Origin of the sequence: Homoserinibacter sp. YIM 151385, from assembly GCF_027912415.1 — a bacterium.
In the GTDB taxonomy this organism is placed as follows: Bacteria; Actinomycetota; Actinomycetes; order Actinomycetales; family Microbacteriaceae; genus Schumannella.
In genome coordinates this window covers 1,181,500-1,293,662 of the sequence record NZ_CP115175.1, presented here as the reverse complement: position 1 = coordinate 1,293,662, position 112,163 = coordinate 1,181,500, and the positions used below count along the sequence as shown (strand labels likewise).

At 73.1% G+C, this 112,163-nt stretch carries 111 protein-coding genes (2 of these 111 only partly in view); 74 read left to right on the top strand and 37 right to left on the bottom strand.

All coding sequences use genetic code 11. The features are described from left to right. Positions 1–288 carry the 5' portion of a gamma carbonic anhydrase family protein gene (locus OF852_RS06315; RefSeq protein ID WP_271120949.1) on the bottom strand. The gene continues 228 nt to the left of window position 1, outside the view, so only the first 288 of its 516 coding nucleotides appear in the window; it begins with the start codon at positions 286–288; the stop codon falls past the left edge of the window. A gap of 43 nt (positions 289–331) precedes the next feature. Between OF852_RS06315 and ffh the strand changes: the two genes are divergently transcribed. Next, positions 332–1,921, top strand: coding sequence for a signal recognition particle protein (ffh, locus tag OF852_RS06310; RefSeq protein ID WP_271120948.1), 1,590 nt, complete (start codon positions 332–334; stop codon positions 1,919–1,921). Positions 1,922–1,963: 42 nt separating this feature from the next. Continuing rightward, positions 1,964–2,755 carry an LLM class F420-dependent oxidoreductase gene (locus tag OF852_RS06305; RefSeq protein ID WP_271120947.1) on the top strand — a complete coding sequence of 264 codons (792 nt, stop codon included), beginning with the start codon at positions 1,964–1,966 and terminating at the stop codon, positions 2,753–2,755. Positions 2,756–2,779: 24 nt separating this feature from the next. Here the strand turns inward: OF852_RS06305 and OF852_RS06300 are convergent, their stop codons facing one another. Continuing rightward, the gene (locus OF852_RS06300; protein WP_271120946.1) at positions 2,780–3,922 is read right to left on the bottom strand and encodes a glutamate--cysteine ligase; all 1,143 of its coding nucleotides are present in this window, start codon (positions 3,920–3,922) and stop codon (positions 2,780–2,782) included. Positions 3,923–4,078: 156 nt separating this feature from the next. Between OF852_RS06300 and OF852_RS06295 the strand changes: the two genes are divergently transcribed. From OF852_RS06295 to rimM, 4 genes are all read left to right on the top strand, one after another. Further along, a complete protein-coding gene (locus OF852_RS06295; protein ID WP_271120945.1) occupies positions 4,079–5,014 on the top strand; it encodes a DMT family transporter in 936 nt (311 codons plus the stop codon). 131 nt (positions 5,015–5,145) lie between these two features. Beyond that, positions 5,146–5,604 carry a 30S ribosomal protein S16 gene (gene rpsP / locus OF852_RS06290; RefSeq protein WP_271120944.1) on the top strand — a complete coding sequence of 153 codons (459 nt, stop codon included), beginning with the start codon at positions 5,146–5,148 and terminating at the stop codon, positions 5,602–5,604. Between the two features lie 2 nt (positions 5,605–5,606). Then, complete coding sequence (locus OF852_RS06285) at positions 5,607–5,846, top strand: RNA-binding protein (RefSeq protein WP_271120943.1); 240 nt, start codon at positions 5,607–5,609, stop codon at positions 5,844–5,846. Next, entirely contained in the window at positions 5,843–6,448 is a 606-nt protein-coding gene (gene rimM, locus OF852_RS06280; protein WP_271120942.1) for a ribosome maturation factor RimM, read from the top strand. Before OF852_RS06285 ends, rimM begins: the two co-directional genes overlap by 4 nt. Before the next feature lie 39 nt (positions 6,449–6,487). Here rimM and OF852_RS06275 read toward each other — a convergent pair whose 3' ends face one another. Beyond that, a complete protein-coding gene (locus tag OF852_RS06275) occupies positions 6,488–7,300 on the bottom strand; it encodes a type IV toxin-antitoxin system AbiEi family antitoxin domain-containing protein (protein WP_271120941.1) in 813 nt (270 codons plus the stop codon). A 202-nt stretch (positions 7,301–7,502) separates the two neighbouring features. Here OF852_RS06275 and trmD point away from each other — a divergent pair, with 202 nt between their 5' ends. Beyond that, the gene (trmD, locus tag OF852_RS06270) at positions 7,503–8,198 is read left to right on the top strand and encodes a tRNA (guanosine(37)-N1)-methyltransferase TrmD (protein ID WP_271120940.1); all 696 of its coding nucleotides are present in this window, start codon (positions 7,503–7,505) and stop codon (positions 8,196–8,198) included. A gap of 17 nt (positions 8,199–8,215) precedes the next feature. Here trmD and map read toward each other — a convergent pair whose 3' ends face one another. Then, complete coding sequence (gene map, locus OF852_RS06265) at positions 8,216–8,986, bottom strand: type I methionyl aminopeptidase (protein ID WP_271120939.1); 771 nt, start codon at positions 8,984–8,986, stop codon at positions 8,216–8,218. A gap of 196 nt (positions 8,987–9,182) precedes the next feature. On the opposite strand from map, the gene rplS reads away from it, so the two are divergent. From rplS to OF852_RS06245, 4 genes are all read left to right on the top strand, one after another. Next, the gene (gene rplS, locus OF852_RS06260) at positions 9,183–9,530 is read left to right on the top strand and encodes a 50S ribosomal protein L19 (RefSeq protein ID WP_271120938.1); all 348 of its coding nucleotides are present in this window, start codon (positions 9,183–9,185) and stop codon (positions 9,528–9,530) included. Between the two features lie 88 nt (positions 9,531–9,618). Beyond that, the gene (gene lepB / locus OF852_RS06255; RefSeq protein WP_271120937.1) at positions 9,619–10,380 is read left to right on the top strand and encodes a signal peptidase I; all 762 of its coding nucleotides are present in this window, start codon (positions 9,619–9,621) and stop codon (positions 10,378–10,380) included. Further along, positions 10,377–11,063: a ribonuclease HII gene (locus tag OF852_RS06250; protein WP_271120936.1), complete on the top strand. Its 687-nt coding sequence runs from the start codon at positions 10,377–10,379 to the stop codon at positions 11,061–11,063. Before lepB ends, OF852_RS06250 begins: the two co-directional genes overlap by 4 nt. 47 nt (positions 11,064–11,110) lie before the next feature. Then, entirely contained in the window at positions 11,111–11,434 is a 324-nt protein-coding gene (locus OF852_RS06245; protein ID WP_271120935.1) for a DUF2469 family protein, read from the top strand. A 15-nt stretch (positions 11,435–11,449) separates the two neighbouring features. On the opposite strand, the gene OF852_RS06240 is transcribed toward OF852_RS06245, so the two are convergent. Then, complete coding sequence (locus tag OF852_RS06240) at positions 11,450–12,247, bottom strand: sulfite exporter TauE/SafE family protein (RefSeq protein WP_271120934.1); 798 nt, start codon at positions 12,245–12,247, stop codon at positions 11,450–11,452. 107 nt (positions 12,248–12,354) lie between these two features. Here OF852_RS06240 and OF852_RS06235 point away from each other — a divergent pair, with 107 nt between their 5' ends. From OF852_RS06235 to OF852_RS06215, 5 genes are all read left to right on the top strand, one after another. Then, positions 12,355–12,711, top strand: a complete 357-nt coding sequence (locus OF852_RS06235; RefSeq protein ID WP_271120933.1) for a YraN family protein — start codon at positions 12,355–12,357, stop codon at positions 12,709–12,711. After that, positions 12,711–14,246 (top strand): YifB family Mg chelatase-like AAA ATPase, encoded by a 1,536-nt coding sequence (locus OF852_RS06230; protein WP_271120932.1) that lies wholly within the window; start codon positions 12,711–12,713, stop codon positions 14,244–14,246. Before OF852_RS06235 ends, OF852_RS06230 begins: the two co-directional genes overlap by 1 nt. After that, positions 14,243–15,631: a DNA-processing protein DprA gene (gene dprA, locus OF852_RS06225; protein WP_271120931.1), complete on the top strand. Its 1,389-nt coding sequence runs from the start codon at positions 14,243–14,245 to the stop codon at positions 15,629–15,631. The genes OF852_RS06230 and dprA overlap by 4 nt, the downstream gene beginning before the upstream one ends. 43 nt (positions 15,632–15,674) lie before the next feature. Beyond that, a complete protein-coding gene (locus OF852_RS06220) occupies positions 15,675–16,640 on the top strand; it encodes a metallophosphoesterase (protein ID WP_271120930.1) in 966 nt (321 codons plus the stop codon). Positions 16,641–16,758: 118 nt separating this feature from the next. After that, positions 16,759–17,667 (top strand): tyrosine-type recombinase/integrase, encoded by a 909-nt coding sequence (locus OF852_RS06215; RefSeq protein ID WP_271120929.1) that lies wholly within the window; start codon positions 16,759–16,761, stop codon positions 17,665–17,667. Between the two features lie 25 nt (positions 17,668–17,692). On the opposite strand, the gene OF852_RS06210 is transcribed toward OF852_RS06215, so the two are convergent. Beyond that, positions 17,693–18,313, bottom strand: coding sequence for a M23 family metallopeptidase (locus OF852_RS06210; RefSeq protein ID WP_271120928.1), 621 nt, complete (start codon positions 18,311–18,313; stop codon positions 17,693–17,695). Positions 18,314–18,624: 311 nt separating this feature from the next. Here OF852_RS06210 and rpsB point away from each other — a divergent pair, with 311 nt between their 5' ends. The 11 genes from rpsB to OF852_RS06155 all read left to right on the top strand — a co-directional run bounded on the left by rpsB (position 18,625) and on the right by OF852_RS06155 (position 27,463). Then, positions 18,625–19,596 (top strand): 30S ribosomal protein S2, encoded by a 972-nt coding sequence (gene rpsB, locus OF852_RS06205; protein ID WP_271120927.1) that lies wholly within the window; start codon positions 18,625–18,627, stop codon positions 19,594–19,596. A 64-nt stretch (positions 19,597–19,660) separates the two neighbouring features. Then, entirely contained in the window at positions 19,661–20,488 is an 828-nt protein-coding gene (gene tsf, locus OF852_RS06200) for a translation elongation factor Ts (RefSeq protein ID WP_271120926.1), read from the top strand. Positions 20,489–20,599: 111 nt separating this feature from the next. Continuing rightward, positions 20,600–21,316, top strand: a complete 717-nt coding sequence (pyrH, locus tag OF852_RS06195) for a UMP kinase (RefSeq protein ID WP_271120925.1) — start codon at positions 20,600–20,602, stop codon at positions 21,314–21,316. A 37-nt stretch (positions 21,317–21,353) separates the two neighbouring features. After that, a complete protein-coding gene (gene frr / locus OF852_RS06190; RefSeq protein ID WP_271120924.1) occupies positions 21,354–21,908 on the top strand; it encodes a ribosome recycling factor in 555 nt (184 codons plus the stop codon). Positions 21,909–21,910: 2 nt separating this feature from the next. Continuing rightward, a complete protein-coding gene (locus tag OF852_RS06185) occupies positions 21,911–22,936 on the top strand; it encodes a phosphatidate cytidylyltransferase (RefSeq protein WP_271120923.1) in 1,026 nt (341 codons plus the stop codon). Between the two features lie 66 nt (positions 22,937–23,002). Then, positions 23,003–23,551: a DivIVA domain-containing protein gene (locus OF852_RS06180; protein WP_271120922.1), complete on the top strand. Its 549-nt coding sequence runs from the start codon at positions 23,003–23,005 to the stop codon at positions 23,549–23,551. An 86-nt stretch (positions 23,552–23,637) separates the two neighbouring features. Continuing rightward, complete coding sequence (locus OF852_RS06175; protein ID WP_271120921.1) at positions 23,638–24,306, top strand: lytic transglycosylase domain-containing protein; 669 nt, start codon at positions 23,638–23,640, stop codon at positions 24,304–24,306. A gap of 34 nt (positions 24,307–24,340) precedes the next feature. Then, complete coding sequence (locus tag OF852_RS06170) at positions 24,341–26,080, top strand: cation:proton antiporter (RefSeq protein ID WP_271120920.1); 1,740 nt, start codon at positions 24,341–24,343, stop codon at positions 26,078–26,080. Between the two features lie 41 nt (positions 26,081–26,121). Further along, entirely contained in the window at positions 26,122–26,421 is a 300-nt protein-coding gene (locus OF852_RS06165; protein ID WP_271120919.1) for a hypothetical protein, read from the top strand. Continuing rightward, the gene (locus OF852_RS06160; RefSeq protein ID WP_271120918.1) at positions 26,418–27,161 is read left to right on the top strand and encodes an alpha/beta hydrolase; all 744 of its coding nucleotides are present in this window, start codon (positions 26,418–26,420) and stop codon (positions 27,159–27,161) included. Before OF852_RS06165 ends, OF852_RS06160 begins: the two co-directional genes overlap by 4 nt. Beyond that, positions 27,158–27,463, top strand: a complete 306-nt coding sequence (locus OF852_RS06155; RefSeq protein ID WP_271120917.1) for a rhodanese-like domain-containing protein — start codon at positions 27,158–27,160, stop codon at positions 27,461–27,463. The genes OF852_RS06160 and OF852_RS06155 overlap by 4 nt, the downstream gene beginning before the upstream one ends. A 37-nt stretch (positions 27,464–27,500) precedes the next feature. Here OF852_RS06155 and OF852_RS06150 read toward each other — a convergent pair whose 3' ends face one another. Together OF852_RS06150 and OF852_RS06145 are read right to left on the bottom strand one after the other, a co-directional pair. After that, positions 27,501–28,553, bottom strand: coding sequence for an AI-2E family transporter (locus OF852_RS06150; protein ID WP_271120916.1), 1,053 nt, complete (start codon positions 28,551–28,553; stop codon positions 27,501–27,503). A 14-nt stretch (positions 28,554–28,567) separates the two neighbouring features. Continuing rightward, positions 28,568–31,378: a hypothetical protein gene (locus OF852_RS06145; protein ID WP_271120915.1), complete on the bottom strand. Its 2,811-nt coding sequence runs from the start codon at positions 31,376–31,378 to the stop codon at positions 28,568–28,570. 286 nt (positions 31,379–31,664) lie between these two features. Here OF852_RS06145 and OF852_RS06140 point away from each other — a divergent pair, with 286 nt between their 5' ends. Then, positions 31,665–33,548, top strand: a complete 1,884-nt coding sequence (locus OF852_RS06140) for a hypothetical protein (RefSeq protein WP_271120914.1) — start codon at positions 31,665–31,667, stop codon at positions 33,546–33,548. Next, entirely contained in the window at positions 33,545–34,498 is a 954-nt protein-coding gene (locus OF852_RS06135; protein ID WP_271120913.1) for a tetratricopeptide repeat protein, read from the top strand. The genes OF852_RS06140 and OF852_RS06135 overlap by 4 nt, the downstream gene beginning before the upstream one ends. Before the next feature lie 82 nt (positions 34,499–34,580). Here the strand turns inward: OF852_RS06135 and glgB are convergent, their stop codons facing one another. After that, on the bottom strand, positions 34,581–36,767 hold the full coding sequence (glgB, locus tag OF852_RS06130; RefSeq protein ID WP_271120912.1) for a 1,4-alpha-glucan branching protein GlgB: 2,187 nt from the start codon (positions 36,765–36,767) through the stop codon (positions 34,581–34,583). Position 36,768: 1 nt separating this feature from the next. Next, positions 36,769–38,706: an alpha-1,4-glucan--maltose-1-phosphate maltosyltransferase gene (locus OF852_RS06125; protein ID WP_271121128.1), complete on the bottom strand. Its 1,938-nt coding sequence runs from the start codon at positions 38,704–38,706 to the stop codon at positions 36,769–36,771. Positions 38,707–39,354: 648 nt separating this feature from the next. Here OF852_RS06125 and OF852_RS06120 point away from each other — a divergent pair. The 9 genes from OF852_RS06120 (at position 39,355) to OF852_RS06080 (ending at position 48,336) form a co-directional block, all read left to right on the top strand. Next, positions 39,355–39,927, top strand: coding sequence for an alternate-type signal peptide domain-containing protein (locus tag OF852_RS06120; RefSeq protein WP_271120911.1), 573 nt, complete (start codon positions 39,355–39,357; stop codon positions 39,925–39,927). A gap of 111 nt (positions 39,928–40,038) precedes the next feature. Further along, positions 40,039–40,608 (top strand): hypothetical protein, encoded by a 570-nt coding sequence (locus tag OF852_RS06115; protein WP_271120910.1) that lies wholly within the window; start codon positions 40,039–40,041, stop codon positions 40,606–40,608. Continuing rightward, complete coding sequence (locus tag OF852_RS06110) at positions 40,605–42,845, top strand: RICIN domain-containing protein (RefSeq protein WP_271120909.1); 2,241 nt, start codon at positions 40,605–40,607, stop codon at positions 42,843–42,845. Before OF852_RS06115 ends, OF852_RS06110 begins: the two co-directional genes overlap by 4 nt. Further along, positions 42,845–43,570, top strand: a complete 726-nt coding sequence (locus OF852_RS06105; RefSeq protein ID WP_271120908.1) for an LPXTG cell wall anchor domain-containing protein — start codon at positions 42,845–42,847, stop codon at positions 43,568–43,570. Before OF852_RS06110 ends, OF852_RS06105 begins: the two co-directional genes overlap by 1 nt. Then, positions 43,567–44,295 (top strand): signal peptidase I, encoded by a 729-nt coding sequence (locus OF852_RS06100; RefSeq protein WP_271120907.1) that lies wholly within the window; start codon positions 43,567–43,569, stop codon positions 44,293–44,295. The genes OF852_RS06105 and OF852_RS06100 overlap by 4 nt, the downstream gene beginning before the upstream one ends. 254 nt (positions 44,296–44,549) lie before the next feature. Further along, entirely contained in the window at positions 44,550–45,113 is a 564-nt protein-coding gene (locus tag OF852_RS06095) for an alternate-type signal peptide domain-containing protein (protein ID WP_271120906.1), read from the top strand. 69 nt (positions 45,114–45,182) lie between these two features. Continuing rightward, positions 45,183–45,770, top strand: a complete 588-nt coding sequence (locus OF852_RS06090) for a hypothetical protein (protein ID WP_271120905.1) — start codon at positions 45,183–45,185, stop codon at positions 45,768–45,770. Continuing rightward, complete coding sequence (locus OF852_RS06085) at positions 45,767–47,590, top strand: fibronectin type III domain-containing protein (RefSeq protein ID WP_271120904.1); 1,824 nt, start codon at positions 45,767–45,769, stop codon at positions 47,588–47,590. Before OF852_RS06090 ends, OF852_RS06085 begins: the two co-directional genes overlap by 4 nt. Beyond that, on the top strand, positions 47,587–48,336 hold the full coding sequence (locus tag OF852_RS06080; protein WP_271120903.1) for an LPXTG cell wall anchor domain-containing protein: 750 nt from the start codon (positions 47,587–47,589) through the stop codon (positions 48,334–48,336). Before OF852_RS06085 ends, OF852_RS06080 begins: the two co-directional genes overlap by 4 nt. Positions 48,337–48,406: 70 nt before the next feature. Here OF852_RS06080 and ybaK read toward each other — a convergent pair whose 3' ends face one another. Genes ybaK through glgX form a run of 3 tightly spaced genes read right to left on the bottom strand, consistent with a single transcriptional unit; the run spans position 48,407 to position 51,238 of the window. Continuing rightward, positions 48,407–48,880: a Cys-tRNA(Pro) deacylase gene (gene ybaK / locus OF852_RS06075; RefSeq protein ID WP_271120902.1), complete on the bottom strand. Its 474-nt coding sequence runs from the start codon at positions 48,878–48,880 to the stop codon at positions 48,407–48,409. After that, a complete protein-coding gene (locus OF852_RS06070) occupies positions 48,877–49,164 on the bottom strand; it encodes a hypothetical protein (RefSeq protein WP_271120901.1) in 288 nt (95 codons plus the stop codon). Before OF852_RS06070 ends, ybaK begins: the two co-directional genes overlap by 4 nt. Before the next feature lie 19 nt (positions 49,165–49,183). Then, entirely contained in the window at positions 49,184–51,238 is a 2,055-nt protein-coding gene (gene glgX, locus OF852_RS06065; RefSeq protein ID WP_271120900.1) for a glycogen debranching protein GlgX, read from the bottom strand. A gap of 69 nt (positions 51,239–51,307) precedes the next feature. Between glgX and OF852_RS06060 the strand changes: the two genes are divergently transcribed. From OF852_RS06060 to OF852_RS06025, 8 genes are all read left to right on the top strand, one after another. Next, the gene (locus OF852_RS06060) at positions 51,308–52,522 is read left to right on the top strand and encodes a cysteine desulfurase family protein (RefSeq protein ID WP_271120899.1); all 1,215 of its coding nucleotides are present in this window, start codon (positions 51,308–51,310) and stop codon (positions 52,520–52,522) included. A gap of 41 nt (positions 52,523–52,563) precedes the next feature. Then, on the top strand, positions 52,564–54,024 hold the full coding sequence (locus OF852_RS06055; RefSeq protein ID WP_442908651.1) for an APC family permease: 1,461 nt from the start codon (positions 52,564–52,566) through the stop codon (positions 54,022–54,024). A gap of 128 nt (positions 54,025–54,152) precedes the next feature. Beyond that, positions 54,153–55,265 carry a tRNA 2-thiouridine(34) synthase MnmA gene (gene mnmA / locus OF852_RS06050; RefSeq protein WP_271120898.1) on the top strand — a complete coding sequence of 371 codons (1,113 nt, stop codon included), beginning with the start codon at positions 54,153–54,155 and terminating at the stop codon, positions 55,263–55,265. Continuing rightward, the gene (locus tag OF852_RS06045; RefSeq protein ID WP_271120897.1) at positions 55,262–55,981 is read left to right on the top strand and encodes an alpha/beta fold hydrolase; all 720 of its coding nucleotides are present in this window, start codon (positions 55,262–55,264) and stop codon (positions 55,979–55,981) included. Before mnmA ends, OF852_RS06045 begins: the two co-directional genes overlap by 4 nt. 83 nt (positions 55,982–56,064) lie before the next feature. Beyond that, entirely contained in the window at positions 56,065–57,519 is a 1,455-nt protein-coding gene (locus tag OF852_RS06040; protein ID WP_271120896.1) for an MFS transporter, read from the top strand. A 57-nt stretch (positions 57,520–57,576) separates the two neighbouring features. Then, on the top strand, positions 57,577–58,929 hold the full coding sequence (locus OF852_RS06035; RefSeq protein WP_271120895.1) for a hypothetical protein: 1,353 nt from the start codon (positions 57,577–57,579) through the stop codon (positions 58,927–58,929). An 89-nt stretch (positions 58,930–59,018) separates the two neighbouring features. Next, positions 59,019–61,445 carry an NAD-dependent DNA ligase LigA gene (ligA, locus tag OF852_RS06030; protein WP_442908650.1) on the top strand — a complete coding sequence of 809 codons (2,427 nt, stop codon included), beginning with the start codon at positions 59,019–59,021 and terminating at the stop codon, positions 61,443–61,445. Positions 61,446–61,640: 195 nt separating this feature from the next. Further along, complete coding sequence (locus tag OF852_RS06025; RefSeq protein ID WP_271120894.1) at positions 61,641–62,993, top strand: alpha/beta hydrolase; 1,353 nt, start codon at positions 61,641–61,643, stop codon at positions 62,991–62,993. A 22-nt stretch (positions 62,994–63,015) separates the two neighbouring features. Here OF852_RS06025 and OF852_RS06020 read toward each other — a convergent pair whose 3' ends face one another. Continuing rightward, on the bottom strand, positions 63,016–63,897 hold the full coding sequence (locus OF852_RS06020; RefSeq protein ID WP_271120893.1) for an META domain-containing protein: 882 nt from the start codon (positions 63,895–63,897) through the stop codon (positions 63,016–63,018). A 105-nt stretch (positions 63,898–64,002) separates the two neighbouring features. Here OF852_RS06020 and OF852_RS06015 point away from each other — a divergent pair, with 105 nt between their 5' ends. From OF852_RS06015 to gatA, 5 genes are all read left to right on the top strand, one after another. Continuing rightward, positions 64,003–64,542 carry an ArsR/SmtB family transcription factor gene (locus tag OF852_RS06015; RefSeq protein WP_271120892.1) on the top strand — a complete coding sequence of 180 codons (540 nt, stop codon included), beginning with the start codon at positions 64,003–64,005 and terminating at the stop codon, positions 64,540–64,542. 44 nt (positions 64,543–64,586) lie between these two features. Further along, complete coding sequence (locus OF852_RS06010) at positions 64,587–65,684, top strand: serine hydrolase domain-containing protein (protein ID WP_271120891.1); 1,098 nt, start codon at positions 64,587–64,589, stop codon at positions 65,682–65,684. Further along, entirely contained in the window at positions 65,681–66,064 is a 384-nt protein-coding gene (locus tag OF852_RS06005) for a hypothetical protein (protein WP_271120890.1), read from the top strand. Before OF852_RS06010 ends, OF852_RS06005 begins: the two co-directional genes overlap by 4 nt. 65 nt (positions 66,065–66,129) lie before the next feature. Continuing rightward, complete coding sequence (gatC, locus tag OF852_RS06000) at positions 66,130–66,429, top strand: Asp-tRNA(Asn)/Glu-tRNA(Gln) amidotransferase subunit GatC (RefSeq protein ID WP_271120889.1); 300 nt, start codon at positions 66,130–66,132, stop codon at positions 66,427–66,429. Then, entirely contained in the window at positions 66,426–67,934 is a 1,509-nt protein-coding gene (gene gatA, locus OF852_RS05995) for an Asp-tRNA(Asn)/Glu-tRNA(Gln) amidotransferase subunit GatA (RefSeq protein WP_271120888.1), read from the top strand. Before gatC ends, gatA begins: the two co-directional genes overlap by 4 nt. A gap of 11 nt (positions 67,935–67,945) precedes the next feature. Here the strand turns inward: gatA and OF852_RS05990 are convergent, their stop codons facing one another. Beyond that, positions 67,946–68,518 carry a TetR/AcrR family transcriptional regulator gene (locus OF852_RS05990; RefSeq protein WP_271120887.1) on the bottom strand — a complete coding sequence of 191 codons (573 nt, stop codon included), beginning with the start codon at positions 68,516–68,518 and terminating at the stop codon, positions 67,946–67,948. 96 nt (positions 68,519–68,614) lie between these two features. Here OF852_RS05990 and OF852_RS05985 point away from each other — a divergent pair, with 96 nt between their 5' ends. The 6 genes from OF852_RS05985 to OF852_RS05960 all read left to right on the top strand — a co-directional run bounded on the left by OF852_RS05985 (position 68,615) and on the right by OF852_RS05960 (position 75,547). Then, complete coding sequence (locus tag OF852_RS05985) at positions 68,615–69,448, top strand: alpha/beta fold hydrolase (RefSeq protein ID WP_271120886.1); 834 nt, start codon at positions 68,615–68,617, stop codon at positions 69,446–69,448. A 201-nt stretch (positions 69,449–69,649) separates the two neighbouring features. Then, the gene (locus OF852_RS05980) at positions 69,650–70,861 is read left to right on the top strand and encodes a low temperature requirement protein A (RefSeq protein ID WP_271120885.1); all 1,212 of its coding nucleotides are present in this window, start codon (positions 69,650–69,652) and stop codon (positions 70,859–70,861) included. Positions 70,862–71,032: 171 nt separating this feature from the next. After that, complete coding sequence (locus OF852_RS05975) at positions 71,033–71,479, top strand: hypothetical protein (protein ID WP_271120884.1); 447 nt, start codon at positions 71,033–71,035, stop codon at positions 71,477–71,479. After that, positions 71,476–72,195 (top strand): PKD domain-containing protein, encoded by a 720-nt coding sequence (locus OF852_RS05970; RefSeq protein ID WP_271120883.1) that lies wholly within the window; start codon positions 71,476–71,478, stop codon positions 72,193–72,195. The genes OF852_RS05975 and OF852_RS05970 overlap by 4 nt, the downstream gene beginning before the upstream one ends. A 13-nt stretch (positions 72,196–72,208) precedes the next feature. Next, positions 72,209–73,723 carry an Asp-tRNA(Asn)/Glu-tRNA(Gln) amidotransferase subunit GatB gene (gene gatB, locus OF852_RS05965; RefSeq protein ID WP_271120882.1) on the top strand — a complete coding sequence of 505 codons (1,515 nt, stop codon included), beginning with the start codon at positions 72,209–72,211 and terminating at the stop codon, positions 73,721–73,723. 129 nt (positions 73,724–73,852) lie between these two features. Then, entirely contained in the window at positions 73,853–75,547 is a 1,695-nt protein-coding gene (locus OF852_RS05960) for a hypothetical protein (RefSeq protein WP_271120881.1), read from the top strand. A 2-nt stretch (positions 75,548–75,549) separates the two neighbouring features. On the opposite strand, the gene OF852_RS05955 is transcribed toward OF852_RS05960, so the two are convergent. Further along, complete coding sequence (locus OF852_RS05955; RefSeq protein WP_271120880.1) at positions 75,550–77,943, bottom strand: family 43 glycosylhydrolase; 2,394 nt, start codon at positions 77,941–77,943, stop codon at positions 75,550–75,552. A gap of 311 nt (positions 77,944–78,254) precedes the next feature. Between OF852_RS05955 and OF852_RS05950 the strand changes: the two genes are divergently transcribed. From OF852_RS05950 to OF852_RS05925, 6 genes are all read left to right on the top strand, one after another. Continuing rightward, entirely contained in the window at positions 78,255–78,710 is a 456-nt protein-coding gene (locus OF852_RS05950) for an SRPBCC family protein (protein WP_271121125.1), read from the top strand. A 154-nt stretch (positions 78,711–78,864) separates the two neighbouring features. Next, positions 78,865–82,593 (top strand): choice-of-anchor I family protein, encoded by a 3,729-nt coding sequence (locus OF852_RS05945; protein WP_271120879.1) that lies wholly within the window; start codon positions 78,865–78,867, stop codon positions 82,591–82,593. A 110-nt stretch (positions 82,594–82,703) separates the two neighbouring features. Then, entirely contained in the window at positions 82,704–83,018 is a 315-nt protein-coding gene (locus OF852_RS05940) for a hypothetical protein (RefSeq protein WP_271120878.1), read from the top strand. Positions 83,019–83,158: 140 nt separating this feature from the next. Then, entirely contained in the window at positions 83,159–83,926 is a 768-nt protein-coding gene (locus OF852_RS05935; protein ID WP_271120877.1) for a YidC/Oxa1 family membrane protein insertase, read from the top strand. Positions 83,927–84,091: 165 nt separating this feature from the next. Then, complete coding sequence (locus tag OF852_RS05930; protein ID WP_271120876.1) at positions 84,092–84,652, top strand: GNAT family N-acetyltransferase; 561 nt, start codon at positions 84,092–84,094, stop codon at positions 84,650–84,652. Positions 84,653–84,720: 68 nt separating this feature from the next. After that, the gene (locus OF852_RS05925; protein WP_271120875.1) at positions 84,721–85,119 is read left to right on the top strand and encodes a DUF3054 domain-containing protein; all 399 of its coding nucleotides are present in this window, start codon (positions 84,721–84,723) and stop codon (positions 85,117–85,119) included. A gap of 50 nt (positions 85,120–85,169) precedes the next feature. Here the strand turns inward: OF852_RS05925 and OF852_RS05920 are convergent, their stop codons facing one another. The 10 genes from OF852_RS05920 to OF852_RS05875 form a co-directional block, all read right to left on the bottom strand. Beyond that, the gene (locus OF852_RS05920) at positions 85,170–86,306 is read right to left on the bottom strand and encodes an AI-2E family transporter (RefSeq protein ID WP_271120874.1); all 1,137 of its coding nucleotides are present in this window, start codon (positions 86,304–86,306) and stop codon (positions 85,170–85,172) included. Positions 86,307–86,315: 9 nt separating this feature from the next. Then, positions 86,316–87,314, bottom strand: coding sequence for an NYN domain-containing protein (locus OF852_RS05915; RefSeq protein WP_271120873.1), 999 nt, complete (start codon positions 87,312–87,314; stop codon positions 86,316–86,318). 61 nt (positions 87,315–87,375) lie between these two features. Further along, complete coding sequence (locus tag OF852_RS05910; RefSeq protein WP_271120872.1) at positions 87,376–87,570, bottom strand: hypothetical protein; 195 nt, start codon at positions 87,568–87,570, stop codon at positions 87,376–87,378. Positions 87,571–87,650: 80 nt separating this feature from the next. Further along, entirely contained in the window at positions 87,651–88,163 is a 513-nt protein-coding gene (locus OF852_RS05905) for a metallophosphoesterase family protein (RefSeq protein WP_271120871.1), read from the bottom strand. Positions 88,164–88,165: 2 nt separating this feature from the next. After that, entirely contained in the window at positions 88,166–89,182 is a 1,017-nt protein-coding gene (locus OF852_RS05900) for a glycine betaine ABC transporter substrate-binding protein (RefSeq protein ID WP_271120870.1), read from the bottom strand. 2 nt (positions 89,183–89,184) lie between these two features. Next, the gene (locus OF852_RS05895; protein WP_271121124.1) at positions 89,185–89,877 is read right to left on the bottom strand and encodes an ABC transporter permease; all 693 of its coding nucleotides are present in this window, start codon (positions 89,875–89,877) and stop codon (positions 89,185–89,187) included. 110 nt (positions 89,878–89,987) lie between these two features. Beyond that, the gene (locus OF852_RS05890; protein WP_271120869.1) at positions 89,988–91,256 is read right to left on the bottom strand and encodes an ABC transporter ATP-binding protein; all 1,269 of its coding nucleotides are present in this window, start codon (positions 91,254–91,256) and stop codon (positions 89,988–89,990) included. Then, the gene (locus OF852_RS05885) at positions 91,249–91,890 is read right to left on the bottom strand and encodes an ABC transporter permease (protein WP_271120868.1); all 642 of its coding nucleotides are present in this window, start codon (positions 91,888–91,890) and stop codon (positions 91,249–91,251) included. Before OF852_RS05885 ends, OF852_RS05890 begins: the two co-directional genes overlap by 8 nt. A 227-nt stretch (positions 91,891–92,117) precedes the next feature. Then, positions 92,118–92,540 (bottom strand): organic hydroperoxide resistance protein, encoded by a 423-nt coding sequence (locus tag OF852_RS05880; protein WP_271120867.1) that lies wholly within the window; start codon positions 92,538–92,540, stop codon positions 92,118–92,120. Positions 92,541–92,601: 61 nt separating this feature from the next. Beyond that, complete coding sequence (locus OF852_RS05875; RefSeq protein ID WP_271120866.1) at positions 92,602–93,066, bottom strand: GNAT family N-acetyltransferase; 465 nt, start codon at positions 93,064–93,066, stop codon at positions 92,602–92,604. Between the two features lie 152 nt (positions 93,067–93,218). Between OF852_RS05875 and OF852_RS05870 the strand changes: the two genes are divergently transcribed. Further along, a complete protein-coding gene (locus tag OF852_RS05870) occupies positions 93,219–93,977 on the top strand; it encodes a hypothetical protein (RefSeq protein WP_271120865.1) in 759 nt (252 codons plus the stop codon). On the opposite strand, the gene OF852_RS05865 is transcribed toward OF852_RS05870, so the two are convergent. After that, positions 93,974–94,768, bottom strand: coding sequence for an alpha/beta fold hydrolase (locus OF852_RS05865; protein ID WP_271120864.1), 795 nt, complete (start codon positions 94,766–94,768; stop codon positions 93,974–93,976). The two genes, OF852_RS05870 and OF852_RS05865, sit on opposite strands and share 4 nt — an antisense overlap. A 68-nt stretch (positions 94,769–94,836) precedes the next feature. On the opposite strand from OF852_RS05865, the gene OF852_RS05860 reads away from it, so the two are divergent. The 3 genes from OF852_RS05860 to OF852_RS05850 all read left to right on the top strand — a co-directional run bounded on the left by OF852_RS05860 (position 94,837) and on the right by OF852_RS05850 (position 98,547). After that, a complete protein-coding gene (locus tag OF852_RS05860) occupies positions 94,837–96,282 on the top strand; it encodes an MFS transporter (protein ID WP_271120863.1) in 1,446 nt (481 codons plus the stop codon). A gap of 88 nt (positions 96,283–96,370) precedes the next feature. Beyond that, a complete protein-coding gene (locus tag OF852_RS05855; RefSeq protein ID WP_271121123.1) occupies positions 96,371–97,108 on the top strand; it encodes a response regulator transcription factor in 738 nt (245 codons plus the stop codon). Then, complete coding sequence (locus OF852_RS05850) at positions 97,105–98,547, top strand: sensor histidine kinase (protein WP_271120862.1); 1,443 nt, start codon at positions 97,105–97,107, stop codon at positions 98,545–98,547. Before OF852_RS05855 ends, OF852_RS05850 begins: the two co-directional genes overlap by 4 nt. Before the next feature lie 154 nt (positions 98,548–98,701). Here the strand turns inward: OF852_RS05850 and msuE are convergent, their stop codons facing one another. After that, entirely contained in the window at positions 98,702–99,313 is a 612-nt protein-coding gene (gene msuE, locus OF852_RS05845) for an FMN reductase (RefSeq protein ID WP_271120861.1), read from the bottom strand. A gap of 120 nt (positions 99,314–99,433) precedes the next feature. Here msuE and OF852_RS05840 point away from each other — a divergent pair, with 120 nt between their 5' ends. After that, complete coding sequence (locus OF852_RS05840) at positions 99,434–100,819, top strand: LLM class flavin-dependent oxidoreductase (RefSeq protein WP_271120860.1); 1,386 nt, start codon at positions 99,434–99,436, stop codon at positions 100,817–100,819. A gap of 192 nt (positions 100,820–101,011) precedes the next feature. Here OF852_RS05840 and OF852_RS05835 read toward each other — a convergent pair whose 3' ends face one another. The 3 genes from OF852_RS05835 to OF852_RS05825 all read right to left on the bottom strand — a co-directional run bounded on the left by OF852_RS05835 (position 101,012) and on the right by OF852_RS05825 (position 104,439). Continuing rightward, positions 101,012–102,640, bottom strand: a complete 1,629-nt coding sequence (locus tag OF852_RS05835) for a chaplin family protein (RefSeq protein ID WP_271120859.1) — start codon at positions 102,638–102,640, stop codon at positions 101,012–101,014. Between the two features lie 136 nt (positions 102,641–102,776). Next, positions 102,777–103,805, bottom strand: a complete 1,029-nt coding sequence (locus OF852_RS05830; protein WP_271120858.1) for a hypothetical protein — start codon at positions 103,803–103,805, stop codon at positions 102,777–102,779. 139 nt (positions 103,806–103,944) lie between these two features. After that, positions 103,945–104,439, bottom strand: coding sequence for a DUF427 domain-containing protein (locus OF852_RS05825; protein ID WP_271120857.1), 495 nt, complete (start codon positions 104,437–104,439; stop codon positions 103,945–103,947). A gap of 109 nt (positions 104,440–104,548) precedes the next feature. On the opposite strand from OF852_RS05825, the gene OF852_RS05820 reads away from it, so the two are divergent. Next, positions 104,549–106,135 carry a glycosyltransferase gene (locus OF852_RS05820; RefSeq protein ID WP_271120856.1) on the top strand — a complete coding sequence of 529 codons (1,587 nt, stop codon included), beginning with the start codon at positions 104,549–104,551 and terminating at the stop codon, positions 106,133–106,135. On the opposite strand, the gene OF852_RS05815 is transcribed toward OF852_RS05820, so the two are convergent. The 4 genes from OF852_RS05815 to OF852_RS05800 form a co-directional block, all read right to left on the bottom strand. Continuing rightward, a complete protein-coding gene (locus OF852_RS05815; protein WP_271120855.1) occupies positions 106,074–107,246 on the bottom strand; it encodes an acyltransferase family protein in 1,173 nt (390 codons plus the stop codon). The two genes, OF852_RS05820 and OF852_RS05815, sit on opposite strands and share 62 nt — an antisense overlap. 67 nt (positions 107,247–107,313) lie before the next feature. Then, positions 107,314–108,138 carry an alpha/beta fold hydrolase gene (locus OF852_RS05810; protein ID WP_271120854.1) on the bottom strand — a complete coding sequence of 275 codons (825 nt, stop codon included), beginning with the start codon at positions 108,136–108,138 and terminating at the stop codon, positions 107,314–107,316. After that, positions 108,135–108,611 carry an SRPBCC family protein gene (locus OF852_RS05805; RefSeq protein ID WP_271120853.1) on the bottom strand — a complete coding sequence of 159 codons (477 nt, stop codon included), beginning with the start codon at positions 108,609–108,611 and terminating at the stop codon, positions 108,135–108,137. Before OF852_RS05805 ends, OF852_RS05810 begins: the two co-directional genes overlap by 4 nt. After that, entirely contained in the window at positions 108,608–108,958 is a 351-nt protein-coding gene (locus OF852_RS05800) for an ArsR/SmtB family transcription factor (protein ID WP_271120852.1), read from the bottom strand. Before OF852_RS05800 ends, OF852_RS05805 begins: the two co-directional genes overlap by 4 nt. Positions 108,959–109,078: 120 nt before the next feature. Between OF852_RS05800 and OF852_RS05795 the strand changes: the two genes are divergently transcribed. Then, entirely contained in the window at positions 109,079–109,252 is a 174-nt protein-coding gene (locus tag OF852_RS05795; protein ID WP_271120851.1) for a hypothetical protein, read from the top strand. A gap of 17 nt (positions 109,253–109,269) precedes the next feature. Beyond that, positions 109,270–109,746 (top strand): SRPBCC family protein, encoded by a 477-nt coding sequence (locus OF852_RS05790; protein WP_271120850.1) that lies wholly within the window; start codon positions 109,270–109,272, stop codon positions 109,744–109,746. A 21-nt stretch (positions 109,747–109,767) separates the two neighbouring features. Here OF852_RS05790 and OF852_RS05785 read toward each other — a convergent pair whose 3' ends face one another. Both OF852_RS05785 and OF852_RS05780 read right to left on the bottom strand, forming a co-directional pair. Beyond that, a complete protein-coding gene (locus tag OF852_RS05785; RefSeq protein WP_271120849.1) occupies positions 109,768–110,733 on the bottom strand; it encodes a TIGR03557 family F420-dependent LLM class oxidoreductase in 966 nt (321 codons plus the stop codon). Further along, a complete protein-coding gene (locus OF852_RS05780; protein WP_271120848.1) occupies positions 110,730–110,993 on the bottom strand; it encodes a hypothetical protein in 264 nt (87 codons plus the stop codon). Before OF852_RS05780 ends, OF852_RS05785 begins: the two co-directional genes overlap by 4 nt. A 126-nt stretch (positions 110,994–111,119) precedes the next feature. Between OF852_RS05780 and OF852_RS05775 the strand changes: the two genes are divergently transcribed. The 3 genes in view from OF852_RS05775 to OF852_RS05765 are tightly spaced (at most 53 nt apart) and all read left to right on the top strand, a layout consistent with a single transcriptional unit that may run on beyond the window. After that, the gene (locus tag OF852_RS05775; RefSeq protein ID WP_271120847.1) at positions 111,120–111,614 is read left to right on the top strand and encodes an FBP domain-containing protein; all 495 of its coding nucleotides are present in this window, start codon (positions 111,120–111,122) and stop codon (positions 111,612–111,614) included. A gap of 53 nt (positions 111,615–111,667) precedes the next feature. Further along, positions 111,668–112,159, top strand: coding sequence for a pyridoxamine 5'-phosphate oxidase family protein (locus tag OF852_RS05770; RefSeq protein ID WP_271120846.1), 492 nt, complete (start codon positions 111,668–111,670; stop codon positions 112,157–112,159). Continuing rightward, a protein-coding gene (locus tag OF852_RS05765) for a DUF2945 domain-containing protein (RefSeq protein ID WP_271120845.1) crosses the window boundary here: on the top strand, positions 112,156–112,163 show its 5' portion. The gene runs 211 nt beyond the window's last position; 8 of the gene's 219 nt are visible here — the first part of the coding sequence; its start codon is at positions 112,156–112,158; the stop codon falls past the right edge of the window. Before OF852_RS05770 ends, OF852_RS05765 begins: the two co-directional genes overlap by 4 nt.

Below are 112,163 nucleotides of genomic sequence, written 5' to 3'. Positions count from 1 at the left end.
GCAGTCGTCCTCGACGGTCGTGCCGTGAAGGATCGCGCCGTGGCCCACGCTCACGCCGCGGCCGACGACCGTCGGCACGCCGGGGTCGCCGTGCGCGACGACGTTGTCCTGCAGGTTCGAGCCCTCGCCGATCTCGATCGCATCCCGGTCGGCGCGCAGCACCGCGCCGTAGAAGACGCTGGACCGGGGATGCAGCCGGACGCGCCCGATGAGGGTCGCCGTGGGCGCGGCCCAGGCCTCCTCGTGGATCTCGGGGTGGTCGTCGCCGTAGGGCAGGATCGTCGCCATCCCGTCACCGTACCCCGTGCCGCGACGTAGACTGTCGGGCACCATGGCCACCTTCGGTACCCTCTCTGATCGCCTCACCGCGACCTTCCGCAACCTCCGCACCAAGGGGCGGCTCACGCCCGCGGATGTCGACGGCACCGTCCGCGAGATCCGGCGCGCGCTGCTCGACGCCGACGTCGCGCTGGAGGTCGTCAAGACCTTCACGGGGGCGGTGCGCGAGCGGGCGCTCGGCGACGAGGTCTCGAAGGCGCTGAACCCCGCCCAGCAGGTCGTGCAGATCGTCAACGAGGAGCTCGTGCAGGTCCTCGGCGGCCAGCAGCGCCGCCTCGAGTTCGCGAAGAAGCCGCCGACGGTCATCATGCTCGCTGGCCTCCAGGGCGCCGGCAAGACGACCCTCGCGGGCAAGCTCGCGAAGCACCTCAAGAAGGAGGGGCACACGCCGCTCCTCATCGCGGCCGACCTCCAGCGTCCCAACGCGGTCACGCAGCTGCAGGTGGTCGGCGAGCAGGCCGGGGTGCCGGTCTGGGCGCCGGAGCCCGGCAACGGCGTCGGCAACCCGGTGAAGGTCGCGAAGGAGGGCGTGAAGGAGGCGGAGCGCCGCCAGCACGACACCGTCATCGTCGACACGGCCGGCCGCCTCGGCATCGACGCCGAGCTCATGAAGCAGGCCTCCGACATCCGCAAGGCCGTCGACCCCGACGAGGTCCTCTTCGTCATCGACGCGATGATCGGCCAGGACGCCGTCGCGACGGCGCGCGCCTTCCAGGAGGGCGTCGACTTCACGGGCGTCGTGCTCTCGAAGCTCGACGGCGACGCGCGCGGCGGCGCGGCGCTCTCGGTCGCCTCCATCACGGGCCGGCCCATCATGTTCGCCTCGACGGGCGAGGGTCTCGACGACTTCGAGCCCTTCCACCCGGACCGCATGGCGAGCCGCATCCTCGACCTGGGCGACATCCTCTCGCTCATCGAGCAGACGCAGCAGGCCTTCGACGAGGAGGAGGCCCTCAAGGTCGCGGAGAAGTTCGCGACCGACAGCTTCACCCTCGACGACTTCCTCAAGCAGATGCAGCAGCTCAAGAACATGGGCTCCATCAAGGGGATGCTGGGCATGCTCCCCGGTGCGCGCGGCATGCGCGAGCAGCTCGACAACTTCGACGAGCGCGACGTGACCCGCACCGAGGCGATCATCCAGTCGATGACCCGCGCCGAGCGCGCCAACCACCGCCTCCTCAACGGCTCCCGCCGGCTCCGCATCGCGCGCGGCTCGGGCACGACCGTCACCGAGGTGAACCAGCTCATCCAGCGCTTCGAGCAGGCCGCGAAGATGATGAAGACGGTCGCGAAGGGCGGGATGCCGCAGATCCCCGGCATGGGTCCCATGCCCGGCGGCTTCGGCGGCGGCCGGAAGGCGGCCCCGAAGGGCAAGAAGAAGGGCGCGCGCAGCTCCGGCAACCCCGCGAAGCGCGCGCAGGAGGCGCAGGCGAAGGCGCAGGGCGTGCCGAGCGGCCCGACGAGCGCGGGCGGCTCGGGCTTCGGCCTGGGTGGCGGCGCACTCGGCGGCACCGCGGGCGCGGACGGCAAGGGCCCGAGCGAGGAGGAGCTCGCTGCCCTCCAGAAGCTCCTCGGGCGCTGACCGCTCGGCGCCGCGACCGCCCCGGCGCGTAGTCTCGACCGCGTGACCACGACATCCCCCGGCCGTCCCGTCCGCATCGGCGTGCAGGTCCAGCCGCAGCACGCCCCCTACGCCTCGATCCGCGACACCGTGCGCGCCCTCGAGGACCTCGGCGTCGACATCGTCTTCAACTGGGACCACTTCTACCCGCTCTCGGGCGAGCCGGAGGGCCTCCACTTCGAGTCCTGGACGATGCTCGCCGCGATCGCGGAGCAGACCGAGCGCGTCGAGCTCGGCGCGCTCGTGAACTGCAACTCGTACCGCAACCCCGACCTCCAGGCCGACATGGCCCGCACGATCGACCACATCTCGGGCGGGCGCTTCATCTTCGGCACGGGCTCGGGCTGGTTCGAGAAGGACTACGACGAGTACGGCTACGAGTTCGGCACGGTCGGCTCGCGCCTCGACGCGCTCGCCGAGGCCCTGCCGCGCATCGAGGCGCGCTGGACGAAGCTCAACCCGCGGCCCACCCGCGACATCCCCGTGCTCATCGGCGGCGGCGGCGAGAAGAAGACGCTCCGGCTCGTCGCGCGCCACGCCGACATCTGGCACAGCTTCGGCGACCCGGAGACGCTGGAGCGCAAGCTCGGGATCCTGGCGCAGCACTGCGAGGCGGAGGGCACGGACCTCGGCGCGATCGAGATCTCGAACGAGCTGCGCGGTCGCGACCGCGCCACCGCCGACGAGCTGCACGGCCTCGGCGTCACGCTGTTCACCCTCGGCATCTCGGGCCCGGACTACCCGCTCGAGAAGGTCCGCGAGTGGGTGCGCTGGCGCGACGAGCTCAACGGCTGAGACGGCTGAACCGGCGGCGTGCGCTCAGCTCGTCGCCGGCTCGCCGGTCGCGAACTCCGCGACGAGGGACCGCACGACGGCGGCCGCATCCTCGCCGGAGGACTCGAAGACGCGGCGCTGGCGCTGGTAGCTGGCGCCGCGCTCGAGGATGAGCTCGATGTCGGCGAGCTCGGCCGCGCAGTCGAGCTGCTCGGCGATCGGCGCGAGCCGCTCGAGCATGTCGCGGAGGTCGTCGGTCACGAGCCGCTCGTCGCCCGCGCTGTTCACGATGACGATCGCGTCGAGCCCGTAGCGCGCCCCGCGCCATTTGTTCTCGCGCACATACCAGGGCTGGAGCTGCGGGATGTCGCGGCCGGCCTCGACATCCCTCGACAGCTCCTCGACGAGGCACTGGGCGAGCGCGGTGAGCGCCCCCACCTCGCGCAGCGTCGAGAGGCCGTCGCAGTAGCGCAGCTCGATCGTCCCCCACTTCGGCGAGGGGCGGACATCCCAGCGGAGCTCGGAGTGGTCGTCGATGACGCCGACGTGCGTCAGATCCGCCACGAGCTCCTCGTAGTTCGCCCAGGCGCCGAGCTGCGGCGGCAGGCCGGCGGTCGGAAGCTGCTGGAACATGAGGGCGCGGTTCGAGGCGTAGCCGGTGTCGGCGCCGGTCCAGAACGGGCTCGAGGCGCTGAGCGCCTGGAAGTGCGGGTAGCTCGTGAGGAGGCCGCCGAGGACGGGCAGCACCTTCTCGCGGTCGTCGAGGCCGATGTGCATGTGGACGCCCCAGATCAGGAGCTGGCGCCCCCACCACTGCGTGCGGTCGACGAGGGTCTCGTAGCGCGGACTGCCCGGTGTGACCTCGGCATCCCGCCACTCGGCGAAGGGGTGCGTCCCCGCGCCCATGAGCTGCGCGCCGTGCGCGGCGGCGGCCTCGCGCACGGTCGCGGTGAGCTCGGCCAGGTCGTGGACGGCATCCGCGACCCGCGCGTGCGGCGCGCTCACGATCTCGACGGTGTTGGTGAGGAACTCGCCCGTGATGTGCGGGAGGCGGCCGGTGTCGGAGCCGAGCTCCTCGAGGAGCTGCGGCGCGATCCCGACCGGCGCGCCGGTCTCCTGGTCGACGAGGAGCAGCTCCCACTCGATGCCGACGCTCGACTGGGCGCTCGGGCTGAAGTCGATCCCCATGGCATGAGTCTGTCGGATGCGGCGGCCGACCGGAACACGGTGACGCCGTGCGTCGCCTGGGTGTCGGGGGAGGGGCGGCGGCGATCCGGCGGGATCTCGTCGATCCGCGCCCGTTCCGCGCGCGACGATGTCGGCACCTGGCTCTAGCGTCGGACCGTGAACAGCTCTCCGGCCTCCGGGCGCGACGGCCCCCTGCTGCCGATCGCGATCGTCGTGACGGTGCTCGCCTGGGCGAGCGCCTTCATCGTGATCCGCGCGGCCGCCGCCGAGTACCACCCGGCCGCGCTCGCGCTCGGCCGGCTCCTCGTCGGCACCGCGGCGCTCTCGCTGCTCGTCATCGGGCGTCGCTGGGTGCGGCTGACAGCGCGCGAGTGGCTGCTCGTCGGCATCTACGGCACCGCCTGGTTCGGGCTCTACAACGCCGCGCTCAACACCGCCGAGACGACGCTCGACGCGGGCACGACCGCGATGGTGGTCAACATCGGGCCGCTGCTCATCGCCCTCGGCGGCGCGCTCGTGCTCCGCGAGGGGATGACGCGCTGGCTCGGCCTCGGCCTCGTGATCGCCTTCGCGGGCGCCCTGCTCATCGGCGCCTCCTCGAGCACCGGCCGGGTCGACCTCGCCGGCGTCGTCTGGGCGCTCGTCGCCGCCGTGACCTACGCCGCGGGCGTCCTCGCGCAGAAGCCCGTGCTCCGCCGCCTGCCGAACGGGCAGGTCACCTTCCTCGGCTGCGCGATCGGCGCGGTCGTGCTGCTGCCGTTCTCGGGGCAGCTCGTCGCGGATGCCGCCGCGGCATCCACCGGCGCGACGCTCGGGCTCGTCTACCTCGGCATCGTGCCGACGGCGCTCGCCTTCACGACCTGGGGCTATGCGCTGCAGCGGATGCCGGCATCCCGGCTCGGCGTGACGACCTACGTGGTCCCCCCGATCGTCATCCTGCTCGGCCTCCTCGTCTTCCAGGAGGCGCCCGCCGCGCTCGCGCTCGCGGGCGGCGCGCTCTGCCTCGCGGGGGTCGCGATCAGCCGTCGGCGCAGCCGTCCGGCGCCCGATCCGGATGCGGTTCCCGAGCGCACGGGGAATCTGGCACAATAGAGGACTGGTCCGCGCCGTCCGACCCTCTAATCAGACGCGATGCAGATCCCCTCAGAGCTTCGCTGCCGAGCGTGCACCCCACGTGCAAGGTCAGCGGTTCGAACACCAACACCTCACCACACAGGAGAATTGTGGCTGTCAAGATCCGTCTGAAGCGCCTCGGCAAGATCCGCGCGCCGTACTACCGCATCGTCGTCGCCGACTCGCGCACCAAGCGCGACGGTCGCGTCATCGAGGAGATCGGCAAGTACCACCCGACCGAGGAGCCCTCGTTCATCGAGATCGACTCCGAGCGCGCGCAGTACTGGCTCGGCGTCGGCGCCCAGCCGACCGAGCAGGTCGCCGCGCTCCTCAAGCTCTCGGGCGACTGGGGCACCTTCAAGGGCGAGAAGGGTGCCAAGAGCACCATCAAGACGAAGGACGCCCCCGAGGTGTTCGCCGTCGACGAGAAGAAGAAGCCCGTCCTGAAGCCGAAGGCGAAGAAGGAGGAGGCCCCCGTCGAGGCGACCGAGGCCGAGGCGCCCGCCGACGCCGACGCGGCTGCCGCGTCCGGCGACGACGAGGCCGCCGCCGAGGCCGAGAAGGCCTGAGCATGCTCGCTCCCGCGCTCGAGCACCTGGTCAAGGGCATCGTCGATCACCCCGACGACGTGCGCGTGGACGCGATCGACTCCGCTCGCGGCGAGGTCCTCGAGGTGCACGTGCACCCCGAGGACCTCGGCCGCGTGATCGGACGCTCCGGTCGCACGGCGAAGGCGCTCCGCACGCTCGTCACCGCGCTCGCCGACGGCCGACGCGTCCGCGTCGACGTCGTCGACACTGACGCCTCTTGAGCGCCCGCCGCCCCCCGCGTCCCGGGCGGACGCAGCTGCGCGTCGGCCGCCTCCTCAAGGCCCACGGCCTGAAGGGCGCCATCAAGCTCGAGCTCTACACGGACGACCCGGAGCGCCGCTTCACCCCGGGCTCCTCGTTCGCGCTCCAGGTTCCGACCTCCTCGCCCTGGCACGGCAAGCGACTCGAGCTCGCCGAGCTGCGCTGGTACAACTCGCACCCGGTCGCGTTCTTCAAGGACGTGCCCGACCGCACCGCCGCCGAGGGCCTCATCAAGGCCGTCCTCTGGGTGGATCAGGATGCCGCCGAGCTCCCCGAGGAGCCGGATGCCTGGTACGACCACCAGCTCGTCGGCCTCGACGTCCAGCGCGACGGAGAGAGCGTCGGCAAGGTGGCCCGCGTCGAGCACCTGCCCGCGCAGGATCTGCTGATCGTCACGACCGCCTCCGGCGACGTCATGGTCCCCTTCGTGAAGGCGATCGTGCCCGCCGTCGACATCGGGGCCGGCATCGTGACGGTCACCCCGCCGGCGGGCCTCTTCGAGGAGCTGCCGGAGGAGCCGGCCGACGCCGAGCCGGCGGAGCCCGAGCACGACGACCGCTGAGGCGGATCGACGCCGAGGCATTCACGCCGGAGAGCCATCTCAGCGGTCTCCGTGCACAGCGCCACGATGTGCGCCGCGTCGCACGAACGCCAGGATGTCGGCCAGGGCGTCGTCCCACTGCTCGATGACGCGGTGATAGCCGAACCGGAGCACGATGTAGCCGCGGCGCTGCAGGGCGACATCCCGGCGACGATCGGACTCCCGCTGCTCCGCGGTCGAGTGCCATCGGTCGCCGTCGAGCTCGATGACGAGCCGATTCCCGATCAGGAGGTCGACCCGGCCGATGCCGTCGATCCGGACCTGCGGCTCGACGCGGATCCCGAGCGACCGCAGCCGGACCCTGACGATGGACTCGAGGCCGGACTCCGCGCGGGCGTCCGTGCGCGCAAGCGCGTCCCGCCCCCGGGCGGATCCCGACATCGCGGCCTCGAGCCCGGCCTGATCGATGAGCCCCAGCTCGAGCGCGGAATCCGCGGCGGCGACCAGCGACTCCAGCGACAGGCACCGGCAGGCCGCCCGCATGGCCGTCTCCACGTCGTCGACGCCCTGGAATGAGATCCCCGCGAGACGATGCACCGGCGGCCCGCCTGCCTCGGATCGCCGCCGTGCGTCCCGATCCACGCGGACGTGGGAGGTCCGCTCCAGCACCCAGACGCCGTGCCGCCGGAGGGCGGCGGCGCAGGTCACGCTCCCGCCGACTCGAACCGCCCGGGTGACGTCCGGCTCTGCGACGGCCGTGGCGTAGTGCCCGGTGCGCACCCGCCGCAGGCGTCCGTCCTCGATCATGCGCTCGATGGCCCGACGGGAGAGACCGCGCTGCCGGAGCTCGCGGTAGGTCAGGATCTGATCCATGCGGTGGATCCTGGCCGCCTCGAGGAGTCCGCTGCGCCCGGGTCCCCCGGTCTGTGGAGCGACCGGGGCGGGGCCGACCTGTTGAGGACTCCCGACCCGGGTGCACCGATACCGCTCGGCGACGTCGCCGGCGAGGCATTCGCGGCGGCGGCCCGACCGGGCGGGACCCGTGCACACGCCGCCCGCGGCTAGGCTCCCTGTCGTGCGCATCGACATCGTCACGATCTTCCCGGAGTTCTTCTCCGTCCTCGACGTGTCCCTGCTCGGCAAGGCCCGCACGAGCGGGCTCCTCGACCTCCACGTGCACGACCTCCGCGACTTCGCGCACGACCGCCACCGCACGGTCGACGACACGCCGTACGGCGGCGGCGCCGGCATGGTCATGAAGCCGGAGCCCTGGGGTGAGGCGCTGGATGCGGTGGTCACCCCCGCCACGACCGTCGTCTTCCCGACGCCCGCCGGCCCGCTCTTCCGCCAGTCGACCGCGCGGAGTCTCGCCGAGCGCGAGCACCTGGTCTTCTGCTGCGGCCGCTACGAGGGCATCGACCAGCGCGTCGTCGAGCACACGCGCACCCGTGCCGAGGTCCTCGAGCTGAGCATCGGCGACTACGTGCTCAACGGCGGCGAGGTCGCCTCGATGGCGATGATCGAGGCCGTCGGCCGACTCGTCCCGGGGGTCATCGGCAACGCCGCGAGCCTCGACGAGGAGAGCCATGAGGGCGGGCTCCTCGAGTACCCGAGCTACACGAAGCCCGCCGCCTGGCGCGAGCTCGCGGTGCCGGAGGTGCTGCTCAGCGGGCATCACGGCCGCGTCGCGGCGTGGCGGCGCGAGCAGCAGATCGAGCGCACGCGCGCGAACCGGCCCGAGCTCCTGCCCGCCGAGTTCGACGAGCTCTGAGGAGAGCCCGCCCCGCTTCAGCTCGAGCGCGCCGTGAGGACGATCGGCCCCTCGGCCGTCAGCGCCACCGTGTGCTCGAAGTGCGCGGCATGCGAGCCGTCGCGGCTGCGCAGCGTCCAGCCGTCCTCGTCGGTGTAGATCTCGTCGGTGCCGAGCATGAACCACGGCTCGATCGCGAAGACGAGCCCCGCCTTGAGCGGCAGGCCGCGGCGACGGCGGCCGTCGTTGGGGACATGCGGGTCGCCGTGCATGACGCGGCCGACGCCGTGCCCGCCGAAGTCGAGGTTCACGGTGAGGTCGGCGTCGTGTGCGACGTCGCCGATGGCGCTCGAGACGTCGCCCATCCGCTTGCCGACCTGCGCGGCTGCGATGCCGGCATCCAGCGCCGCCGACGTCGTCTCGATGAGGGCGAGATCCGCCGGGTCGCCCTCGCCGATCGCGATGGTCAGCGCCGAGTCGGCGACCCAGCCGTCGACGGAGGCCGCGAAGTCGAGCGAGAGCAGGTCGCCCTCGCGGAGGCGGTAGTCGTGGGGGAGTCCGTGCAGCGCCGCGTCGTTGACCGAGGTGCAGATGACCTTGCCGAAGGGGGAGCCGCCGAAGGAGGGGTGGTAGTCGATGTAGCAGGACTCGGCGCCGGCGGCGCGGATCATGTCGTGCGCGAGCGCGTCGAGCTCGAGGAGGTTCACGCCGACGCCGGCGGCGTCCCGGGTCGCCTCGAGCACGCTCGCGACGAAGCGGCCGGCGGGGCGCATCTGCTCGATCTCGGCGGGGGTCCTCAGTTCGATCACCCGGCGATCCTAGCCGCGCGCGCGAGGGGATGCGGTCGCCGCTTTGCCACGATCGCCTCCGGTCTGGCAGAATGATCGCTTGTGCCCGGCCCCGGCTCTGCCACAGGGGAGCCCGATCCAGACCGGACACCGCATCCTCTTCTTTCATCATGAGACCGCGTTCGACCCGTGGCGGGCGCAGAGAGCGAACATCGCCATGCACATCCTCGACTCCGTCGACGCCGCGAGCCTGAAGTCGGACATCCCCGACTTCCGCCCCGGCGACACCGTCAAGGTGCACGTGAACATCATCGAGGGCAGCCGCTCCCGTATCCAGGTCTTCCAGGGCGTCGTCATCGGCCGCTCGGGCGAGGGCATCCGCGAGACCTTCACGGTCCGCAAGGTCAGCTTCCAGGTCGGCGTCGAGCGCACGTTCCCCGTGCACTCGCCGAACATCGACCACATCGAGATCGTGACCCGCGGCGACGTCCGCCGCGCGAAGCTCTACTACCTCCGCGAGCTCCGCGGCAAGAAGGCGAAGATCAAGGAGAAGCGCGACGCCTGATCGTCGCGCTCCCACCCGCTGCGGCGGAGTGGCACAGCAGATCCTGAGCTCCCGGCGGCATATGCTTTCCGGGAGCTCAGGGGTTTAAGTGGCAGATGAAGTGATCGAGCGGTCCGGCGCGTCCGGTGCCGCGCGCCGTCGGGAACGCGCCCGCGGGTGGAAGGGCTTCCTCCGGGACGTCGTGGTGATCCTGGTGGCGGCGATCGTCATCTCCTTCCTCATCAAGACCTTCCTGATCCGCTCCTTCTACATCCCCTCGCCGTCGATGGAGCCGACGCTCCTCGTCAACGACCGGATCATCGTCAACCAGCTCGAGCCCGGCCTCATGCCCGTCGAGCACGGCGACATCGTGGTCTTCCGCGACCCGGGCGGCTGGCTGCAGGGTCAGCCGGTCGCGCCCGAGCAGCCGCCGGTCGTCGCCGGCATCGACTGGTTCCTCAGCGTCATCGGCCTCACGGCGCCGGACAGCAACGATCACCTCATCAAGCGGGTCATCGGCCTCCCGGGCGACACGGTCGCCTGCTGCAACGAGCTCAATCAGCTCACCGTCAACGGCGTGCCGCTCGAGGAGCCGTACATCCAGCTGCCGGAGGGGATGACGGCCCCCTCGGGCGTGGACTTCTCGGTCACGGTGCCCGAGGACTCGCTCTGGGTCATGGGCGACAACCGCTACGACTCGCGCGACTCGCGCTACAACCAGGACGGCCCGACGGACGGCTTCGTCCCCTACGAGAACGTCGTCGGCCGTGCGATCCTCATCAGCTGGCCGGCGGACCGCTGGACCTGGCTCGACAACCACCCCGCGGTGTTCCGCGACGTGGAGGACGTCGAGAGCGGCGCCGAGCGGTGACCGTCGTCGAGCCGACCCTCGACTTCGAGCGGGAGCGCTTCGCCGGCGGGACGCCGATGGTGATCGGCGTCGACGAGGTCGGGCGCGGCGCGATCGCGGGGCCGGTCGCGGTGGGCGTCGCGGCGATCCTGCCCGACTGCGCCCCGATGCCGACGGGGCTCCGGGATTCGAAGCTGCTCAGCGAGAAGCGCCGCGAGGAGCTGCATCCGCGCGTGATGTCGTGGACCCCGCACATCGCGGTCGGCCTGGCCGACAACGAGGAGGTCGACCGCATCGGCATCATCGCCTCCCTGGGACTCGCGGGCGCACGCGCCTTCGCCGAGCTGCGCATGGCCGGCCTCGACACGACGGGCGCGCTCGTCGTCCTCGACGGCTCGCACGACTGGCTGACGCCCGCCCTCCCGCTGCGTCTCAGCATCGTGACGCGCGTCAAGGCCGACCGGGATCTCGCGGTCGTGGCCGCCGCGTCCGTCGCCGCGAAGGTGCACCGCGACCGCCTCATGGCCGAGGCGCACGAGGGGATGCCGGACTACGGCTGGGCGGGCAACAAGGGCTATGCGAGCGCCGCGCACTACGAGGCGGTGGGTCGTGTGGGCGCGAGTCCGCTGCATCGCTGGTCGTGGCTGCGCCAGCCGAGCCTGCTCGACGACCTGGAGGCCGTGGGCGGCGCGCCCGCGGCCTGATCCCGGGTGGTCGGCACGCGGGCCTGCTCGCGTCTAGACTGCTCGCGATGGACGACGACGATATCGAGGACTACGACCGCGAAGTCGAGCTGGCCCTGTACCGCGAGTACCGCGATGTCGTGGGTCAGTTCAAGTACGTCGTCGAGACGGAGCGGCGCTTCTACCTCGCGAACGAGGTGGCGCTGGAGCGCAAGGACACCGAGCACGACTTCTACTTCGAGCTGACGATGGCCGACGTCTGGGTCTGGGACGTCTACCGCTCCGACCGCTTCGTGAAGAGCGTGCGGGTCCTCACCTTCAAGGACGTCAACGTCGAGATGCTCGGCGACCGCGAGCTGGAGCTGCCGAAGGAGCTCGCGCTCGACGAGTAGCGGGATCCTCGACCGCTAGTCGCGGGGCGTCCGCCGGGCGCGGATCGCGCGCACCGCGAGCTGCACGGCGCTGACGAGCAGGAGCCCCGCGAAGATCACGCCGGAGAGCCGCGCCGGGATGAGGAACGCGAGCGCGACGCCCGCGAAGGATGCCGCCACGGCGCCCGTGCCGGCGATCGCGACGGCGGTCCAGTCGACGAGCCGCGCCCGCGCGTTCCCGATGGTGCCGGCGAGCGCGGTCGGGATCATCATGAGCAGCGAGGTGCCCTTCGCGGTGAGGTCGCCGATGCCGAAGATCGCGATGAGCGCGGGCACCGCGATGACGCCGCCGCCGATGCCGAAGAGGCCCGAGACGATGCCGATCACGAGGCCCAGCGCGATGAATCCGAGGATGCGCGGGAGGTCGAGGTCCGCCGCGTCGGCGCGCGCGGGCACGACGAGCGCCATGCGCACGGCGACCGCGAGGAGCAGGCCGATGAAGGCCCAGCGGAGCACGCCGATCGGCAGCACGCGCAGCAGGCGGCTCCCGATCGCCGAGCCGCCGATGCCGCCGAGCGCGAGGAGCGCGGCGGCGACGAGGTCGATCTGGCCGTTCGCGGCGTAGGTGCTGGCGCCGGCGATCGCGGTCGGGACGATCGCGGCGAGGGAGGTCGCGGCGGCGGTGCGCTGATCGAGCCCGGCGAGCAGGATGAGCAGCGGGATCATGAGGATGCCGCCGCCGACGCCGAAGAGGCCGGAGAGGAGGCCGCCGAGGATGCCGACGCCGAGGAGGGCGAGGATGCGGCCCGTGCTCGGGCGGGCGCGTGCGGTCATCCCCTCGATGCTATCCGGCTCTCCTCCACAGCCCGGATCCGGCCGATCGCCCCCCATTCCGGTGCTCGTCGGCACGCGGCCGCGGCTGCCTCCCGCATCCTTCCCGCATGGCAGCGAAGGACGACCTGGGACGGCTCGGCGAGGAGCTCGCGGCGCGGCATCTGCGCGCGGCGGGCATGGAGGTGGTGGCGCGCAACTGGCGGTGCCGGCACGGCGAGATCGACCTCGTCGTGCGCGACGGCCCGGTCGTCGCGATCGTGGAGGTGAAGACCCGCTCGGGGCTCGGCTTCGGGCATCCCCTCGAGGCGATCACGGTCGCGAAGCTGCGGCGTCTGCGTCGCCTGGCGGGCCTGTGGTCGGCCGAGCACGGGCATCCCCGCTCGCGGATGCGGCTCGACGCCGTCTCCGTCATCGCGCCGCGGGACGCCCCGGCTCGGATCGAGCACATCGCGGGGATCGGCTGATGGCGGTCGGACGGACGACCTCGATCGCGCTGCAGGGTCTCGACGGCGCGCTCGTCGAGGTGGAGGCGGACGTCTCGAGCGGGCTCCCCGGCTTCGTCGTGATCGGCCTCCCCGACACCTCGCTCGGGGAGTCGAAGGACCGCGTGCGGGCCGCCGCCGCGAACACCGGGCACCCCATCGGCGCGAAGAAGCTCACCATCAACCTCTCGCCCGCCTCGCTCCCGAAGCACGGCTCCGCCTTCGACCTCGCGATCGCGCTCGCGGCGCTCGCCGCCGACGGGCTCGTGCCGCGCGAGTCGATCGCGCGGGTCGTGCACCTCGGCGAGCTCGGCCTCGACGGGCGGCTGCGGCCGACGCGCGGCGTCCTGCCCGCGGTGCTCGCGGCCGCGCGCGGCGGTGCCTCGATCGTGATGGTGCCGAGCGGGGATGCGGAGGAGGCCGCACTCGTGCCCGGTGTCCGGGTCGTGCCGGTCGCGAGTCTCCGTGAGGCGGCGATCTGGCACGGCGCCGAGCTCGCGGCGGAGCCGGTCGAGGCGGTGCTCCGGCCCGCGGTCGCGACGTCGGAGGGGGAGCCCGAGCCCGACCTCGCCGAGGTCGTCGGCAACGCGGATGCCGTGGAGGCCGTGCAGGTCGCCGCGGCCGGCGGGCACCACATGCTCCTGCTCGGGCCGCCCGGCGCGGGGAAGACGATGCTCGCGGAGCGGCTGCCCGGCATCCTGCCGGACCTCGAGACCTCGGCGGCGCTCGAGGTGAGCTCGCTGCGCTCGCTCTGCGGCCTCCCGATCGGCGGCGAGCTGCGGGTCCGTCCGCCGCTCGAGGCCCCGCACCACACGGCGAGTCCGACCTCGATCGTCGGGGGCGGCAGCGCCGTCATCCGCCCGGGTGCCGCCGCCCGGGCCTCGCACGGCGTGCTCTTCCTCGACGAGGCGCCCGAGTTCTCGCCGGCCGCCCTCGACGCGCTGCGGCAGCCGCTCGAGTCGGGCCGGATCACGATCCACCGCGCGAACGCCGCCGCGAGCTTCCCGGCGCGGTTCCAGCTCGTGCTCGCCGCGAACCCGTGTCCCTGCGGGCAGGCGGGCGCGAAGGACGCGGAGTGCATCTGCTCGCCGAACGCACGACGTCGCTACCTCGCGCGCATGAGCGGGCCGCTGCTCGACCGGATCGACATCCAGCTGCGGGTGCCGAAGGTCACGGCGGCGCAGCTGCGGCTCGCCGCGGGGGAGTCGCGCACGACGACGGCGCTCGCCCGCGAGCGGGTCGCCCGCGCGCGGGCCGCCGCGGCCGCGCGGCTCGATCGGACCCCGTGGCGTCGCAACGCGGAGGTCCCGGGCTCGGTGCTCCGCTCGCCGCTCGGGTCGCCCGAGCGGGCCGCGGCGCGCGTCCTCGACCGCGCGCTCGAGCGGGGCCTCGTGACGATGCGCGGCCACGATCGGGTCCTCCGCACGGCCTGGACGCTCGCCGACCTGGACGGCGCCGAGCGGCCCGGCGAGGACCACGTGGCCCGCGCGCTCATCCTGCGGAGGTCGGCCTCGTGAGCGTGCTCGGGATGCCGGAGTCGCGGATCGCGGAGCTCGTGCGCGGGGTCGCGCGCTCGATGCCGCCCGAGGTCCTCGAGGACCGCGAGGCGCTCCTCGAGCGATTCGCGCGCGCCGCCTGGTCGACGATCGCGGAGCCCGGCGACGGCGCGGCCGGCGCGCTCGTCGGCGCGCTGGGCGCCTTCCCGGCGCTCGAGCTGCTCATCGAGACGGAGGGCGAGCCGGCCATGCTCGCCGGAGGCCGGCTCGGCGGCGCATCGTCCGACCCGGCATCGACCGGCCCGGCATCATCCGGGCTCGGGTCGCGCGCGCTCGAGGAGGCGGTGCGCCGCTGGTGGCCGCGTGTGGCGCAGCGGCCCGTCCGCCTCGCCCTCGAGCAGGCGCGGCGCTTCGGGATCGGGCTGCTCGTGCCGGGCGATCCCGGCTGGCCTCAGGGCCTCGACGACCTCGGCCCGCATGCACCCGCCGCACTCTGGTTCCGGGGCTCCCCGGCCGGCGCGCGACCCGGGGAAGCCGCACCGGCGAGCGCGCCGGGCATCGCGCTCGTCGGCGCCCGCGCGGCGACCGGCTACGGCGAGCACGTCGCGGTGGAGGCGGCGAGCGGCCTCGTCGACCGCGGGGTGGCGATCGTCTCCGGCGCCGCCTACGGCATCGACGGTGCGGCGCATCGCGCGGCCCTCGCGAGCGGCGGCCGCACGATCGCGGTGCTCGCCGGCGGGCTCGACCGGTTCTACCCGAGCGGCCACGAGGCGCTCCTCGAGCGGATCTCGGGAGAGGGCGGCGGACTCGTGCTCGCCGAGGTGCCCTGCGGCACCGCGCCCACCCGCTGGCGGTTCCTCCAGCGCAACCGCATCATCGCCGCGATCTCCGACGCGACCGTCGTCGTCGAGGCGGGCTGGCGCTCGGGCTCGCTCAACACGGCCCGGCACGCGGCGCAGCTCGGCCGGCCGATCGGGGCGGTGCCCGGCCCTGTCACGAGCACGGCGTCGTCGGGATGCCACCGGATGCTGCGCGAGCTGGACGCCGTCTGCGTCACCGACGCGGCCGAGATGGCGGAGCTGCTGCCGACCGCCGGTGTCGACGCCGCGGGACCGGCGCCGACGCGGTCGGCCGACAGAGGCGACGAGGATGCGGCGGAGCACCCGGCAGAACGGTCCCGCCCGAGCGGGGCGCGGGGGAGGCCGGCGGTGGTCACCGCCGAGGACCCGGAGGGGACGCGGGCGCGACTGCTCGACGCCATGAGCACCCGGACGGCACGCCGCCCCGGCGATCTCGCGTCGATGAGCGGGCTCGCACCCGATCGGGTGCGGGCGATGCTCGGGCTGCTCGAGCTCGACGGGATCGTCCGGCCCCGCGGCGACGGCTGGATCCGGGCCGGGTCATGACGCGGCCTCACCGGCCGTCGGGGGCGGCGAGTAGAGTGCGGCCGTGGTCCAGCTCGGTCAGCACGCCCCCGCGATCCACACGATCGCGCACTTCAGCGACCCGCACCTCCTCGAGGGAGGTCGACCGCTCTACGGCGCGGTGGACAGCGAGCCGACCCTCGCCAGGGCGCTCGAGCAGCTCGAGCGATCGGGACTCGCACCCGAGGCCATCGTCTTCACCGGCGACCTCGCCGACCTCGGCGAGGTCGATGCCTACCGGCGCCTCCGGGCCATCGTCGAGCCCGTCGCCGAGCGCCTCGGCGCCGAGATCATCTGGGTCATGGGCAACCACGACGAGCGCGAGCCCTTCGCCGCCGAGCTGCTCGGCGCGGCGGCCGAGGGCGACGGCGCGGGCGGCGTGCGGCCGCTCGACCGCGTGCACCGACTCGGCGGGCTCCGCATCATCGCCCTCGACTCCACCGTCCCCGGCTACCACCACGGCTCGCTCGAGCCGGCGCAGCTCGACTGGCTGCGCGCCGAGCTCGCGGAGCCCGCACCCGATGGCACGCTCCTCGCGCTGCACCACCCGCCGCTGCCGTCGCTCGTCGAGCTCATGGCCGTGCTCGAGCTCGAGCACCAGGGCGAGCTCGCCGCCGCCATCGAGGGGAGCGACGTCCGCGGCATCCTCGCCGGCCACCTCCACTACGCGACCCACGGCACCCTCGCGGGCACCCCCGTCTCGGTCGCCGCCGCGACCTGCTACTCGATCGACCCCGCCGCACCGCAGGGCACGCTCGTCGGGGTCGACGGCGGGCACTCGGTCGGCATCGTCGAGGTCTACGCCGACACCGTCGTGCATTCGATCGTCCCCGTCGGGAGCTTCCCCCGGGTCTCCGGCTTCTCCGAGCGCGTCCTCGACATGCTCGCCGCCATGAGCCCCGAGGAGCGCCGCGAGGCCTTCTCGAACAAGCGCTCGACCTACGACCTCGCCGCACGCGACGCGAGCGTCGACGCCGGCACCCCGGACTGAGCACCGGCACGCCCGACTGAGCACCGCGGCAGGCTCGGACGAGCGGCGCGGCACGCTCCGACGAGCGATGCGGCGCGGCGGCGGGGGAGCGGCGGGCGAGCGCGCGAGCATGGTGGGCATGGAGCTCGGGCGCGCCGTCGAGGAGTACCTCGACCACCTGCGGCTCGACCGCGGGCTCAGCCCGCACAGCATCCGGGGCTACGCCGCCGACCTCGCGAGCCTCACCGCACACGCCCGCGACAGCGGCGCCGAGGAGCTCGCCGAGCTCGACCTCGAGCTGCTGCGCGACTGGCTCTGGCGCTCCAGCGGCGAGGGGCTCGCGCCCGCCAGCCTCGCCCGCCGCGCCGCCTCCGCCCGCGGACTCACGGCCTGGCTGCGACGCCAGGACCGCATCCCCGTCGACCCCGGCACACGGCTCCGCTCGCCGAAGACCGAGCGGACGCTGCCGCGGGTCCTCACGCGGGCGCAGATCGACGGCATCCTCGCCTCGCTCCAGGTGCGGGCCGACACCGGCGAGCCGGCCGCGATCCGCGATCTCGCCGTCATCGAGCTGCTCTACGCGGCCGGCATCCGGGTCAGCGAGCTCGTCGGGCTCGACCTCGGCGACCTCGACCTCGGACGCCTGACCGCCCGCGTCGTCGGCAAGGGGGACAAGCAGCGGATCGTGCCCTTCGGCGTCCCCGCCAGGCGCGCCGTCGAGCGCTACCTCGCCGACGCGCGGCCGGCGCTCCTCGACGGTCGCGGCGACCAGGCGGCCCTGCTCGTCGGGGCCCGCGGCGGCCGCCTCGGCACGCGAGCGGTCCACCGCCTCGTCGCCGACCTCCTCGCAGACCTCCCCGGCAGCGGACCGGCCGGCCCGCACGCGCTCCGCCACACCGCCGCGACGCATCTGCTCGACGGCGGCGCCGACCTCCGCGCCGTGCAGGAGATCCTCGGCCACGCGAGCCTCGGCACCACCCAGATCTACACGCACGTCTCCACCGAGCGACTCCGCGAGGCCTACCGCGTCGCGCACCCGAGAGCCTGAGCGACCGCCTCACCGTGTCAGCGCCTCACCGCCGCACCGGCAGCAGCACCGCCGGCCGGAGGCCGTCGAGGTAGCGCAGCGGCGACACGTAGCGGCCCTCGAGGCGCGCGCCGAGATGGAGGCACGCGCCGGCGCAGTGCCCGAGCTGCAGCTCGCCGATCGGCTGCCCGCGCGCGACCCGCTCGCCGCGCTCGACGAGCGGCTCCACCGGCTCGAAGCTCGACAGGAGACCGCCGCCGTGGTCGAGCGAGAGGAGCGGCCGGTCGACGACGACGCCGGCGAAGTGCACGACCCCGTCGGCAGGCGCCGTGATCACCGTCCCCTCGCGTGCCGCCACATCGAGGCCGCGGTGCCCGGCCGAGTACGCCGACGCGGGAGCCTCGAAGGGCCTGACCACGGGATGCGGCGACGGCACGGGCCAGGCCCAGCGCGGTGCCGACTCCAGTCGGACCGCACCGCGGGGTCCGGTCGCAGCGGTCGCCGCAGCCGACCCGTCGGCCGGGCCGCCGGCCGCGATCGCGAGCACCGTCGCGAGCGCGGCGACCCGCGTGACCCACGCGCGCCACGTGGCCCGCGCGCCCCGCGCCGGCTCGCGCACCCGGCGCGATCGTCGAGGAGCGGACGGGCGGCACGCGATCGAGGTCATGCGGGCGATCGTCCTCTCGGTGTCGCGGCGGCGCGTCGAGGGGCCGCGATCCGTGGAGATCGGGGCCGTGCGCCGCCCTGGTGAGGAGGGGCGGACGACCGCTCGGGGTCCCGGTCGCGGTGCTACACTGAACCCGCATCTCGCGCGAGCGAGGTGACTTCGCGTGCCCACTCGCGGCAGCGCATCCTTCAGTCCCCTTCCATGAACGGGCGGATGCGCGCCAGGGCACCAGGGATCGCGCCGACCGGCGCGGCAGTCAACTGAGAGAACGCGGTCGCGCGCGAGCGCCCCGCATGAGAAGGAGAACGGCAATGGCCGTCGTCACCATCCGCCAGCTGCTCGACAGCGGCGTGCACTTCGGGCACCAGACCCGCCGCTGGAACCCGAAGGTCAAGCGCTTCATCCTGACCGAGCGCTCCGGCATCCACATCATCGACCTGCAGCAGTCGCTCGCGTACATCGACCGCGCGTACGACTTCGTCAAGGAGACGGTCGCCCACGGCGGCACCGTCCTCTTCGTCGGCACGAAGAAGCAGGCCCAGGAGGCCATCGCCGAGCAGGCGACGCGCGTCGGCCAGCCCTACGTCAACCAGCGCTGGCTGGGCGGCCTCCTCACGAACTTCCAGACGGTCTCCAAGCGCCTCGCGCGCATGAAGGAGCTCGAGGAGATCGACTACGAGGACACCACCGCGGGCTTCACGAAGAAGGAGCTCCTCATCAAGAAGCGGGAGCTCGACAAGCTCCACAAGACGCTCGGCGGCATCCGCAACCTCACGAAGACCCCGAGCGCCATCTGGGTCGTCGACTCCAAGCGCGAGCACCTCGCGATCGACGAGGCGACGAAGCTCGGCATCCCCGTGATCGGCATCCTCGACACGAACGCCGACCCGGACGAGCTCGCCTACCCGATCCCGGGCAACGACGACGCGATCCGCTCGGTGGGCCTCCTCACCCGCATCATCGCCGACGCCGCGGCCGAGGGCCTCATCCAGCGTCACCAGAAGCCCGAGGCCGAGGGCAACGTCTCGGCCGTCGAGCCCCTCGCCGAGTGGGAGCGCGAGCTCCTCGAGCAGAGCCAGGCGGAGACCGGCGCCACGACCGAGCAGAACGACGCGGACGCGGCCGTCGCCGCGACCGAGGCGGAGACCCCGGTCGAGCCGACCCCGGAGCACGCGCCCGAGTCGGACGAGGCCACCGAGGCGAAGATCGAGGCCGAGGCCGCCGAGGCGCCGGAGGCGGACGCCGCCCCCGCGGCCGACGCCGAGAAGACCGACAGCAAGTAACCGACGAGCGACGGGCGCCCGCCACCCGCGGGCGCCCGCCTCATCACGAGTGGAGAGCACATCCATGGCCAACTTCAGCCTGGAAGACGTCAAGATCCTGCGCGAGCGCCTCGGCACCGGCATGGTCGACACCAAGAACGCCCTGGTCGAGGCCGATGGCGACATCGAGAAGGCCGTCGAGATCCTCCGCCTCAAGGGCGCCAAGGGCAACGCGAAGCGCGCCGACCGCTCCACGAGCGAGGGCCTCATCGCGGTCGTCGAGTCGGCCACGGCCGTCACGATGATCGAGCTGGCCTGCGAGACCGACTTCGTCGCGAAGAACGAGAAGTTCGTCGCGCTCGCGGAGAAGGTCGTCGCGGCGCTCGCCGACTCCGGCGCCGAGACGGTCGACCAGGCCCTCGCGGCCCCGGCCGAGGGCGGCACCGTCGGCAGCCTCATCGAGGACCAGGCGGCGACGATCGGCGAGAAGGTCGAGCTCCGCCAGGTGGCGCGCCTCGCCGGCGAGCAGTTCGCCGTCTACCTGCACCGCACGAGCAAGGACCTGCCCCCGCAGATCGGCGTCGTCGTGGCCTACACCGGCTCCGACGCGGACACGGCCCGCTCGATCGCGCAGCACATCTCCTTCGCCGCCCCGACCTACCTCGCGCGCGAGGAGGTGCCGGAGGCCGATGTCGTCAACGAGCGCCGCATCGTCGAGGAGATCAGTCGCAACGAGGGCAAGCCGGAGGCCGCGCTGCCGAAGATCGTCGAGGGCCGCCTCGGCGCCTTCTTCAAGCAGGTCGCGCTCCTCGAGCAGGACTACGCCCGCGACAACAAGCTCAACGTCGGCAAGGTCATCGCCGACGCGGGCCTCACCGTGACGGGCTTCGCCCGCTTCAAGGTCGGCGCCTAGCCACGAGCCGAGAGGGTCCGGACCGCACGACGGTCCGGACCCTTCTTCGCGCCCGGCACCGGCGCGGCGCACTACCCTGGACGACAGCCCCCACCCCGGAAGGACCCCCGAATGACCGAACCCCGCCGCCGCCGTGTCCTCCTCAAGCTCTCCGGCGAGGCCTTCGGGGGCGGCTCCCTCGGGGTCAATCCGGATGTCGTCAGCGCCGTCGCGAAGGAGATCGCGGCGGCCGCGGCGGAGGTCGAGATCGCGATCGTCGTCGGCGGCGGCAACTTCTTCCGCGGCGCGGAGCTCAGCCAGCGGGGGATGGATCGCGGCCGCGCCGACTACATGGGCATGCTCGGCACCGTCATGAACGCGCTCGCCCTGCAGGACTTCATCGAGCAGGCGGGCGTCGGCGTCCGCGTGCAGTCGGCGATCTCGATGCGCCAGGTCGCGGAGCCGTACATCCCGCTCCGCGCCGAGCGCCACCTCGAGAAGGGCCGCGTCGTGATCTTCGGGGCCGGGGCCGGCCTCCCGTACTTCTCGACCGACACGGTCGCGGCGCAGCGTGCGCTCGAGATCGGCGCGGATGCGGTGCTCGTCGCGAAGAACGGCGTCGACGGCGTCTACACGGCCGACCCGCGCCAGGATCCGAGCGCGACGCTCATCGACGAGATCACGTATCAGGAGGCCCTCGTCAAGGGCCTCAAGGTCGTGGATGCGACCGCGTTCAGCCTGTGCATGGACAACGAGATGCCGATGGTCGTCTTCGGCATGGAGCCGGCCGGCAACGTGGCCCGCGCGATCCGCGGCGGCGAGCGCCTCGGCACGCTCGTCCGCGCCTGAGCCCTAGACTTCCAAGAGACAACCTGAGGAGCTCCCCGTGATCAGCGACGTTCTGACCGATACCCGCGAGAAGATGCAGAAGGCCGTCGAGGTCGCGAAAGACGACTTCTCGACCGTCCGCACCGGCCGCGCGAACCCGGCGATGTTCCAGAAGATCCCGGTCGACTACTACGGCACCCCGACGCCGCTCGAGCAGCTCGCCGGCCTCCAGAACCCGGAGGCCCGCACGATCGTCATCACGCCCTACGACAAGTCCGCGCTCAAGGAGATCGAGCGCGCGATCGTCGCCTTCCCGAACCTCGGCGCCTCGCCCACGAACGACGGCAACATCGTGCGCGTGACGATGCCGGAGCTCACCGAGGAGCGCCGCAAGGAGTACGTGAAGCTGGCGCGCGCCAAGGGCGAGGACGCCCGCGTCGTGATCCGCAACCTCCGTCGCAAGGCGAAGGACGACCTGGACGCGCTGAAGAGCGAGGTCGGCGACGACGAGGTGGCCCGCGCTGAGAAGGAGCTGGAGTCGATCACGAAGACGCATGTCGACGCGATCGACGAGGCTCTGAAGCGCAAGGAAGCCGAACTGCTCGAGGTCTGAGCGTGGCCGAGCCGACCGTCCCGGAGCCGGAGCCGACCCCGCAGGATCCGGTCGACGCCGGTCCCGTGCGCCCCGCGGGCGTGCGCGGGCGCCCGAGCCGAGCCGAGCTCGAGGCGAAGGCGCAGCAGCGTGTCGCCGACATCGAGGCGCAGGTCCGCGCGACCCGCGCCCAGCTGGATGCCGCGAACGCGCGCGTCGAGGCGCGCGTCGGCCGCAACCTCCCGCTCGCGATCTTCTTCGGGCTCGCCCTCGGCGGCGGCTTCCTCCTGAGCCTCGTGCTCTTCAAGGAGCTGTTCATCGTCTTCGGCGCGGCGCTCGTCGGCTTCACGGCCTTCGAGCTCGCGACGGCGCTCCGCTCGGCCGGCCGCGACATCCCCCGGCTCGTCTCGGTGGCGGCCGCGGTGGCGGTGACCCCGATCGCGTTCTTCGGCCACGTGCCGGGCCTCTGGCTCGCGACGCTCGGCGCCATCGTGCTCGTCTCGCTCTGGCGCATCCTGGAGACCCTCCCGGCCTCGCGCCGGGTGCCGCGCCGCGAGCTCGCCCTCGATCTCGGCACCGGTGCGCTCATCCAGGTCTACGTGACCTTCATGGCGGGCTTCTACCTGGTGCTGACCGGCGAGGAGGGCGGCCAGTGGTGGACGCTCGGGGCGATCATCGTCATCGTCTCGACGGATGTCGGCGCCTACGTGTCGGGGCTCGCCTTCGGCCGGCGGAAGCTGGCTCCCGCGATCAGCCCCGGCAAGACGGTCGAGGGCTTCATCGGCTCGATCCTCATCGCGACGGTCGCGGCGATCCTCATCGCCACGCTCATGCTCGAGCAGCCCTGGTGGCTCGGCCTGATCCTCGGCCCCGCGCTCGCGCTCGTCGGCACGATGGGCGACCTCATGGAGTCGCTCATCAAACGCGATCTCGGGGTCAAGGACATCTCGTCCTGGCTGCCGGGTCACGGCGGCTTCCTGGACCGCCTCGACTCGGTGCTGCCCTCGGCGGCGGTGGCGTACGCGCTCTACCTGATCTTCCACGGCTGAGCGCCGACGCGGCCGCGCGGTCGCGTCATGGAGGGCCCCGCGCGGCGACTGGTGCAGAATAGCCGGGTGACCTCGACCTTCCCTCGCGCCCGGCGCAACCGCCTCGGCTACGACATCGACGAGGTCGAGGAGTTCCTCGCCGAGGCCCGGAGCGCCTACACGGCGGAGCCGGGGGCCGGCGCGCTCGACGCGGAGCGCATCCGCCACACGGCGTTCTCGATGCGCAAGGGCGGCTACGCACCCGATCACGTCGACGCGGCGCTCGAGCGGCTCGAGGACGCCTTCGCGAACCGGGAGCGGGATGCCGCGATCCAGACCGCGGGCGACGCCGCCTGGTACGGCCAGGCCCGCGACACCGCCCAGGTGCTGCTCGACCGCTTCGTGCGCCCGCCCGGCCACCGCTTCACGCGGGTGTCCTGGTTCACGGTCGGCTACGCCACGAAGGAGGTCGACGCGCTCGCGGACCGCATCGCGAACTACTTCCAGACGGGGCAGCCGGTGACGATCGAGGAGATCCGCACCTCGGTCTTCCACGCGCAGCGCGGCGGCTATCAGGAGTCGCAGGTGGATGCCGTCCTGGATGCGGCGACCCGGACGATCCTCGCGGTCCGCTGAGCCGTCGGCCGCCTTCGCGCCCGCCACCTCGACCCGGAGCGCTCTCCCAGGCGGAAAAGTCACGAAACGGTTACACTGGCTCGGATATGCGCCGCAGCCCGAGCAACGCGACCCGCGAGGTCGCCCTCCTGGAGCACCCGAGCGACGCCGTCCCCGCGTGGGCGGCCACGGGTGCGCGTCCGCGACCCCGCAGCCGTCGGGGCCTTCCGATCCTCGCGGCGGTGGCCTGCATGGGCTTCCTCCTCGTCTCCGTCGCCGGCCCCTACTCCGACAGCTACGCCGCCGAGAGCCTCGCCCCCGAGGGCGGCCCCTCGCAGGCCTATGCCGCGGGCGCCGGCTACGACATCGATGTGACGCGCGACGACTACGAGGCCAAGGCGAAGCCGAAGCCGAAGCCCGCCGCCGCCGGCACGAGCATGGGCGGCGCGGCCCCCGCGGCCGGCACCCCCGACCCCGGCTCCGCCCAGGCGATCGCGCGCGAGATGCTCGCGGCGCGAGGCTGGGGCGACGACCAGTTCAACTGCCTCTCCTCGCTCTGGGCGAAGGAGTCGGGCTGGAACGTGTACGCGCACAACGTCTCGAGCGGCGCGTACGGCATCCCGCAGGCGCTGCCCGGCAGCAAGATGGCGTCGGTCGGCTCCGACTGGCAGACCAACCCGCGAACCCAGATCACCTGGGGCCTGCAGTACATCCAGGGCCGCTACGGCACGCCCTGCGGCGCCTGGGCCAAGAGCCAGGCCTCCGGCTGGTACTGACGCCGCGGCGCGGACCGCGCGCTAGCCTGGTCGGGTGCTCGAGTACGCGCTGATCGGGGTCGCCGCGATCGTCATCATCGTCGCGGTGAGCGCGCTCTCGGCGCGGATCAGGATCGCCGCACCGCTCGCGCTCGTCGTGGTCGGCATCGGGATCAGCTGGATCCCCGGCGTGCCGCCCGTCGAGGTCGAGCCGGACTGGATCCTCCTCCTGCTGCTGCCGCCCCTCCTCTACTCGGCGGCCGTCACCGTCCCGATCGTCGACTTCCGGCGGAATCTGAGCACCATCACGGGCCTGTCGGTCACGCTCGTCCTCGTGAGCGCGCTGCTCACGGGCTTCACGCTCTCCGCGCTCCTGCCGGATCTCGAGCTGTGGGCGGCGATCGCGCTCGGCGCCGTCATCTCGCCGACCGACGTCGTCGCGGCGACCTCGATCGGCAAGCGGCTGGGCCTGCCCTCGCGCCTGCTGACGATCCTCGAGGGCGAGGGGCTCGTCAACGACGCGACCGCGCTCGTCCTCCTCCGCACGGCGATCGCGGCGGGGGCGGTGACGGCCTCCGGCGAGCTGGATCTCGGCGGCACCGTCCTCGACTTCCTTTGGGCGGTGGCGGCGGCCGCGGTCGTGGGCATCGCGGTGGGCTGGCTCGCCATCGTCGTGCGCCGCCGCCTCGACGATGCGATCCTCCAGTCGGTCGTCTCCTTCGCGGTGCCCTTCATCGCGTTCCTCCCGGCCGAGGAGCTCGGGGCCTCGGGCGTCATCGCGGTGGTCGCGGCGGGCCTCTACGCGGGCAATGCGGCGCCGGCGGCGCTCGGCGTGCAGTCGCGGCTCACCGACCGCCTCAACTGGCGGACGGTGCAGTTCGTGCTCGAGCACGGCGTCTTCCTGCTCATGGGCCTCGAGCTCAAGGGCATCGTCGAGGGGATCGGCGGCGACGAGCTCTCGGTGGGCGGATCGGTGCTCATCGGCCTCCTCCTCGCGGTGATCCTCGTGGCGACGCGCTTCGGGTTCACCGGCCCGCTCGTCGCGCTGCTGCGCCGACGGGAGTCGCAGGCGGGCGATTTCGAGGAGCGCGTCGGGCTCATCGAGCGGCGGCTCGACGAGCTGGAGGGCGACGAGCGGATGGCGCGGCGGGTCGCGGGCGCGCGACGGCGCATCGACCAGCGCAGCAACGACATCTCGCTGCTCCGAGCCGAGGGCCTCGACTGGCGCGGCGGCGTCGTCATCAGCTGGGCGGGCATGCGCGGCGTCGTGACGCTCGCGGCGGCGCAGACCCTTCCCGCCGACACGCCGTACTCGGAGCAGCTCGTGCTCATCGCCTTCACGGTCGCGATCGCGACCCTGCTCCTCCAGGGCGCCACGCTGCCGGCCGTCATCCGGGCGAGCGGCGTCCGGGGCTCCGACGCGCAGCTCGACCGGCGCGCGCTCGCCGAGCTGCTCGACGAGATCAACGAGGCCGGGATCGAGCGGCTGGATGCCGTCGCCGCCGCCGAGAACGCCCCGCCGACGGAGGTCGTCGAGCAGGTCCGGGATGCGATCCGCCTCGCGGCGGAGGCCGCCTGGGAGGAGGCGGAGCACGGCGAGAACCCGGAGAAGCTGGCGAGGAGCCCGCACGAGCAGTTCCGCACCCTCCGGAGCGAGGTGCTCGCGGCGGAGCGCGCGGCGCTCCTCGACGCGCGGGCGCGCGGCGCGTACGCGAGCCGCATCCTCGCCCGCGTGCAGGTCATCCTCGACCTCGAGGAGTCGCGCCTCGGCCGACCGGACGCTGACGGGCACTGAGCTCGGAGCGGGGTCGCGCTCGCGCTCGTAGACTTGCGAGCATGCCCCGCTCCAATCGTCCCCGCGGCCGCCGCGAGGGCGAGGAGCCGGAGCCCCTCGACCTCGCCCGGGTCCTCGGCGGCGTGCGGCGCACCGAGCGCAAGCGCGACGGGAGCTGGAACGTGCAGCCCCAGTCGGCGGCGAGCTCGGTGAAGATCACCACCTGCCCCGGCTGCGGCCTCGAGATCGCGGTGGGCACCGCCCATCTCGTCGCGTGGCGCGCCGACGGGCTCTTCGGCGAGGAGGACGACCTCCGAGCCCGACGACACTGGCATCCGCACTGCTGGAGGATCCGCCCATGACCGAGATCCGGAGCGGCGTCGAGCTGCCCGCCCGCCGCGAGGAGATCGAGCTCCGCACCGACGACGGGCTGACGCTCGTCGGCGAGCTCGCGCTGCCCGCTTCCCGTCCGCCCGTCGCGACGCTCGTGTGCCTGCACCCGCTGCCGACGGCGAAGGGGTTCATGGACTCGCACATCCTCAAGAAGGCGGCGGCCCGGCTTCCGGCGCTCGCCGACCTCGCGGTGCTGCGCTTCAACTTCCGCGGCGTGAGCTCGCCGCGCGGCACGAGCGAGGGCGCCTTCGGCGAGGGCGTCGAGGAGGCGCGCGACCTCGCGGCCGCCATGCGCCTGGTCGCGGAGCGCGGCCTGCCGAACCCGTGGATCCTCGGCTGGTCCTTCGGCACGGAGGTCGCGCTCAAGCACGCGCGCTCCGCTCCGGTCGAGGGCCTCATCCTGCTCTCGCCGCCGCTGCATCGCACGAGCCCGGAGGAGGTCGCCGCCTGGGCGGGCAGCTCGGCGCGCGTGGTCGCGGTCGTGCCCGAGCTCGACGACTTCCTGCGGCCGGAGGAGGCGGAGCGGCGCTTCGCGACCATCCCGCAGCTCGAGTTCGTGGCCGTCGAGGGCGGCCGCCACCTGTGGGTGGGGGAGACCCAGACCCGGCGCGTGCTGACCGAGATCGTCGCGCGCGCGAATCCCGCGGCGCTGCCGCTGCCCGTCGAGTGGCCACCGCCGGCCGCCGCACCCGAGGAGGCCACCGCATGAAGGTCATCCAGGTCGAGGAGCTCGCCGCGCTCGGCGACGACGCCCAGGTCGTCGACGTCCGGGAGCCGGACGAGCTCGAGCGCATCAGCCTCGACCGCCCCCACCTCCGCATCCCCATGAGCTCCTTCCTCGACCATGTCGACGAGCTGCCGGAGGCGGGCACGATCTACGTCCTCTGCCATTCGGGCGCGCGGAGCGCTCGCGTGGCCGAGTACCTGGAGCAGCAGGGCCGGGATGCCGTGAACGTCGAGGGCGGGATCATGGCCTGGCACTGGGCCGGCCTCCCGACGATCCAGGGCTGAGCGGCGTCCCGCAGGACGCGGGCCGCGCGGTGCGTCCCTAGAGCTCGTTCTGGCGCGGGATCACGACCTGCTTGACGATGAGCAGGATCGCGGCCGCCGTGGGGATCGCGACGAGCGCGCCGAGGATGCCGAGCAGCGTGCCGCCCGCGAGCGCGGCGATGACGACGACCACGCCCGGGACCTTCACCGCGCGGTTCATGATGTTCGGGCTCAGCACGTACGCCTCGACCTGCATGTACACGAGGTAGTAGATGCCGACCGCGAGCACCGAGGGCCAGCCGTTGAAGAGCAGGACCGCGAGCGTGATGAGCACCGAGCCCGAGATCGTGCCGACGAGCGGCACGAGCGAGAACAGGAAGGCGATGAACGCGAGCAGCGCCGAGTACTCGGCCCGGACGATGAAGGTCAGGAACACGAAGCTCAGCACGCCGTTGACGAGCGCGAGCGAGACCTGGCCGATGACGTAGCGGCCGACCGAGTCGGAGATCTGCTCCGCGATGTCGGTGAACTTCTCGCGGCGCGTCGCCGGCACGAGCTGGTAGAGGCCGCGCTTGATGCTCGCGAGCGAGGAGACGAAGTACAGGGTCAGGATGAGCACGATGACGCCGCCGAAGGCGCCCGTCGCGACCGAGATCGCGCCCTGGAGCACGTTGTTGGTGAGTCCCGTGATGTTGTTCGGATCCCCGAAGAAGTCGGTGATCGCCTTGACGACATCGTCGTACTGGAGCCACGGCACGGCCGCCTCGACGTAGTCCCGCACCTCGTTCGTGTTGAAGACCGCGTCGATGAGGCGCGGCACCTGCTTGATCAGGGTGTTCACCTGGTCCGCGATGACGGGGATGATCGCGAGCACCAGCCCCGCGAAGAGCCCGAGCACGCCGAGCAGGACGAGGAGGATCGCGAGCCAGCGCGGCAGGCCCCGCTTCTCGAGCCAGGTGACGGCCGGGTCGATGCCGAGCGCGAGGAACAGCGCCGCCCCGATGTAGGTCAGGATCGTCGCGAGCGACTGGATGCCGGCCCCGATCGCGAGGGCGACGAGGACGCCGAGCCCGCCGAACAGGCCCAAGCGGAACGCGTTCTGGATCTTCACGTGGGCTCCTCGCCTCAGTTGTCGCTCGTGACGCGCTCGGCCTGGGTGAGCATGCCGCGCAGGTTCTCGAAGTAGCCGGCCACGGCCTCCCGCTCCACCTGGATGCGGGAGAGCCGCTCCTCGGCGTCCTGGAGGAGCTCGGCCGACTGGGCCTGCGCCTCGGAGACGATCGCGCGCGAGCGGGACTCGGCGTTCTCGAGGATCTCGGCGGCCGTCTTCCGCGCGTCCGCGAGGAGCCTCTTGGACTCCTTCGCGTTGACGCTCTCGAGCTTCTCGACCTCGGCGCGCTTCTCGGCGGCGTGCTCCTGCGCCTCGGCGAGCTGGGCCTGCGCCTCCTCGAGGAAGCGCTGCGTCGAGCCGCGGGCCTCCTCGTGCGCGGCGCGGTACTCGGCCTCCGCCTCCTCGCGGCGGGCGGTGATCTCGAGGTCGAGATCGGTGCGCGCCTGCTCGGCTTCGGCCTCGAGCGCGGTGCGCTGCGCGGCCGTGTCGGCGGCGAGTGCGGCGCGGGCCGCCTCGGTCTCCTGTGCGAGGGCCGCGGCCTCGCGGGCGGTGTCCCGCTCGTGGTCCGCGCGGCGCTTCGCGATCTCGGAGTCGAGAGCGGCGCGCTGCTCCTGGATGTCGTGGTCGAGCTCCGCGCGTCGGCCGGTGATCTCGGCCTCGAGGTCCGCCCGGCGACCCGTGATCTCGGCGTCGAGCGTCTCGCGCTCGCCCGCGATGAGCGCGTCGTGCGTCTCGCGCTCGCTCGCGATGGCGGCGTCGTGCGCCTCGCGCTCCCGCTCGAGCTCTCCCTGGAGCGCCGCGCTGCCCTGCTCGATCTCGCGGGCGAGGTCGCCGCGCGCCTTCTCCGCCTCGGCGGCGAGCGTGTCGCGCACCTGCTTCTGCTCCGCGTCCAGCGTGGTGCGGGTCTCGGCGAGGTCGGACTCGATGGTGACGCGGGCCTGCTCGAGGTCGGCCTCGATGCGCTGCTGCGTCGAGGCGACGTCGGAGGCGAGCTGGGCGCGCGTGTGCGTCGCGTCCGCCTCGAGCTGGGCGCGCTGCTGGGTCACGTCGGCGTCGAGCTCGGTGCGGATGCTGAGGACCTCGGCGTCGAGCGCCTGCCGCGTCTGCGCGACCTCGGCCTCGAGCTGCGCGCGGGTCTCGGACACCTCCGCCTCGAGCGCGGCGCGCGTCGTCTCGACCTCGGTCTCGAGCTCGCGCCGTCCCGTCGTCAGCTCCTTGCGGAGCTTCGCGCGCTCCGACTTGAGCTCCCGCGCGAGCTCGCGCTTCGCGGTGCCGACCTCCTCGGCCAGACCGCTGCGGGTCGTCTCGACCTCCTCGGCCAGCTCGCGCTGCGTGCGCTCGACCTCCTCGGCCAGCTCGCGTCGGGTGCGCTCCACGTCGGCGTCGAGCTCGGCGCGGGTCGAGGTGACGTCGTCGTCGAGCTGGGCGCGGGTCGCGGCCACGTGCTCGTCGAGGTCGCGGCGCGTGCTCGCGTCGTGCTCCTCGAGCGCGGCGCGGGCCGTGGCGACCTCGGCCTCGAGCTCGCGACGGCCTCGAGCGAGCTCGGCGTCGTGCGCCTCGCGCTCGGCGAGGACGGCCGCGTCATGCTCGGCGCGGGCCGTCGTGAGCTCCTGCTCGAGCTTCGCGCGCTCGGAGGACACCTGGGCCTCGAGCGCCGCCTTCGTCGTGCCGACCTCGCCGGCCAGCTCGGCACGGCCCGTCTCGAGCTCCTGGAGGAGGTCGGCGCGTGTGCGGGCCGCCTCGGCCTCGAGCTCGGCGCGGGTGCTCGTGAGCCAGGACTCGTGCTCGGCGCGCTGCGGGCCGACCTCGGCCTCGAACTCGGCGCGCACCCGCTCCTGCTCGGCCTTGAGCTCGGCGCGTGCGGCCCGCAGCTCCTCCTTGAGCTCGGCGCGCACGCGCTTCTGCTCGGCCTTGAGCTCGGCGCGCTGCGTGCGCGTCGACTGCTCGAGCTCGCCGCGCTGGGTCGCGGTCGACTGCTCGAGCTCGGCGCGATCCCTCTCGGTGCGCGACTCGAGGTCGACGCGGGCGGCGGTCGTGTCGTTCTCGAGCGCGCTCCGCGCATCCGCGATCTCGCGCTCGAGGTCGGTGCGGCCCTGCTCGAGGTCGCGCTCGAGGTCGCCGCGGCGGCGCGCGTCCTCCGCGTCGAGCTCGGTGCGGCGCTGCTCGGTGTCGCGTGCGAGGGCGGCCGCCTCCTCGCGCGCCTGGCGCACCTCGCGCTGCGCGGCGGCTCGGAGCTCCGCGATCTCGCGCTCGACCTCCGTGCGCAGCGCGCCGGCCTCCCTCCGGCTCGCGGCACGCTGGTCGGCTGCCTCCGTGGCGACGGAGCCGCGGATGGATGCGGCCTCGCGGACGGCATCCTGCGTGAGCTTCTCGGCCTCGGTGCGCGCGCGACCGAGCGTCAGTGCGGCCTCCTCGCGGGCGTCGCCGAGGATCTGCTCCACCTGGGCGGTGGCGTCGGCGACGATGCGCTCGGCGTGCGAGGAGGACTCGGTGCGGAGGGCGGCGATCTCGCCCTGCACCTCGGAGCGGAGCTTCTCGGCGTCGATGTCGGCCTGGCTGATCAGGCGGGTCGCCTGCTCCTCGGCGGTGCGGAGCGTGCTCTCGAGCTTCGTGCCGAGCCCGCTGTAGGTCGGGCTGCCGACCTCGTCGAGCTCCGCCTGCAGGTCCTCGTTGACGGCCTGGAGGCGCTTGAGCTCCTTGCTCTGCTCCGTCTTCGCGGAGTTCGCCTGGATGAGCTCGCGCCGGAGGCCGCCGATGGCCTTGTCGACCTCGTCCTTCTTGTATCCGCGCAGCTCCGTGGGGAAGATCGCGTCGTCTGCGGCCACACCTGCTCCTCGGTCGGGGACATGCCAGATCAGGAGCCCGAGTCTAGTCGCCGCCGCCTCCCGGGACGATGCCGAGGAGCCGTCGCGATCCAGGGCCCGCCCAGACTTCTTTCAGCGCCCGGCCGGGGAGGTCGTCGGGGCGTCGGGTACGCTTGCATGTCTTTATCTGCTGCCCCGACCGACCCGGAGGCGGGATGCCGACGAGCCGAGCCGCGACCAGCGCGGAGACGGGCGCGCGGCAGGGCGCCGGCGACCGCCGGGCTCGCAGCACGAGAGGAGAGTTCCCGTGCGATTCGTGATCGCGATCGTGCTGTTCATCGGCGCGTTCCTGTCGATCGGCTACGGCATCGCCCAGCGCACCGTCCTGGCCGGACCCGACGAGCGGATCGCCATGGGCGACGTGACGTCGGCGGCCCCCGTGACCCTCATCCGCGGCGAGACCCTCAACGCGGTCGACGGCCAGCAGCGCATCTCGATCTCGGGCGAGGGACCGCTCGTCGCCGCCTACGGGCGCACGGGCGACGTGCTCGCCTGGATCGGCGAGGCCGGCTACAACGACGTCGTCCTCGACGAGGCGACCGGCGAGCTCCGCGCCGAGGAGATCTCGGGCGGCGAGACCGAGATCCCGAGCGCGGTCGGCTCGGATCTGTGGCTCGGCGAGCAGGAGAGCGACGGCGAGGTCACCCTCCGCATCAACGCCCCCGAGGGCATCTCGGTGCTCGTGATGAGCACCGCGGAGCCGGCGCCGGCGGCCGGCGAGGACGCGCCCGCCGAGGGCGACGCCGCGGCCGAGGACGACGCCGCAGCCGATGCCGCCGCGGAGGGCGATGCCGCGGTCGCCGCCGTCACGCCGCCGGCGCCCGGCCAGGTCTCGCTCCGCTGGCCCGTCGACAACTCCGCGCCCTGGTCGGGCCCGCTGATCCTCGGCGGCACGATCGCCCTGCTCGGCGGTCTCATCTCCTTCATCTGGGCGCTCCTCCACGCGCGTCGCCGCCGCGGTCCCCGCCGCAAGCAGCCCCGTCTGCCCCGCCCGCCCCGGCCGCCGCGCCTCACCGCGCGCAACGCCAAGCCGCCGAAGGCCGTCGAGGCCGGGCCCAGCAGCTCGCGCCGTCGCCTCACCGCCTTCACGCCCGTGCTCCTCGTGCCCGCGCTGCTCCTCGCGGGCTGCACCTCCGACGGCGGCGTGCCGCCGCTCTTCGACGAGGCCTCGCCCGCGCCGAGCGGGAGCGCCGCCCCCGGCGACGCCGCGGCGACGCAGACCGTCGCGGTCACGCAGCGCCAGTTCGCGAAGATCCTCGAGTCGACGGCGGCGACGATCGCCGAGGCCGACGAGGCGCGCGACGCCGAGCTCGCCGGGTCGCGGCTCTCGGGTCCGGCGCTCGAGCTGCGTCTCGCGAACTACAAGCTCCGCAAGAACGACCGGAGCGAGAAGGCGCTCGACCCGATCCCGACCGGTCGGGTCGAGCTGCTCCTGCCGCAGCAGAACGACGGCTGGCCGAGGACGGTCTTCGCGGTCGTGAGCGATCCGGAGAACGAGAAGGCGGCCCCGCAGGCGCTCATGCTCGAGCAGGCCTCCCCGCGCGACCCGTACACGATCGAGTACGCGCTGGGTCTCGAGCCGAGCATCCGCCTGCCCGACGTCGCCTCCGCCGCGACGGGCGCGAGCCGACTCCCGACCGACCTCAAGCTGCTCGCGATGGCGCCGGATCAGCTCGCCACCGCGTACGGCGACATCCTCGCGAAGGACGCGAAGAGCTCCTACATCGATCAGTTCGTCGCCGAGGGCGACACGCTCCGCGACCAGGTCGGCGTGAAGATCAAGGCCTCCCGGAAGAAGGACGTCGAGAAGGGGGGCCTCGCCCGCTACGCCATCAAGGCGGCGCAGGGCAAGGCGGAGACGATCGCCTTCGGCACGAACGACTCCGGTGCGATCGTCGCGACCGAGCTCAACGAGGTCGAGTCGGTCAAGCCGCGCCAGTCGGGCGCCTCCATCAGCACCGAGGGCCGGGTGAAGGCGCTCTCCGGCAAGTCGAGCACCACCCGCGGCTTCCTCTCGACCTACGGCTACCAGCTGCTGTTCTACGTCCCCAACGTGACCGCGGAGGACCAGCGCGTCGTCCTCCTCGGCTACGCGGAGGGGCTCACGAGCTCCAAGGAGGCTCCACGATGACCGACCCCACCGGCATGACCCCCGCGAGCCTCCGAGGCGCGGTCGATCTGAGCCGCCTCGCGGATCCGCGACGTGGGCAGGCCCCCGCCGGCGCGACGCCCGGCGCCGCGGGCGGCGCCCCCGGCGCGCCCGCCCCCGAGGCGGGCCAGCCGCTCGTCTTCGAGACGGGGGATGCCGGCTTCGAGCGGGTCCTCGACCTCTCGGCGACCGTCCCGGTCATCGTCGAGGTCATCGCGCCCGGGCTGGAGTCGGCGCTCGGGGATGCCGTGCGGGCCTACGAGGGCCGCCTCGCCCTGGCCGTCGTCGACGGCTCCGCGAACCCGCAGCTCGCGCAGGCCTTCCAGGTGCAGCAGGTGCCCACCATCGCCGCGGTGGTCGGCGGGCGCCCGCTCTCGCTCATGGTCGGCGTGCCGAGCCCGGAGGAGCTCCGCCAGGTGCTCGATCAGGTGCTCGAGTTCGCAGCCCAGAACGGCGTGACGGGCCGGCTGCCGGTCGATGCCGCCGAGGCGCCGCAGGGCGGGCCGGAGCCGGCGCCGCTCCCGCCGCTCCACCAGGCCGCCTACGACGCGATCGAGCGCGGCGACTACGCGAGTGCGATCGAGTCCTATCGGAAGGCGCTCGCCGAAAACCCGCGCGATGCCGACGCGAGCGCGGGCCTCGCCCAGGTCTCCCTGCTCCATCGGCTCCAGGGCCTGGACGCGGGCGAGATCCGGAAGGCCGCGGCGGACGCCCCCGCCGATGTCGACGCGCAGCTCGCGGTCGCCGACCTCGACCTCTCGGGCGGCCACCTCGACGACGCCTTCGGCCGGCTCCTCGACCTCTTCACGGGCGCCGACCCCGCGGACCGCGACCGCATCCGCACCCGGCTCCTCGAGCACTTCGAGCTCACCGGCGCGGAGGACCCCCGCGTCGCGGCCGCCCGTCGGCGCCTCATGACCCTGCTCTACTGAGCCGAGTACCGAAACGCTCCCGGATCGCCGAATCGTCGCGGCGATCCGGGAGCGTCTCACGAGCCCGGCAGGGGGCAGGCGCTCAGTCGCGCTTGCGGAGCCAGAGGCCGGCGAGCGGGGGGAGCGTGACCTCGGCGGAGGCCGGGCGGCCGTGCCAGGACGTGTCGTCGGCCTCGACGGCGCCGTAGTTGCCGACGCCCGAGCCGCCGAACTCGGCGGCGTCCGTGTTGAGGACCTCCTCCCAGGTGCCCGCCTCCGGCAGGCCGATGCGGAAGGGGCCGACGGTGTTGCCGCCGAAGTTGTGGATGCAGGCCAGCTGCTCGCCACCCGAGCCGCGGCGCAGGAACGCGACCACGTTCTGCTGGGGCTCGTTCGCGATCCACTCGAAGCCCTCAGGTGCCGAGTCGATCGACCAGAGCGCCGGCTCTGCCCGGTACACGCGGTTGAGTTCGGCGACGAGGCGCTGGAGGCCGCGGTGGACCGGCTGGTCGAGGATCCACCAGTCGAGGCCGCGCGACTCGCTCCACTCGCTGGGCTGACCGAACTCGGAGCCCATGAAGAGCAGCTGCTTGCCGGGGTGCGACCACATGAACGACAGGTAGGCGCGCGCGTTCGCGAGCTTCTGCCACTGGTCGCCCGGCATGCGGCCGAGGAAGGAGCCCTTGCCGTGCACGACCTCGTCGTGGCTGATCGGCAGCAGATACGACTCGCTGAAGGCGTAGACGAAGCTGAAGGTGATCTCGTTGTGGTGGTGCGAGCGCCACATCGGGTCCTCGCCGATGTAGTGGAGCGAGTCGTGCATCCACCCCATGTTCCACTTCAGGCCGAAGCCCAGGCCGCCCTGATCGGTCGGCTTCGTGACGCCGGGGAAGGAGGTCGACTCCTCGGCGATCATGACGATGCCGGGGTTGCGCTTGTAGGCGGTCGCGTTGACCTCCTGGAGGAAGTCGATCGCCTCGAGGTACTCGCGGCCGCCGTGGATGTTCGGCTCCCAGCCGCCCTCCTGTCGGGAGTAGTCGCGGTAGATCATGCTCGCGACGGCATCCACCCGCAGCCCGTCGATGTGGAACTCCTCGAGCCAGTAGAGGGCGTTCGCGACGAGGAAGTTCCGCACCTGCGAGTTGCCGAAGTCGAAGATGTAGGTGCCCCAGTCCTTGTGCTCGCCGAGGCGGGGGTCGCCGTGCTCGTAGAGCGGCTCGCCGTCGAAGCGGGCGAGCGCCCACTCGTCGGTCGCGAAGTGCCCGGGGACCCAGTCCATGATCACGCCGATGCCGGCGCCGTGGAGGCGGTCGATGAGGTACTTGAGGTCGTCGGGGTGGCCGAAGCGGCTCGTCGGCGCGAAGTAGCCGGTGACCTGGTAGCCCCAGGAGCCGCCGAAGGGGTGCTCGGCGAGCGGCAGGAACTCGACATGCGTGAAGCCGAGCTCGGTGACGTAGCCGATGAGCTCGTCGGCGGCCTCGCGATACCCGAGGCCCGGCTTCCAGGAGCCGAGGTGGAGCTCGTAGACGCTCATGGCGGACTGGTGCGGGTCGGTCTCGGCCCGGCCCCGCATCCACGCCCCGTCCTCCCACTCGTAGGCCGTGTCGCCGACGCGGCTCGCGGTCGAGGGCGGCACCTCGGTGTAGCGCGCCATGGGGTCGGCGCGCGTGACCCACTCGCCCGCGCGGGTGAGGAGCTCGAGCTTGTAGTTGGTGCCGGCGCCGAGGCCGGGCACGAAGAGCTCCCAGATGCCGGAGCCGAGGCGGCGCATCGCGTGGCCGACGCCGTTCCAGCCGTTGAAGTCGCCGACGACGCGGGCCGCCTCGGCGTGCGGCGCCCAGACGGAGAAGGCGGTGCCGTCGACGCCCTCGTGCTCGCGGTGGTGCGCGCCGAGCCAGTGCCACAGCTGCTCGTGGCGGCCCTCGCCCCAGAGATGCAGGTCGATCTCGCCGACCGTCGGCACGAAGCGGTACGGGTCGCCGACGGTCCAGGTCTCGCCGCCGCCGTAGACGGCCTCGAGCTCGTAGGCCTGCCCCGGGCCGGGCGCGACCGCGTGCCAGAGGCCGCGGTCGTGGTGGCTGAGCGGGATGCGGGTGCCGTCCTCGAGGATCGCCGTCACCTGCTCGGCGAGCGGCCGGATCGCGCGGATGACGCGACCGCCGTCCGCGTCGTGGGATCCGAGCGCGGCGTGCGGCTCGGGGTGCCGGCCCTCGACGAGGGCGGCGACATGGTCGGGGTGGAGCTCGGGCGGCTGCGGTGCGGCGGCCCGGCTGGTGGTCTGCGTGGTCATCTCAGCGCCCCCTCGGGTACTCGATCTCGAGGATGTGGACCGGCTCGCTGAAGGCGTCGAGCCGGACGTAGTTCGACTCGCGCCAGGTCCAGCGTGCACCGGTCACCACATCCCGCACGGTGAACTCGGCACCGGGCTCGAGGCCGAGCGTCGCGAGGTCCAGGTGCACGGTCGTCTCGCGGACGGAGTGCGGGTCGACGTTCGCGACCACGATCACCCCGTCGGGTCTGCCGCCGGGGGCGTGCGCCGCATCCAGCGTCTTGGAGTAGACGAGGATGGCGTCGTCCTCCGACCAGTGCAGCTCGAGGTTGCGGAGCTGCCGGAGCGCGGGGTGCTCGGCCCGCGCGCGGTTGAGCATCGTGAGGTACGGCGCGAGGGAGGAGCCGGCGGCCTCGGCGGCCGCCCAGTCGCGCTGCTTGTACTCGTACTTCTCGTTGTCGATGTTCTCCTCGCTGCCGGGCCGCGCGATGTCCTCGAAGAGCTCGTAGCCCGCGTAGACGCCCCAGGTGGGCGCGGCGGTCGCGGCGATCGCGGCGCGCACCTTGTAGGCGGGGCGGCCGCCGAACTGCAGATACTCGGTGAGGATGTCGGGGGTGTTCACGAAGAGGTTCGGTCGCAGGTAGTCGGCCGAGTCCTTCGCGAGGCCGGAGAGGAACTCCTCGAGCTCCTCCTTCGTGTTCCGCCAGGTGAAGTACGTGTACGACTGGTGGAAGCCGGCGCCCGCGAGCGAGTGGAGCATCGCGGGTCGGGTGAAGGCCTCCGCGAGGAACACGACATCCGGGTGCTCCTCGGCGACGACCGCGAGCAGCCACTCCCAGAAGTCGAGGGGCTTCGTGTGCGGGTTGTCGACCCGGAAGATCTTCACGCCCTGCGCGATCCAGTGCCGCACGATGCGGAGCACCTCGGCGCGGATGCCCTCGGGGTCGTCGTCGAAGTTGACCGGGTAGATGTCCTGGTACTTCTTGGGAGGGTTCTCGGCGTAGGCGATCGAGCCGTCGGGCCGGCTCGTGAACCACTCGGGGTGCTCGCGCACCCAGGGGTGATCGGGGGAGGCCTGCAGCGCGAGGTCGAGCGCCACCTCGATGCCCTGCTTCCGGGCGGCCCTCACGAAGCGGCGGAAGTCCTCGAGGGTGCCGAGGTCCGGGTGGACGGCGTCGTGGCCGCCCTCGGCGGCGCCGATCGCCCAGGGGCTGCCCGGGTCGCCGGGGGCCGCGGTCGTGGAGTTGTTGGGGCCCTTGCGGAATGCGCGCCCGATCGGGTGGATGGGCGGCAGGTAGAGCACGTCGAAGCCCATCGCCGCCACACCCGGGAGCCGCTTCTCGGCGGTGCGGAAGGTGCCGCTCTTCCAGCTGCCGTCCTTCCGACGCGTCGCGCCCTCGGAGCGGGGGAAGAACTCGTACCAGGAGCCGACGGCGGCGCGCGCGCGCTCGACGTGGAGCTCGTGCTCCTCGCTCCAGGTCTCGAGCGAGGTGATGGGCGCCTGCTCGATCGCGGCCGCGAGCCGGGCGTCGTGTGCGGCGCGGAGGCGGTCCTGCGGGGGCCTCCCGGCATCCAGCAGGGTCGTGCGGGCGTCCTTGAAGACCCTCGTCGCGCGCCCCGCGAGCAGCTCGGCGCCCATCTGCAGGACGAGCTCCTGATCCTGCTCGGCCGCGATCTTGATGTCGGCGGCGTGCAGCCAGGTCGCCCAGTCGTCGCGGGCGGCGAGGATGCGGAAGCGCCAGTCGCCGGGCGCCGTGATCGGCACGTGCGCCTGCCACCGGTCGGTGCCGCTCGCGCCGGCCGCGAGGCGGCGGCGGGTGACGGCGCCGTCGGGGTCGCGGAGCTCGACCTCGACGCGGAGCAGGTCGTGCCCCTCCTTGAAGACGGTGGCGCCGAAGGGCACGATCTCGCCCTCGAAGGCCTTCGCGCGCCATCGGCGCTCAGGCTGCGCAGGGGTCACCTGGCGGATCGGGATGCGGCCGATCCGGGGGTCTCGGGGTCGGGGGAGCGGCTCGTGCCGGTCCTGCGGGCTCTGGTGGTCCTTCGCGGTGTTCGCCACGTCTCGACCGTATCGCGCGGGTGGCGGGCGCGGTCAGGACTTTCAGGCCCCGTTGAAGGTCGGCGCGCGCCGTCGGCGCCATCCCCGCGGCGGCCCGTCGCGCGTCCCCCGAGTTGTCCCCCGATCGTGCCCCCGGACGGGGGTGATGTGGGAAACATGTACCCCGATCTCCGAAGCGGATCGATGCGGGAGCATTCAGTCAAAATCGGGCAAATGCCTGATCAAGATCCATATAATGGATTCTGGAAGCGTTTTCGCGTCACCCCCGCATTGGGTACGTCGTGTCACCTTGTCCGCGCTATGGAGGACACGTAGTGTTTTCAGCGGGGGAACACCGCTCTTCGAGCCCGAAACTCGAGGAGCCGCGAAAACCCGCTTCCCCGACAACCCGAATACCCGAACGCCACCCGAGGCACCCACCGACCGGCCGAACCCTAGCGGCCGGCGACCGGCGTGCCGGCTGGCCGCCGATCGGCCGAACCCTAGCGGCCGATCAGCGGCGATCTCGCATGCCCGTCGACGGTGGATCTTGCGAAAGGAATACCCGAAATGAACAAGCTCCTCAAGGGCTCCATCGCCGGTGCTGCCGGCATCGCCCTCCTCCTCGGCGGCGCGGGCACCTTCGCGCTGTGGAACGACTCCGAGAACATCAGCTCGAGCAACATCTCGACCGGTGAGCTCGGGATCGACCTCAGCGGCGCCGGCACCTGGCAGGACGTCTCGAGCGACGTCACGCCCGCCACCATCAGCCCGGCCACGTTCCGCATGGTCCCCGGCGACAAGGTCCGCTTCGAGCAGAACGTCACCATCAAGGCGTCCGGCAAGAACCTCAAGGCCGAGCTCGCCTTCGCCCCCGGCGCCAACGCCATCCCCGCCTCGCTCTCCTCGGCGACGACCGTCACGGTCGGCGCGGCGATCGTCGGCACCGGCAACGCGACCGTCGTGTCGCAGGGTGCGGGCACCAACAAGTTCACGATCACCCCGACGACCGCCGGCGACACCACCGTCAAGGTCACGATCGACATCGAGCTCAGCAAGACGGGCCTCACCGGCGCCAACGGCCAGAACGCGACGATCAACCTCGCCGCGGCGAACTTCGCGCTGACCCAGGTCCGCCCGTAGCACCAGCGGGGCGCGCCGCGATCTCGCGGCGCGCCCCATCGGCGGTCCGGCCGCCGACCCCGCACGACACGACACGACGACGCCACGACACGCAGACAGGAGGAGGACGAGATGAGCAGCAGCACCGCGCGTCTGGGCCGAATCCCCGTCGCCGTCCGCGCGCTCCTCACCACCACGGCGATCTTCCTCCTCGCCATCTTCATCTCGGTCTCGGCCGCGGGCACCACCTGGGCCTTCTGGAACGGCGCCGTCCCCGCGAGCGGCGCGACCCTCAAGACCGGGCAGACGACGCTCACCATCAACGACGTCACGGCGTACACGATGCCGAACCTCAGCACGACGCCGCTGCTGCCCGGACGCTCGGTCGTCCCCGCCCAGCCGCTCGTGCTGCGCAACGCCAGCGACGTCCCGCTGTCCGTCTCGATCACCGGGACGAGCATCGCGCACTCCGGCCTCGCCGGCTCGCTGAACATCTCGGTGCGGACCACCACCGGCACCTCCTGCACGGTGACCCCGGCCTCGGAGCCGCTGCCCGCCAGCTTCACCGCCTTCACGCTCGCGAAGAACGCGACCGCGAAGCTCTGCGTCGAGGTGCGCCTCGCCTCGACGGCGCCCGCGAGCCTCCAGGGCGTCGCGAGCGACTTCACCGTCAGCATCGGCGGAACGCAGGTGCGACCGTGAGCCTGCGCACCCGCATCGCGGCGATCCTCGGGATCGTCCTCTTCGTCTTCCTGGCCGGCACCGGCAGCGCCTGGGCGCTCTGGGCCACGAGCGCGACCACCGGCGGCACCGTCCGCGTCGCGAACCTCCAGGACGCCTGCCAGAACGTCACCGCGCTCGTCAACGCGAGCTTCGAGGAGCCGGTCGTCCCGAACACGTACTACAACGTGGCGAACGGCAACATGCCCGGATGGCGCAGCGTCGACGACACCGGCGCCGTCGCCCCCATCGAGGTCTGGAAGGGCACGACGGAGGGCAAGGAGCCGCCCGTCGGCAACCAGTTCGTCGAGCTCAACGCGAACGCCCCCGGCACCCTCTTCCAGTCCATCGCCACGACGCCGGGCCAGGTCCTGCAGTGGTCGCTCCTGCACCGCGCACGCCAGGGCACCGACACGATGGAGCTCTTCATCGGAGCCGTCGGCACGCCGCAGGCCGCCGACTCGCAGGGGCAGTTCAAGACGAGCACCGCGGCCTGGGTCCGCTACTCGGGCGCCTACGTCGTCCCCGCCGGGCAGACCATGACGCAGCTCGCCTTCAAGGCGGTCGCGACCGGCTCGGGCGACCGCACGATCGGCAACCTCCTCGACGACGTGTCCTTCGGCTCCGGCCCCTGCCTCGAGATCGACTCGGCGGCGGCCAACATCACGAACCCGGGCGGCGCCTACCGCGTCGGGGATGTCGTCGAGTACACCGAGACGGTCACGAACGAGGGCAGCAGCCCCGGTCTCTGGTCGACGTACGCCTTCCCGCTGCCCGCCGGGGTCGAGCTCGTGTCGAGCTCCATCTCCATCAACGGCACCTCGCGCACCGCCGCCGCCGACAGCGATCCGGTGGACTACGCGAGCGGCTCGCGCACGCTCACCGCGCGGCTGGGCGCCGGCGCGACCTCGAGCCAGGGCGGCAGCATCGCACAGGGCACGACCATCGTCCTTCGGTACCGGGCCACGATCCAGGCGTCCGCCGCCGAGCGCACCGTGCCGCACGCGCCGTCGGTGGAGTACGTCAACGACCTGGCGCCGAACTGGGGGCGCACCGCGGTCTCGCCGGGCGCGCCGATCTCGGTCGGCCCCGCCGCGGACCTCGCGGTCGGCGTCACGGCGAACCCCGCCGCCGTCAACCGGACCAGCACCGCGACGCCCGTCACCTGGACGATCCGCCTCGCGAACAACGGGCCGTCGGCGACCACCGGTCCGGTGGTCTCGGTCACCCTGCCGAGCGGCGTCACGGGATCCGGCATCCCCTCCGGCACCGGATTCATCTGCACGGCCTTCGCGTCGAACGTCTCGAACTGCACCTATCAGGGCACGCTCGCCTCGGGGCAGGCCCAGACCGTCTCCGTGACGCGGAACGTGCCGGCGAACCCGACGATGGGCGCCTCGTACTCGGTGGGGGCCGCCATCGCCTCCTCCGCGACGCACGACCACGTGACCTCGAACAACTCCGCGTCGGGCGCGACCACCGTCGTCGACACCCAGGCGCCGACGGCGCCCGGGAACGTCACCGCGGGGCCGGCGACGAACAGCACCAACGGGACGCAGGCGCGCATCGCCTGGAGCGCATCCAGCGACAACGTCGGCGTCACCGGCTACCGCGTCTACCGCGACGGCGTCCTCGCCGCGAGCACCTCGTCGCTCAGCGCGACCGTCTCCGGGCTCACCGCCGGCTCCACCTACACCTGGACCGTGCGCGCCGTGGACGCCGCGGGCAACATCTCGACCGCGTCGACCGCCGTCTCCGCGACCCAGTTCAACCAGAGCCAGTACTACTCGATCCAGAACCTCAACAGCGGTCTCTGCGTCCAGACGCCGTACACGAACGCGGTCGGCATCCTCCAGCAGGTCGCCTGCGCCACCGCGATGGGGAACCAGCGCTGGCGGTTCGTGGCCACGAACGACGGGTGGTACACCGTCCGCACGAGCAACGCCATGGGCGGGTGGATGATCCAGCCGCAGACCTCGACGGTGCCGGACACGAACAACGGCGCGCAGGCCATCTACCGCGATGTGACCGACGCGCCCGAATGGGCGGAGTTCCGACCCGTCGCCGAGGCGGACCGCGGGACCTGGACCTTCCAGATCCGGAGCAGCGGCAAGTGCCTCGACGTGCCGAACGCCTCGACCGCGACCGGGGTGCAGCTCCAGCAGTACGAGTGCAACACGACGTGGGCGCAGTCCTTCCGGCTCACCCCGGTGAACTGATGGGCGCCGGGATCGTGCGTCGTGCGATCGCGGGCCTCGCGATCGCCGTCACCGCGGCGGCGGGCCTCGCGCTCGCCCCCGCGACGTCGGCGAGCGCCTCCGGCGGCCAGCTGCTCGTGAGCGACGACGGGGTCAACTTCTTCAGCGGGTTCGGCGGCGGGCTCTTCGAGGACATGGAGGCGCTCGCGCCGCTCGGCTCGCACACCCGGAGCATCTGGATCCGCAACGCCACCGGCGACGACGCCCAGCTGCGGATCAGCGTCGCCGACGTCTCCATCCTGTCGCCCGAGCTCGCCTCGAACCTCAGCATCACGGCCGACGACGTCTCGCGCGGCTGGGAGACCACGACCATGTTCGACGAGCTGCGCCGGTGCGACATCGTCGTGCCGAGCCGGCTGATCCGAGCCGGTCGCACCATGCGCGTCGACTTCTCGGTGGCGATGCTCGACGTCGACGGGATGACCGCCCAGCTCAAGGCGGGCAGCCTGCGCCTGCGGGCGGCCATGCGCGACGGCGCGGCGGGGCCGTTCCCGGCCGACGCCTGCGAGGATGACGGCGTGGACGTGCCCTTCGTGCCGGTGGACCCCGCGGGAGCGGGCGGTCCCTCGATGCTCGGTCACACGGGCACCGAGGTGAGCGGGTGGTTCGTCGGCGCCGCCGCGCTCGTCGGCGTCGGCCTCCTCCTCGTCCTCGGCCGGCGCCGCCGCCGTGCGGAGGATCGGTGAGCCCGCGCCGCCGGCACGAGCCGATCGAGACGCCCGCGGTCGACCCCGACCTCTCGTCGCGCGCCCCCGAGCGTGAGGACGCCGCCGCCCCGGCGGCGTCGGAGGACGCGCTCGACGCGTCGCCGGAGCCCGCTCCCGCCGACCCGGCGAAGCGCGAGCGCGGCATCCTCTCCTACCTCGGCATCTCGCTGAGCGCGGCGCTGCTGCTCCTCGTCGTCGCGCTCGCCGCGATCGTCATCGTGATCCCGAAGGTCGCGGGCGGGATGCCGCTCACGGTGCTCACCAACTCCATGGAGCCCGACCTCCCGCCCGGCACCCTGCTCGTCGTGAGGCCGGTCGACTTCGACGACATCGAGGTCGGCGACGTCATCACCTATCAGGTGCGCTCGGGCGACCCCACGGTGATCACCCACCGCGTGATCGGCTTCACGAGCAGCTCCGACGGCGAGCCGCGGCTCGTCCTGCAGGGCGACAACAACGCCGTCCCCGACCCGGACCCGGTGCGCCCGATCCAGGTGCAGGCCGAGCTCTGGTACTCGATCCCGCTGCTCGGCTGGGTCAACAGCGCCGTCAACGGCGAGCAGCGCCCCTGGTTCGTCGGCATCGCCGCCGGGCTGCTGTTCTCCTACACCGGGTGGATGGTCATCACCGCCGTCCGCGACGGGAGCCGGCGTCGCCGCGAGAGGGCGACGGCCGCCGAGCAGCAGGCCGGGCACGACACCTGAAGTGGGGGCGCCGCCGCGCCCCGATCCCCCCGGAGTGGGGTGAACTGAGTTGTTGTCATGCTCGTCGCCCACGACGTAGCGTGCCAGTCACGGAGCCGCGCGACTCGCTTCCGTCACCGGGCGGAGGCGCCGGCGGGCTCCAGCACCGTCCGAACGCCACACTCCGAGGTGCGTGCTCCCGATCGGCCCCCTGCGGCCGCGAAGAGTCGTGCCCGCACGCCGGCACGCGCAGCTGCCGCGAAAGGAATCGCATCATGAACAAGCTCGTCAAGGGCTCGATCGCCACCGCCGCGGGCGTCGCGCTGCTCCTCGGCGGCGCCGGCACCTTCGCCCTCTGGAACGACTCCGCGGCCATCCAGGGCGGCACGATCTCCACGGGACGGCTCGACATCCAGCCGGTCGCCGACGCGCGATGGGCCGACGTCTCCTCCGGCACGCCGAGCGAATGGTCGCCCGAGACCGACCTGCTCGTGCCGGGCGACGTCGTCACCTTCACCCAGTCCGCCGACGTCATCGCGACCGGCAAGAACCTCCACGCCCGCTTCAGCTACGAGCCGGGCTCGATCGAGATCGACGAGTCGCTGAGCGACGACGTCCAGGTCACCTTCCTCGCGACGAAGGTGTCGGGCGACGCCGAGATCGTCCGCGTCGGCGACACGGACATCGAGATCGAGCCCGCCGATGGCGGCACCTCGCGCTTCGAGGTCCAGATCCGGGTGAGCTTCAGCGCCGACGCCGCCGGCCAGACCGGCCAGGGGCTCAGCTCCGGCATCGACCTCAGCGGCGCGCGCTTCGTCCTCGAGCAGCTGCGTCCCTAGCGTCCCGGGGTGCGCCGAACCTCGGCGCACCCCGTCCGCCCGCCCCGAGCACCGAGAGGAGGACCGACCGTGAGCCCGATCCGACCCCCCGCGCGACCCGGCCAGGGCCACGCGACGTCGGCGACCCGGGTCCGTGCCATGCTCGGCTCCGCGGTCCTCGTGCTCGGTGCGGTCGTCGCCGCCGTGGTCGCCGGCGGCGCGACCTCGGCGCTCTGGTTCGGCGCCTCGCCGGGCGCCGAGGCGACCATCTCGACCGGCACCGTCGGTCTCGAGCTCGACGGCGCGACGAGCGCCGCGCTGCCGGGGTTCAGCGCCACGCCGCTCGTCCCCGGGCAGTCCACGATCACCGCGGAGCCGGTCACGTTGACGAACACGGGCGACACGACGCTCGAGGTGCAGCGCTCGAGCACGACGATCTCGAATCCGAACCTCCGCGCCATGCTCGCCATCGCGGTGCGGGCGACCGAGGAGGAGGCCTGTGTGGTCACGGCGCCGTCCGCGCCGCTGGACGTGGACTTCCCGCCCGCCGTCCTCGAGCCCGGCGAGTCCGTCCGGCTCTGTGTCGAGGCGCGGCTCGGCACCCAGCTCGTCCCGAGCTTCCAGGGCGCGCTGAGCCCCGTCACGATCGTGCTCACCGGGATGCAGGTGCCCTCGTGAGCCCTCGCCTCCGCCTCGCGGCGCTCCTCGGTGCGAGCATCTTCCTGCTCCTCGCCGCGGCGAGCGGCGCGCAGGCGCTCTGGAGCACGAGCGCACACCTCGCGCCGACGCCCAGGGTCGCCGATCTGCGCCAGGTGTGCACGACGCCCGTGTCGATCGAGAACGGCGATCTCGAGTCGCCCGCCATCGCCCCCGGCTCGTCCGAGGACCTGCCCGACGGCTCCGTGCCGGGGTGGACGGCCCGCGACGGCGCGGGGGCCGCCGTTCCCATCACGCTCCGGGCGAGCACCCCGGAGGGCGGCGAGGCCGCGCGCGGCGCGCAGTACCTCGAGCTCGACCGCGCCGCCGCGGGCGGCATCTCGCAGCGGATCGCGACGACCCCGGGCCGCACCCTCATCTGGTCGTTCCAGCACCGCGCCCGCTCCGCCGCCGAGGGCGTCGACCTCGTGATCGGCGCGCCGGGCGCGGGGAGTGCCCAGGGGCGGTACCGGGACGGCGGGGGCGGATGGGTCCGCTACGTCGGCGCCTACCTCGTGCCCGCCGGGCAGTCGGTGACGGAGCTCAGCATCCGGCCCGCGGACCCGGCGGACCCGGCGGATGCCGGGGGCGGCATCCTGCTCGACGACGTGGAGTTCGGGACCGGGCCGTGCGCGAGCGCGACGACCACGGTCGCCGACGTCAGCGCACCGGACGGCGGGTACACCGTCGGCGACGTGATCGAGCTCACCACCCGCGTCGCCGTCACCGGCTCGGGCAGCTCGGAGCGGGTCGTGCTCACGGCGCCGCTCCCCTCCGTCGTCTCGGCCGTCACGGACGCCGTCCTCGTCGACGGAGCGCCGGGCACGGATGCGCCCGGCGACGACACGGTGACCCTGGGCAACGGCATGCTCCAGGTGCGCCTCGGGGAGGGCGCGGATGCGAGCGTCGGCGGGCGGATCCCGGCCGGCACCGAGACGGTCGTGCGCTTCCGGCTCCGGCTCGAGGCGGCGTCGGGAGGCGGCAGCTTCGTCGTGACGCCGCGCGTGAGCCAGTCCCTCGTGCCCGGCGCCTGGCCCGTCAGCGTGCTCGCGCCGACGCCCACGATCTCCGTCGCCGCGGCGGTCGAGCCGCCGAGCGCGCCCGGGGCGCCGAGCACGAGCGGCACCACGACGAGCGGGACGATGCTCGCCTGGGCGCCGTCGAGCGGGCCGGGCGGGGTCACCGCCTACCGGGTGTACGGTGACGGCGTGCAGATCGCCGAGGTGGGCGCCGAGTCGACGACGCTCGAGGTCGGCGGCCTGAGCTCGGGCGTGGTCTACGGCTTCGCCGTCCGCGCGGTCGACGCCGCCGGCAACGTCTCGGCCGCGTCCCCCGTGCACCGCATGGTGACCGCCTTCGACCCGGCGCAGCGCTACCTCGTCGAGCATCCCGCGGGCGGGCTGTGCGCCGCGGCCGAGGAGGCCTCGCCGGGCACGGCGCGGCTGCTGCAGGACACCTGCGACGGTGCCGAGACCGCGCGGCTCTGGCGCCTCGTGGCGACGGACGACGGCTGGTATCGCGTGACCGCGGTCGACGACGAGACCCTCGTCTGGACGATCCCCGCCGAGGACGGCGAGCCGAGCGCGGACGGCGCGCTCGCCCTCGTCGCCGAGTGGTCGGGCGCCGAGGCGCAGCAGTTCCGGCCGATCCCGGAGGAGGGCGGCACGCTCCGCCTCGAGGTCCGCGGCGCGGGCGGCGGGTGCGTCGAGGTGCCCGGCGCCTCGGCCGAGCCCGGCGTGCAGCTCCAGCAGGCCGCGTGCGACCCCGGGCCGGCGCAGTCATTCAGGATGAGCCGACAGTGAGGCCCGAGGGAGGTCGAGGGGCGCTCCGCCTCGCGCTCACGGCGCTCGCGGGGGTCCTGCTCGCCGTGTCGACGGCGCTGCCGGCGTCCGCGGCGGACGGCGACGAGCCGGTCGAGCTGCTCGTGAGCACGGACGGCGTGCACTTCGCACCCGAGTCGCTCGTCCCGCTGTTCGAGGGGGCGGAGGCGCTGACGCCGGACGAGGTGGAGTCGCGCAGCCTGTGGGTGCGCAACCCCGCGCCCGTGGACGCGCACCTGCGGGTGAGCGTCGGCGAGCTCGCCGCGAGCTCGCCGGAGGTGCGCTCGAGCCTCGAGCTGCGGGTGCTCGACGCCGCGACCGGCGGGGACTCGCGCGCGTGGCTGTCGGAGCTGGCGGCGTGCGACGTGCTCGTCGGCTCGCGGCCGATCGAGGCGGGCGGGACGACCCGGGTGGATCTCGAGTACCGCCTCGACGACGTCTCGGCGCGGACGGCGCAAGCTGGGTGGGCGCGACTCGACCTGCTCGTGGCGATGCGCGACGCGGCGGGCGGGCCGCTCGGGGCCGATGCCTGCGATGCCGGCGGCGGTGACGGGCCGGCGACGGGCCCGGGCGGGTCGGGCGGAGGAGGCGCCGAGCCCGCTGGGGGCCTCACCGGCCTGCTCGGCCGCACCGGCACGGATCCGATCGGCGCGGCCGTGGTCGCGGGCCTCGTGCTGGGGCTGGGGCTGATCCTCGTCCGTCGCCGTCGCCGGGACCAGCGCTCCTGAGCGGGCGCCCGGAGCCGGGGCTCGTCGCGACCGCCTGACCTCCGCGCGCTCCTCGTCGAGCGGGACGGGACTACGGGCCGGCGATGGCCGCGAGGATCGCGCCAGTCGCCGCCACGAGATCCGCGGGGGCGAGCTCGAGGTCCAGGCCGCGACGTCCGCCGCTGACCAGCACGGCATCCCAGAGCTCCGCCGTCTCGTCGACGACGGTGCGGTGCCGGGTCCTCTGCCCGATGGGGCTGATCCCGCCGACGACGTAGCCGGTGCGCCGCTCGGCCAGACGGGGCTCGGCCATGGCGGCCCGACGCCCGCCGAGCGCCGCCGCGAGCGCCTTGAGGTCGAGGGTGCCCGTCACCGGCACGACGCCGACGACGAGCTCGCCGTCGAGCTCCGCGAGGAGCGTCTTGAACACCCGCTCGGGCTCGACGCCGAGGGCCTCGGCCGCCTCGAGCCCGAAGCCCCTCGCGCGCGGGTCGTGCGCGTAGGCCCGCTCGAGGAAGGGGATGCCGGCCGCACGCAGCGCCGTCGTCGCCGGGGTGCCGCTCATCCGATGAGCTGCGGGAGCGTCCAGATGGTGAGGGCGAGGGCGACGGCGGCGATCACGATCGTCGCGATCGGCACCAGCGTCGGGGCGCCGGAGCGGCGGGCCCGGAGCAGCGAGACGACGCCGATCACGAGCCCCGCGACCGCCGCGACGCCGAAGGTCCGCGGCCCGAAGACGAGCCCGGCGATCGCGAGGAACAGGCCGGACAGCGGCAGCATCCCCGCGGTCGGCGCCGATGCCGGCTCCGGCGCACCCGGCTCGGACTCGGGGGAGGGCGGCTCGCTCATGAGGGCAGGCTAGCCGAGCTCAGCCCTCGGCCCGGAACAGCAGCATGGAGGTGGGGTCGACCTCGATGCGGGCGCCGGGTGCATGGGTGCCCGCGGCGCGCGCCTCGTGCGGGAGGTCGTGGGAGCTGTCCCAGAGGAGGGAGTAGCCGGCGACGCCCTCGTGCTCGGGCAGCACCACCTCGACCCCCTCCTCGAGCCCGTGGACGACGAGCAGGATGCGGTTCTGCTCCTCGAACTCCGGCGTCGACGCGGCGAGGTACTGGAGCGTGCGCTCGGCCGGCGAATCCCAGTCCTCCAGCGACATCGCGACGCCCTGCTTGTTGTACCAGTCCATCTGGTTCGCGCTCGGCACCCGCTCGCCCCAGCGCCCGAACCGCACCGGCCGCAGGGCCGGGTTCTCGCGTCGCAGCCTGGTGAGCGTGCGGACGACCTCGTGGATCTCGGCCTGCCAGGGCTCGCGCTCCCAGCTCAGCCAGGTGAGCTCGCTGTCGTGGCAGTAGGCGTTGTTGTTGCCGCGCTGGCTGCGCCCGTACTCGTCGCCGGCGGTGATCATCGGCACGCCGGCGCTGAGGAGGAGCGTGCCGAGGAGGTTGCGGACCGCCTTCTCGCGCGCCGTGCGGATCGCGCGATCCTCGGTCGGCCCCTCGACCCCGTGGTTGAAGGACCGGTTGTCGTCGGTGCCGTCGCGGTCCTCCTCGCCGTTCGCCCCGTTCTGCTTCCGGTCGTAGGCGGTGAGGTCGTAGGCGGTGAAGCCGTCGTGCGCGGTCACGAAGTCGATCGAGGCGAGCGGGCCGCGCTCGAGGGCGAAGACGTGGTTCGAGCCGGCGATGCGCCGCGCGAGCGAGCCGATGCCCTCGCTCGCGGTGCCGGCCTCGCGGGCGCTCGCGACATCCCGCAGCCAGAAGTTGCGGATGCGGTCGCGGTAGCCGTCGTTCCACTCGTGGTAGCCCTCGGGGAAGCCGCCCACCTGCCAGCCGCCGATCCCGACATCCCAGGGCTCGGCGATGAGCTTGGTGTCGGCGAGCACCGGGTCGTCGAGGATCGCGCGGAGCAGCGGGTGCTCGGGGTCGAAGGCGTGGTGCTCGTCGCGCCCGAGACTCGCCATGAGGTCGAAGCGGAAGCCGTCGACCCGGACCTCGCCGGCCCAGTAGCGCAGGGAGTCCAGCACGAGGCGCGCGGCGGCCGGGTGCGAGGTGTCGAGCGTGTTGCCGCAGCCCGTCGTGTCGATGTACGAGCCGTCCTCCATGCGCCGGTAGTAGGCGCCGTCGTCGAGCCCGCGGAGGCTGCTCGTCGGCCCCGTCGGCCCCTCCTCGGCGGTGTGGTTGTAGACGACGTCGAGCACGACCTCGAGCCCCGCCTCGTGGAGGAGGCGCACCATGCCCTTGAACTCGCGGAGCACCGCGCCGGCGCCCCCCTCGCGCGCGGCCCGGCTCGCGTAGGCCGCGTGGGGCGCGAAGAAGCCGAGGGTGTTGTAGCCCCAGTAGTTCGGCATCCCCAACCGCTGGAGGCGCTCCTCGCTGGTGAACTGGTGCACCGGCAGCAGCTCGACGGTCGTGACGCCGAGATCCCGGAGGTAGCCGATCGTCGACTCGTGCGCGAGGCCCGCGTAGGTGCCGCGCAGCTCCTCGGGAACGTGGGGGCTCAGCTTCGTGAGGCCCTTGAGGTGGGCCTCGTAGATCACCGTGTGGTCCATGGGGATGCGCGGACGATCGATGCCGCCCCAGTCGAAGCCCTCGTCGACGAGCTCGCTGTGCCAGGCGCCCGAGGCGGACCGCGAGATCCCGCGGGCGTACGGGTCGAGGAGGCTCCGGCGGCCGTCGAAGCGGTCGGCGCCGCCCCGGGGGCCGTGCGCCCGGATCGCGTAGCGGCCGCCCGGCTGGAGGAGCGGCGTGGTCGCCTCCCAGACGCCGTGCGCGTCGCGGCGCATCGGGATGCGAGCGGTGACCCGGTCCCGGTCGCGCTCGGCGAGCACGCAGAGCTCGAGGGCGTCGGCCGCGCCGCTCCACACCCGGACGCGCGTGCCCTCCGGGGTGCGGCTGGGCCCGAGATCGCGCAGAGGATCGGGGCCGGGCATGCGATCTAGAGTAGTGAGCCGGGATGACGGCGATGTTTCGCGCCCGTCCGAGGGTCAGGGAGGTGCGGCGTGGCGGTGTATCTCGACCACGCGGCGACCTCGCCGATCCGGCCCGAGGTGCTCGCGGCCTACACGGCGGCGCTCGGCGTCGTCGGCAACCCGTCCTCGATCCACGCCGCCGGCCAGGAGGCGAGGATGCTGCTCGAGGAGGGCCGCGAGCGGATCGCGCGGGCGCTCGGCGCAGACGCCGTCGAGGTCGTGCTGACCTCGGGAGGCACGGAGGCCGTGAATCTCGGCATCAAGGGACTGTGGTGGGCGGCGCTCGCCGCCGACCCGCGTCGGCGCCGCATCCTCTCGACGGCGGCCGAGCACCACGCGGCGCTCGACAGCGTCGCCTGGCTCGAGCGCCACGAGGGCGCGATCGTCGAGCACGTGCCGGTCGACGCGCTGGGCCGGATGCGGCTCGACGCGCTCGAGGCGGCGCTCGCCGAGCGGGGCGGCGAGGTGGCGCTCATCACGATGCTCCACGCGAGCAACGAGGTCGGCACCGTCCAGCCGGTCGCGGAGGTCGCCGCCCTCGCCGCGCGCCACGGCATCCCCGTGCACGTCGACGCGGTCGCCTCGCTCGGGCAGCTGCCGATCGACTTCCACGCGCTCCGGGTCGCGGCGCTGAGCGTCTCGGCGCACAAGATCGGCGGTCCGGTCGGCGTGGGGGCGCTGCTGCTGGCGCGCTCGGCGGTCGTCGAGCCGCTGCTCCACGGCGGCAGCCAGCAGCGCGGGCGATCCGGCACGCAGGATGCGGCGGGCGCGGCCGCGTTCGGGCTCGCGGCGGAACTCGCGACGGCGTCCCTCCCGGAGACGGCCGGGCGGATGGCGGAGCTGCGCGACCGGCTCGTCGCCGGCATCCTCGCGAGCGTGCCCGGCGCCGTGCTCCGAGGCGATCCCGAGGCGGCCGGCCGGCTGCCCGGCAACGCGCACCTCACCTTCGCGGGCTGCGAGGGCGACTCGCTGCTCTTCCTCCTCGACGGCGCCGGGTTCGCGGTATCGACCGGCTCCGCCTGCCAGGCGGGCGTGCCGGAGCCCTCCCACGTCCTCCTCGCGATGGGCGTGCCGGAGCCGGAGGCGCGCGGGGCGCTGCGCTTCACGCTCGGGCCGGAGACGGCGGAGGCCGAGATCGAGGCGCTGCTCTCGGCGCTGCCCCCGGCGGTCGAGCAGGCGCGCCGGGCGGGGCTCGCCGCCGCGCGGCCGCTCCTGGGCCGCAGAGGCGAGCTGAGCGCGAGCTGAGTCCCCGCGGGCGCGGGCGCGGTCGAGGTCGACCATGGGGCATGGCGATCGACGGCGATGGCGCCGGTGGCACCGCGGCGGCAGGCGGGGGCACGCCGACCGACAGCCCCGAGCTCAAGCGGGTGATGGGGCCGAAGCTCCTGCTCCTCTTCGTCGTCGGCGACATCCTCGGCACCGGCGTCTACGCGCTCACCGGGCAGGTGGCGGCGGAGGTCGGCGGCGCCGCGTGGCTCCCGTTCCTCATCGCCTTCGCGGTGGCGACGCTCACCGCCTGCTCGTATCTCGAGCTCGTGACGAAGTACCCGCGCGCCGCCGGGGCCGCGCTGTACGCGCACAAGGCCTTCGGCATCCACCTCGTCACCTTCCTCGTGCTATTCACGGTCATGTGCTCCGGCATCACCTCCGCGTCGGCGGCGGGCGGCGCCTTCGCGAGCAACTTCGCGATCGGCTTCGGGTTCGCCGAGGAGCCCGGCGTCCGGCTGCCGATCGCCCTCGGCTTCATGGTGCTCATCGCGCTCGTCAACCTGCGCGGTGTCGCCGAGAGCGTCGGCCTCAACGTGGTGCTCACCTGCATCGAGCTCTCGGGGCTCCTGCTCGTCATCACGATCGGGTTCGGCGCCGTGTTCGCCGGGCAGGCCGACTTCTCGCGGGTGGCGATGTTCGAGACGCCGGAGGAGAAGTCCCTGCTCCTCGCGGTGAGCACGGCGACCTCGCTCGCGTTCTTCGCCATGGTCGGCTTCGAGGACAGCGTCAACATGGCCGAGGAGGTGAAGGAGCCGTCGCGGATCTTCCCGCGCGTCATGCTCACCGGCCTCGGGATCACGGCGATCGTCTACGTGCTCGTCTCGGTGGTCGCCGTCGCGCTCGTGCCGGTCGGCGAGCTCGCCGGCAACGACACCCCGCTCGTGACGGTCGTCGAGGCGGCCGCGCCCGGCTTCCCGATCGCGTCGCTGCTGCCCTTCATCTCGCTCTTCGCGGTCGGCAACTCGGCGCTCATCAACATGATGATGGCGAGCCGCCTGCTCTACGGGATGAGCCGGCAGGGCGTGCTGCCGCCCTTCCTCAAGGCGGTGCTCCCCGGCCGCCGGACGCCGTGGTCGGCCATCGTGTTCACGACCGCGATCGCGCTGCTGCTCACCGCCTACGTCTCGATCGATCCCGCGAACCCGATCGCCGTGCTGCTGGGCGGCACGACCTCGCTGCTCCTGCTCGCCGTCTTCGCGGTGGTCAACGTCGCGGTCCTCGTGCTGCGGCGGGATCGGGTCGAGCACCGCCACTTCCGCACGCCGACGGCGCTGCCCGTCATCGGCGCGATCGCCTGCGTGTACCTCGTGCTGCCGTGGACCTCGGGCCGCGAGGCCGAGCAGTACGAGATCGCGCTCGTCCTGCTGGCGGCGGGGCTCCTGCTGTGGCTGGTGACCTTCGTCGACCGCCGCGTGCGCGGCTACGCCCGCTCCGCGCAGGTGCCGGACGAGACGCAGGAGCTCGACCAGATCCGCTAAGCGCTCAGAGGTCGAACTGCACGAGAGCTCGTGCGCAGACACGGCTGAGTCGGCCCGCCGTGGCGGTGAGCGCCTCCGACGACGCCCTGAGCCGCACCTGCGCACGCCACGCCGCGTACCCTGGCGGCATGAGGATCCTCGCGGCGATGAGCGGCGGCGTCGACAGCGCCGTTGCGGCCGCGCGGCTCGTCGACGCCGGCCACGAGGTCGTCGGCGTGCACCTCGCGCTGAGCCGCCAGCGCGGCACGCTGCGCACCGGCAGCCGCGGCTGCTGCACGATCGAGGACGCGATGGACGCGCGCCGGGCGGCGAACCTCCTCGGCATCCCCTTCTACGTCTGGGACTTCTCGGAGCGCTTCGCCCTCGACGTCGTCGACGACTTCGCCGCCGAGTACGCGGCCGGACGAACCCCCAACCCCTGCATGCGCTGCAACGAGCGCATCAAGTTCGCCGCGGTCCTGGAGAAGGGCCTCGCGCTCGGCTTCGACGCCGTCGCGACCGGCCACTACGCCGAGATCCGCGAGGATGCGGCGGGCCGCCGCGAGCTGCACCGCGCCGCCGCCTGGGCGAAGGACCAGTCCTACGTGCTCGGCGTGCTCACGGAGGAGCAGCTCGCGCACGCGGTGTTCCCGCTCGGCGCGACGCCCTCGAAGGACGAGGTGCGCGCCGAGGCCGCCGCCCGCGGGCTGACGGTCGCGCAGAAGCCCGACAGCTACGACATCTGCTTCATCCCCGACGGCGACACCCGCGGCTGGCTCGCGGAGCGCGTGGGGGCCGAGCCCGGCGACATCCTCGACCGCTCGGGGGAGCGCATCGGGCGCCACGAGGGCGCCCACGCCTTCACGGTCGGCCAGCGCAAGGGGCTGAGCCTCGGCGTGCCCTCGCCGGACGGCCGCCCGCGCTTCGTGCTCGAGGTGCGGCCCCGGACGAACGAGGTCGTCGTCGGCCCGCGCGAGGCGCTCGCGATCGCCGAGCTCGCGGGCTCCCGCTTCACCTGGGCGGGCGCGCCGCCCGAGGATGCCGCCACCGCCTTCGCCTGCGAGGTCCAGGTCCGCGCGCACGGCGACCCCGTCCCGGCGACCGCGCGGGTCGCGGGCGGCGAGCTCGTCATCCGCCCGGAGGCCCCGCTCGGCGGCGTCGCGCCCGGACAGACCGCCGTCGTCTACCTCGGCACGCGCGTCCTCGGCCAGTGCACGATCGACCGCACGGTGAGCGCGGACCAGGCGGCCGTCCCGGCATGAGGCTCGCGACGCGCAGCTGGGGGAGCGGCGCGCGCCGCATCCAGCTCGTCCACGGCATCAACGGCACGAGCGAGCTCTGGCACGACTTCGCCGAGCTCCTCGCCGCGCGGCACGACGCCACGGTCACGGCCGTCGACCTCCGCGGTCACGGCGGCAGCGCGCACGCGGAGCCCGGCGCCTACCGCGTGGCGGACTTCGCCGACGACCTCGTGGAGACGCTGGAGCCGGGCGCCGACCGGGTGATCGGGCATTCGCTCGGCGGGCGCGTGCTCGCCACCGCCGTCGAGCGGCTCCGGCCCGCGCGCGCCGTCTACCTCGACCCCGGCTTCCGGCTCGCGCTCACGCCGCGCTCGCCTCTCGGCTGGGCGCTCGAGCACCTGCCCGGCACCCCCGCGGCGCTCGCCTGGCTGTTCACCCGCGGGACCCCGGGACTGGATGCCGAGAACCGCGCCCGCTTCGCCCGCAGCTCCGCCGCGTGGGACCGCCGCATGGTCCGCCCGGTCTTCGTGGAGCTCATGCGCTCGCCGCTGCCGGTCGCGCCGCCCGCCGTGCCCTCGACGGTCGTGCGGGGGCCCGACAGCATCCTCGTCCGGCCCGGGCACGCGCACGAGCTCGCCGCCGCCGGCTGGGAGGTGCGCGACTTCCCCGGTGCCAAGCACGACATGGCGACGCTCGATCCGGCCGGCACCGAGGCGCTCCTCCGCGACCGGCTGTGACGGCATCCCGGAACCTCCGCGCGGGCTGAGAGACCCTCGTCTCGGGCTCACGCCCGCCTCCCCCCAGGCGTAGCGTCCGGGGAATGGCGCAGACCGAGAGCGAAGCCGCGAAGACCATCCGCAGCCTGGTGCCGGCCCGCATGGACCGGCTCCCGTGGACGAGATTCCACTGGATGATCGTCATCGGGCTCGGCTTCAGCTGGATCCTCGACGGCCTCGAGATCCAGATCGTCTCGCTCGGCGGCTACGAGAACACGCTCGGGATGTCGGCGGCGGATGTCGGCATCGCCGGCACGGTCTACCTCGTCGGCCAGGTGGTCGGCGCGCTCGTCTTCGGGCGCCTCGCCGACTCCCTCGGCCGCAAGAAGCTCTTCATCCTCACGCTCGCGATCTACCTCGTGGCGAGCGCCGTCGCGGGCCTCTCGCCGACCATGGAGTTCTTCTTCGTGTTCCGCTTCCTCGCCGGCATGGGCATCGGCGGCGAGTACGCGGCGATCAACTCGGCCATCGACGAGCTGATCCCCTCGAACTACCGGGGGCGCGTCGACATCGCGGTCAACGGCACCTACTGGTTCGGTGCCGCCATGGGCTCCTTCGCGGGCGTCTTCCTGCTCGACCAGAACCTCTTCGCGGAGGATGTGGGTTGGCGGATCGCCTTCTTCATCGGGCCGATCCTGGGGCTCGCGGTCATCGCGCTGCGGCGGCACATCCCGGAGTCCCCGCGCTGGCTGATCACGCACGGCCGCGAGGAGGAGGCCGAGAAGACGGTCGACGACATCGAGCACCACGTCGAGCACGAGACGCATCACGAGCTCGAGGAGGTGCCGGACGAGAAGGCGATCGAGCTGGTGCCGCAGAAGCGGACGCCGTTCCTCACGATCGCGCGGGTGCTGCTGCGCGACCACCCGACGCGCCTCCTCGTCGGCATGACGATGATGATCACGCAGTCGTTCCTGTACAACGCGATCTTCTTCACCTACTCGCTCGTGCTGCAGAACTTCTACGAGCTGCCGGTGTCGGCCGTGCCGCTCATGTTCTTCCCCTTCGCGATCGGCAACCTGCTCGGGCCGCTGCTCCTCGGACCGCTCTTCGACACCTGGGGCCGTCGCCAGATGATCGCCCTCACCTACGGGGTGTCGGCGGTCGTGCTCGCGATCTCGGCCTTCCTCTTCTCGACGGGCTCGATCGACGTGACCGTGCACGTCATCCTGTGGTGCGTCTCGTTCTTCTTCGCCTCGGCGGGCGCGAGCTCGGCCTACCTCACGGTGAGCGAGATCTTCCCGCTCGAGATGCGCTCGCAGGTCATCAGCTACGTGTTCGCGGTGGGCCAGATCTTCGGCGCGATCGCGCCCGCCCTGTACGCCTCGCTCGTGGGGGAGGGCGAGGACCGCGGCCCGCTCACGATCGGGTACTACGTGGGTGCGGGCGTCATGGCCCTCGGCGCGGTGGTGGCGGCGATCTTCGGGGTCGCGGCGGAGCGCAAGAGCCTCGAGGACATCATCGACCCCCTGACGAAGTCGAACCGCACGCCCCGCTGACCCCGCCTCCCGCCCCCTCCCGCCAGGATTGCGGGTGGGTGCGCCTAGGCTCGGGGCGTGGTGGAGAAGATGAGCAGGGCACGGGTCCTGGCGCGAGGTGGTGGTGCGGCGGCGACGGCGATCGCGATCGCGCTCGCGCTGGCCGGATGCGGGCAGCAGCAGTTCGACGACGCCCGCGGCTGGCTCGCCGGGCAGCCGGGCGTCGCCTCGGTCGACGGCTCGGGCTTCTTCAGCGGCTTCCAGTACACCGGCACGCTCGAGGTCGAGCTGGAGGACGGTCTCGACGAGGCGGAGGTCGACGCCCTCGCGCACGAGACCGGGCGGTACCTCCGCGAGGAGGCGGGATCGGGCGTGCAGGTCGAGGTCGTCGAGGCGGGCGGCACCGTGATCCTGGAGGTGGCCCGCACGCGCGAGGACACCGATCGTGCGCTCGCCGGCTGGCGGCAGCTGCTCGCCGACGACCGGGTGCTGGCGGGCCGGTCGAGCGGCGAGGGATCCGAGGCGGAGGTGGAGCTGTCGGTCGCCGTCGACGCGTTCCTCGACCACCGTGCGGCCGGGGCCGGGCTCGGCATCGGCGCACTCGAGGTGCGGGGCACGCCGCCGGGCGCGGAGGCCGGAGCCGGGCCCGCCACGACCCTCGGCCTGGGTGAGGACTCGTCCTGCCTCGATGAGGGGGAGGTCGTCGCCCTGCTCCGCGAGATCGTCGGCGACCCGCGGCTCGAGCGCTCCCGCATCGAGCCCTGCGAGCACTGGACGCTCGCGACCGGCGGCGAGGGCCCCGTGGTCGATCTCGCGGAGCGGCTCGATGCCGGGCTCCGAGGCGCCGGGCTCGCCGCGACGGGCGAGGTGGAGGCGGGGGACGGCGGTCCCGAGCGGCGCGTGATCTCGGTCGGCGGCGCGTCGTCCCCGCCCTTCGCGGCGGCGCGCGTGCTCGAGGCGGCCGGGGCCGGCTACGACCTGACGGACCCCGAGTCCTGGCAGCTGCGCGGTGACGGCGACTTCGCCGACCTCGCGGCGGCGGTCGCGGAGGTCCCGGCCTCGGCGCTCCCGCTGCAGGTCCAGCTGTGGGGTGGCCGCGGCTGGGTGAGCGGCCCCTCGGGGCGCATCGTCGGGCTCGCGGCCGAGGGCGACCGCGTGGCCGCATCCGTGCCCGAGCTCCGCGAGCTGCGCCTCGACCCGGGCACGCTCCGGGTGTCGTTCTCGAGCCGCGAGATCGATGGGGCGGCGGTCGCGGCGGGGCTCGATCGCGCTCGCGCGTGGTCCGGCCGCGAGGTCTCGGTCGTGTTCTCGAGCGGCACCGTCATCATCCGGGACGGCGTCATCGTGCCCGGCGAGCTGCGCGAGGGCGGTCGCGACGAGGCGGCCGCGCTCGACTTCGTGAGCGCCTGGCGCGCGGCGCATCCCGAGTGATCCGGGCTCGACCGGGCGACGCGCGCCGCTTGCCGTGAGCGCGCTCGGGATGCCGCCGCGGCGTCGGGGGCTCGCGCTACCGTGACATCGTGGCTGAGACCGGTGAGCAGATCCCCGTCGACGACCTGACGCGCGACGCCGCGGGCGAGGAGGTCGAGGCGCTGACCTCGCGCATCCTCGAGCTCCGCGAGGCGTACTACGAGCGGGATGCGGCGGTCGCGAGCGACGAGGAGTACGACGCGCTCGTGCACCGCCTCGAGGCGATCGAGCGGCTGTTCCCCGAGCTCCAGAGCCAGGACAGCCCGACGCAGACGGTCGGCGGCGGCGTCTCGGCGCTCTTCGCGCCGGTCGTGCACGCCGAGCGGATGCTCAGCCTCGACAACGTCTTCGACGAGGAGGAGTTCCTCGAGTGGGCCGCGAAGGTCGAGCGCGATGCGGGTCGCCACGTCGACCTGCTCTGCGAGCTGAAGATCGACGGCCTCGCGATCAACCTCCGCTACGAGCGGGGGAGGCTCGTGAGCGCCGCGACGCGCGGCGACGGCGTCACGGGAGAGGACGTGACGGCGAACGTCCTCCGGATCGGCGGAATCCCGCAGCAGCTCGCGGGCGAGGGGCACCCCGAGCGGGTCGAGGTCCGCGGCGAGATCTTCCTGCGCACGGAGGCCTTCGACGCGCTCAACGCGCTGCAGGCGAGCATGCGCGAGCGCGTCGTCGAGGAGGCGCGCGGTCGTGCGGCCTTCGACGAGGAGAGGGCGGAGCTCAGCGCGTCGCGCCGCTTCCCGGCGCTCGCGAATCCGCGCAACGCGGCGGCCGGCGGGCTGCGCCAGCAGCTCGACAAGAAGGACGGCCTCGAGAAGGAGGCCGGCCTCGCCCGCGTCGAGTCGCTCGCGCTGTACGTGCACGGCGTCGGCGCGTGGCCGGACCCGCCCGTCACGGCGCAGTCGGAGGTCTACGCCCTCCTCGCCGAGTGGGGCCTCCCGACGAGCCCGTACTCCTCGGTGCGCGCGACGCCGGCCGAGGCGGCCGCGTTCATCGCGCACTACGGCGAGCACCGGCACAGCGTCGAGCACGAGATCGACGGGGTCGTCGTGAAGGTCGACGAGCTGGCGCTGCACGACGAGCTCGGGGCCACGAGCCGCGCGCCGCGCTGGGCGATCGCCTACAAGTACCCGCCCGAGCAGGTCAACACGAAGCTGCTCGACATCGTCGTGAGCGTCGGCCGCACCGGACGCGCCACCCCCTACGCCTCGATGCAGAAGGTGCGCGTCGCGGGCAGCGAGGTGCGTCAGGCGACACTCCACAACCAGGACGTCGTGAAGGCGAAGGGCGTGCTCATCGGCGACACCGTCGTGCTGCGCAAGGCGGGCGACGTCATCCCCGAGGTCCTGGGGCCGGTGGTCGAGCTCCGCGACGGCACGGAGCGCGAGTTCGTCATGCCGGCCGACTGCCCCGAATGCGGCACCGCGCTCGCGCCCGCGAAGGAGGGCGACATCGACCTCCGCTGCCCGAATGCGCGCGCCTGCCCTGCGCAGGTCCGGGGGCGCGTCGAGCACATCGGCTCGCGCGGCGCGCTCGACATCGAGGGGCTCGGCGAGGTCGGTGCCGCCGCGCTCACGCAGCCCGAGATCCCCGAGCGCCCGCCGCTCGAGACCGAGGCGGGGCTCTTCGCGCTCACGATCGACGACATCATCGGCATCGAGGTCATCGTCCGCGACGGCGAGACCGGCCTCCCGCGCCTCGAGGAGGACGGCACCCCCCGCCGTCGCTCGCCCTTCCAGCGCATCGAGCTCGAGTACCCGCCGGAGGCGGCGGGCATGGATGCGGCCGAGCGGCGCAAGGCCGGCTTCCGGAAGGACCACCGCGTCGTGCTCCCCTCGGAGGCCGCCCTGACGCTCCTCGCCGAGCTCGAGAAGGCGAAGACGAAGGAGCTCTGGCGGATGCTCGTGAGCCTCAACATCCGGCATGTCGGGCCGGTCGCGGCGCGCGCGCTCGCGGGCTACTTCGGCTCGCTCGACGCGATCCGCGCCGCGAGCCGCGAGGAGCTCGCCGCGGTCGACGGCGTGGGAGGCATCATCGCCGACGCGCTCCTCGACTGGTTCGAGGTCGACTGGCATCGCGACATCGTGGAGGCCTGGGCGGCGGCGGGCGTGCAGCTCGCGACGCCCGGCCACCCCGGTCCCGGCAACGCGGCCGGTGCCGACGGTCCGCTCGCCGGGCTCACGGTCGTCGCGACGGGCACGCTCGAGGGCTTCACCCGGGAGGGGGCGCAGGAGGCGATCATGCAGGCCGGCGGCAAGGCCGCGTCGAGCGTGAGCAAGAAGACCGACTACGTCGCGGCGGGTCCGGGAGCCGGGTCGAAGCTGCAGAAGGCGGAGGCGCTCGGCGTCCGCATCATCGACGCCGCGCAGTTCGCGCTCCTCGTCGCCGGCGGCCCCGCGGCGCTGGGCGAGCCGGAGCCGGAGCAGGAGCAGGAGGCCGCAGACGGCGGGAAGACCGGCGACGACACCGCGGAGTGAGCATCCGTCCCCTGTTCGGGGGACAGGCATCGGGGTACAAGTCGAGCGGATCTCGCCCGTCGTGCCGTGTTTCCAGTCGGTGAAATCCTCGGCTGACCCCTGGATCGGGGTACACGACGTCGTCTACCATGACAGGGAGCGGTCGGGCGCCTCCAGGGTGGCGCACGGCCGCGATCGGTCGAGGGGTCACCCGACATGCTGTTCGAGCTCGCAGCCATGCTCAGCACCTCGGCGTCGCTGGGAGTCGTCGCCGAGGTCCCCGTCGTACCCGCGCGCAGCGAGATCGTCGCCGTCCAGCCGCTCTCGGCATCCGCCGCCGCGCTGAATCCGATGCCCTATCTCGGGCCTGATCCGGCATCCCTCTCGGGTCCCGGCGGTCTCGCGCTCGAGCCCACCGGCCCCGTGACCGACACCGTGCTCCTCGAGTCGCGCGGCATGAGCCTGCTCTCCCGGCTCGCCGTCCTGCCGGAGGGGCGGCTCCAGCAGACCCTCGCCGCGCACCCCGAGCTCGCGGCCGAGCTGCTCGCCGCCCCGCCCGCCCCCGCCCGCGTGGCCGCCTGGTGGACGGACACGCCCCTCGCCTCCCGGCTCGCGCTGCTCGATGCCGCCCCCGAGCTCGTCGGCAACCTCGAGGGCGTGCCCTACGCGATGCGCGATCTCGCGAACCGGCAGCTGCTCGACGACACGCTCGCCGAGCTCGCGGACGAGACCTCGCGCGGGGAGGGCCGGGCCGCCATCGACCGCGCCACGACGTCGCGGGCGATGCTCGAGCAGGTGCGGGATGCCCTGGTCGCGAAGCCCGGGGAGGCGCGGCGCTCGCTCCTCGCGCTCGACGTCTCGGAGGAGGGGCGCGCGGTCGTCGCGAGCGGGCACGTGTCGACCGCGGATCACGTGACCTTCCTCGTGCCCGGGATGTTCTTCGGCGTCGAGTCGCGGATCGTCGACTGGGCCGACACGGCGCAGGAGCTCGTCGACGAGCAGCGCGCCTGGCTCGACCGCCTCGATCGCGGCGACGAGCGCGTCGCGGCGATCGCCTGGATCGGCTACGACACGCCCACGCTGCTCAACGTGGCCGACATGGAGGCGGCGCGGAGCGGGCGGGATGCCGTGACGGCCGCGATCCGCGGGCTCGACGCGAGCCGCGTGGGCGATGAGCCGAGCGTCGCGATCGTCGCCCACTCCTACGGCTCGGCGGCCGCGATGCTCGCGCTGCAGGAGAACGGCATCCACGTCGATGCGCTCGCGATCGTCGGCTCGCCGGGGAGCCCGGCGGCGACCGCCGCCGACCTCCACGTGGCCGCCGGGCAGGTCTACGCGGGCGCGGCGCCCTGGGATCCGATCCCGTGGAGCGGCGCCTTCGGCAGCCAGCCGCTCGACGCCGCCTACGGCGCCCGCGTCATGAGCGTCGCCGGCGGCACCGACCCGATCACGGGCGAGGAGCTGCAGGGCGCGGTCGGCCACAACGACTACTTCGGCGCGGGCAGCGAGGCGATGCGCAACTTCGCCCTCATCGGCATCGGCGAGGGAGAGCTCGTCACCCGCGGCTGAGCTCGCGGCGGTGCGGGTGCGCTCACTCCCGCGCGAAGGCGAACTGGATGCGGGTGCCGGCGCCCATCTCGGCGGCGAGCGTCATGCGCTCGTCGCCGAGCGTCACCTCCGCGCCCTGGCGGAGCGCTCCGAGCATGGTCTCCTCCTGGGTGACGAAGGCGGCGGGGCAGTCGGCGGCCTGGGCCTCGAGGTCGGCGATCGCGAGGACGTCGTCGTCGATGCTCCAGGTGCCGCTGAACTCGCGGCACCCGGCGCTGCCGCTCGCGCGTCCGCCGGCGTCGAGCACCAGGCGGGGCCGGCCCTCGACGGTCGTGGAGGAGCTCGTGCCGTCAGTGGCGTCGCCGCTGCTCGCGAGGATGGCCCGCAGCGCCCACGAGGTGCCGTCGAGCTCGGCGGCACCCGGCGGAGTGCCCGACCCCGCGCCGTCGTCCGGCGGCGCGGCGCCGCGCTCGTAGCGGAGCGAGATGCCCTCGCCGTCGAGCGCGAGGCCGCTCGCATCCGCCTCCACCCGGTCGACGGCGTCGAGGGCCGCGAGGTACCGCACCTCGAGCTCGCCGCCGTCGCAGCCGATCTCGGTGGACGTGAGCGGACCGATGTCGATGCGGTCGCCCGTGACCCGGAGCTCGCCGGCGTAGCCGTTGCACGGTGCCTGACCGCGCGCCTCGTCGCCGTCGATCTCGAGCGTGACGGGGCCCGGGACGAGTGCCGCGTCGGGGAGGTAGTCGCCGTCGGCGTCGCTCGCGGAGACGAGGGTCCACGTGCCGTCGAGCTCGGCGGGGGATCCGGAGCCGCCGTCGCCGGGGCCTCGCGCGGGGCTCGCGCAGGCGCTGAACGCGAGCGCGAGTCCGGCGCCGAGGCCGAGCGCGACGAGTGCGCGGGGTGCGGTGGCGGCGGTGCGTGGCATGGGTCCTCTCCCTGATCTGTCACTCCATGAGACGCGCGGGTCGTGCGCTTCGTTGTGGGGTCGCAGGGTCTTGCAACAATTACGTAATTCCGTAACATTGGGTGAATGGACGAGATCGAGGCGCGCGTCGCCGAGCTGGAGCGACGGCTCGCGGCGCTCGAGGGCACTGCGGCATCCGCCGAGGGGCCGGCCACCGCGACCGCGACCCCTCCCGCGCCGCACGACACGGCATCCCCCGACCCGCTCGACGACGCCTTCTGGGCGCTCAAGGGGCTCAAGTCCCGCATCTCGTCGCCCGGCGCCGTCATGTACCTCGGCGCCGTCGAGCTCGCGGCCGGCCCCGTCGAATGGCAGATGGGGGTGCCGACAGACGCGATCATGGACCGCGACTGGACGGCGCAGGCCGGCGCGCTCGCGGCGCTCGGGCACCCCGTGCGGCTCGCGATCCTCCAGGCCGTCGCGGGCGGCGCCGAGACCACCGCCGAGCTCACCGAGGCGGCCGGGCTCGGCTCGACCGGCCAGCTCTACCACCACCTCTCGCAGCTGCAGGCGCAGGGCTGGCTCGTGCCCTCCGCCCGCGGGCGCACCCGCATCCCGGCCGAGCGCCTCGTGCCGCTGCTCGCGATCCTCGCGGCCTCCGCCTGAGCCCCGCCGCCCCTCGAACCGACCATCCCGACGGAAGGACCATCGTGACCACCCGCAGGACCCGGACCCTCGCCGCCGTGCTCATCGGCGCCGTCACCGCGGCGCTCGCGATCGCGGCCGCCCCGCGACCGCCCGCGCTCTCGGAGGAGGTGACGGGGGATGCCGGCCTCGCCGAGCGCGCCCGGGTCGCCCTCGCCGAGAGCCCCGGCGCGCGTGACGAGCTGATCGTCGTCGAGATCGACGGCGAGACGACCCGCTTCGCCGGGTTCGGCGCCGACGAGTCGACCGAGGTCGAGGTCGGCTCGATCACGAAGACGCTGACCGCGGCGCTCCTCGCCGAGGCCGTCGAGCGCGGCGAGGCGAGGCCCGAGACGCCCGTGGGCGAGCTGCTCGAGCTCGGCGACGCGCCCATCGCGCAGGTGACGCTCGAGGAGCTCGCCTTGCACCGCTCGGGACTCCCGAGCACGGGCGGCGGTCTCGACTCGCTCGGACGCGGCCTCTGGGCGTCGGTGCGGGCGGGCGATCCGTACCCGCAGGCGCCGGACGCCGTCCTGGCGGACGCGCGCGCCGCCTCCCTCGACGGCCGCGGGGAGGTCGCCTACTCGAACATGGGGATGGCGCTGCTCGGGCAGGCGCTCGCCGCCGCGGCGGATGCGGAGTGGTCGGAGCTCGTCGAGGATCGCGTGCTCGGCCCGGCGGGGCTCGACACCGCGAGCGCGCCGACGAGCCCCGAGGACCTCGCGGCCGATGCGCCGCGCGGGCGCACCGGCACCGGCCGCCCGGCCGCGCCGTGGACGCTCGGCAGCTATGCGCCCGCCGGCAGCGTGCGCATGCGCGCCGCCGACCTCGAGGGCTGGGCGCGCGCCATGCTCGAGGCACGCGAGCCGTGGGCCGGGGCCCTCGAGCCGCGCTTCGAGGAGGCGCCGGGGCAGGAGGTCGGCTGGGCCTGGTTCACGACCGAGGTGGAGGGCGCCGAGGGCACCACGGCCGTGACGTGGCACAACGGCGGCACCGGCGGCTATCGCAGCATGCTGGCGCTCGATCGTGAGGCCGGCCGCGCCGTCGCGATCGTCTCGAACACGAGCGCCTCGGTCGATGCCGCCGGCTTCGCGCTCCTGCTGGGCGAGGAGGCGGGCCGATGATCGCCGAGCTGTTCCCCCTCATCCTCCTCGTCATCGCGCTCGGCTTCGCGGGCACCTTCCTCGCGGGGGCGCTCGTCCGGGTCCGCGGCGAGCGGGGCGGCTTCGCCGCCCGCAGCCGGCTCGCCCTCCTCGGCCTCGCGATCGACGCGGCCGCGGCCCTGCTGTTCGCGCGCGAGCTCGCGCCGTGGAGCGCGCTCGTGCCCTGGTGGACCTGGCTCGTGCCCGCGGCGGTCGTCGTCGCCGGCGTCGCGGCGTCCGTCCTCCGCTGGGCGGCGCTGCCGTGGACGAAGCCGGGCGGCCGCCCCGGACTCGAGCGCGCGGGCCTCGCGGCGAACCTCGCCGTGCTCGTCGCGATCGCGCTCATCCTGTACCTGCCCTGAGGCGAGCGCCCCGCGGGCGCCTCAGTAGGATGGCAGGGTACCCCGCACCGAGTCCCCGGAGACCCATGTCTGAGATCACGCCCGAGGTGGTTCGCCACCTCGCCGGCCTCGCCCGCATCGGCCTGAGCGAGGAGGAGATCGAGAGCCTCACGACCGAGCTCGGCTCCATCGTCGACTCGGTCGCGAAGGTGAGCGAGGTGGCGACGCCCGAGGTCCCGGCGACCAGCCACCCCATCCCGCTCGCGAACGTCACCCGCCCCGATGTCCCCGGCGCGACCCTCACGCCCGCGCAGGCCACCGCCGGCGCCCCCGACTCTGACGGCTCGCGCTTCCGCGTCACCGCGATCCTGGGGGAGGAGCAGTGAGCGAGGAGCTGACCCGCCTGAGCGCCGCCGAGCTCTCGGCCGCGCTCGCCGCGAAGGAGGTCTCGAGCGTCGAGGCCACCCGCGCCCACCTCGACCGCATCGCGGCCGTCGACGGCGAGGTGCACGCCTACCTCCACCTCAACGAGAACGCGATGGAGCAGGCGGAGGTCGTCGACGTCCAGCGCGCCGCCGGGCAGGACCTCGGCCCGCTCGCGGGCGTCCCGGTCGCGATCAAGGACGTGCTCTGCACGGTCGACATGCCCTCGACCGCGGGCTCCCGCATCCTCGAGGGCTGGGTGCCGCCGTACGACGCGACGACCGTCCGGAAGCTCCGCGAGGCGGGCCTCGTGCCGCTCGGCAAGACGAACATGGACGAGTTCGCGATGGGCTCCTCCACCGAGCACTCCGCCTACGGGCCGACCCGGAACCCCTGGGATCTGGGTCGCATCCCCGGTGGATCCGGTGGCGGCTCGGCGGCGGCCGTCGCGGCCTTCGAGGCCCCGCTCGCGCTCGGCTCCGACACGGGCGGGTCCATCCGCCAGCCGGCCGCCGTCACGGGCTCCGTCGGCGTGAAGCCGACCTACGGCGGCGTCTCGCGCTACGGCGCGATCGCGCTCGCCTCCTCCCTCGACCAGATCGGGCCGGTGTCGCGCACGGTGCTCGACGCGGGCCTGCTCCACGACGTCATCGGCGGGCACGACCCGCGCGACTCGACGTCCCTCACCGACACCTGGCCGTCGTTCGCGGATGCGGCGCGGGCCGGGCAGCGCGAGGGCGCCCTCAGGGGCGTCCGCGTCGGCGTCGTGTCCGAGCTCGCGGGCGGCGAGGGCTTCCAGCCGGGCGTCCTCGAGCGCTTCCGCGAGGCGCTCGCCGTGCTCGAGGCGCAGGGCGCCGAGCTCGTCGAGGTCAGCGCGCCGAGCTTCGAGTACGCGATCAGCGCGTATTACCTGATCCTCCCCGCGGAGGCCTCCTCGAACCTCGCCAAGTTCGACTCAGTGCGCTTCGGGCTCCGCGTGACGCCCGAGGGCGGCGGGACGGTCGAGGACGTCATGGCCGCGACCCGCGAGGCCGGCTTCGGCCCCGAGGTGAAGCGCCGCATCATCCTCGGCACCTACGCGCTCTCGGCGGGCTACTACGACGCCTACTACGGCTCGGCGCAGAAGGTCCGCACGCTCATCCAGCGCGACTTCTCGCGCATCTTCGAGGGCGTCGACGTCATGGTGTCGCCCTCCGCGCCGACGACCGCCTTCGAGCTCGGCGCGAAGCTCGACGACCCGCTCGCGATGTACCTCAACGACCTGACGACGATCCCCGCGAACCTGGCGGGCGTCCCGGGCATCTCGCTCCCCATCGGCCTGGCGCCGGAGGACGGGCTGCCGGTCGGCATCCAGTTCATGGCGCCCGCCCGCGAGGATGCGCGCCTGTACACGGTGGGCGCGGCCCTCGAGCAGGCGCTCGAGGCGCAGTGGGGCGGCTCGCTGCTCGCGACGGCGCCGGCGCTGTAGGGCCCGCCTCGCTACCGACCCGCGGGCACCGCGCCGAGCGCCGCGTCCACGAGCACGGCCGCCGCATCCCGCGCCTGGGCCGCCGCATCCGGCGTGCCCGCGATCGCGGCCGTGGTCTGCGCGCCCTCCGCGAGGATCGAGAGCTGGGGCGCGAGGGATGCCGGTGCCCCGGCCCGGCGGACCAGCTCGGCGGTGGTCGCCTGGAAGTCGCGCTTGTGCTCGCGCGCGATCTCGGCGAGGCGCGGGGAGACGGCGCCGAGCTCCGCGAAGGTGTTGATGAAGGCGCAGCCGCGGAACTCCGGGTCGCAGAACCACTGCCCGAGGACGTCGTAGACGGCGAGGAGCTGCTCGCGCGGGGTCGCGGCGGCGGCGACGGCGGCATCCAGCCCCTCGACCCAGGCGCGGTGCCGGGCCGCGAGGACCGCCACGATGATGTCCTCCTTGGAGGGGTACAGCTGGTAGAGCCGCTTGAGGGAGACGCCGGCGGCGGTGCGGAGCTCGTCCATCCCGACGCTCTGGACGCCGCGCGCGTTGTAGAGGCGGTCGGCCGCCTCGAGGATCGCGACCTTGGCGTCTGCTGTCATGCCCCCGAGTGTAGTTGATCGAGAACGGACGTTCTCGTAGGCTGTCGGGCAGAGTGAGAACGAACGTTCTCCCGCGACCCGGAGGAGCAGATCATCATGACGTCCATCACGGTCGGCGAGTCGGACGGCGCACCCGTCGAGCTCGCCTACGACGACCAGGGGCAGGGCCAGCCGGTCGTGCTCATCCACGGCTACCCGCTGAACGGCGACTCCTGGTCGGCGCAGCGGACGGCGCTGCTCGACGCGGGATTCCGCGTCATCACCTACGACCGGCGCGGCTTCGGCGACTCGACGAAGACCGAGTCCGGCTACGACTACGACACCTTCGCCGCCGACCTGAGCGGGCTCCTCGAGGGGCTCGATCTGCACGACGTCGTCCTCGTCGGCTTCTCGATGGGCACGGGCGAGGTCGCCCGCTACCTCTCGACCTACGGCTCCGGTCGCGTCGCCAAGGCCGCCTTCCTCGGCTCGCTCGAGCCCGCCCTCCAGAAGTCGGAGGACAACCCCGACGGCGCGATCGACCAGGACTTCATCGACTCCTCGATCGAGCAGGTGAAGGCCGACCGCGAGGCGTGGTTCGACGGCTTCTTCGGCGACTTCTACAACCTCGACGAGAACCTCGGCTCGCGCCTCTCGCAGGAGCAGCTCGACGAGTCGAAGCGCGTCGCGCAGCAGTCCGGCCAGACGGCCGCCTGGGCCGCGGTGCCGACGTGGGGCACCGACTTCCGCGCCGACATCCCGAAGATCGACGTGCCGGCGCTGATCCTCCACGGCACCGCCGACAACATCCTCCCGATCGACGCGACCGCGCGCCGCTTCACGGAGGCGCTGCCGTCGGCCGAGTACGTCGAGATCGAGGGCGCCCCCCACGGCCTCCTCGCGACGCACGCCGACGAGGTGAACCAGGCGCTGCTCGCCTTCGTGCGCTGAGCCGCCCGTCGCGCTCACGGCCCCGGCCTCGCGGATCGACTCCGCGCGGCCGGGGCCGCGGCGTCTGCCGGAACGGTGCGGGATGCGGCGACCGACCGCGCGGACGGCGCGTGACGCGCAGGCGCCCGGCCTGGCAGGATTCGCTCATCGGCGCCGAGACCCCCGGCGCCCGCGTCGCATCCGCCCCCAGGAGGACCGCCCATGGCACCCGAGCCCGCCGACGCCGCCACGGCATCCACCCTGCCTGGTCGCGGCCCGCGCCTTCGCCTGGCGACCATGCGCCCGCGCGATCCGGAGGAGCCGGGCCGCACCGCCTCCCCGCTCGAACTGTTCTTCGATCTGGTGTTCGTGGTGGCGGTGAGCATCGCCGCCGTGAACCTCCACCACGAGCTCACCGCGGGGCACGTGCTCGACGGGGTGCTCAGCTTCGCGATGGTGTTCTTCGCGATCTGGTGGGCGTGGATGAACTTCACCTGGTTCGCGACCTCCTTCGCCGTCGACGACTGGCTGTACCGGGTGCTGACCTTCGTGCAGATGAGCGGGGTGCTCGTGCTCGCGGCGGGGATCGCGGCCGCTTTCGAGGAGCGCGACTTCCGCATCATGATCGTCGGGTACGTCGTGATGCGCGTCGCGATGGTCGCCCAATGGCTGCGGGCGGCGCACCGCGGCGGCGAGCTGCGCCGCACCGCGCAGCGCTACGCGATCGGCATCGCCGCCGTGCAGATCCTCTGGCTGCTGACGCCGCTCCTGCCGGGGGAGCTGTTCGTGCCGGTCTTCGCGGTGCTGGTGCTCGCCGAGCTGTCGGTGCCGCTCATCGCGGAGCGAGCCGTCAGGACGACGTGGCACCCGCACCACATCACCGAGCGCTACGGGCTCTTCACGCTGATCCTCCTCGGCGAGAGCCTCCTCGCCTCCGCGAACGCGATCATCGAGGCCCTCCACAGCGGGGAGGAGCTGGCGCCGCTCATCTCCATCGCGGTGCTCACCGTCGTCGTCACCGCGGGACTCTGGTGGGTCTACTTCTGGCCGCCCCACCACCGCGCCATCACGAGCTTCGCCAGCTCGCTCCGCTACGGCTACACGCACTTCGTCGTCTTCGCCGCCGCCGGTGCCTTCTCGGCGGGCATCGAGGTCGAGATCGACGTCATCACCGACCACAGCGAGCTCTCGCCCACGTTCGCCTCCTTCACCGTGACCGTGCCGATCGCGCTGTTCATGCTCGGGATCTGGTGGATCGCGATCCGCCAGAACGCGGACCGGCTCGTCAACGTGGTCGTGCCGCTGGGCGCGCTGCTCGTGCTCCTCGACCCGGTGCTGCCGATCCCCTTCGCGGTGACGGCGCTCATCGTGGTGGCGGTCGTCGCGGTGCTCGTGGTGCGGGCGCCGGTGGGGGAGGGCGCGCGGGATCACTGACCGGCCTGTGGAGAGATCGCTCGGGAGGAGGACCGGGCGGTCTACGGTTCGGGTATGCCCGTTCGCCGAGTCGCGCTTTCGCTCGCATCACTGAGTTCCGTTATCGCCCTGGCGGCGTGCACGCCGTCGCCTCCGACGGACCCGATCCCAGTTCCGAGCGAGACGGTCTCGGTGATCGAGATTGAAACCGAGGAACAGGCACTAAAGGCAGCCGTCCAGTCGTATGAGCGGTTTCTGGAAACCTCAAGCTTGATCCTTCATGACGGCGGGAAGGACCCTGAGCGCATCGACGCGGTTGCAGGCGAGCCCCTATCCGATCAGGAAAAGCTCGGCTTCCAGCGAGCGCGAGAGAACGACTGGAGATCGACCGGCTACTCCTCCGTCACGAACGCGACCTTGCATGAGACGTCAGTCATCGCGGGCAAAGACTTGGAGATCCGCCTGCTGATGTGTGTGGACTACTCGAATACGGATGTGCTCGATGTGAACGGATCGTCCGTGGTGGAGGGCGATGGGCCGCGGATGGTTGCGCGTGCGGTGGCCTTCCGGCTCGTCAATGGCGAGCTGCTCCCGGTTGAGTCAAACCGCAGCGACAGGAGGCCCACTTGCGTGCGATGACGGTCGCGGCGCTACTGCTACTCGCCGCCTCGGCGCCGAATGATGACGGGCTATCCGCGAGCACCAACGAAGGCGGTGACTCGGTGGTCATCAGCGATTCTGAACGTGCCGATTGGAATCCAGCCGAGTCGGGTCCGCCTCCGTCTCCGCCTCCGCGCGACATCAACGACCCGAACTGTTACGACGACCCGGACCCCATGCGCGTCTGCCGCGATGACTATCACGTGACCGCGCCTGTCACTGCCCGCGACATCGCCGCCTTCACACCCGACCGCCCGGCGGCCGCATCCGAGCCCCGCACCTGGGCGATCGTGCGCACGCCCGCGAACTTCGTCGGCGATGCGTCCCGCCACGTCGAGACCGGCGAGCTGCTCGATCAGCCCGCCGAGGTCCGCTTCGAGCCGGCGGCGTATTACTGGAGCTACGGCGACGGCACGGAGCGCACGACGAGGGCCGGCGGCGCCACCTGGGACGCCCTCGACCGCCCCGACTTCTCGGAGACACCGACGAGCCACGAGTACGCGCGATCCGGCACCTACACGGTGCGGCTCGTCGTCGAATACTCCGCCGAGTACCGCGTGGCTGGCGCCGGCTGGGTGCCCGTGATCGGCACCGTCAGGTCGGCCGCGCCGCCGTTGCAGCTTCGGGTGGCATCCGTCGACACGGTGCTGGTCGACCGCGACTGCCGGGAGAATCCTCGCGGCCCGGGCTGCTGACTAGACTCGTCGGGTGGCAAAGGCACCCCTCATGGACTTCGACAAGGCCCTCGAGCTGTACGAGCCGGTGCTCGGCTTCGAGGTGCACGTCGAGCTCTCGACCGCGACGAAGATGTTCAGCGACGCCCCGAACCCGGCGGCGCCCGGCGGGCACGGCGCCGAGCCGAACACGCAGATCACCCCGGTCGACCTCGGCCTCCCGGGCTCGCTGCCGGTCGTGAACGAGCAGGCGGTCAAGTACTCGATCTCGCTGGGCCTCGCGCTCGGCTGCTCGATCGCGGAGTCCTCGCGTTTCGCCCGCAAGAACTACTTCTACCCGGACCTCGCGAAGAACTACCAGATCAGCCAGTTCGACGAGCCGATCGCCTTCGAGGGCTCCGTCGAGGTGGAACTCGAAGACGGCACCGCCTTCACCATCCCCATCGAGCGCGCGCACATGGAGGAGGACGCCGGCAAGCTCACGCACGTCGGCGGTTCGACTGGTCGCATCCAGGGCGCCGAGTACTCGCTCGTCGACTACAACCGCGCCGGCGTCCCGCTGGTCGAGATCGTGACGAAGCCGATCGTCGGCGCCGAGGGCCGCGCCCCCGAGCTCGGCAAGGCCTACGTCTCGACGATCCGCGACATCGTCCGCTCGCTCGGCATCTCCGAGGCGCGCATGGACCGCGGCAACCTCCGCTGCGACGCGAACGTCTCCCTCCGCCCGCGCGGCCAGGAGAAGTTCGGCACCCGCACCGAGACGAAGAACGTGAACTCCTTCCGCGCCGTCGAGCGCGCCGTCCGCTACGAGATCCAGCGCCAGGCGCACATCCTCAGCCAGGGCGGCACGATCACCCAGGAGACCCGCCACTGGCACGAGGACACCGGCACCACCTCGCCCGGTCGCCCCAAGTCGGATGCGGACGACTACCGCTACTTCCCCGAGCCCGACCTCCTGCCGGTGCAGCCGAGCGCCGAGCTCGTCGAGACGCTCCGCGCAGCGCTCCCCGAGGCGCCCTCCGCGCACCGCCGCCGCCTCAAGGAGGCGTGGGGCTTCACCGACGCGGAGTTCCGGGATGTCGTCAACGGCGGCCTCCTCGTCGAGGTCGAGGAGACGGTCGCCGCCGGCGGCGCGCCCGCCCAGGCCCGCAAGTGGTGGACGGGCGAGATCACCCGCATCGCGAACGCCACCTCGGCGGAGCCCGCATCGCTGATCGCCCCGCTGCACGTCTCCGAGCTGATCGCACTCGTCGAGTCCGGCACCCTCACCGACCGTCTGGCCCGTCAGGTGCTCGAGGGCGTCATCGCCGGCGAGGGCCGCCCGGACGATGTGGTCGCCGCCCGCGGTCTCGCCGTCGTCTCCGACGACACCGCGCTCCTCGCCGCGATCGACGAGGCCCTCGCCTCCCAGCCCGATGTCCTCGCGAAGATCAAGGACGGCAAGGTCCAGGCCGCCGGCGCCATCATCGGCGCCGTCATGAAGGCCATGAAGGGCCAGGCCGACGCGGCCCGCGTGCGCGAGCTGGTGCTGGAGCGTGCGACGCAGTAAGGGTCACTCATGGGTGGAGGGCATCTGTCTCACGCTGATCTGACCTCGGTCGAACGCGAACTGGTCGATCAGATTCAAAAGCTGGGCGGAGCGCGATCGCGAGCTCAGGCGCCCGTTCGGTCGGATGTGTTGCTCCAGATCGTGACTCAAACTGGCCCCGTTGGAGCCGCTCTCAGCGGTTGGCGTCGGATCTCGCTCGAGAACCTAGTTTTCCGGGAGGCCGTCGATCTCGCTGACTCGATTTCTCAAGCTGCGGTCACATTCAAGAACTGCAAGTTCGTGAGTCCGGAGGTGTCTCTGGATCTTGCAAGGGGCACAGCGCGGAACCTGCGCTTCCTAAGTTGTCAGTTTGTGGGAACCGCGAGGCTCGACGCGCTGGTGCTCACGTCGGACCTCCTGTTCGAGGACTGCTTCTTCGGTTCAGAACTCGTGCTGAACGGCGCTCAGGTGGCAGGACGAGTCCATCTCAGTGAGTGCCACATCTGGCGGGATCTAGCCATGGATGGCATCCATGTAGTGGGGCCAATCGCCCTAGATGGCGTCTACGCGTCGACTATCTTGGCACGACACCTTTTCGCAGAGGCACCGCTTTCGGTGCGACGTAGTGTATTCGGGTGGGGTCATGCAGTTCGGGACTCGTCGAACACTACGCCCGTGGGGATGCTGTTCGACCTTGCCCGAGTTGAATCGACGTTATTTCTCGGTCCCGGATTGCAAGTATCCGGCGCAGCGGTCATCTCAGGACTGAGATGTAACGGCTCTGTCCTTATCGACGGCCTCAGTTGTTCGCATGGATTGCGTGGGCAACGAGCGAAAGTCGATGGGGCTATTTCCATCCAGAACTCTCACGTAGCGGCCGGACTGGAGTTGGCGGCGTCGCAGTGCGAGCGCATCGAAGTCCGCGACACAGATATCGGGGCGGAGCCTGGGGCGGGCATGAGGGCGCTAACCGGCGACGGCCTGGAAATCGCCACAGACCTACGACTAGGGCCCGGGCTCAGGGCGGCTGGCGAGGTTCGATTGCTTGGCAGCTCAGTCGGCGGTCAATTGCACCTAGTTGGTCACGTCGGTGAATCAGCCTACGTCAATGCGGAGTCGGTTTCGGTCGCCGATGCGACATTCCTGGATGTAATTGATCCGAAGTCGCAATATCACTTCGCCAGGGCCGATCTCGGGACAGTCACTGTCGATTTCGCTAACCTCCCTCAGATATGCCTTACGCGGGCGACATACGTCGCAATCACGAACGACGCGGGTGACGTTCTCCCTGCAGCCCTCGCCATGCGGCTGCTGGCGAGCAACTTTGGCTCCTTCTCGACCTCTCCCTACCGGTACATGGCTGCTCAAATGCGCGCACACGGCGACCCCGCTGGAGCCAGAGTTCTGGCGATCGGCGGCGAGGACGCGCTCAGGGCCCGCGCTAGCAGACTTCGCCGCTATCTCGGCTGGATCCCCAAGTATGTGAGTGGTTACGGATACGATCCGGTTCGCGCGCTCTGGACGCTGATCGGCCTCGTCATCGCGAGCTCGATAGTGTTCGGAGCGCTGTACAACGGTGAAGTATTTTGGATGCCCGTATGGTCGGTCGACTCCAACGAGCAGTTCGGGTCTACTACGGATCGAGGGTTGTTCAATCCAGTGGCGTTTGCATTCGCTGCACTCCTGCCCGGGAGCGAATGGCTCACATCGTGGCAACCTGTATCGGTGTTGGCCGAGGTGGTAACGCTCGCAGTTCGCCTCGCAGGTTGGATCGTGGCGACGATTCTGATCGCGGGGATCACCACACGACTCGTGAGGTCCGACATCGACGGTCGCGCACCGTGAGGTTACTCCTCTGAGGCGCCCGCTCGAGCATCACTCTTCACGACCCGCACCGCGAACCGCTCGAAGTCCGCCGTCACCGCCGGCGCCGCCCCACCACCCGCATACAGCCCGATCCGCGGCTCGGCGTCCGCCGGCAGCGTCCACACCGCGCCCCAGCGCCAGTGCTTCCCGTCCGTCGACGACGCGGCCCGGTAGTTCTGGAGACCATCCGAACCGGTCGTCTTGAGGATGCGCAGGTGCATGGTCGAGGCGGTCGGCCCGCCGATCCAGCTGCCGCGGTCGAGGCGCGGCGTGCCGTCGGCGGCCGGTGCGCCCGGCCGCTCGACGAACCACTCGACGACCCGCGAGGTCCCGAGCGCGACCTGGCCGAGGCGGAGGAAGTCGTCGTCGTCGACGTGCACGACGAGGCCCGCCTGCTGGAAGTTGCGCACGGTGTCCTCGCCGAGGTCGAGCGTGAACGAGGTCTCCATCGCCCAGTCGCCGTCGGGTGCATCGCGGAGCAGCAGCGTGCTCGTGTCGTCCTCGCCCGACGACAGGTCGTCGGCGCCGAGCGGCCATCGGAGGGCGCCGTCCGTGACCTCGACCGAGTCGTCCGGGTTCACGAGCTCCCAGCCGCGGCCGAGCGCGGATGCGGGGCCCGGACGATCGAACGACTCCGTGAACGTCGCCTTCCCGACCCGCGGGTCGGGCACGACCTTCGAGACGAGCGCGGCCGCAGGCGCGACCGACACGTTGTCGACCTCGAGCGCACCACCCCAGCTGCCGAGTACGAGCGCACCCGAGCCGCCGCGAGCCTTGCCCGAGACCTGCGCCGCCGGGTTCCCCAGCCGCGACTCCGACACCTCCGCCGTGACGCGGCCGTCGCGCACCTCCACCGAGAGCGACAGCCACTCCTCAAGCGAGAGGCGAGCCGGAACCTCCGCGCGATCCACGATCCGCGTCCCGCTCCGCAGCACCAGCTCGTGACGCTTCGCATCGAGGCACGCGGTCACGCCCGACGTGATGCCGGTGCCGAGCCCCGCGCAGCCGAGCCGGGCACCCGGGCCGAGGCGCACATCCGCCTCGACCCGCGCGTCCCCCCGGACCTTCCCGCGTGACACCGCCGCCGCGACGCCGAGCCGCCCCGGCGCGAGCACGCCGGTCTCGCCGGCATCCGCCGTCGCATCCTCGCCGACCGTCCACGAGCCCGAGAGGGCGCGGATGCCGCGATCGGATGCGGGGGAGTCCGCCGAGATCCCGAGCGAGCCCGCGGTCACCGGCGCGGCCGTCTCGCCGCTGCTCGGGCCGGCACCCGCGTTGACGACCGGCCAGCCGTCCACCCAGTCGAGGCGGTCGATGAGCGTGGGGCGGCGGTTGATGCCGCCCGGCTCGTTCAGCCACGGGTCGGCGGTGTCGATGCCGTGGTACACGATCCAGTCCTGCCCGGCGAGGTCGGTGACGACCGCGTGGTGGCCGATCCCGACCCACTCGTTGCCGTTCTGCTGCAGCACCTGCGTGCCGCCGGCGCGAGAGACATCCAACCGCACGCCCTCGCGGTCGACGAAGGGCCCGCGCGGGTCGGTCGAGCGCCCGACGAAGACGCTGTAGCCGGCGGTCGGGCCGTTGCAGCACGCGGCAGACGACAGCTGGAGGTAGTAGTAGCCGTCGCGCTCGGTCACGTAGGCGCCCTCGTAGCGGTCCATCGAGCCGACGAGCGTCGGCTCGCCGACCGCCTCGCGGCCGGTCTCATCGAGCTCGACGACCGAGACGCCGCCGTTGAAGCCGCCGTAGTAGAGGAACAGCCGCCCGTCCTCGGTCGCGAGCAGCGCCGGATCGATCGTGTTCGCCCAGGTGCCGTCGCCTCCCGTGCCGGGCACCCGGCTCGGCTCGACCACGGGCGCATCGGTGGGCGTCCATGGCCCCGCCGCCGTGGGGGCGCTCGCCATGCCGATCGCGAAGTCCTGCCCCTCGTTCGCCGCGGTGTCGGTGACGGTGAAGTACATGACGTACTCCTCGCCGATTCGGCGCACGTCCGGCGCCCAGAAGAGGGAGCCCTCGGCCGCCCAGGCCGGGACGTCATCCTCGTCGAAGACGGTGCCGAGGTACTCCCACTCGACCATGTCCCGGCTGCGGGCCTGGTGCATGATCCCGAACTCGCCGCCCTCCACGAGCGGGTCGCTCGTCGCGTAGAGGTACCACCAGCCGTCGCGCCCGCGGATGATCACCGGGTCGGCGTAGGTGTCGGAGAAGCCGTCGGTGATCGGGTTCTCGTAGGTGCCGGACTCCGCCGGGGCGGCGGGTGGCGCGGCGGATGGTGCGGCGGCCGTCGCGGCGGGGGAGGCGGCGGCCGGGAGCGGCGCGAGCGTCACCGCGAGCAGGGCCGCGGCTCCCGCGGCGATGAGTCCTCTGGTCGACATGGGGTCTCCTCGAGTCGTTACAACGTTGTAGCGAATGCCTCGACCGTAACCCGGACCCGGCCCGCGAGGCAAGAGCGGCGCGAAATCAGGACAGCCCCCGCGCCCGGGCCGTCGTGCACGTTTCCGCGTCCGCGACCTCCTGAGGTCGCGCCGTCAACCCGCCAGCACTCCGCAGGCATCCAGCCGACCCGCCCCCGAACCCGACCGCCGGGCGTGCGTCCCCTGGGCGCGAGGTGGGCAGCCGCCGCGCGGCCCCGGCACCTGCGTAACGTCGCTTCTCCCACCCCATGAACATCGACCGGGAGGACCCCATGCCGCAGATCATCGAGACCATCGACGTCGACGTCCCCGTCCGCGCCGCCTACGACCAGTGGACGCAGTTCGAGGAGTTCCCGCGCTTCCTCGAGCACGTCGAGTCGATCACCCAGACCACCCCGACGCTCACCGCCTGGAAGATCAACATCGGCGGCCAGATCCGCGAGTTCGAGGCCGAGATCACGGAGCAGCACCCCGATGAGCGCGTCGCCTGGACGAGCACGGGAGGCGAGGAGGTCCACGCGGGCGTCGTCACCTTCCACAAGCTCGACGAGGCGAAGACCCGGGTGACGCTGCAGCTCGACTGGGAGGCGAAGGGTCTCCTCGAGAAGCTCGCCTCGGCGACCGGCGTCGCGACCCATGCCATCAAGGACGACATGGGCCACTTCAAGGAGTACATCGAGTCCAAGGGCAGCCCCGACGGCGCCTGGCGCGGCGACGTGCAGGCGTAGCCCGCACGCCGCGCCGACACCCCGACGCCCCGGATGCCGCGACACGCGCGCATCCGGGGCGTCGCCATGCTCGCGACACTTGTCGTTTACCTTCGAGCCACGCAGGGTCCGTACAGATTGAGGGCACCCCACCCGCCCTTTTCCTGGAGGACTCATGCCCGCATCCCGGCTCCTCGCCGGAGCTGCCGCGGTCGCGCTCGCGACCGGCGGCGGCCTGCTCGCAGCCGCCCCGGCCGCCGCGAACATCGTGGACCAGCCGACGACCGTCTCGGCCCCCGGTGCCCAGCTCAGCCTGAACCCGATCGGCACCTTCGAGACGGGCGTGTTCGACAAGTCGGCTGCCGAGATCGTCGCCTTCCACGCCAAGACGCAGCGCATCTTCACCGTCAACGCCGAGGCCGGTGAGATCGACGTCCTCGATGCGAGCGACCCGACGAAGCCCGTCCTCGTGGATGCGCTCGCCGGCCCCGCGGGCATGGTCGCGAACTCGCTCGCGATCCGCGCCGACGGCCTCGGTGTCGTCGCCCTCGAGGCGGCGGACAAGGTCGGCGACGGCCGGCTCATGTTCTTCGACGCGAACGACGCGCAGCTCGAGCAGCTCGGCTCCGTCACGGTCGGCGCCCTGCCCGACATGGTGACCATCTCGAAGGACGGCCGGTACGCGGTCGTCGCGAACGAGGGCGAGCCGGCCGACGACTTCTCCTCCGACCCGGAGGGCTCGATCGGCGTCGTGACGCTGCCGGCGAGCGGCACGGTCACCGCGCCCGCGCAGAGCGCGGTCCGCATCGCCGACTTCCACGACTTCGAGGCCGGCGGCCCGAAGACGCTCCCCGAGGAGGTCCGCGTCTTCGGCCCGACCCCGCACGGTGCCGACAAGCCCGTCTCGCGCAATCTCGAGCCCGAGTACATCGCGATCGACGGCGACACGGCGTACGCGGCGCTGCAGGAGGCGAACGCGGTCGCCGTCATCGACCTCGCCACCGCCGAGGTCCAGGAGATCTGGCCGCTCGGCGTCAAGGACCACGGCCTCCCGGGCAACGGCATCGACGCCTCGGACCGCGACCCCAACGGCGCCCCGGCGTTCAACATCCGCAGCTACCCGGGACTCAAGGGCATGTACATGCCCGACGGCCTCAACTCCTACACCTCGGGCGGGCAGACCTTCCTCGTCACGGCGAACGAGGGCGACGCTCGCGAGTGGGGCGAGTACAACGAGGTCTCGCGCGTGAAGGACCTCGGCAAGAGCGGCGTCGCGCCGGTCTGCGCCGACAGCCCGCTGTACGCCCAGCGCGGAGACGCGCTGCTCGGTCGACTCAACGTCACGACGGAGAACGGCCTCCGCGACGGCGAGAACTGCTATGAGGAGCTCTACGCCTTCGGCGGCCGCTCCTTCTCGATCTGGACCACCGGCGGCGAGCAGGTCTTCGACTCGGGCGAGGACTTCGAGCGCATCACCCACGAGGCGGCGCCGGAGTTCTTCAACTCGAACCACAGCGAGTCGAACCTCGAGGGCCGCAGCGACGACAAGGGCCCGGAGCCGGAGAACATGGCGATCGGCCGGATCGACGGCCGCACCTACGCGTTCATCGGCCTCGAGCGCGTCGGCGGCGTCATGGTCTACGACATCACGACCCCTGCGGACACCGAGTTCGTGACCTACCTCAACAACCGCGACTTCTCGGTCTCGGTCGAGGGATCCGCGGATGAGGCGGCCGCGCTGAAGGGCGCCGGCGACCTCGGGCCGGAGGGCCTCGCCTTCGTCTCCGCACCCGACTCGCCGACCGGCGCCCCGATGCTCGTCGTCGGCAACGAGGTCTCGGGCACGACGACGATCTTCGACATCCGGACGAAGGAGACGACCATCCAGCTCCTCGGCATCAACGACTTCCACGGCCGCCTCGAGGCCGCCGACAAGTCGGCCGGCGCCGCGGTGCTCGCGGGTGCCGTGAAGCAGCTCCGCTCGGAGAACCCGAACTCGCTGTTCGTGAGCGTCGGCGACAACATCGGCGCGTCCACCTTCACCTCGCTCTCGCAGGACGACAACCCGACGATCGACGCGCTGAAGGCGGCGGGGCTCGACGCCTCGGCGGTCGGCAACCACGAGTTCGACCAGGGCTACGCCGACCTCCGCGACCGCGTCATCCCGCGTTACGGCGACACGCGCTTCGCGCTCGGCGCCAACGTCTACGGGAGGGACGGCGAGCCCGTGCTCGACGAGTACTGGGTGAAGGAGATCGACGGCATCCGCGTCGGCGTCATCGGCACCGTGACCGAGCAGACGAAGGATGCGGTGTCGCCGGCCGGCATCACAGGCCTCACCTTCGGCGATCAGGTCGAGGCGGCGAATCGCGTCGCGGCCCAGCTCCGAGACGGGAATCCCGCGAACGGCGAGGCCGACGTGGTCGTGCTGCTCGCCCACGAGGGCTCCGCCTCGAAGGACTGTGCGGCGATCGCCGCCGAGGACACGGACTTCGGCGACCTCGTGCGCGACACCTCCGCGGATGTCGACGCGATCCTCTCGGGTCACACGCACAGCACCTACGCCTGCGCCATCCCGGTGCGGGGCTCGGACGTCCCGCGCCCGGTGCTCCAGGCGGCGCAGTACGGCGAGTCGCTCGACCAGCTCGAGCTCCGCGTCGACCGCGCGACCAAGCGACTCGTCTCGACCGAGCAGCGCATCCTCGCCCTCGCCGGCCAGGGCTACCCGGCTGACGCAGGCGTCGCGAAGATCGTCGACACGGCGGCGGCGCAGGCCGAGGTCGTCGGCGGCCGCACGATCGGGACCATCACGGGCGACATCGTCCGCGGCGGCACTCCGGCCGGCGCCGACCGCGGCGTCGAGTCGCGACTCGGCAACCTCGTCGCGGACATCCAGCTCTGGGCGACCTCGAACGACGACTTCGGCGGCGAGAAGGCGCAGATCGCGCTCATGAACCCGGGCGGCCTCCGCGACGACCTCATCGCGGGTCGCGGCGGCGCGGTCACCTACAAGCAGGTGGCGCTCGTGCAGCCCTTCGGGAACACGCTCGTCACGCTCGACCTCACGGGGGCGCAGCTCAAGCAGGTGCTCGAGGAGCAGTGGCAGCCCGCGGGCGCCTCGCGTCCGAAGCTGCACCTGGGCGTCTCGGCCGGCTTCACCTACGAGTACGTCGTCGACGCGCCCCGCGGCGCGCACGTGACCTCGATGGCGTACCGGGGCGAGCCGATCGCCGACGGCGACACCTTCCGCGTCGTGACGAACTCGTTCCTCGCGGCCGGCGGCGACGCCTTCGCTGGCTTCACGCAGGGCACCCGCGTGGCCGACACCGGGCAGACCGACCTCAACGCGACCCTCGGGTACTTCGCCGCGCACGAGCCGGTCTCGCCGGCTCCGCTCGGCCGCGCGAAGGTCGCCGACCCCGCCGCGTGGGTGAAGGTCGGGCTGTCGACCGACTCGCCCGTGCAGGGCGAGACCGTCCAGGTCGCGCTCTCGGGACTGACCCCGGGTCAGCAGGTCTCGGCCGTGCTGCGCTCCGAGCCCATCGTCATCGAGGCGATCCCGGCCGCATCCGCCGCGGGCACGACCGCGTTCGAGATCGCGATCCCGGAGGACTTCGAGGTCGGCTCGCACTCGCTGACGATCAGCTCGGCGGGCGAGACGCCGGTCGTGATCGACATGTCGGTCGTGTCGGCGCGCGCGGCGGCGGTCCCCGGCGACGGCTCCGGCGGAGGATCCGGCGGCGGCTCGGGCGCGGGCGGCGGCGACAGCGCGGCGGCGGCTGGCGACGGCCTCGCGGCGACGGGTGCCGACGCGGCGCTCCCGCTCGCGGCCGGCGCGCTCCTGCTCCTCGCGGGCGGCATCCTCCTGGCGGTTCGCCGCCTCCGCCGCGGCGCGCAGCACTAGCGCCGCCGCATCGAAGCGCCACCGGCACGATCCAGCGCCGGGGGCGCCGGACCCCACCAGGGCCTGGCGCTCCCGGCGCCTCGTCATCTCGGGGGCGTAGGGTGTCGTCCATGAGCCCACGCCCCCGCATCGCGCGACTCGTCGCGCCGATCGGGATGCTGCTCTCGGCCCTGCTGCTCGCCGGCGCCGTCGGCGCCTCGGCCGGCGACGGCGCCCCGGGACTCGGCCTCGGCATCGCCCTCGCGACGGCGGCCGCACTGGCGGCGGCGCTCGCCGCCCGCGCCGCGACCCGTGTCGCCGTGCCGCGGGCCATCCGCCTCGGTCACCGCGCCCGCGAGCACGTCGAGTCGCTCGACGAGCAGGCGCGTCCCGCGCACCCCGGCACCGCCGGCCGCGCGCGCCCCCGGGCCCCCGGCGCGCGTTGAGGGGCCGGCGCCCGCGCGGAGGACGCGCGAGGTCCTGACCGGTCCAGACGGCATCCCCTCTCCTCGGGATGCCGCGAGCGGCCTGCGCGCGCCACGGCGCCCAGCCGCGTCCGGCGTCCCGCGACCGCAAGGACAACATCATGGACCTCTTCTCGTTCCCGCCCATCGCGGCCGTCCTCGAGGCGGCCTACACCGGCCTCCACGCGCTCGGCCTCCTCGTCACCCCGGCCCTCGCGATCGTGCTCGTCACGCTCGCCGTGCGGGCCGCCCTCGTGCCGCTCGGGCGCATGCAGGTGCGCGCCGAGCTCGTCCGCCGGCGGCTCGCGCCGAAGCTGCGCGAGCTGCAGCGCCGCTACCGGAAGCGCCCCGAGGTGCTGCAGCGCAAGACGCTGGAGCTCTACCAGGAGGAGCGCACGAGCCCCTTCGCCGGCATCCTGCCCGCCCTCGCGCAGGCGCCGTTCCTGTCGGTGCTCTACGCGCTCTTCGTCATGCCGCAGATCGCCGGGCACCCGAACGCGCTCCTCGACGAGACGCTGCTCGGCGTGCCTCTTGGACGCAGCTGGCTGAGCCTCGTCGGCGACGGCGACTGGATGTCGGCCGGCATCGTCACGGCGCTGCTGCTCGTCGCCGGCACGACCGCCTGGTTCTCGCGGCGGCAGGCGCTGCGCTTCGCGGAGCCGCTCGTGCCGGGCGACGCGCAGAGCGAGCAGAGCCACCGCATGCTCCGGATCATGTCGTGGATGCCGTTCATGACCGTCGTGATCGCGGCCGCCGTCCCGCTCGCGGCGGCGCTCTACCTCGCGGTCTCCACGACCTGGACGCTCGTCGAGCGGACGCTCCTGCGCCGCTCGCTCGGCCTCCTGCCGCCCGAGGCGCCGGCCGCGGGCGCGCGCCCGCGGCCCGCCTGACCCGCCGGCCCGCCTGACCCGCCCGACCCGTCGAACGGGGCGCCGCACCGCCGAGCGAGGCGGATGCGGCGCCTCGCCCGGCATCGGGGCGGCGCGCTCGACGCGGCGCCGGCGCCGGGCGTACCGTTGGCGGCACCAGCCGCGGGATCGGATCAGGAGTCGGCGATGGATGAGACCTACCCCTTCACGAGCCTGCCCGTCCTCGAGACGGCGAGGATGCGGCTCGAGCCCCTCGGCCCCGCCCACTTCGACGACGTGTGGACGGCCCTCCACGAGCCCGAGACGCTGCGGCTGACGGGCACGCACGAGACCTTCAGCGAGGACCGCATCCGCGCGTGGCTCCGCGACCTCCCCGGCACGCCGCACCGCGCCGACTGGGCGATCGTGGAGGCGCACACCGAGGAGTACCTCGGCGAGGTCGTCCTCAACGACCTCGACGCGCACAACAGCAAGATGGGTTTCCGGATCGCGCTCGCCGGGCCCGCCGCGTTCGGCCGCGGCTACGGAACGGAGGCGGCCCGCGCCGTCGTCGACCACGGCTTCGACCGCATCGGCCTGCACCGCATCGAGCTCGAGGTCTACGCCTTCAACCGGCGGGCCCGCCGCTCCTACGAGAAGGTCGGCTTCGTGGAGGAGGGGCGGATGCGCGATGCGCTGCTCTGGGAGGGCGAGTGGGCGGACGCGATCCTGATGTCCGTCCTCAGCTCCGACCCGCGGCCGCGCTGACCCGCCGCGCACGGCCCACCGCCGCCCGCGTCTCGGCCCCCGGCGCTCGAGTGGCGTAGCGTCGGGGCATGCCCGCCGCCCGCCCCCGAGCCGTCGCGCTCGCGGCCCTCGCCGACCTGCTGCTCGTCGCGGCCTTCGTCCTCATCGGGCGGGCGAGCCACGAGCGGGGGGATGCCGTGCTCGGCTTCCTGGGGACCTTGTGGCCCTTCGCCGCCGGGCTCGCCCTCGGCTGGCTGCTCGCGCGGGCGTGGCGCTCGCCGCGGGCGCTCGGGCCGATCGGCCTCATCGTGTGGGCGGCGACGGTCGTCATTGGCCTATTGCTGCGGCTCGCGGCCGGTCAGGGGGTGCAGCCGAGCTTCGCGATCGTGACCGCGCTCGTGCTCGGGGCGTTCCTGCTCGGGTGGCGGGGCGTCGCGGCGCTCGTCGCGCGCCGTCGACCGGCTGAGACGGCGACCCGCGGCGGCTGACGCCGAGGCCGAGCATCTGAGCCGCACGACGGCGCGGCGCCCCCGCGGCCCTAGCGGCGGACGAGCGCGACGCGCCAGCGGGGCGTGCGCGGCGGCGCCGACGGGAGCGCATCCCGATCCCAGTCCTTCACGACCGCCCAGCCGAAGGCGACGATCGGCACGGCGAGCACGGCCCCCGTGATGCCGCCGAGGATCGTGCCGCCGGTGAGGGCGACGAGGATCACGAGCGGGTGGATCTTGAGCGACTGGCCCATCACGACCGGCTGCAGGAAGTTGCCCTCGAGCTGATTCACGAGCACGACCACGCCGACGACGATGACGGCCGCGAGCCAGCCGTTCGCGACCAGGGCGACGACCGCCGCGAGGATGCCGGCGACGGTCGCGCCGACGATCGGCACGAAGGCGCCGACGAAGACGATGACCGAGAGGGGCAGCGCGAGCGGCACCTGGAGGATCGCGAGGCCGATGCCGATGCCGAGCGCGTCGACCGCGGCGATCGTCGCGGTGCCGCGGACGTAGCCGCCGAGGACGCGGATGCCGGTCCGGCCGACGCGCTCGCCGCGCGCGCGGCGAGCGCCGCGGAAGGGCCTCAGGAAGAAGGCCCAGATGCGGTCGCCGTCCTTGAGGAAGAAGAACAGGATCGTGATCGTCAGGACGAGCCCGGTCACGAACTCGCCCGCCGCCGACAGCCCGGCGACCGCGCCCGAGCCGAAGGAGCTCGAGGTCAGGAACCCGACGGCGTCTGCCTGGATCTGCTCGACGTCGATCGACTCGAGGTCGAGGTCGAAGGGCAGGTCGAGCGACAGCGCCCATGCCTGCACCTTCTGGAAGCCCTGCACCGCGGACTCCTGCAGATCGCCCCACTGCCCGCGCACCGCGAAGACGACGAGCGTCACGAGCCCGCCGATCACGACGATGCCGCCGAGGAGCGTGATCCAGGCGGCTCCCATCGCGCCGACGCCGCGACGCAGCCACCCCACGAGCGGCGCGGCCGCGCAGGCGAGGATCGTCGCGATGAGCAGCGGGATCACCACGAGCCGCAGCTGCACGAGGGCGAAGACCGCGCCGGAGGCGAGGATCAGGATGGCGATGATCTGGAGGCTGCGGATGCTCCACCGGCCGAGGCGGTCGGTGAGGAGCCCCCGGAGGCTCGGGCGTCCGGTGCCGTGGTCGTGCTCGTGCGTCATGGCGGACTCCTACTGTCGGGCGCGGAGGCGGATGCGGGGCTGACGGCCGGAGGGGTCGCGGTCCAGCTCGACGAGGCTGTTGCGCTCGGCGACGAAATCCTGGAACGAGCCGTGGCCGAGCGGCTTCTCGGCGAAGGCCGGGTTGAGGCGCAGCATCTGGTTCTTCACCTCGCCGAGCGTCATCCACTCGTCGTCGGTCTGCTTGTCGCCGATGAGCCGCATGGCGCGGACGAGGAGGCGGGTGGCGGCCTTCGGGGTGATGCGCTCGCCCGCGGGGTGCTCGGCGGGGGCGCCGGCCTCGGTGCCCGCGGCATCGTCGACCGCGGCGGCATCCGCGGGCTCCTCCGCGCTCGCCGGGGCCGAGGAGACTCGACGGGCCGCCGCGCCGCCGCGGCCGCGGCTTCCGGCCGGGGGCGTGCCGGCGGCGGCCTGCGTCGCCGCGATCTCCGCCGCATCCTCCTCGTCGAGCAGGTCGTCGTAGACGGCGAACTGGTCGCAGGCGGCCTTGAGGGCGACGCTCGTCGAGCCCTCGATCCCGATGCCGACGACGAAGCGGCCGAGCCGCTTCGCGCGCTGGGTGAGCGCGATGTAGTCGGAGTCGCCCGCGACGATCACGACGTGCGTGATGTCGGGCAGGCGGAAGAGGTCCTCGACGACATCGACCGAGAGGCGGATGTCGGCGCCGTTCTTGCTCTTCGACACGGGGAAGAGCTGCGTGAGGTCGACGGCCCGGTCGATCAGCTGCCGGCGGTAGTCGGCGTTCGCGCCGATCGACCAGTCGGCGTAGGCGCGGCTGATCGCGACCGTGCCGAAGGAGGACGCGTAGTCGAGGATCGCGCCCACGTCGACCTGCGCCTGCGCGAGCTTCGGGCGGGTCGCGGCCGTCACGCCGCCGTGGATCTGGTCCTTGCGCCAGGCGTCGCGACCGTGCACGAAGTCGTAGTGCGAGATGACGATGTTGTCGAAGTCGATGTAGACGGCGACGCGCGGGGTCACGGGGGAGGCCATGGCATCCATCCTGTCGTGGATCGGCCCGCGCCGGGCGTCGGCGTGCGGGGAGCGGCGAGGCTCAGTCGAGGAGCTTCGGGCTGTCGCCCCCCTGCTCGCCCTCGGACTCCTCGATCTCCTCGATCGTCTCCCGGTCGGCGCCGCCCTGCTGGTTGAGGCTCGACTGGATGTCGTCCGACTGCCCGGTGTCGACGAGGTCGCCCGCCTCCGCGCTGTCGGACTGGTTGCCGGTGCTGTTCTCGCCGTCGCGTTCCATGCCGCAAGACTCCCATCCGCTCGCGGGCCGCGCCCGCATCCCGCCGCCCTTCCCAGCCGACGTGGATGCTGGGGCGCGTCTCAGCGCGCGTCGCGGTCGACCGGCACGAGACGCACCTCGTGGAGTCGGCCCGCCTCGGCTCGCGCCGTCATCATCGTGCAGACCGGCTGGCGACGGCGATCGGAGGGGGAGCCGGGGTTGAGCAGGCGAAGGCCGCCCGGTGCGAGGGAGTCCCAGGGGATGTGGCTGTGCCCGAACACGAGGACGTCCGTCTCCGGGTAGGCGGCCGCGCACCGCGCCTCCCGGCCGGCGGCGGGCCCCGTCTCGTGCACGACGGCGATCCGCACGCCCTCGATCTCGGCGCGGGCGACCTCCGGCAGCCGCGCGCGCAACTCGGCGCCGTCGTTGTTGCCCCAGACGCCGAGCAGCCGGGCGGACCGCGCCTCGAGCTGGTCGAGCAGCGCGACCTCGACCCAGTCGCCGGCGTGGATCACGACATCCGCCTCGTCGACTGCACGCCAGAGCTCCGAGGAGAGCCCGCGCGCCCGCGCCGGCACGTGCGTGTCGGCGATGAGCAGCAGTCGGGCGCTCACGCTCAGGGCTCGGTGATGAAGCCCTGCTCGAGCATGAAGTCGTAGGCGACGTCCGCCGGCTCCTCGCCGCCCTCGTCGACGCGGAGGTTGAGCTGCCGCATCGTCTCGTCGTCGAGCGCCGGGGTGACCTGCGCGAACACGTCGGCCAGCCCCGGGTACTCGTCGAGGGTCGCCGTATGGAACACGGCGGAGACGTTGTAGGCGGGGAAGAAGCTCTCGTCGTCCTCGAGCACCGTGAGGTCGAGGCTGTCGATGCGGCCGTCGGTCGTGAAGACCTCGCCGAAGTTGCAGGCGGCGCCCTTGTCGGTCGCCGTGTAGACGGCGCCCGTGTCGTAGATCGCGACGTTCTCGTCGGGCACGCCGTCGGCGCTGCCGCGCGGGATGCCGTAGGTCTCGAGCATCGGGTTGAGCCCGTCGGCGCGCGAGTTGAACTCGGGCTCGACGCAGATCGTGCGCTCCTCGACCGGCAGATCGGCGATGTCGGAGAGCTTCGAGACGCCGAGCTCCTCGGCCGCCTCCGAGCGGATCGCGAGCGCGTAGGTGTTGTTGAGCGGGGCGGGCTCGAGCCAGGTGAGGCCGAGCTCGGCGTCCGCCTCCTTCACGGCATCGAACTGCTCCTGCTTGTCCGGGATGCCCGTCTCCTCGCCGAGGTAGGTGAGCCACGCGGTGCCCGTGTACTCCCAGGTCACGTCCGCGCCGCCGTCGAGCATGAGCTGGCGGACCGGCACGCTGCCCGGCACGTTGGTGAGGTCGGTGACGTCGAAGCCGGCCGCCTTCGCGGTGATGACGCCGATCTTGCCGAGGATGAGCTGCTCGGTGAAGTTCTTCGCCGTCATGGTGATGGCGGCGTCCTCGGGCAGCCCCTCGATGGGCTCGATCGAGCCCGGTCCGACCTCGGGGACGTACGCGGTCGCGGGCTGGAGGCCGCAGCCGGCGAGCCCCGCGATCGTCAGCCCCGCGAGGGCGGTGGCGGCGGCGGTGCGCGCCGCGCGACGGCGCTGGCGGTTCGCAGTGGGCATGATCAGAGTCCCTTCGGGCGTGCGATCTCCTCGACGACGCGGCCGAGCCAGTCGATGAGAAGGGCGAGCAGCGCGATGATGACGGCGCCGACCACGAGCACGTTGATGAGGTAGAGGTTGACGCCCGTCACGATGAGCAGGCCCAGCCCGCCGCCGTTGACGAAGGCGGCGAGGGCCGCCGTGCCGACGAGCAGGACGAGGGCCGTGCGGATGCCGGAGAGCATGACGGGGACGGCGAGCGGCAGCTCGACGCGGAGCAGCACGGCGCCCGCGCTCATGCCCATGCCGCGTCCGGCCTCCACGAGCCGGTCGTCGACGCCGCGGATGCCGATCATCGTGTTCCGCAGCACCGGCAGCGCCGCGTAGAGCACCAGCGCGACGACCGAGGCCCAGAAGCCGGAGGTGATGTACACCGCGAGGAGCACGATGAGACCGACCGCCGGTGCCGCCTGGCCGAAGTTCGCGACCGCGAGGATCGGCGCCGCCGCCCGCCGGAACGGCCTGCGGGTGAGGAGGATGCCGAGCGGGATCGCGATGGCGAGCACGATGATCGCCGAGACGAAGGTGAGGCGCAGGTGCTCGAGCGTCGCGCCCCAGAGCGCGGCGGGGGCGAGCGTCCCGCGCTCGGTCGCGGTGAGCGGCGCGACGAGCAGCCAGATGATCACCGCGGCGAAGACCGCCGCGATGCCGACGATCTGCCAGATGAGGCCCTTCCACGCGCCGAGGCCCCGGCCGCGCTTCGGCTTCGAGGGGCCGTCGCCGGCCGTGCCGGTCGCGGAGAGCGCGCCGTCGATCGTCGCGGTGCTCACTGCTCCGCTCCCGCCTCCGCGGCCTGCCGCTCGGCGACCGCCCCGACCGTGCCGATGGGCCCGGTGTTCATGCCGACGGGCGCATCTGCGGCCGCCTCGGACGCGGCCTCGCGTGCGGCGCGGATCGCATCCATGACCGTCTCGACGGTGATGACGCCGAGGAAGCGGTCGCGCGAGCCGGTCACGAGCGCGGCGCCCGCGTTGGAGGTGAGCATGGTGTCGAGCGCGTCGTTGAGGGTCGCGCTGCGGCTGACGACGGGAAGCGCGGGGTCGGCGTCCGCCGAGAGCGTCTGGATGCGGGAGAGCTGGCGGCGGCTCGGCCAGCTGAGCGGGCGCTCCTTCGCGTCGAGCACGACGGCGTGGCCGTGGCCCGCCTCGGTGATCTTCGCGAGGACGTCCGCACCGGACTCGCCGGGGGAGGCGGTCACCGCCTCGGCGACCTCGACATCCCGGACGCGGCGGAGGGTGAGCTGCTTGAGGCCCGCGCCCGAGCCGATGAAGTTCTCGACGAACTCGTCGGCCGGCTCCGCGAGGATCCGCTCGGGGGTGTCGTACTGCACGATGCGCGCGCCCTCGCGGAAGACGACGATCCAGTCGCCGAGCTTCACGGCCTCGTCGAAGTCGTGCGTCACGATCACGATCGTCTTCTGCACCTCCTCCTGGATGCGGATGAGCTCGTCCTGGAGGCGCTGCCGGGTGATCGGGTCGACCGCGCCGAAGGGCTCGTCCATGAGGAGCACGGGCGGGTCGGCGGCGAGCGCTCGGGCGACTCCGACCCGCTGCTGCTGGCCGCCGGAGAGCTCGCGGGGGAAGCGGTCGCGGTAGGTGTCGGGGTCGAGCGAGACGAGCTCGAGCAGCTCGTCGACGCGCGCCGCGATGCGGGCCTTGTCCCAGCCGAGCATCTTCGGCACGAGCGCGATGTTCGCCGCGACCGTCATGTGCGGGAACAGCCCGCCGGCCTGGATGACGTAGCCGATCCGGCGGCGCAGCTCGTCGCCGTCGATGGAGGTGACGTCCTCGTCGCCGAGGATGACGCGGCCCTCGGTCGGCTCGATGAGCCGGTTGATCATCTTCAGCGTCGTCGTCTTGCCGCAGCCGGAGGGGCCGACGAGCATGACGACCTTGCCGGCCGGGATCTCAAGCGTGATGCCGTCGACCGCGGGCTTCTCCTGCCCCGGGTAGCGCTTCGTGACGTTGTCGAGGCGGATCGCCTTGCCGGTGATGCCGGACTCGACGGCGGTGGTCTCGATGGTGGTGTCAGACACGGATGCCTCTCGGGGTCGTGAGCCGGCCGATGCCGACGAGGATGAGGTCGAGGACGAGCGCGAGCAGGATGACGCCGACGATGGCGACCACGATCGACTCGGTCGAGTTCGCGCCGCCGAGCCGCGAGAGCCCGGAGAAGATGAAGCCGCCGAGGCCGGGCCCGAGCACGTAGGCGGCGACCGCCGCGATCCCCATCACCATCTGCGCGGAGACGCGGATGCCGGTGAGGATGACGGGCCAGGCGATCGGGAGCTCCACGCGGAAGAAGGTGCGGGCCCGGCTCATCCCGATGCCGCGCGCCGATTCGACGAGCGAGCGGTCGACGCCGGTGAGCCCGACGATCGCGTTGCGGAGGATGGGGAGCACCGCGTAGAAGGTGACGACGACGACCGCCGGCGCGACGCCGAAGCCGAGCGGGGCGACGAGCAGGCCGATGAAGGCGAAGGCGGGGATCGTGAGCCCGATCGCCGAGATGCCGTTCGCGATGCCGGCGGCGGTGCGGCTGCGGTAGACGAGCGCCGCGATCCCGATCGCGAGCAGCGTCGCGATGACGACGCACTGGGCCACGAGGCTGAAGTGCTGGGCCGATCCGAAGGCGATCTGCTCGAATCTGCTGCCGAGGAATTCCAGCATGCTGCGCATCACCATCCGTGTCTGCTCGCGCGTTCCGTCCACGCCCCGGCGGCGGCCGGAGGCGTGTTCGAGGCTAGCGAGCATCTCGGGCGGGCGACGGGACGGGCCCGTCGTCTGAGGTGCTCAGGCGGTGCTCAGGCTGCGCTCATCGCTCTCAGAATGGCTGATGAGAGGTGTATTGGCCGGGTCACCGCGGTTCCCAGGCAGTACGGAGGTTCGACGGGCCCCTACGCGACGTCGACGTCGAGGGTGACGATGATGTTGCCGCGGGTCGCGTTCGAGTACGGGCACACCTCGTGCGCCGCCTCCACGAGCGAGCGGGCCTCCTGCTCGGAGACGCCCGCCATCTCGACGCGCAGCGCGACCTCGAGGCCGAAGCCGCCGCCGTCGCGCGTGCCGATCCCGACCTCCGCCGTGACGGCCGTGTCGCTCGGCGCGAGCTCGAGGCGCTTCGCCTGGCCCTTGAGCGCGGAGTGGAAGCACGCGGCGTAGCCGAGCGCGAAGAGCTGCTCGGGGTTCGTCGCCCCGCCGGGGCCGCCCATCTCGACGGGCGTCGCGAGCTGCACCTCGAGGATGCCGTCGCTCGTGCGCGCGCTCCCGTTCCGTCCGTCGCCGATGCTCGTCGCCACTGCCGTGTACTGGATGTCCATGCCTCCAGTGTGCCCGGCGCCGCCGACGTCACGCTGGGTGCCGCCTCCGCGCCGCGGGACGTCAGCCGAGTCCGGATGCCGCCCCGGGCGCGTCGCGGATCATCTCGAGGTCGACGCCGTCGTCGCCGAGCGGACGGAAGCCCGCCCGCTCGTAGAGGCGCCGGGCGCGGCTTCCGACGAGCACCTGCAGCCGGTGCGGGAGGCCGCGGCCCGGCTCCGCGAGCACCGAGGCCAGGATCGCCGAGCCGATGCCGGCGCCCTGCACGCGGGCCGGGAGGTAGAAGTGCTCGATCCACGTCGCGTCGACCTCGGGGCGGACGCCGATCAGGCCGATGCGCTCGCCGTCGAGCTCGACGACACGCGTTCCCTCGGGCCGGTAGGCGCCGAGGAAGCGACGGCGCACCCGGGTCTCGTCGTAGCGGCCGAGCCGCTCGAGGTCGGGGCGCATGACCTGGGCGCGGAGCTCCGCCATCCACCCCGCGTCGTCGGGGCGCGCCGGGGTCAGCCGCCATCCCTGCTCGTGCATGTCGTCCTCCTGGATCGGATCCGGGGACTCTGCCACGGCGGGCCACGGAAGGCGAATCAGACCGACAGGTGACGTCTGCTCGGCTTCGAGTTGCCCCGCCCCGACCGCGGCTGGCAGGATCGCCGAGGCCGCAACCGAGGAGAGGACCCCGCATGACCCGGATCCGAGTCGTCGGCGCGCTCGTCTCGGCCGCGCTCGCAGCCGGCCTGGCCGGCTGCTCGGCCGCCGGGCCGGGGCCGGCCTCGCCCGTCGACCTCGACGAGCCCGGATCCCGGGCGCCCGCGCCGGACCCGTGCGGGCGCGAGGAGCTGCTCGGCGGTGCGGAGGTCGCCGGGCCCGAGCTCGCCGACTGCGTCTCGGCAGCGGTGCTGGAGGCCGGGTCCGGCCGCGTGACGCAGCAGTACCGGGGCTGGGACGCGCTGTTCGACGGCGAGGGCGCCTTCTCGACGCGCGACGGCCAGCGCCTCCGCATCGACTTCTATGACGGGCGCGGCGGCCTCGTGATCATCGACGACGAGGCCTGGTACGACGACACCATGGGATGGGTGAAGGCCGACCCGACGGGGGGCCCGCGCGAGATGATCGCCGAGATGGCGGCCGAGACGGTTCGCGCCGTCGCCTCGCCCGAGGCGAATCGCGATGTCATGGCGATGTTCGACACCTGGCTCGTCGCGGGTCCCGAGACGGTCGAGCTGCCGGACGGCGAGCGGGTCGAGGGCATCCGTGTCGACGCCGTCGGCGAGCGCGATCTCGGCGACGGCAACCGCCTGAGCTCGGTGTCCTTCGTGCTCGACGAGCGGATGCGCCCCGTCACGGCCAGCGCGGCATCCTCGCTCCTCGACGTCACGGTCGTGGTCGATCAGACCTTCTCCGACTGGGGCGCCGACATCGCGATCGAGCCGCCCGTCTAGTCCGCGGACGGCTCCGTCAGGAAGGCGACCGCCGCATCCCGGAAGACCCGCGAGGTCGGCGCGTTGAAATGGTCCCGGCCCGGGATCTCGAGGAAGCGGCCCGCGGGCAGCGCCGCGGCGAGCCCGCGCGACTGCTCGAGGATGCGGTCCTCGGCACCCGTCGCGATGAGGACCGGCTGGCGCGGCGGATCGGCCGGATCCGGCTGCGGGCCGCCGCGCATCCCCTCGACGAGCGAGACGAGCGCCTCGAGGTCGTTGCCGCGGATCCCCGCCGCCATCTCGAGGTAGGTGCGCGTGAGCCGGTCCCCGAGCGGGGCGCCGTCGGCGAGGTGCGCCCGCGCGCCGGGCACGTCGAACCGGGTGAGCGGGTCGCCGTCGGGGATGCCGCCGAGCACCGCCCGCCGGATCCGCGTGGGCAGCTCGAGCGCCGCGTGCCAGCCGACCCGCGCGCCGAGCGAGTAGCCGAGGAGGTCGACCTCATCGAGCAGGTGGTCGTCGAGCACGCGGAGCAGATCGTCGACGAGCTGCGGCATCGAGTAGGCCGCGGGCTCGTGCGGATGGTCGCTCGCGCCGTGCCCGCGCTGGTCGAGGGCGAGCACCCGGACGCCCGCGCGGCCGAGATCCCGGAACCAGCCCGTCGCCATCCAGTTCGCGAGCCCGCTCGAGGCGAAGCCGTGCAGTGCGACGACGACCGGCGCGCCATCCGGCCCGCCCGTGTCGTAGGTCGCGAGGCGGCGGCCGTCGGAGGTCATGACGATGCGGGGCGGGGGAGCGTCGGCGAGCACGGGCACGGAGCCATTCTCCGCCGTAGGCTGGAGAGCCGCGCGCATCCACGGGCCGCGGGAGGAGAGCGGGCGGCATGGCGGAGCAGACGACGCGCGAGGCGGGCATCCTCGCCCCCGCGTACCGCACCGCGACCGTCGGCTCCTTCGCGCTCATCTTCCTCGCCGCCTTCGAGGCGCTCGCGGTGACGACCATCATGCCGACGGTCGCGGAGGAGCTCGACGGCGACGCCCTCTACTCGCTCGCCTTCTCCGGCACCCTCGCCGCCTCCGTCGTCGGCATGGTCGCGGGCGGCGCGTGGTCGGACCGGCGCGGGCCCGTGCCGCCGCTGCTCGCGGCCGTCGGCGTGTTCCTCACGGGCCTCCTCGCGGCGGGGCTCGCGACCGACATGGGCGTCTTCGTCGTCGGCCGGTTCCTCCAGGGGCTGGGCGGCGGCGCGACGACCGTCGCCCTCTACGTCGTCGTCGCGCGCCTCTACCCGGCCCGGCTCCACCCCTCGATCTTCGGCGCCTTCGCGGCCGCCTGGGTCATCCCCTCGCTCATCGGCCCCGCCGTCGCCGGCTTCGTCGCCGACGAGATCAGCTGGCACTGGGTGTTCCTCGGGGTCGGGGTGCTCACCCTCGCCGCCTCGGCCGTCATGCTGCCGACGCTGCGCCTGCTGCTCGCGACCCCGCACGAGCGGGCTGAGGAGCTCGCGCGCGCGTGGCCCGCCATCCTCCTCTCCCTCGTCGTCGCGGCGGGGGTCGTCGCGATCTCGATCGGCGGCGAGCTCGGCGGGGGCGCCGCCCACGGGGATGCGGGGGCCGGCTCGCCCGGCACCGGCTGGCTCGGCTGGGCGGTCGCCGCGGCGGCGCTCGTCGTCGTCGCGGTCGCGATGCGGCCCCTGCTGCCGAAGCGCACCCTGCTCGTCGGCCGCGGCCTCCCCGCGACCGTCATGCTCCGCGGCGCGGTCGCCGCCGCGTTCTTCGCCACCGAGATCTATCTCCCGCTCCTCCTCCAGGAGCGCGACGGGCTCTCGGCGACCGCGGCCGGGCTGATCCTCACGGTCGGTGCCGTCTCCTGGGCGGTCGGCTCCGACGTGCAGGGCCGCTTCCTCGCGCGGATGCCGCACGATGTGGTCGTCCGCATCGGCGCGGCGCTCGTCGCGGCCGGCATCGCCGGGCAGCTGCTCGTCGCCGTGCTCGGCCTCGGGCCCGTCGGCGCGGCCGCCGCCTGGCTCGTCGCGGGCGCCGGCATGGGCACGGTGTTCCCCCGCATCAGCACGCTCGTGCTCGCCTACTCGACGCCGCGGGACCAGGGCTTCAACAGCTCCGCGATGTCGATGGCGGATGCCGTCGGCGGCGCCATCGCGATCGCGCTCTCGGGTCTCGTCTTCGCGGCGGTCGGCGGGCGGGAGCAGCCGAGCGCCTTCACCGCCGTCTTCGTCCTCACGGCACTGCTCGCGGTCCTCGCCGTCCCCGTCGCGATCCGGGTGCGCGAGCGCGCCCGAGAGGCATCTGGACACGCCACAGCCGCTTCATAGACTGCTCATAGCGAGCGGTGGCGGAATGGTGGACGAGACGCGGATGCGCCTCCCCGCCGAGACGCCAGAGAGACCGCCCGCCGTGACCATGACCCCTCCCGCCACCCGCCCCGCGCCCCTCGTCCGCCTCGACGGCTCGCCCGTCCGCGCGCTCGTGGTCGACGATGAGGACACCCTCAGCGACCTCCTCCGCATGGCGCTCCGCTCGGAGGGCTGGGACACCCGCGTCGCCGCCAACGGCTTCGACGCGCTCCGCACGGCCCGCGACTTCGCCCCCGACGTCGTCGTGCTCGACGTCATGATGCCCGGCATCGACGGGCTCGAGGTGCTGCACCGGCTCCGCGCCGACGGCAACGACGCGCCCGTCCTCTTCCTCACCGCCAAGGACGGCGTCGACGACCGCATCGCCGGGCTCACCGCGGGCGGCGACGACTACGTCACGAAGCCCTTCAGCCTCGAGGAGGTCGTCGCGCGGCTCCGCGGGCTCGTGCGCCGGCACACCCTGGTGCAGGGCGAGGCGGAGACGCAGCTGCGGGTCGGCGATCTCACCCTCGACGAGGAGACCTACGAGGTCTCGCGCGGCGGCGTCCCGATCCGCCTCACCGCGACCGAGTTCGAGCTGCTCCGCTTCCTGATGCGCAATCCGAAGCGGGTGCTCTCGAAGTCGCAGATCCTCGACCGGGTGTGGAGCTACGACTTCGGCGGGCGCTCCTCGATTGTCGAGATCTACATCTCCTATCTCCGCAAGAAGATCGACACCCTCGGCGAGCCGATGATCCACACGGTGCGCGGCGTCGGCTACTCGATCCGGCCGGCGGTCGGGTGAGCTCGCCCGCGCGCGCGGCGCGGCGGCGGCCCTGGTCGCTGCAGCGCCGCCTCCTGCTCGGCATCGTCGCGCTGCTCGCGCTGCTGAGCATCGTCGTCGGCTCGGCGAGCGTGCTCGTCCTCCAGCAGAACCTCATGGTCCGGCTCGATCAGCAGGTGCGCGCCTCGCTCGGATTCGAGGGAGGCCAGGGCGGCCCGATCGGCGGCGACACCGGTCCGCAGCGGCGCGTCGGCAGCCTCGTCGTGCTGCTCGTCGACGAGGAGGTCCGCGTCGCCGCGTACACCGCCGACGACGGGACGATCGTGCAGCCCTCGGTCGAGCAGCTCGCGGCGCTCGAGGGCGTCGCGGTGGACGGGCGGCCGACGACGGTCGAGCTGGGCGGCGATCTCGGCGCCTTCCGGGTCGCCGCCCGGGAGGACGTCGAGCGCGGCGTCGTCGTGATCTCGGGCCAGTCGCTCGCCGAGGTGCGGGCCACGACCGGCAGTCTGATCCTCATCTTCGCGCTCGTCGCGGTCGCGGCGCTCGCCGTCGCGGTGCTCGCGGGCCAGCTCGTCGTGCGGCTGGCGCTGCGCCCGCTCGACCGGGTCGCCGCGACGGCGACCCGCGTCGCCGAGCTGCCGCTCGCCACCGGAGAGGTCGCGCTGCGGGAGCGCGTCCCCGAGCGGGATGCGGACCCGGCGACCGAGGTCGGCCAGGTCGGCGCCGCCTTCAACCGGATGCTCGGGCACGTCGAGCTCTCGCTCCGGGCCCGGCAGGAGAGCGAGGACACGCTGCGGCGCTTCGTCGCCGACGCGAGCCACGAGCTGCGGACGCCGCTCGCCTCCATCCGCGGCTACTCGGAGCTCGCGCAGCGCATCGAGGGCGAGCTGCCGCCCGACGTCGCCCGCTCACTCGACCGCATCGGCTCCGAGTCGGTGCGGATGACCGGGCTCGTCGAGGACCTGCTGCTCCTCGCCCGCCTCGACGCGGGCGACCGCCTGCGCCGCGAGGAGGTGGAGCTCGCGCCGATCCTCCTCGACGCCGTCGGCGACGCCCACGCGGCCGGGCCCGAGCACGTGTGGGAGCTCGACCTCGCGGAGGACGCCGCGGATCTCGTCGCCGTCGGCGATCCCGGTCGTCTCACGCAGGTGGTCGTCAACCTCCTCGCGAACGCGCGCGCCCACACGCCGCCCGGCACGACCGTCACGGCGGGGCTCTCCCGGGAGGGGGATGCGGCGGTGCTGCGCGTCGCGGACGACGGCCCCGGCATCCCCGAGGCGCTGCGCCCGCGGCTCTTCGAGCGCTTCGTGCGCGGCGACGACTCGCGCTCCCGCGCCGCGGGCAGCTCCGGGCTCGGGCTCTCGATCGTCGCCGCGATCGCGGAGGCGCACGGCGGCGTGGTCGCGGTCGACTCGCGGCCCGGCGCGACGGTCTTCACGGTGCGCCTCCCGCTCGCCTGAGCGCGCGCGCCGCCGCGCAGGGAGGCGTCGCGGGCTCCTCAACGAGCGTCGGGGCGTGCCGATTCTCGGAGATTCGTCGCGATCTGCACCCGAGGGACGAGGTTCGACCGGATTCTCCGAGGATCGGGACAGCTCCGCTCGACGAGCGGGGCGCTCACCACTGCGAGGGGCGCAGCTGTGCGGGCCGCCGCCCGAGCAGGGGGACGGCGCGCTCGACGGCCACGTCGATGCGGCCGCGGAGGTCGTCGGAGGCGATCCGATGGTCGCGGAAGTCGGCGTCGGAGCCGTAGACGCCGATCGGCAGGGTCAGCGCCTGGAAGAAGCCGAACAGCGGCCGGAGCTGGTGCTCGATCGTGAGCGCGTGGCGCTCGCTGCCGCCCGTCGCGGAGAGGAGCACGGGGGTGTCGACGAGGGAGTACTGGCCGACGAAGTCGAAGAGGTGCTTGAAGAGCCCGGTGAAGGAGGCGCGGTAGACGGGCGTGCCGACGACGAGCAGGTCGGCCGACTCGATCGCGCGCAGGCTCGACTCGACCTCGTCGGGGAGGTCGGTGCGGCGGATCGCGCCCGCGAGCTTCGGACCGATCCGCTGGACCTCGATGAGCTCGGCGTCGACGTCGCGGCGCTGCGCGACCGCCTCGACGATCGCCTCGACGAGCACCGTGGTCTTCGATGGCGCGCTGAGGCTGCCGGAGACGGCGACGACCTTGAGGCGGCTCCCGTCCGGGCTCGCCGCGGTCTCCGGTCGTGCGATGGCGGTGTCGGTCATGCCAGCGAAGCTACGTCCGCATCCCGCCCGATGCGAGCCGTGTTGCGCCGTGCGACGCAATGTGAAGCCGCGTGACGGATGCCGCTCGCGCGCGGGAGGCGGACCCGCGACGATACCGGCATGGCCCGTCAGATCCGCTTCAACGCCTTCGACATGAACTGCGTCGCACACCAGTCCTCCGGGCTGTGGCGCCACCCCGACGACCGCTCTTCGACCTACAACACGCTCGAGTACTGGACGGAGCTCGCGAAGCTCCTCGAGCGCGGCACCTTCGACGGCATCTTCATCGCCGACGTGCTCGGCACCTACGACGTGTACGGCTCGAGCAACGAGGCCGCGATCCGCAACGGAGCGCAGGTCCCGGTCAACGACCCGCTGATGCTCGTCTCGGCGATGGCGCTCGTGACCGAGCATCTCGGCTTCGGCGTCACCGCCGGCACCGCCTACGAGCACCCGTACCCCTTCGCACGCCGCCTCACGACGCTCGACCACCTCACGAAGGGCCGCGTCGGCTGGAACGTCGTCACGGGCTACCTGCCGAGCGCCGCCCGCAACATGGGCCACGACGACCAGCTCGAGCACGACGACCGCTACGACCACGCCGACGAGTACCTCGAGGTGCTCTACAAGCTGTGGGAGGGCTCGTGGGAGGACGACGCCGTCGTCCGGGACCGCGAGTCGGGGGTCTTCACGGACCCGTCGAAGGTCCACCACATCCAGCACGAGGGGAAGCACTTCAAGGTGCCCGGCATCCACATCTCGGAGCCCTCGCCGCAGCGCACGCCCGTCATCTACCAGGCGGGCGCCTCGCCGCGCGGCATCGGCTTCGCGGCGGGCAACGCGGAGGCGATCTTCGTCGCCGCCCCCTCGAAGGAGGTGCTCCGCGCGACGGTCTCGCGCATCCGCGACGCCCTCGAGGCGGCCGGTCGCGACCGGTACTCGGCGCGCATCTACACGCTGCTCACCGTCATCACCGACGAGACCCCGGAGAAGGCGCGGGCGAAGTACGAGGACTACCTGCAGTACACGAGCGCGGAGGGCGCCCTCACCTTCATGTCGGGCTGGATGGGCGTCGACCTCTCGCAGTACGAGCTCGACGAGCCCGTCGGCAACGTCGAGTCGAACGCCATCAAGTCGGTGCTGTCGAACCTCCAGGCCGAGAAGGATCTGGGCCGCGAGTGGACGGTGGGCGACCTCGCCACGCAGGGGGCGATCGGCGGCCTCGGCCCCTTCATCGTCGGATCGGGCGAGCAGATCGCGGACGAGCTGCAGTCGTGGGTCGAGGAGACGGATGTCGACGGCTTCAACCTCGCCTACGCGATCACCCCGGGGACCTTCGAGGATGTCGTCGAGCACGTGATCCCGGTGCTCCGGGCGCGCGGCGTCTACCCGAGCGAGTACCAGCCGGGCACGCTCCGGCAGAAGCTCCACGGCCGCGGCGACCGCCTTCCGGAGGAGCACCGCGGGGCCGGGTACCGCATCCGCTCGGCGCAGCCCGCCCGCTGATCCGGACGCGACGACGGCGCGGGCGGCAGATGCCGCCCGCGCCATCACCGCGCGTCCCGAGGCTCCGGGGTCCGCGGATCCCCCCAGTGGCATCCGCGGACCCCGGCCCTCAGGGCCGGTCCGGGCCGCGCCCCCGCGCGGCCCCCGGACCGGGAGACCCGCCGGACGCTGGGACGCCCGGCGGGTGGCCGATCAGCGCTGTCCGAGCCGACGGCGCGCGATCATCAGCACGCCGGCGAGCATCATGAGCACCGAGAGGGCGAGTGCCGGGGCAGCGCCCGCGGCGCCCGTGGAGGCGAGCACCCGCACGTCGCCGGCGGCGGCCGCGGTCACGCCGCCGATCCCGACGACGCCGCCCTGACCCGAGGCGGTCGGGCCGCCGTCATCGGTGCCCTCCTCGAACAGCTCGAACGGGGTGCCGGCGTCGCCGCCGTCGGTCTCGCTGTCGCCGAGGACGCTGATCGCGTTGCCGCCGAGGATGATCGGGATGCGGATCAGGGGAGCGACCTGCGTGCCCCCGCCGATGCCGTCATCGCCCGAGGTGCTCGGGCCGCCGGACTCGCCGGTGTCGCCGCCGTCGCCGGTGACGACGGTGTCGCTCGACGAGGCGTCGCCGAGGACGCTCACGGCGTTCCCGCCGGCGGTGATCGGCGCCGCGATCCCGGGCACGATCTGGGTGCCGCCGAGGATGCCGTCGTCGCCGCCCGTCGAGGGGCCGGTGCCGGCGTCGCCGCCGGTCGTGCCGCTCGTCGAGCCGATGCCGGTGCCGTCGGTCGTGCTGTCGCCGATGATGCTCACCGCGTTGCCGCCGACCGTCACCGGGGCGTCCGCATCCGCGAGCACCTGGGTGCCGCCGAGGATGCCGTCGTCGCCGGTGGTGGTGCCGGCGGTGCTGCTGTCGGCGGTGTCGGTGGCGGTTGTCGAGTCCTCCGCGGTGGCGTCGCCGAGCACCGAGATGGCGTTGCCGCCGATGGTGATCGGGGCGTCTGCGTCGGGCGCGATCTGGGTGCCGCCGAGGATGCCGTCGTCGCCGGAGGTGGTGCCTCCGGTTCCGGCGGTGTCCGATCCGGTGCTGCCGGGTGCGGTGGTGGTGGAGCCGGTGCTGTCGGCGTCGCCGAGGACGGAGACGGCGTTGCCGCCGGCCGTGATCGGGGCGGTCACGTCGCCGAGCACCTGGGTGCCGCCGAGGATGCCGTCGTCGCCGGTGGTGGTGCCGGCGGTGCCGGACCCGGTCGCGCTCTCGGAGTCGCCGGAGCGGCTCGTCGAGTCCTCGCTGCGTGCGTCGCCGAGCACCGAGACGGCGTTGCCGCCGATGGTGATCGGGGCGTCCGCGTCGGGCGCGATCTGGGTGCCGCCGAGGATGCCGTCGTCGCCGGAGGTGCTGCCTCCGGTGGACGCGGCGTCGGAGTCGCCGGACCCGCTCGAGCCGCTCGTCGACTCCGCGCTGTCGGCGTCGCCCAGGACGCTGACCGCGTTGCCGCCGACCGTCACGGGGACGTCGACGTCGACGAGGGCCTGCGAGCCGCCGCCGACGCTGTCGGAGCCGCCCGTCGAGGCGGCCGGGGCCGGGGCGGGTGCCGCGGCGGGCGCCGGCGCCGAGCTCGTCGAGTCGCTCGACGACGAGTCGCCGACGATCGAGATCCCGTTGCCGGAGAGGTCGACGGGGACGTCGACGTCGAGGAGCGCCTGGGTGCCCGAGAGCAGCCCGTCGTCTCCGTTGGTGGTGGGCTGGTCGGCCGCGTGCGCGGCGCCCGCCCCGAGGGCCATGAGCCCCCCGGTGAAGGCGATGCCGAGCAGCGCCCTCCGGATGGTGATGTTCATCGTTCCAACTCCCTGAATGCTGGTGTGATGCCGTTCGCGTCGGCACGCGATCCGCGTGCCCGTGGGGTGCCGGCACATGCGTGTTCGCACGGCCGACCGCGGCAGCGCCGCATCCTCGGTGGATGCGGCATCCCAGTCAGTCGGGAGAGGAGTCGGTCTCGAAGACCGGCGACGAGGGCAGCACCTCGTCGCGGTGGGCCTGGGCCCGGCCGCCCTGGAGGGCGGCGAGGAGATCGCGGCGCGCGAGGAGCGCGACGGCGGCCGCCGCGGCTGCGGCGGCCATGCCGAGGGTGCCGGCGTCGGAGCCGAGCACGCCGAGCGGCGCGCCGCCCGCGGGCGCGGGAAGTCCGGCGGCGGCGCGGGCGCCGAGCACGGCGGTGCCGAGCTCGGCGATGTCGCGCGCGGCGGCGACGGCGAGCTCGGCGGGAGGCGGCGCCGTCGTGTGGCGCACGGAGTCGGGCAGGACGGCGGCGGCCGGCGCGATCGCACCCGACGCGACCGGAGCCAGCGGCTCGAGGCCCGGCTCGACGACCTCGACGGTCGTGCCCAGGATCCCGTCGACGAGGCCCGTCACGGGAGTCGTGACGCTGCCGACCGGGGTCGAGCCGAGCACCCCGCCGACCACCGGGAGGCGGTCGGTGCCGAGCACCTGGAGCGTGCCGTCGACGAGGTCCGCGACGGGGGCGACGGCGGTGCCCGTCGGCTCGTCGCCGAGCGTGCGGGTCAGCGCCGCGACGGCGGTGCGGAGGGCGTCTGTGAGCGCCGTCGCGGCGGGCCCGTCGGCCCGGTGCGAGGTGGGCGACTGCCCCGTCTTCACGGGCTTCGCGGCGGGCTGGGAACTCGGCTTCGCTGGCTGCGCGGGTGCGGCCGGCGCGGGCTTCGAGACCGGCTTCGCGACGTGCTGGACGACGGGCTTCACGACCTTCTCGACGACCGGCTTCACCGTGCCGCCGACGACGCCGTCGAGGGTGTCGCCGAGCGGATCGACGACCGCTTCGAGCGTGCTGCCGAGCCCGCCGGTGAGCGAGGCGTCCTGCTCGCCGGCGGCGGCGTGGGCGGGGCTCGAGAGGCTGAGGGAGAGCGCGGCGGCGCCGAGGACCGCGGCACCGGAGAGCAGGAGGAATCGCACGGCACGCGGCATCTTCGCCGACGCGCTGGCGTCCATCCCCTGATCCACGGTCACCACCCCCTGTTCGACGGGTCCGCAGTCGTTGTGAAGGGGACCATACGCCCGGGACGGTGCGGTGTCCACCCCCTTTCGAGGGATCTTCGCCTGCGAGCCCGAGCTCACAGCCCCCGTTCAGCTACCAGCCGAGCGTGCCCGGTGCGCCCTTGAACGGGCCGACGATCCGATCGGTGATCCAGCCGCCGTAGAAGTCGCCGTCCTGCGCGCGCACGAGCTCCCCGCCGATCTCGCACGCATCCATCGCCCCCGGGTAGAGCGCGATCATCCCGCGCAGCGACTCGTAGCCCGGGAGGGGGCTCGGATACGTCCAGGCCGCACGGGATGCGATGACGCCGCCGGCGCGGACATCGAGGTAGGCGGCGCGGCCCTTGAACTCGCACATCGAGGCGCCGGGAGCGGATGCGAGCGCATCGGGTGCGAAGTCCGCGGCCGGAAGATAGTAGGTCGGCGGATGGCTCGTCTCGAGCACGCGGACGGCGGCCCGAGTCGAGACGACGATCTCGCCCCCGAGGCGGACGACGACGCGCTCGCGGCTGGGCTCGACGCGCGGCGGACGCGGGTAGTCCCACACCGACTCCTGGCCGGGGCCCGGCACCGCTCGCTGGATCGCCACGCGCCCGACGCTACCCCTCCGCGGACGTGCCGAGGGCGCCGAGCCGACATGCGGCGGACCCGAGGCTCGTGCGCGGGCGCCGTCCAGCCCGCTCGACTACGGTCTCGGGGTGCCTCGTCTCCCCGGCCGCGCATCCGCGGCCCTCCCTCCCGGTCGCCACCTCGCCCTCACCTGGGGCATCCCGGAGGGCTACGGCGGCATGACGAACGCGATGCTCCACCGCACGCGCGCCTTCGTCGAGGTCGGCGGCGTCGAGGTCGACATCGTCACCCTCGACGCCCGGGCGGACTACCCCGAGCTCGAGCAGCGCTTCCTCGCCGACGGCCGCATGGCGGCCGGCTCGCGCATCCTCAACCTCTGGGACTGGCTGCGCGAGCACCCGCTGCCGGGCGGCTCGCTGCACCCTCAGCGCCATCCGCTCCTGCTCATCGACGAGGAGCGGGATGCGAGCGAGCTGGGCGAGCCCCGGATGCGGGACGGGCGCGTCCTGAGTCGAAGCCGGGTGGGCGCTGAGGGCGAGACGCTCCAGATCGACCACTACCGCGAGGACGGGACGCTCCTCGCGAGCGACCGCCGCGACGTCTGGAAGCGCGGCGAGCTGGGCGGGCGCTCGGTCGTGCTCTGCGACGAGCGCGGCGAGCCGGTGCGATCCTGGGGCCGCATCTGGCACCTCTACACGGCCTGGCTCGACGCGCTCATCGCCCGCCGCCGCACCTGGATGATCGTCGACAGCAAGGCGGTCGCGAACTTCATCCTCACCTACCGCCGTCCGAACGTCGTGACGCTCCACCTCGTCCACGCCTCGCACCTCGTCGGCCAGAAGCGGCCGATGGGCACGCTCCGGGAGAGTCGCCGGCCCGTCTTCGAGAACCTCGACGGCTACGACGCCGTGGTGCTCCTCACGGAGCGGCAGCGGCACGACGTCGAGATCATGCTCGGCCGGCACGACAACCTCGAGGTCATCCCGAACGCACGCGATCTCGGCGACCTCGATCCGGCGTCCCTCGACCTCGAGCGCGACCCCGGGCACGGCGTCATGCTCGCCGCGCTCACGAAGCGCAAGCGCGTCGACCACGCGATCCGCGCCGTCTCGGCCGCCGCGGAGGATCTCGCCGGCGGCGCGCACCGACCTGATCTCGACGTCTTCGGCGACGGCGAGCTGCGCGGTCGCTTCGAGCGGATGATCGCGAAGCTGCCGGACCCCGATCGCGTGCGCCTCCGGGGCCACGACGCCACCGCGCCCCGGCAGCTGCATCACGCCTCGTACCTGATCCTCAGCTCCACCTCGGAGGGATTCCCCCTCGTGCTCGTCGAGAGCATGGCCGGCGGCTGCCTCCCGATCGCCTACGACGTGCCCTACGGCCCGGCGGACATCATCCGCGACGGCCGCAACGGCTTCCTCGTCCCGCCGGGCGACATCGCCGGGCTCACGGCGGCGGTCGAGCGGATCGCCACCATGCCCAAGCCGGAGCTGGACCGGATGCGGCTGGCCGCGCAGCGCACGGCGCAGCGCTATACCGACGAGCGGGTCACCGCCGACTGGGCGCGCGCCTTCGGCCGTGCCCTCGCGCGCAAGCAGCTCAAGCGCGCCGGCGTGACCGGCTATGTGACGACGGCGCGGCTCGCGCGCTTCGTCATCGTCCGGGGGATCCGGACGCGGATCGAGCGGGCTCGGCGGCGTCGCGCGGCGGTCTGAGCGCGGCGCTCGCCCGGCCGACGCGCCGCCCGACCTGGCGCGCGAGCCGGTGCGACGGCCTCTCGACGACGCGGTGGAACAGCTCGGCCGCGAGCAGGCTGAGCGGCACGGAGATCGCGGCGACGAGCCACCAGCGCTCGTCGCCCGTGAGGAAGGCGACGCTCGCGATGATCGGGACGTGCACGAGGTAGAGGCTGAACGAGACGCGGCCGAGCCACTGCGAGACGCGGGCCTCGAGGAGGCGCGAGATCGCCGGCGAGCCGATCGCCACGAGGATGATGCCGACGGCGCCCACCCCGGCGAGCCCCCACAGGGTCCGGCCGAGGAGCGAGTCGGACTCGGCGATCGGGCGGCCGAGCCAGCTCGCGATGAGCATGGCGGCGGAGGCGGCGCCGCCGAGCCCCCACAGGAGCGGTCGCGGGCGGGCGGCGGCCCACCGCCGGAAGTCGTCGAGCCGCACGGCGATGAGCGAGCCGAGCAGGAACACCGGCAGGTAGACGAGCGCCTCGAGGTCGAGGATGCGGCCGAGGATCGTGCCGCCGAGGGCGAGCGCGCCGAGCAGCGCCACGTGTCGGCGGCCGACGACGGCGATCACGACGAAGAGGGGGAGGAGGAGCGTGAAGACGAGCTCCCAGCGCAGCGACCAGAGGACGTTGACGACGTCGTAGCTCGCCGGGGTCAGGCTCGCCTCCGCGAGCAGCTGGCCGGCGTCGAGCGTCCGGGCGTTGGCGTCGACGATCCACTCGCCGTCGGCGACGCGTGCGGGATCGCGCGGCAGCAGCGCGATGAGGAGCGCGGCGAAGAGCAGCGCGCCCCAGACCGGGAGGTAGAGCCGCACGGCGCGTGAGACGAGGAAGCCCGCCCAGCTGAAGCCCTCCCGGAGCGCGGGCAGCACGACGACGAGGCCGCTCAGGACGAAGAAGACGAGCACCGCCTCGGTCCCCGCGAAGGCGAGCTTCGCCGGGGTCTCGGTCGCGAGCTGCCAGGCGGTGCTCGTGTCCCCACGGCTGAGGAACGGTCGCGCGATGAGGCTCAGGTGGTAGAGCACCACGACGAAGGCCGCGACTCCGCGTACGCCGTCGAGCGCATGGAGTCGAGTCGAGCCGGACACCCCACGATGCTACGCGCCCAGCCTGACGGCGCCCTGGTCGGCCACTGGCGGCGGACTGGGCGGGCGCTCACGCGAAGAAGGCGCGCAGCTCGGGGCCGAGCGCGGCGGGGGAGACCATATGCGTCTGACCGGAGAGCACCGCGTGGCGCGCCCCCGGCACGGCCTCCGCGATCGCGCGCTGGGCCGCATCCATCTCGGGCGCCGCCTTCTCGCCGCACAGCGCGAGGACGGGGATGCGGATCGCCGCGAGCCGCTCGCGGGGCACCTCGAAGTCGCCCATGACGGCCGCGTCGTACCGGAGCGTCGGCGCGACGGCGAGGAGGTGCCGCCACGCCTTCCGCATGAGCCGCATCATGATCGGCATGATCTTCGGCCCGTTCACCATCGTCACCATGAAGTAGTCGACGGCTCGGCCGTTGCGCCCCTCGGCGATGAGCCGATCGAGGGTGCCGTGGTGGTCGAGCGGAGCGCCGTCGCGGCCGGCGCGGCGGCCGACCCACGGCGCCTCGTAGCTCGCGAGGCGCGTGATGGGCGCACCGGCCGCGGCGGCCTCGAGCGCGAGTCCGGCGCCCGAGGACTGGCCGAGCACGAGCGCCTCGCCGCCGCCGGCCTCGATGACCGCTGTGAGGTCCTCGATCTCCCGCGCCACCGCGTAGGGTTCCGTGTTCCCGCTCTCGCCGCGCCCCCGCCGGTCGTAGGCGATGACCGTGAACGCGTCGGCGAGGGATGCGGCGACGTCGCGCGCGGGGCCGAAGTCGCGTGCGCACATGGCGCCGTCGACGAGCACGAGGAGGGGACCGCGGCCGACCGTCTCGTAGGCGATGCGCGTGCCGTCGGCGGAGACGGCGAACGCGGTCGCGCTGCGTGCGGAGGCCGTGCCGGCGCCGGTCATGCCGCGCCCCCCGCCCAGATCGCGTCGAGCTTCAGGAAGGACGACTCCCATCCGTCGATCGTCATGTCGCGGTGCTCCGCGGTGAACGGGCCCTGATGGATCGTGATCCGGGTCCGCTCGCCGTGGTCGTGGAACCAGACGCGGAGCGTGACGCCCGAGATCTCGCCGTCCTCGCTGCCGGCCTCGATGACGCCCTCGAGGTACTCGGGCGGGATGACCTGCCGGAGCACGGCGCGCAGCGGGTAGGTCGCGCCGTTCTGGTCGTCGACCATGTCGAGGTCCCAGCGGCCGCCGGCGTGCGGCTGGACGAGGACGCTGGCGGAGTCGACGTGGACCTCGGCGGGGCCGAACCAGCGGCTGAGGTGCTCGGGCTCCGTCCAGAAGCGCCAGACCACGTCGCGCGGCGCGTCGAAGGCGCGGGTGATGAAGACGTCCCGGTCGGTGACCTCGGGGACGGCGGGGATGCTGCTCATGATTCCTGCTCCTTCGTCGGATTCTCGGCGAGGTAGGCGGCCAGCGCACCGTCGAGTGCGTCGAGCCGGTCGCTCCAGAACCGCTTGTAGTGCTGGATCCATGCGGCGGCCTCGCGCATCCCCTCCGCATCGAGGCGGCTGTAGCGGGACTGCGCGACGCGCTCGCGTCGGATGAGGCCGGCGCTCTCGAGCACCTTGAGGTGCTTGGACACGGCGGGCTGGCTCATGTCGAAGGGCTCGGCGAGCTCGCCGACCGTCTTCTCGCCCTCCGCGAGGCGCGCGAGGATCTCGCGCCGGGTGGGGTCGGCGAGGGCGGAGAACACGCGGCTGAGCTCGTCGACCGGCATGGTCGCCCCTCTCCTCGTCATCCGGCGGCTCGTGAATATAACCGATTGGTTCGATAACCGCTGGGTTGGATGATGGCACGCCGGTACGGCGGCGTCAAGGCCTCCCGGTAGGATCGGAGCATGAAGGTCGCCGCGTTCGTCATCGCCATGATCCTGTTCGTCGGAGCTCTCCTGCTCTTCGGCTACGCGATCGACGCGGCGGCGCCCCTCCAGTTCCTCATGTTCGGCGGCGGCATCATCGCCGTCTCGCTGTCGCTCGTGATCCCCTTCCACCTCCTCGAGAAGCTCGACTGAGGCCCGGCGGAGCCGCGATGCCGACCGGTGAGGGATCGAGCGCCGAGGTGCTCGTCCTCGCCCCGCTGCCGGATGCGTTCCGCATCGTGACGGCGGCAGACCCCGCGAGCTGGTACCCGCGCTTCGGCCCGCTGCCCGCGGTCGTCGGGGTCGTCGACCGCGCCGGAGCCTTCGACGCGGAGGGCGATCACCGGCGCCTGCTCCTCTCCGACGGCGGCTCGGTCGTCGAGACGCTGCGGCTCGTCGACGAGCCGCGCCGCTTCGCCTACGACCTCTCGCACTTCCAGAAGCTCTTCGGCCGCCTCGTCGAGGGCGCCCGCGCCGAGTGGGTCTTCGCGCCCGAGGGCGCCGGCACCCGCGTCCGCTGGACCTACGAGTTCCACCCCCGCCGCGGCGCTCGGCTGCTCGTCCGGCTCGTCGTCAGGCTGTGGTGGGCGCGCTACATGCGGCGCGTGCTGCCGCCGATCGCGCGCGAGGCCGGACCGCTCGCCTGACCACGACGGCGTCCCGTCGGATCAGAGCGCCCGCAGCCGCTCGAGCAGCGGCTCCGCGGCCTCCTCGAGGAAGCGGTCCTGGCCCTCGTCGCCGACCTGGACGATCGCGAGATCGGTGAAGCCCGCGTCGAGGAAAGGTCGAGCCGACTCGGCGATGCGGTCGAGGTCGGGGCCGCACGCGATCGAGTCGGCGACGTCCTCCTCGCGCACGAAGGCGCTCGCGCCGTGGAAGCCCGCCGGGGTGGGGAGGTCGGCATTGACCGACCAGCCGCCGGCGAACCAGCGGAACTGCTCGTGCGCGCGCGCGACGGCGGCGCCCTCGTCCGGGTCCCAGCAGATGGGGAGCTGGCCGATCTTGCGAGAGGGGCCCTCGTGCGCGCCGTCCCACGCGCGGACCAGCTCGGCGTCGGGCTCGACCGCGACGAGATGGTCCGCGAGGCCCGAGAAGCGCGCGACGGACTTCTCGCCCGACACGGCGACTGCGATCGGCACGCCGTCCTCGGGAAGGTCCCAGATCCGGGCGGAGTCGACGCGGAAGTATGCGCCGTCGTAGGTGACCAGACCGCCGCCGAGCAGCTCGCGGATGATCTCCATCGCCTCCACGAGCATGTCCTGCCGTGCGTCGATCGCGGGCCAGCCCTCCCCGACGACGTGCTCGTTGAGGTTCTCGCCCGAGCCGAGGCCGAGCGTGAAGCGGCCCTCCGCGAGGAGCTGCAGCGTCGCCGCCTGCTGCGCGACCACCGCCGGCCGGTAGCGGATCGTGGGGCACGTCACATAGGTCATGAGCTCGACGCGCGAGGTCGCCTGAGCGACCGCGCCGAGCAGCGTCCAGGCGTGCGGCGCGTGGCCCTGCTCCACGAGCCACGGGGAGAAGTGGTCGCTCGACACCTCGAAGTCGAAGCCGCGCTCCTCCGCCGCCGCGGCGTAGCGGACGAGCTCGCGCGGCCCGCTCTGCTCGGTCATGAGGGTGTAGCCGAAGCGCGTCATCGTGCGCCGTCCTTCCGCGGGATGTCGATCTCGTCCTCGTCGACCTCGATCTCGCCGACATCGTCGGGCCCGCCGGTCCCCGGCAGCGTCTTGACGGCGTCCCGGTCGATCTCCGGGTCGTCGGTCGCGCCGCTGTCGCGCGGCGACGACTGCCGGCCCTCGACGTCGCGCTCGCTGCCCGGGCTCTCGCTCACATCTTTCTCGCGCTGCTGCGGCTCGTCGAGCGGGGCGTCGGCATCGGGATCGCGTGACGTGGTCATGCGGCGACGCTAGATCGGCTGGCGGGCCGCGGCGCTCGGCTCGCTGCTCGCGCGCACCGCGCCCGCACCTCGCACCCAGGATCACCGCGGCGGAGCCGGGCGCGGGAGCCTAGGCTGGCACGCATCATGAAGCCGCTGACCGAGGCCGACATCCGCGCATCCCTCGTCAACGCGCCTCCCGGCGAGGCGCAGCGCATGCCGCTGCCGGGTCTGCACGAGGTGCTCTGGGAGGAGCGCGAGTACCTCGGCTGGCGCGACCCGCAGGCGCCGCAGCGGGGCTACCTCGTGTTCTGGCGCGACGGCGAGCCGGTCGGGCTCGTGGTGCGGGCCGCCGCCGCGACGATGGGCGGCGGCGCCGCGCTCTGCAATCTCTGCAACACGCAGCAGCCCGCCGATCAGGTGCGCATGTTCTCGGCGCCGAAAACCGGTGAGGCGGGCGAGCGCGGCAACTCGGTGGGCACCTACATCTGCCGCGACCTCGCGTGCTCCCTCATCATCCGCATCGCCCCGGCCGCGAGCACCTCCTTCCGCGCCGATCAGGACGCCGCGGTCGCCGCGCGCGCCGAGGGGCTGTCCCGCCGGCTCGAGTCCTTCGCCGACCGCGTGCTCGACGCGGCCTGAACGTCGCCCGGGAGCCGGGGCCGTCGGGCTGCCGCGCGTGCGAGCGTCAGGACATGAGCGATGCGACGAACGACGACCTCGAGACCATCCGCGGCATCCTGCGATCCGGGCGCACCGCGATCGTGACGAGCCGAGGCTCAGGCGGTGCGCTGCACAGCCGCCCGCTGGCGCTGCTCGAGGCGGAGGAGTTCGAGGGAACCCTCTGGTTCCTGACCTTCGACCCGAGCACCAAGACCGACGAGATCCGGCGGCATCCCGAGGTCAACGTCTCGGTGGCCGACGACAAGGGCTACCTCTCGCTGAGCGGCGCGGGGTCCGTCGACCGGAGCCAGGCCCGCATCGACCAGCTCTGGAACCCGTTCGCGGACGCCTACTTCGAGGGCGGGCGCGAGGACCCGGCCGTCGCCGTGCTCCGCGTCGACGTGGCGACCGTCGAGTACTGGGACACGGACAAGCCCGCCGTCGCGAAGGCCTTCCAGGTGGTCAAGGGCATCCTCACCCGCCAGGAGCCCGACCTCGGCGAGAACCGGCGGGTCGAGCTGTGAGCGC

Bases quoted from the DNA above. Each gene is read 5' to 3' on its own strand.
- ffh (WP_271120948.1), top strand. From the start codon at position 332: ATGGCCACCTTCGGTACCCTCTCTGATCGCCTCACCGCGACCTTCCGC.
- OF852_RS06300 (WP_271120946.1), bottom strand. From the start codon at position 3,922: ATGGGGATCGACTTCAGCCCGAGCGCCCAGTCGAGCGTCGGCATCGAG.
- OF852_RS06285 (WP_271120943.1), top strand. From the start codon at position 5,607: ATGCTCGCTCCCGCGCTCGAGCACCTGGTCAAGGGCATCGTCGATCAC.
- OF852_RS06275 (WP_271120941.1), bottom strand. From the start codon at position 7,300: ATGGATCAGATCCTGACCTACCGCGAGCTCCGGCAGCGCGGTCTCTCC.
- rplS (WP_271120938.1), top strand. From the start codon at position 9,183: ATGCACATCCTCGACTCCGTCGACGCCGCGAGCCTGAAGTCGGACATC.
- OF852_RS06245 (WP_271120935.1), top strand. From the start codon at position 11,111: ATGGACGACGACGATATCGAGGACTACGACCGCGAAGTCGAGCTGGCC.
- OF852_RS06240 (WP_271120934.1), bottom strand. From the start codon at position 12,247: ATGACCGCACGCGCCCGCCCGAGCACGGGCCGCATCCTCGCCCTCCTC.
- OF852_RS06235 (WP_271120933.1), top strand. From the start codon at position 12,355: ATGGCAGCGAAGGACGACCTGGGACGGCTCGGCGAGGAGCTCGCGGCG.
- OF852_RS06230 (WP_271120932.1), top strand. From the start codon at position 12,711: ATGGCGGTCGGACGGACGACCTCGATCGCGCTGCAGGGTCTCGACGGC.
- OF852_RS06215 (WP_271120929.1), top strand. From the start codon at position 16,759: ATGGAGCTCGGGCGCGCCGTCGAGGAGTACCTCGACCACCTGCGGCTC.
- OF852_RS06210 (WP_271120928.1), bottom strand. From the start codon at position 18,313: ATGACCTCGATCGCGTGCCGCCCGTCCGCTCCTCGACGATCGCGCCGG.
- rpsB (WP_271120927.1), top strand. From the start codon at position 18,625: ATGGCCGTCGTCACCATCCGCCAGCTGCTCGACAGCGGCGTGCACTTC.
- tsf (WP_271120926.1), top strand. From the start codon at position 19,661: ATGGCCAACTTCAGCCTGGAAGACGTCAAGATCCTGCGCGAGCGCCTC.
- pyrH (WP_271120925.1), top strand. From the start codon at position 20,600: ATGACCGAACCCCGCCGCCGCCGTGTCCTCCTCAAGCTCTCCGGCGAG.
- OF852_RS06175 (WP_271120921.1), top strand. From the start codon at position 23,638: ATGCGCCGCAGCCCGAGCAACGCGACCCGCGAGGTCGCCCTCCTGGAG.
- OF852_RS06165 (WP_271120919.1), top strand. From the start codon at position 26,122: ATGCCCCGCTCCAATCGTCCCCGCGGCCGCCGCGAGGGCGAGGAGCCG.
- OF852_RS06160 (WP_271120918.1), top strand. From the start codon at position 26,418: ATGACCGAGATCCGGAGCGGCGTCGAGCTGCCCGCCCGCCGCGAGGAG.
- OF852_RS06155 (WP_271120917.1), top strand. From the start codon at position 27,158: ATGAAGGTCATCCAGGTCGAGGAGCTCGCCGCGCTCGGCGACGACGCC.
- OF852_RS06135 (WP_271120913.1), top strand. From the start codon at position 33,545: ATGACCGACCCCACCGGCATGACCCCCGCGAGCCTCCGAGGCGCGGTC.
- glgB (WP_271120912.1), bottom strand. From the start codon at position 36,767: ATGACCACGCAGACCACCAGCCGGGCCGCCGCACCGCAGCCGCCCGAG.
- OF852_RS06120 (WP_271120911.1), top strand. From the start codon at position 39,355: ATGAACAAGCTCCTCAAGGGCTCCATCGCCGGTGCTGCCGGCATCGCC.
- OF852_RS06115 (WP_271120910.1), top strand. From the start codon at position 40,039: ATGAGCAGCAGCACCGCGCGTCTGGGCCGAATCCCCGTCGCCGTCCGC.
- OF852_RS06105 (WP_271120908.1), top strand. From the start codon at position 42,845: ATGGGCGCCGGGATCGTGCGTCGTGCGATCGCGGGCCTCGCGATCGCC.
- OF852_RS06095 (WP_271120906.1), top strand. From the start codon at position 44,550: ATGAACAAGCTCGTCAAGGGCTCGATCGCCACCGCCGCGGGCGTCGCG.
- ybaK (WP_271120902.1), bottom strand. From the start codon at position 48,880: ATGAGCGGCACCCCGGCGACGACGGCGCTGCGTGCGGCCGGCATCCCC.
- OF852_RS06070 (WP_271120901.1), bottom strand. From the start codon at position 49,164: ATGAGCGAGCCGCCCTCCCCCGAGTCCGAGCCGGGTGCGCCGGAGCCG.
- glgX (WP_271120900.1), bottom strand. From the start codon at position 51,238: ATGCCCGGCCCCGATCCTCTGCGCGATCTCGGGCCCAGCCGCACCCCG.
- OF852_RS06055 (WP_442908651.1), top strand. From the start codon at position 52,564: ATGGCGATCGACGGCGATGGCGCCGGTGGCACCGCGGCGGCAGGCGGG.
- mnmA (WP_271120898.1), top strand. From the start codon at position 54,153: ATGAGGATCCTCGCGGCGATGAGCGGCGGCGTCGACAGCGCCGTTGCG.
- OF852_RS06045 (WP_271120897.1), top strand. From the start codon at position 55,262: ATGAGGCTCGCGACGCGCAGCTGGGGGAGCGGCGCGCGCCGCATCCAG.
- OF852_RS06040 (WP_271120896.1), top strand. From the start codon at position 56,065: ATGGCGCAGACCGAGAGCGAAGCCGCGAAGACCATCCGCAGCCTGGTG.
- OF852_RS06025 (WP_271120894.1), top strand. From the start codon at position 61,641: ATGCTGTTCGAGCTCGCAGCCATGCTCAGCACCTCGGCGTCGCTGGGA.
- OF852_RS06020 (WP_271120893.1), bottom strand. From the start codon at position 63,897: ATGCCACGCACCGCCGCCACCGCACCCCGCGCACTCGTCGCGCTCGGC.
- OF852_RS06015 (WP_271120892.1), top strand. From the start codon at position 64,003: ATGGACGAGATCGAGGCGCGCGTCGCCGAGCTGGAGCGACGGCTCGCG.
- OF852_RS06005 (WP_271120890.1), top strand. From the start codon at position 65,681: ATGATCGCCGAGCTGTTCCCCCTCATCCTCCTCGTCATCGCGCTCGGC.
- gatC (WP_271120889.1), top strand. From the start codon at position 66,130: ATGTCTGAGATCACGCCCGAGGTGGTTCGCCACCTCGCCGGCCTCGCC.
- OF852_RS05990 (WP_271120887.1), bottom strand. From the start codon at position 68,518: ATGACAGCAGACGCCAAGGTCGCGATCCTCGAGGCGGCCGACCGCCTC.
- OF852_RS05985 (WP_271120886.1), top strand. From the start codon at position 68,615: ATGACGTCCATCACGGTCGGCGAGTCGGACGGCGCACCCGTCGAGCTC.
- OF852_RS05980 (WP_271120885.1), top strand. From the start codon at position 69,650: ATGGCACCCGAGCCCGCCGACGCCGCCACGGCATCCACCCTGCCTGGT.
- OF852_RS05970 (WP_271120883.1), top strand. From the start codon at position 71,476: ATGACGGTCGCGGCGCTACTGCTACTCGCCGCCTCGGCGCCGAATGAT.
- OF852_RS05955 (WP_271120880.1), bottom strand. From the start codon at position 77,943: ATGTCGACCAGAGGACTCATCGCCGCGGGAGCCGCGGCCCTGCTCGCG.
- OF852_RS05950 (WP_271121125.1), top strand. From the start codon at position 78,255: ATGCCGCAGATCATCGAGACCATCGACGTCGACGTCCCCGTCCGCGCC.
- OF852_RS05945 (WP_271120879.1), top strand. From the start codon at position 78,865: ATGCCCGCATCCCGGCTCCTCGCCGGAGCTGCCGCGGTCGCGCTCGCG.
- OF852_RS05940 (WP_271120878.1), top strand. From the start codon at position 82,704: ATGAGCCCACGCCCCCGCATCGCGCGACTCGTCGCGCCGATCGGGATG.
- OF852_RS05935 (WP_271120877.1), top strand. From the start codon at position 83,159: ATGGACCTCTTCTCGTTCCCGCCCATCGCGGCCGTCCTCGAGGCGGCC.
- OF852_RS05930 (WP_271120876.1), top strand. From the start codon at position 84,092: ATGGATGAGACCTACCCCTTCACGAGCCTGCCCGTCCTCGAGACGGCG.
- OF852_RS05925 (WP_271120875.1), top strand. From the start codon at position 84,721: ATGCCCGCCGCCCGCCCCCGAGCCGTCGCGCTCGCGGCCCTCGCCGAC.
- OF852_RS05920 (WP_271120874.1), bottom strand. From the start codon at position 86,306: ATGACGCACGAGCACGACCACGGCACCGGACGCCCGAGCCTCCGGGGG.
- OF852_RS05915 (WP_271120873.1), bottom strand. From the start codon at position 87,314: ATGGCCTCCCCCGTGACCCCGCGCGTCGCCGTCTACATCGACTTCGAC.
- OF852_RS05910 (WP_271120872.1), bottom strand. From the start codon at position 87,570: ATGGAACGCGACGGCGAGAACAGCACCGGCAACCAGTCCGACAGCGCG.
- OF852_RS05900 (WP_271120870.1), bottom strand. From the start codon at position 89,182: ATGCCCACTGCGAACCGCCAGCGCCGTCGCGCGGCGCGCACCGCCGCC.
- OF852_RS05885 (WP_271120868.1), bottom strand. From the start codon at position 91,890: ATGCTGGAATTCCTCGGCAGCAGATTCGAGCAGATCGCCTTCGGATCG.
- OF852_RS05880 (WP_271120867.1), bottom strand. From the start codon at position 92,540: ATGGACATCCAGTACACGGCAGTGGCGACGAGCATCGGCGACGGACGG.
- OF852_RS05875 (WP_271120866.1), bottom strand. From the start codon at position 93,066: ATGCACGAGCAGGGATGGCGGCTGACCCCGGCGCGCCCCGACGACGCG.
- OF852_RS05870 (WP_271120865.1), top strand. From the start codon at position 93,219: ATGACCCGGATCCGAGTCGTCGGCGCGCTCGTCTCGGCCGCGCTCGCA.
- OF852_RS05860 (WP_271120863.1), top strand. From the start codon at position 94,837: ATGGCGGAGCAGACGACGCGCGAGGCGGGCATCCTCGCCCCCGCGTAC.
- OF852_RS05855 (WP_271121123.1), top strand. From the start codon at position 96,371: ATGACCCCTCCCGCCACCCGCCCCGCGCCCCTCGTCCGCCTCGACGGC.
- msuE (WP_271120861.1), bottom strand. From the start codon at position 99,313: ATGACCGACACCGCCATCGCACGACCGGAGACCGCGGCGAGCCCGGAC.
- OF852_RS05840 (WP_271120860.1), top strand. From the start codon at position 99,434: ATGGCCCGTCAGATCCGCTTCAACGCCTTCGACATGAACTGCGTCGCA.
- OF852_RS05835 (WP_271120859.1), bottom strand. From the start codon at position 102,640: ATGAACATCACCATCCGGAGGGCGCTGCTCGGCATCGCCTTCACCGGG.
- OF852_RS05830 (WP_271120858.1), bottom strand. From the start codon at position 103,805: ATGGACGCCAGCGCGTCGGCGAAGATGCCGCGTGCCGTGCGATTCCTC.
- OF852_RS05810 (WP_271120854.1), bottom strand. From the start codon at position 108,138: ATGACCGGCGCCGGCACGGCCTCCGCACGCAGCGCGACCGCGTTCGCC.
- OF852_RS05805 (WP_271120853.1), bottom strand. From the start codon at position 108,611: ATGAGCAGCATCCCCGCCGTCCCCGAGGTCACCGACCGGGACGTCTTC.
- OF852_RS05800 (WP_271120852.1), bottom strand. From the start codon at position 108,958: ATGCCGGTCGACGAGCTCAGCCGCGTGTTCTCCGCCCTCGCCGACCCC.
- OF852_RS05795 (WP_271120851.1), top strand. From the start codon at position 109,079: ATGAAGGTCGCCGCGTTCGTCATCGCCATGATCCTGTTCGTCGGAGCT.
- OF852_RS05790 (WP_271120850.1), top strand. From the start codon at position 109,270: ATGCCGACCGGTGAGGGATCGAGCGCCGAGGTGCTCGTCCTCGCCCCG.
- OF852_RS05785 (WP_271120849.1), bottom strand. From the start codon at position 110,733: ATGACGCGCTTCGGCTACACCCTCATGACCGAGCAGAGCGGGCCGCGC.
- OF852_RS05780 (WP_271120848.1), bottom strand. From the start codon at position 110,993: ATGACCACGTCACGCGATCCCGATGCCGACGCCCCGCTCGACGAGCCG.
- OF852_RS05775 (WP_271120847.1), top strand. From the start codon at position 111,120: ATGAAGCCGCTGACCGAGGCCGACATCCGCGCATCCCTCGTCAACGCG.
- OF852_RS05770 (WP_271120846.1), top strand. From the start codon at position 111,668: ATGAGCGATGCGACGAACGACGACCTCGAGACCATCCGCGGCATCCTG.